103 protein-coding genes and 1 other RNA gene (2 of these 104 cut by a window edge) are annotated in these 110,659 nt (G+C 69.4%); 53 read left to right on the plus strand and 51 right to left on the minus strand.

The genetic code is table 11. The features are described from left to right. The 3 genes in view from EOE66_RS09605 to mltG are tightly spaced (each overlapping or abutting the next) and all read right to left on the minus strand, a layout consistent with a single transcriptional unit that may run on beyond the window. A protein-coding gene (locus EOE66_RS09605) for a DNA polymerase III delta subunit-related protein (protein WP_128228480.1) crosses the window boundary here: on the minus strand, positions 1–550 show its 5' portion. Its footprint begins 578 nt before the window's first position; the window shows 550 of its 1,128 coding nt (coding positions 1–550); the start codon lies at positions 548–550; the stop codon falls past the left edge of the window. Continuing rightward, positions 547–1,200 carry a dTMP kinase gene (gene tmk / locus EOE66_RS09610; protein ID WP_128228481.1) on the minus strand — a complete coding sequence of 218 codons (654 nt, stop codon included), beginning with the start codon at positions 1,198–1,200 and terminating at the stop codon, positions 547–549. Before tmk ends, EOE66_RS09605 begins: the two co-directional genes overlap by 4 nt. Then, entirely contained in the window at positions 1,197–2,213 is a 1,017-nt protein-coding gene (gene mltG / locus EOE66_RS09615; protein WP_128228482.1) for an endolytic transglycosylase MltG, read from the minus strand. Before mltG ends, tmk begins: the two co-directional genes overlap by 4 nt. A gap of 22 nt (positions 2,214–2,235) precedes the next feature. On the opposite strand from mltG, the gene ygfZ reads away from it, so the two are divergent. Both ygfZ and EOE66_RS09625 read left to right on the plus strand, forming a co-directional pair. After that, positions 2,236–3,186 carry a CAF17-like 4Fe-4S cluster assembly/insertion protein YgfZ gene (gene ygfZ / locus EOE66_RS09620; protein WP_375137471.1) on the plus strand — a complete coding sequence of 317 codons (951 nt, stop codon included), beginning with the start codon at positions 2,236–2,238 and terminating at the stop codon, positions 3,184–3,186. Between the two features lie 4 nt (positions 3,187–3,190). Next, entirely contained in the window at positions 3,191–3,499 is a 309-nt protein-coding gene (locus EOE66_RS09625) for a DUF4936 family protein (RefSeq protein ID WP_128228483.1), read from the plus strand. A gap of 9 nt (positions 3,500–3,508) precedes the next feature. On the opposite strand, the gene EOE66_RS09630 is transcribed toward EOE66_RS09625, so the two are convergent. Beyond that, positions 3,509–4,366 carry a YbgC/FadM family acyl-CoA thioesterase gene (locus EOE66_RS09630; RefSeq protein ID WP_128228484.1) on the minus strand — a complete coding sequence of 286 codons (858 nt, stop codon included), beginning with the start codon at positions 4,364–4,366 and terminating at the stop codon, positions 3,509–3,511. A 14-nt stretch (positions 4,367–4,380) separates the two neighbouring features. Continuing rightward, the gene (locus EOE66_RS09635; RefSeq protein ID WP_128228973.1) at positions 4,381–5,280 is read right to left on the minus strand and encodes an alpha/beta hydrolase; all 900 of its coding nucleotides are present in this window, start codon (positions 5,278–5,280) and stop codon (positions 4,381–4,383) included. Positions 5,281–5,363: 83 nt separating this feature from the next. Between EOE66_RS09635 and gbd the strand changes: the two genes are divergently transcribed. From gbd to EOE66_RS09665, 6 genes are all read left to right on the plus strand, one after another. Beyond that, complete coding sequence (gbd, locus tag EOE66_RS09640; RefSeq protein WP_128228485.1) at positions 5,364–6,512, plus strand: 4-hydroxybutyrate dehydrogenase; 1,149 nt, start codon at positions 5,364–5,366, stop codon at positions 6,510–6,512. 120 nt (positions 6,513–6,632) lie between these two features. Then, positions 6,633–6,983, plus strand: coding sequence for a GntR family transcriptional regulator (locus EOE66_RS09645; protein ID WP_128228486.1), 351 nt, complete (start codon positions 6,633–6,635; stop codon positions 6,981–6,983). Further along, complete coding sequence (locus EOE66_RS09650) at positions 6,983–7,897, plus strand: ABC transporter ATP-binding protein (protein WP_128228487.1); 915 nt, start codon at positions 6,983–6,985, stop codon at positions 7,895–7,897. Before EOE66_RS09645 ends, EOE66_RS09650 begins: the two co-directional genes overlap by 1 nt. Positions 7,898–7,922: 25 nt before the next feature. Then, positions 7,923–8,846, plus strand: a complete 924-nt coding sequence (locus EOE66_RS09655) for a hypothetical protein (protein ID WP_128228488.1) — start codon at positions 7,923–7,925, stop codon at positions 8,844–8,846. Between the two features lie 237 nt (positions 8,847–9,083). Further along, on the plus strand, positions 9,084–9,761 hold the full coding sequence (locus EOE66_RS09660; RefSeq protein ID WP_128228489.1) for a response regulator transcription factor: 678 nt from the start codon (positions 9,084–9,086) through the stop codon (positions 9,759–9,761). A gap of 103 nt (positions 9,762–9,864) precedes the next feature. Continuing rightward, positions 9,865–10,992, plus strand: coding sequence for an ABC transporter substrate-binding protein (locus EOE66_RS09665; protein WP_128228490.1), 1,128 nt, complete (start codon positions 9,865–9,867; stop codon positions 10,990–10,992). A gap of 48 nt (positions 10,993–11,040) precedes the next feature. Here the strand turns inward: EOE66_RS09665 and aceA are convergent, their stop codons facing one another. Together aceA and EOE66_RS09675 are read right to left on the minus strand one after the other, a co-directional pair. Beyond that, positions 11,041–12,339, minus strand: coding sequence for an isocitrate lyase (gene aceA, locus EOE66_RS09670; protein ID WP_128228491.1), 1,299 nt, complete (start codon positions 12,337–12,339; stop codon positions 11,041–11,043). A gap of 314 nt (positions 12,340–12,653) precedes the next feature. Next, on the minus strand, positions 12,654–13,370 hold the full coding sequence (locus EOE66_RS09675) for a type 1 glutamine amidotransferase (protein WP_245478978.1): 717 nt from the start codon (positions 13,368–13,370) through the stop codon (positions 12,654–12,656). A 104-nt stretch (positions 13,371–13,474) separates the two neighbouring features. Between EOE66_RS09675 and EOE66_RS09680 the strand changes: the two genes are divergently transcribed. The 14 genes from EOE66_RS09680 to EOE66_RS09745 all read left to right on the plus strand — a co-directional run bounded on the left by EOE66_RS09680 (position 13,475) and on the right by EOE66_RS09745 (position 30,286). Then, complete coding sequence (locus EOE66_RS09680) at positions 13,475–14,413, plus strand: agmatinase (protein WP_128228492.1); 939 nt, start codon at positions 13,475–13,477, stop codon at positions 14,411–14,413. A 71-nt stretch (positions 14,414–14,484) separates the two neighbouring features. Further along, a complete protein-coding gene (gene aptA, locus EOE66_RS09685) occupies positions 14,485–15,837 on the plus strand; it encodes an omega-aminotransferase AptA (RefSeq protein WP_245479019.1) in 1,353 nt (450 codons plus the stop codon). A 50-nt stretch (positions 15,838–15,887) separates the two neighbouring features. Continuing rightward, positions 15,888–17,228: an NAD(P)/FAD-dependent oxidoreductase gene (locus EOE66_RS09690; RefSeq protein WP_128228494.1), complete on the plus strand. Its 1,341-nt coding sequence runs from the start codon at positions 15,888–15,890 to the stop codon at positions 17,226–17,228. Positions 17,229–17,248: 20 nt separating this feature from the next. Next, positions 17,249–18,022, plus strand: coding sequence for a gamma-glutamyl-gamma-aminobutyrate hydrolase family protein (locus EOE66_RS09695; protein WP_245478979.1), 774 nt, complete (start codon positions 17,249–17,251; stop codon positions 18,020–18,022). 39 nt (positions 18,023–18,061) lie between these two features. Further along, complete coding sequence (locus EOE66_RS09700) at positions 18,062–19,429, plus strand: glutamine synthetase family protein (RefSeq protein WP_128228496.1); 1,368 nt, start codon at positions 18,062–18,064, stop codon at positions 19,427–19,429. A 10-nt stretch (positions 19,430–19,439) separates the two neighbouring features. Next, entirely contained in the window at positions 19,440–20,828 is a 1,389-nt protein-coding gene (locus tag EOE66_RS09705; RefSeq protein ID WP_128228497.1) for an aspartate aminotransferase family protein, read from the plus strand. A gap of 98 nt (positions 20,829–20,926) precedes the next feature. Beyond that, the gene (locus EOE66_RS09710) at positions 20,927–22,057 is read left to right on the plus strand and encodes a polyamine ABC transporter substrate-binding protein (RefSeq protein WP_128228498.1); all 1,131 of its coding nucleotides are present in this window, start codon (positions 20,927–20,929) and stop codon (positions 22,055–22,057) included. Next, on the plus strand, positions 22,057–23,169 hold the full coding sequence (locus tag EOE66_RS09715; RefSeq protein WP_128228499.1) for an ABC transporter ATP-binding protein: 1,113 nt from the start codon (positions 22,057–22,059) through the stop codon (positions 23,167–23,169). Before EOE66_RS09710 ends, EOE66_RS09715 begins: the two co-directional genes overlap by 1 nt. 15 nt (positions 23,170–23,184) lie before the next feature. Continuing rightward, positions 23,185–24,105: an ABC transporter permease subunit gene (locus tag EOE66_RS09720; RefSeq protein ID WP_128228500.1), complete on the plus strand. Its 921-nt coding sequence runs from the start codon at positions 23,185–23,187 to the stop codon at positions 24,103–24,105. Further along, positions 24,102–24,941, plus strand: coding sequence for an ABC transporter permease (locus tag EOE66_RS09725; RefSeq protein ID WP_128228501.1), 840 nt, complete (start codon positions 24,102–24,104; stop codon positions 24,939–24,941). Before EOE66_RS09720 ends, EOE66_RS09725 begins: the two co-directional genes overlap by 4 nt. A 22-nt stretch (positions 24,942–24,963) precedes the next feature. Continuing rightward, the gene (locus tag EOE66_RS09730) at positions 24,964–26,403 is read left to right on the plus strand and encodes a DUF3138 family protein (RefSeq protein WP_128228502.1); all 1,440 of its coding nucleotides are present in this window, start codon (positions 24,964–24,966) and stop codon (positions 26,401–26,403) included. Positions 26,404–26,499: 96 nt separating this feature from the next. Further along, the gene (locus tag EOE66_RS09735) at positions 26,500–27,999 is read left to right on the plus strand and encodes an aldehyde dehydrogenase (protein ID WP_128228503.1); all 1,500 of its coding nucleotides are present in this window, start codon (positions 26,500–26,502) and stop codon (positions 27,997–27,999) included. A 16-nt stretch (positions 28,000–28,015) separates the two neighbouring features. Further along, complete coding sequence (gene glnT, locus EOE66_RS09740) at positions 28,016–29,356, plus strand: type III glutamate--ammonia ligase (RefSeq protein ID WP_128228504.1); 1,341 nt, start codon at positions 28,016–28,018, stop codon at positions 29,354–29,356. A 15-nt stretch (positions 29,357–29,371) separates the two neighbouring features. Continuing rightward, positions 29,372–30,286 carry a DMT family transporter gene (locus EOE66_RS09745; protein ID WP_128228505.1) on the plus strand — a complete coding sequence of 305 codons (915 nt, stop codon included), beginning with the start codon at positions 29,372–29,374 and terminating at the stop codon, positions 30,284–30,286. Positions 30,287–30,304: 18 nt separating this feature from the next. Here EOE66_RS09745 and EOE66_RS09750 read toward each other — a convergent pair whose 3' ends face one another. Genes EOE66_RS09750 through dusA form a run of 5 tightly spaced genes read right to left on the minus strand, consistent with a single transcriptional unit; the run spans position 30,305 to position 34,503 of the window. After that, positions 30,305–31,024, minus strand: a complete 720-nt coding sequence (locus tag EOE66_RS09750; protein WP_128228506.1) for a class II aldolase/adducin family protein — start codon at positions 31,022–31,024, stop codon at positions 30,305–30,307. Next, positions 31,021–32,124 carry an S-methyl-5-thioribose-1-phosphate isomerase gene (mtnA, locus tag EOE66_RS09755; protein WP_128228507.1) on the minus strand — a complete coding sequence of 368 codons (1,104 nt, stop codon included), beginning with the start codon at positions 32,122–32,124 and terminating at the stop codon, positions 31,021–31,023. The genes EOE66_RS09750 and mtnA overlap by 4 nt, the downstream gene beginning before the upstream one ends. Before the next feature lie 17 nt (positions 32,125–32,141). Continuing rightward, on the minus strand, positions 32,142–33,014 hold the full coding sequence (locus EOE66_RS09760) for an S-methyl-5'-thioadenosine phosphorylase (protein ID WP_128228508.1): 873 nt from the start codon (positions 33,012–33,014) through the stop codon (positions 32,142–32,144). 11 nt (positions 33,015–33,025) lie between these two features. Further along, positions 33,026–33,466 (minus strand): DUF1801 domain-containing protein, encoded by a 441-nt coding sequence (locus tag EOE66_RS09765; RefSeq protein ID WP_128228509.1) that lies wholly within the window; start codon positions 33,464–33,466, stop codon positions 33,026–33,028. 32 nt (positions 33,467–33,498) lie between these two features. Continuing rightward, positions 33,499–34,503: a tRNA dihydrouridine(20/20a) synthase DusA gene (dusA, locus tag EOE66_RS09770; RefSeq protein WP_259376394.1), complete on the minus strand. Its 1,005-nt coding sequence runs from the start codon at positions 34,501–34,503 to the stop codon at positions 33,499–33,501. Positions 34,504–34,798: 295 nt separating this feature from the next. Here dusA and EOE66_RS09775 point away from each other — a divergent pair, with 295 nt between their 5' ends. Next, complete coding sequence (locus EOE66_RS09775; RefSeq protein WP_128228510.1) at positions 34,799–36,496, plus strand: Ig-like domain-containing protein; 1,698 nt, start codon at positions 34,799–34,801, stop codon at positions 36,494–36,496. A 36-nt stretch (positions 36,497–36,532) separates the two neighbouring features. On the opposite strand, the gene egtD is transcribed toward EOE66_RS09775, so the two are convergent. After that, positions 36,533–37,465 carry an L-histidine N(alpha)-methyltransferase gene (gene egtD / locus EOE66_RS09780; RefSeq protein ID WP_245478980.1) on the minus strand — a complete coding sequence of 311 codons (933 nt, stop codon included), beginning with the start codon at positions 37,463–37,465 and terminating at the stop codon, positions 36,533–36,535. A gap of 171 nt (positions 37,466–37,636) precedes the next feature. Between egtD and EOE66_RS09785 the strand changes: the two genes are divergently transcribed. Both EOE66_RS09785 and EOE66_RS09790 read left to right on the plus strand, forming a co-directional pair. Further along, on the plus strand, positions 37,637–38,083 hold the full coding sequence (locus EOE66_RS09785; RefSeq protein ID WP_128228512.1) for a hypothetical protein: 447 nt from the start codon (positions 37,637–37,639) through the stop codon (positions 38,081–38,083). After that, positions 38,080–39,747, plus strand: a complete 1,668-nt coding sequence (locus EOE66_RS09790; protein ID WP_128228513.1) for an acyl CoA:acetate/3-ketoacid CoA transferase — start codon at positions 38,080–38,082, stop codon at positions 39,745–39,747. Before EOE66_RS09785 ends, EOE66_RS09790 begins: the two co-directional genes overlap by 4 nt. 10 nt (positions 39,748–39,757) lie before the next feature. On the opposite strand, the gene EOE66_RS21780 is transcribed toward EOE66_RS09790, so the two are convergent. After that, entirely contained in the window at positions 39,758–40,084 is a 327-nt protein-coding gene (locus tag EOE66_RS21780) for an ATPase with chaperone activity (protein ID WP_164885063.1), read from the minus strand. A gap of 53 nt (positions 40,085–40,137) precedes the next feature. Between EOE66_RS21780 and EOE66_RS09800 the strand changes: the two genes are divergently transcribed. Then, positions 40,138–40,644, plus strand: coding sequence for a 3'-5' exonuclease (locus EOE66_RS09800; RefSeq protein WP_245478981.1), 507 nt, complete (start codon positions 40,138–40,140; stop codon positions 40,642–40,644). Positions 40,645–40,660: 16 nt separating this feature from the next. Here EOE66_RS09800 and EOE66_RS09805 read toward each other — a convergent pair whose 3' ends face one another. Further along, the gene (locus EOE66_RS09805; protein ID WP_128228515.1) at positions 40,661–42,376 is read right to left on the minus strand and encodes a long-chain fatty acid--CoA ligase; all 1,716 of its coding nucleotides are present in this window, start codon (positions 42,374–42,376) and stop codon (positions 40,661–40,663) included. Between the two features lie 159 nt (positions 42,377–42,535). Further along, positions 42,536–44,359 carry a serine/threonine protein kinase gene (locus tag EOE66_RS22365; RefSeq protein WP_310733104.1) on the minus strand — a complete coding sequence of 608 codons (1,824 nt, stop codon included), beginning with the start codon at positions 44,357–44,359 and terminating at the stop codon, positions 42,536–42,538. Positions 44,360–44,479: 120 nt separating this feature from the next. On the opposite strand from EOE66_RS22365, the gene EOE66_RS09815 reads away from it, so the two are divergent. Then, positions 44,480–45,730 (plus strand): MFS transporter, encoded by a 1,251-nt coding sequence (locus tag EOE66_RS09815; RefSeq protein ID WP_245478982.1) that lies wholly within the window; start codon positions 44,480–44,482, stop codon positions 45,728–45,730. Positions 45,731–45,826: 96 nt separating this feature from the next. Here EOE66_RS09815 and rsgA read toward each other — a convergent pair whose 3' ends face one another. Next, the gene (gene rsgA / locus EOE66_RS09820; protein ID WP_128228516.1) at positions 45,827–46,924 is read right to left on the minus strand and encodes a ribosome small subunit-dependent GTPase A; all 1,098 of its coding nucleotides are present in this window, start codon (positions 46,922–46,924) and stop codon (positions 45,827–45,829) included. A gap of 345 nt (positions 46,925–47,269) precedes the next feature. Further along, positions 47,270–47,893 carry a peptidylprolyl isomerase gene (locus EOE66_RS09825; protein WP_128228517.1) on the minus strand — a complete coding sequence of 208 codons (624 nt, stop codon included), beginning with the start codon at positions 47,891–47,893 and terminating at the stop codon, positions 47,270–47,272. A gap of 79 nt (positions 47,894–47,972) precedes the next feature. Between EOE66_RS09825 and EOE66_RS09830 the strand changes: the two genes are divergently transcribed. Genes EOE66_RS09830 through EOE66_RS09840 form a run of 3 tightly spaced genes read left to right on the plus strand, consistent with a single transcriptional unit; the run spans position 47,973 to position 49,939 of the window. Further along, positions 47,973–48,659: an RluA family pseudouridine synthase gene (locus EOE66_RS09830; RefSeq protein ID WP_128228518.1), complete on the plus strand. Its 687-nt coding sequence runs from the start codon at positions 47,973–47,975 to the stop codon at positions 48,657–48,659. A 24-nt stretch (positions 48,660–48,683) separates the two neighbouring features. After that, positions 48,684–49,442 carry an SDR family NAD(P)-dependent oxidoreductase gene (locus tag EOE66_RS09835; RefSeq protein ID WP_128228519.1) on the plus strand — a complete coding sequence of 253 codons (759 nt, stop codon included), beginning with the start codon at positions 48,684–48,686 and terminating at the stop codon, positions 49,440–49,442. Next, positions 49,439–49,939, plus strand: coding sequence for a cupin domain-containing protein (locus EOE66_RS09840; RefSeq protein ID WP_128228520.1), 501 nt, complete (start codon positions 49,439–49,441; stop codon positions 49,937–49,939). The genes EOE66_RS09835 and EOE66_RS09840 overlap by 4 nt, the downstream gene beginning before the upstream one ends. Positions 49,940–49,946: 7 nt before the next feature. Here EOE66_RS09840 and EOE66_RS09845 read toward each other — a convergent pair whose 3' ends face one another. From EOE66_RS09845 to EOE66_RS09855, 3 genes are read right to left on the minus strand one after another with little or no spacing between them, the layout of a single operon-like run. Continuing rightward, positions 49,947–51,449, minus strand: a complete 1,503-nt coding sequence (locus tag EOE66_RS09845; protein ID WP_128228521.1) for a S10 family peptidase — start codon at positions 51,447–51,449, stop codon at positions 49,947–49,949. A 60-nt stretch (positions 51,450–51,509) separates the two neighbouring features. Beyond that, a complete protein-coding gene (locus EOE66_RS09850; RefSeq protein ID WP_128228522.1) occupies positions 51,510–52,514 on the minus strand; it encodes a threo-3-hydroxy-L-aspartate ammonia-lyase in 1,005 nt (334 codons plus the stop codon). Between the two features lie 8 nt (positions 52,515–52,522). Continuing rightward, positions 52,523–53,278: a 2OG-Fe dioxygenase family protein gene (locus EOE66_RS09855; RefSeq protein WP_128228523.1), complete on the minus strand. Its 756-nt coding sequence runs from the start codon at positions 53,276–53,278 to the stop codon at positions 52,523–52,525. Positions 53,279–53,442: 164 nt separating this feature from the next. Here EOE66_RS09855 and EOE66_RS09860 point away from each other — a divergent pair, with 164 nt between their 5' ends. The 3 genes from EOE66_RS09860 to EOE66_RS09870 all read left to right on the plus strand — a co-directional run bounded on the left by EOE66_RS09860 (position 53,443) and on the right by EOE66_RS09870 (position 55,795). Beyond that, on the plus strand, positions 53,443–53,670 hold the full coding sequence (locus EOE66_RS09860; protein WP_128228524.1) for a hypothetical protein: 228 nt from the start codon (positions 53,443–53,445) through the stop codon (positions 53,668–53,670). A 106-nt stretch (positions 53,671–53,776) separates the two neighbouring features. After that, positions 53,777–54,985 (plus strand): tetratricopeptide repeat protein, encoded by a 1,209-nt coding sequence (locus EOE66_RS09865; protein ID WP_128228525.1) that lies wholly within the window; start codon positions 53,777–53,779, stop codon positions 54,983–54,985. Positions 54,986–55,078: 93 nt separating this feature from the next. Next, positions 55,079–55,795, plus strand: coding sequence for a VC0807 family protein (locus tag EOE66_RS09870; RefSeq protein WP_128228526.1), 717 nt, complete (start codon positions 55,079–55,081; stop codon positions 55,793–55,795). Between the two features lie 22 nt (positions 55,796–55,817). Here the strand turns inward: EOE66_RS09870 and murB are convergent, their stop codons facing one another. Next, positions 55,818–56,882: a UDP-N-acetylmuramate dehydrogenase gene (murB, locus tag EOE66_RS09875; RefSeq protein WP_245478983.1), complete on the minus strand. Its 1,065-nt coding sequence runs from the start codon at positions 56,880–56,882 to the stop codon at positions 55,818–55,820. 79 nt (positions 56,883–56,961) lie between these two features. On the opposite strand from murB, the gene EOE66_RS09880 reads away from it, so the two are divergent. The 6 genes from EOE66_RS09880 (at position 56,962) to EOE66_RS09905 (ending at position 62,285) form a co-directional block, all read left to right on the plus strand. Continuing rightward, positions 56,962–57,465, plus strand: coding sequence for a YajQ family cyclic di-GMP-binding protein (locus EOE66_RS09880; RefSeq protein WP_128228528.1), 504 nt, complete (start codon positions 56,962–56,964; stop codon positions 57,463–57,465). Next, positions 57,432–58,103, plus strand: coding sequence for a retropepsin-like aspartic protease family protein (locus EOE66_RS09885; protein ID WP_245478984.1), 672 nt, complete (start codon positions 57,432–57,434; stop codon positions 58,101–58,103). Before EOE66_RS09880 ends, EOE66_RS09885 begins: the two co-directional genes overlap by 34 nt. Positions 58,104–58,220: 117 nt before the next feature. Further along, positions 58,221–59,405 (plus strand): acyl-CoA dehydrogenase family protein, encoded by a 1,185-nt coding sequence (locus tag EOE66_RS09890; RefSeq protein ID WP_128228529.1) that lies wholly within the window; start codon positions 58,221–58,223, stop codon positions 59,403–59,405. 13 nt (positions 59,406–59,418) lie between these two features. Further along, on the plus strand, positions 59,419–60,546 hold the full coding sequence (locus tag EOE66_RS09895; RefSeq protein ID WP_128228530.1) for an acyl-CoA dehydrogenase family protein: 1,128 nt from the start codon (positions 59,419–59,421) through the stop codon (positions 60,544–60,546). A 7-nt stretch (positions 60,547–60,553) separates the two neighbouring features. Beyond that, positions 60,554–61,546, plus strand: coding sequence for a P1 family peptidase (locus EOE66_RS09900; RefSeq protein WP_128228531.1), 993 nt, complete (start codon positions 60,554–60,556; stop codon positions 61,544–61,546). Positions 61,547–61,550: 4 nt separating this feature from the next. Further along, positions 61,551–62,285, plus strand: a complete 735-nt coding sequence (locus tag EOE66_RS09905; protein WP_128228532.1) for a pseudouridine synthase — start codon at positions 61,551–61,553, stop codon at positions 62,283–62,285. On the opposite strand, the gene EOE66_RS09910 is transcribed toward EOE66_RS09905, so the two are convergent. Genes EOE66_RS09910 through EOE66_RS09920 form a run of 3 tightly spaced genes read right to left on the minus strand, consistent with a single transcriptional unit; the run spans position 62,272 to position 64,840 of the window. Beyond that, positions 62,272–63,429 carry a glycosyltransferase gene (locus EOE66_RS09910; RefSeq protein ID WP_128228533.1) on the minus strand — a complete coding sequence of 386 codons (1,158 nt, stop codon included), beginning with the start codon at positions 63,427–63,429 and terminating at the stop codon, positions 62,272–62,274. The genes EOE66_RS09905 and EOE66_RS09910 overlap by 14 nt on opposite strands. Beyond that, positions 63,426–64,007 (minus strand): methyltransferase domain-containing protein, encoded by a 582-nt coding sequence (locus tag EOE66_RS09915; protein WP_128228534.1) that lies wholly within the window; start codon positions 64,005–64,007, stop codon positions 63,426–63,428. Before EOE66_RS09915 ends, EOE66_RS09910 begins: the two co-directional genes overlap by 4 nt. Further along, positions 64,004–64,840: a DUF5672 family protein gene (locus EOE66_RS09920; protein ID WP_128228535.1), complete on the minus strand. Its 837-nt coding sequence runs from the start codon at positions 64,838–64,840 to the stop codon at positions 64,004–64,006. Before EOE66_RS09920 ends, EOE66_RS09915 begins: the two co-directional genes overlap by 4 nt. 54 nt (positions 64,841–64,894) lie before the next feature. Here EOE66_RS09920 and EOE66_RS09925 point away from each other — a divergent pair, with 54 nt between their 5' ends. The 5 genes from EOE66_RS09925 to EOE66_RS09945 all read left to right on the plus strand — a co-directional run bounded on the left by EOE66_RS09925 (position 64,895) and on the right by EOE66_RS09945 (position 71,424). Then, positions 64,895–65,971, plus strand: coding sequence for a glycosyltransferase family 4 protein (locus tag EOE66_RS09925; RefSeq protein WP_128228536.1), 1,077 nt, complete (start codon positions 64,895–64,897; stop codon positions 65,969–65,971). 8 nt (positions 65,972–65,979) lie between these two features. Further along, positions 65,980–66,960, plus strand: a complete 981-nt coding sequence (locus EOE66_RS09930) for a bifunctional riboflavin kinase/FAD synthetase (protein WP_128228537.1) — start codon at positions 65,980–65,982, stop codon at positions 66,958–66,960. Positions 66,961–67,207: 247 nt separating this feature from the next. Beyond that, positions 67,208–70,057, plus strand: coding sequence for an isoleucine--tRNA ligase (ileS, locus tag EOE66_RS09935; RefSeq protein WP_128228538.1), 2,850 nt, complete (start codon positions 67,208–67,210; stop codon positions 70,055–70,057). Next, complete coding sequence (lspA, locus tag EOE66_RS09940) at positions 70,054–70,581, plus strand: signal peptidase II (RefSeq protein WP_245478985.1); 528 nt, start codon at positions 70,054–70,056, stop codon at positions 70,579–70,581. Before ileS ends, lspA begins: the two co-directional genes overlap by 4 nt. A gap of 66 nt (positions 70,582–70,647) precedes the next feature. Beyond that, positions 70,648–71,424, plus strand: a complete 777-nt coding sequence (locus EOE66_RS09945; protein WP_128228539.1) for a DUF2189 domain-containing protein — start codon at positions 70,648–70,650, stop codon at positions 71,422–71,424. Positions 71,425–71,431: 7 nt separating this feature from the next. On the opposite strand, the gene recR is transcribed toward EOE66_RS09945, so the two are convergent. From recR to dnaX, 3 genes are read right to left on the minus strand one after another with little or no spacing between them, the layout of a single operon-like run. Then, a complete protein-coding gene (gene recR / locus EOE66_RS09950; RefSeq protein WP_128228540.1) occupies positions 71,432–72,019 on the minus strand; it encodes a recombination mediator RecR in 588 nt (195 codons plus the stop codon). Positions 72,020–72,023: 4 nt separating this feature from the next. After that, the gene (locus EOE66_RS09955) at positions 72,024–72,350 is read right to left on the minus strand and encodes a YbaB/EbfC family nucleoid-associated protein (protein WP_128228541.1); all 327 of its coding nucleotides are present in this window, start codon (positions 72,348–72,350) and stop codon (positions 72,024–72,026) included. Between the two features lie 19 nt (positions 72,351–72,369). Next, positions 72,370–74,139, minus strand: a complete 1,770-nt coding sequence (gene dnaX / locus EOE66_RS09960) for a DNA polymerase III subunit gamma/tau (RefSeq protein ID WP_128228542.1) — start codon at positions 74,137–74,139, stop codon at positions 72,370–72,372. Between the two features lie 74 nt (positions 74,140–74,213). Here dnaX and EOE66_RS09965 point away from each other — a divergent pair, with 74 nt between their 5' ends. After that, positions 74,214–75,350, plus strand: coding sequence for an AIR synthase-related protein (locus tag EOE66_RS09965; RefSeq protein ID WP_128228543.1), 1,137 nt, complete (start codon positions 74,214–74,216; stop codon positions 75,348–75,350). Positions 75,351–75,388: 38 nt separating this feature from the next. Continuing rightward, an RNA gene (gene ffs / locus EOE66_RS09970) (signal recognition particle sRNA small type) lies at positions 75,389–75,486 on the plus strand. 44 nt (positions 75,487–75,530) lie between these two features. On the opposite strand, the gene EOE66_RS09975 is transcribed toward ffs, so the two are convergent. Further along, positions 75,531–77,927 (minus strand): serine/threonine protein kinase, encoded by a 2,397-nt coding sequence (locus tag EOE66_RS09975; protein ID WP_128228544.1) that lies wholly within the window; start codon positions 77,925–77,927, stop codon positions 75,531–75,533. Continuing rightward, positions 77,924–79,657: a serine/threonine protein kinase gene (locus EOE66_RS09980; protein ID WP_245478986.1), complete on the minus strand. Its 1,734-nt coding sequence runs from the start codon at positions 79,655–79,657 to the stop codon at positions 77,924–77,926. Before EOE66_RS09980 ends, EOE66_RS09975 begins: the two co-directional genes overlap by 4 nt. A 281-nt stretch (positions 79,658–79,938) precedes the next feature. Between EOE66_RS09980 and trxA the strand changes: the two genes are divergently transcribed. The 4 genes from trxA (at position 79,939) to EOE66_RS10000 (ending at position 83,908) form a co-directional block, all read left to right on the plus strand. Further along, the gene (gene trxA / locus EOE66_RS09985) at positions 79,939–80,268 is read left to right on the plus strand and encodes a thioredoxin TrxA (protein ID WP_128228546.1); all 330 of its coding nucleotides are present in this window, start codon (positions 79,939–79,941) and stop codon (positions 80,266–80,268) included. Between the two features lie 205 nt (positions 80,269–80,473). Continuing rightward, positions 80,474–81,739 carry a transcription termination factor Rho gene (rho, locus tag EOE66_RS09990; protein WP_128228547.1) on the plus strand — a complete coding sequence of 422 codons (1,266 nt, stop codon included), beginning with the start codon at positions 80,474–80,476 and terminating at the stop codon, positions 81,737–81,739. Positions 81,740–81,865: 126 nt separating this feature from the next. Continuing rightward, on the plus strand, positions 81,866–82,126 hold the full coding sequence (locus EOE66_RS09995) for a type B 50S ribosomal protein L31 (protein ID WP_128228548.1): 261 nt from the start codon (positions 81,866–81,868) through the stop codon (positions 82,124–82,126). A gap of 123 nt (positions 82,127–82,249) precedes the next feature. Then, complete coding sequence (locus tag EOE66_RS10000) at positions 82,250–83,908, plus strand: hypothetical protein (protein ID WP_128228549.1); 1,659 nt, start codon at positions 82,250–82,252, stop codon at positions 83,906–83,908. A gap of 33 nt (positions 83,909–83,941) precedes the next feature. Here the strand turns inward: EOE66_RS10000 and phoR are convergent, their stop codons facing one another. The 7 genes from phoR to pstS all read right to left on the minus strand — a co-directional run bounded on the left by phoR (position 83,942) and on the right by pstS (position 90,604). Then, a complete protein-coding gene (phoR, locus tag EOE66_RS10005; RefSeq protein WP_128228550.1) occupies positions 83,942–85,279 on the minus strand; it encodes a phosphate regulon sensor histidine kinase PhoR in 1,338 nt (445 codons plus the stop codon). Between the two features lie 19 nt (positions 85,280–85,298). Further along, a complete protein-coding gene (gene phoB / locus EOE66_RS10010) occupies positions 85,299–86,024 on the minus strand; it encodes a phosphate regulon transcriptional regulator PhoB (protein WP_128228551.1) in 726 nt (241 codons plus the stop codon). A 17-nt stretch (positions 86,025–86,041) separates the two neighbouring features. Beyond that, entirely contained in the window at positions 86,042–86,749 is a 708-nt protein-coding gene (gene phoU / locus EOE66_RS10015) for a phosphate signaling complex protein PhoU (RefSeq protein WP_128228552.1), read from the minus strand. Between the two features lie 46 nt (positions 86,750–86,795). Next, entirely contained in the window at positions 86,796–87,581 is a 786-nt protein-coding gene (gene pstB / locus EOE66_RS10020; protein WP_128228553.1) for a phosphate ABC transporter ATP-binding protein PstB, read from the minus strand. Positions 87,582–87,594: 13 nt separating this feature from the next. Next, entirely contained in the window at positions 87,595–88,446 is an 852-nt protein-coding gene (gene pstA / locus EOE66_RS10025) for a phosphate ABC transporter permease PstA (protein ID WP_375137475.1), read from the minus strand. Positions 88,447–88,460: 14 nt separating this feature from the next. Continuing rightward, positions 88,461–89,438 (minus strand): phosphate ABC transporter permease PstC, encoded by a 978-nt coding sequence (pstC, locus tag EOE66_RS10030; protein WP_128228555.1) that lies wholly within the window; start codon positions 89,436–89,438, stop codon positions 88,461–88,463. Between the two features lie 131 nt (positions 89,439–89,569). Beyond that, a complete protein-coding gene (pstS, locus tag EOE66_RS10035; RefSeq protein WP_128228556.1) occupies positions 89,570–90,604 on the minus strand; it encodes a phosphate ABC transporter substrate-binding protein PstS in 1,035 nt (344 codons plus the stop codon). Positions 90,605–90,801: 197 nt separating this feature from the next. On the opposite strand from pstS, the gene EOE66_RS10040 reads away from it, so the two are divergent. Further along, positions 90,802–91,293 (plus strand): fasciclin domain-containing protein, encoded by a 492-nt coding sequence (locus tag EOE66_RS10040; RefSeq protein WP_128228557.1) that lies wholly within the window; start codon positions 90,802–90,804, stop codon positions 91,291–91,293. Positions 91,294–91,346: 53 nt separating this feature from the next. Here the strand turns inward: EOE66_RS10040 and glmM are convergent, their stop codons facing one another. The 4 genes from glmM to EOE66_RS10060 form a co-directional block, all read right to left on the minus strand. Continuing rightward, positions 91,347–92,681 carry a phosphoglucosamine mutase gene (glmM, locus tag EOE66_RS10045; RefSeq protein ID WP_128228558.1) on the minus strand — a complete coding sequence of 445 codons (1,335 nt, stop codon included), beginning with the start codon at positions 92,679–92,681 and terminating at the stop codon, positions 91,347–91,349. A gap of 68 nt (positions 92,682–92,749) precedes the next feature. Continuing rightward, positions 92,750–93,553 carry a dihydropteroate synthase gene (gene folP, locus EOE66_RS10050; RefSeq protein WP_128228979.1) on the minus strand — a complete coding sequence of 268 codons (804 nt, stop codon included), beginning with the start codon at positions 93,551–93,553 and terminating at the stop codon, positions 92,750–92,752. A 155-nt stretch (positions 93,554–93,708) separates the two neighbouring features. Further along, a complete protein-coding gene (gene ftsH, locus EOE66_RS10055; protein WP_128228559.1) occupies positions 93,709–95,616 on the minus strand; it encodes an ATP-dependent zinc metalloprotease FtsH in 1,908 nt (635 codons plus the stop codon). Positions 95,617–95,811: 195 nt separating this feature from the next. After that, entirely contained in the window at positions 95,812–96,471 is a 660-nt protein-coding gene (locus tag EOE66_RS10060; RefSeq protein WP_128228560.1) for an RlmE family RNA methyltransferase, read from the minus strand. Positions 96,472–96,491: 20 nt separating this feature from the next. Between EOE66_RS10060 and EOE66_RS10065 the strand changes: the two genes are divergently transcribed. Further along, positions 96,492–96,968, plus strand: coding sequence for a YhbY family RNA-binding protein (locus tag EOE66_RS10065; RefSeq protein WP_128228561.1), 477 nt, complete (start codon positions 96,492–96,494; stop codon positions 96,966–96,968). Here EOE66_RS10065 and EOE66_RS10070 read toward each other — a convergent pair. The 5 genes from EOE66_RS10070 to EOE66_RS10090 form a co-directional block, all read right to left on the minus strand. Next, positions 96,962–97,414 (minus strand): DUF4149 domain-containing protein, encoded by a 453-nt coding sequence (locus EOE66_RS10070; RefSeq protein WP_128228562.1) that lies wholly within the window; start codon positions 97,412–97,414, stop codon positions 96,962–96,964. The genes EOE66_RS10065 and EOE66_RS10070 overlap by 7 nt on opposite strands. Then, a complete protein-coding gene (gene greA / locus EOE66_RS10075; protein WP_128228563.1) occupies positions 97,414–97,890 on the minus strand; it encodes a transcription elongation factor GreA in 477 nt (158 codons plus the stop codon). Before greA ends, EOE66_RS10070 begins: the two co-directional genes overlap by 1 nt. 94 nt (positions 97,891–97,984) lie before the next feature. Further along, a complete protein-coding gene (carB, locus tag EOE66_RS10080) occupies positions 97,985–101,263 on the minus strand; it encodes a carbamoyl-phosphate synthase large subunit (protein WP_128228564.1) in 3,279 nt (1,092 codons plus the stop codon). After that, positions 101,256–102,416, minus strand: a complete 1,161-nt coding sequence (carA, locus tag EOE66_RS10085; protein WP_128228980.1) for a glutamine-hydrolyzing carbamoyl-phosphate synthase small subunit — start codon at positions 102,414–102,416, stop codon at positions 101,256–101,258. The genes carB and carA overlap by 8 nt, the downstream gene beginning before the upstream one ends. A gap of 178 nt (positions 102,417–102,594) precedes the next feature. Then, positions 102,595–102,999, minus strand: a complete 405-nt coding sequence (locus tag EOE66_RS10090; RefSeq protein WP_128228565.1) for a GlcG/HbpS family heme-binding protein — start codon at positions 102,997–102,999, stop codon at positions 102,595–102,597. Positions 103,000–103,133: 134 nt separating this feature from the next. On the opposite strand from EOE66_RS10090, the gene EOE66_RS10095 reads away from it, so the two are divergent. Beyond that, positions 103,134–103,829, plus strand: a complete 696-nt coding sequence (locus EOE66_RS10095) for a Bax inhibitor-1 family protein (protein ID WP_128228566.1) — start codon at positions 103,134–103,136, stop codon at positions 103,827–103,829. A gap of 66 nt (positions 103,830–103,895) precedes the next feature. On the opposite strand, the gene rlmD is transcribed toward EOE66_RS10095, so the two are convergent. The 5 genes from rlmD to EOE66_RS10120 form a co-directional block, all read right to left on the minus strand. Then, positions 103,896–105,287, minus strand: a complete 1,392-nt coding sequence (gene rlmD, locus EOE66_RS10100) for a 23S rRNA (uracil(1939)-C(5))-methyltransferase RlmD (protein WP_128228567.1) — start codon at positions 105,285–105,287, stop codon at positions 103,896–103,898. Between the two features lie 30 nt (positions 105,288–105,317). Then, positions 105,318–106,235 carry a peptidoglycan DD-metalloendopeptidase family protein gene (locus tag EOE66_RS10105; RefSeq protein WP_245478987.1) on the minus strand — a complete coding sequence of 306 codons (918 nt, stop codon included), beginning with the start codon at positions 106,233–106,235 and terminating at the stop codon, positions 105,318–105,320. Between the two features lie 44 nt (positions 106,236–106,279). Beyond that, on the minus strand, positions 106,280–107,131 hold the full coding sequence (locus tag EOE66_RS10110; protein ID WP_128228569.1) for a protein-L-isoaspartate(D-aspartate) O-methyltransferase: 852 nt from the start codon (positions 107,129–107,131) through the stop codon (positions 106,280–106,282). After that, complete coding sequence (surE, locus tag EOE66_RS10115; RefSeq protein ID WP_128228570.1) at positions 107,128–107,898, minus strand: 5'/3'-nucleotidase SurE; 771 nt, start codon at positions 107,896–107,898, stop codon at positions 107,128–107,130. Before surE ends, EOE66_RS10110 begins: the two co-directional genes overlap by 4 nt. A gap of 74 nt (positions 107,899–107,972) precedes the next feature. Beyond that, positions 107,973–110,659: the 3' portion of a TonB-dependent receptor domain-containing protein gene (locus tag EOE66_RS10120; RefSeq protein ID WP_128228571.1), read on the minus strand. The gene runs 241 nt beyond the window's last position; only the last 2,687 of its 2,928 coding nucleotides appear in the window; its start codon lies beyond the right edge, outside the window — the gene reads right to left on this strand; its stop codon occupies positions 107,973–107,975.

Here is a 110,659-nt window from a genome sequence, read left to right on the forward strand (position 1 = left end):
GCGTGCTCGGGTCGGCCGTGGTCAGCAGCAGGCGCGTGCCGGCGGCGGGTTCTTCCAGCGTCTTCAGCAGCGCGTTGGCCGACTGCAGGTTCAGCACCTCGGCCGGGTGCAGCAGCCCCACCTTGCCCTGGCCGCGCGCGCTGGTGCGCGTGCTGCGCTCGATGAGCAGCCGCACCTCGTCGATACGGATCTGGCGGCTGGGCTTGCGCTTGCTGTCGTCGCCGTCGGTCTTGTCGTCGGGCAGCGGCCAGCCGTGTTCGCGGCGCAGGCTTTCGGGCAGCAGCACGGTCAGATCGGGGTGCAGGTGGCTCTGCACCAGCCGGCAACTGCCGCAGCGGCCGCAGGGCCGGGGCAAGGCCTGCGCGCCACTGCCGCGGCCTTCGCACAGCCAGGCCTGGGCCAGCACCATGGCAAAGGCCAGCGCACCGACGCCGGGCGCAGCGTGCACCAGCAGCGCGTGGCCGCGGTGGGTGTTCAGCGCCTGGGCCAGCGGTTCGGCCAGCCAGGGCAGCGGCAGGGTGCCGTCTTCGCCGACGATCAGTTCGTTCATGCCCAGGGGCGCGCAGACACCTGCGCCTCGATCTGCGCCCACACGGCCTCGCGCGGCAGGCTGGCGTCCACGCGGGCGAAGCGCGCCGGGTCGGCGGCGCAGCGCGCGGCATAGCCGGCGGCCACGCGTTCGAAGAAGGCCAGGTCCTGGGCTTCGAAGCGGTCAGGCGCCCGCGCCGCGCCGCGGCGTTCGGCGGCGGTGGCAGCGGGCAGTTCGAACCACACCGTCAGGTCGGGCTGGCGCAGGCCGGCGGGGCCGCTCTGCACCCACTGTTCAAGCTGGTTGAGCACGGCCAGGTCGAAACCCCGGCCGCCGCCTTGGTAGGCGAAGCTGGCGTCGGTGAACCGGTCGCACAGCACCAAGGCGCCGCGCGCCAGTGCGGGCTCGATGTGCTGAACGAGGTGGTCGCGCCGTGCCGCGAACACGAGCAGGGCTTCGGTGAGCGGGTCCATGGGCACGTGCAGCACCAGTTCACGCAGGCGCTCGGCCAGCGGCGTGCCCCCGGGCTCGCGCGTCAGCACCACCTCGTGGCCGCGCGCGCGCAGCCAGGTGGCCAGGGCCTCGATGTGCGAGCTCTTGCCGGCGCCGTCGATGCCTTCGAAGCTGATGAAACGCCCGGGCCGGCCGCTGCTGGGCTGGAGGGGACTCAAGGCAGGCCGCGCTGGTATTTGTTCACCGCACGATTATGGTCGGCGAGGGTTTCGCTGAAGACGCTGCTGCCGTCGCCCCGCGCCACGAAGTACAGGGCGCGCGTGGGCGCCGGGTTCAGCGTGGCGCGCAGCGAGGCCAGGCCCGGCATCGAGATGGGCGTGGGCGGCAGGCCGCGGCGCGTGTAGGTGTTGAAGGGCGTGTCGGTTTCCAGGTCGCGGCGGCGCAGGTTGCCGTCGAAGGCCTCGCCCAGGCCGTAGATCACCGTGGGGTCGGTCTGCAGCGGCATGCCGATGCGCAGGCGGTTGATGAAGACGCCGGCCACCAGGCCGCGGTCAGACGGCAGCCCGGTTTCCTTCTCGACGATGCTGGCCAGCGTCAGCAGTTCATCGGCGCTCTTCAGCGGGGTGTCGGGGCTGCGCTGCGCCCAGGTCTCGGCCAGGCGGCGCTGCAGCGTGGCGTGGGCGCGCTTGAGCACGGTGAGGTCGCTCACGCCGCGGCTGTAGCGGTAGGTGTCGGGAAAGAAGCGCCCCTCGGCCGCCACGCCGGGTGCACCCAACGCCTGCATCAGTTGCGCCTCGCTCCAGCCTGCGGTGGTGGGTTTCAGGTGCGGGGCCTGGGCCAGTGCCGTGCGCAGTTGGCGCATCGTCCAGCCTTCGATGATGCGCACCTGTTCGAGCGTCTCATCGCCCTGCACCAGCTTGGCCAGCAGTTGGCGCGGTGTGGTGCCGGTCTCGATTTCGTAGCTGCCGGCGCGGATGCGGCGCGCTTCGCCCGACAGGCGGAACCAGGCGAAGAGGAAGTCAGGCGAGGTCTGCACCCCGGCGGCCACCCAGGCCTGCGCCACAGCACGCGGCGTGGTGCCGGCTTCGATGGAGAGCTCGACCGTGGGTGCCGCCAGCGGCAGCGGGCTGTCCAGCCAGCGCCAGGCGATGAAGGCGACCAGCGCCGCAGCAATGAAGGGCAGCCCCAGCAGGGGCAGCCACAGGCGTAACCCCAAGGACCGGCGCGACATGGCCGCTGATCATAATGAAGCGATGAATGCCGAAGCCCTGAACGTGCCTGTCGCCCACCCTGCCACCTTGCCCATGGGCGCTGTGCGCCTGAGCGACTGGGGCGTGATCCGCGCCCAGGGCGCAGACGCCGCGAAGTTCCTGCACGGACAGCTGACACAAGACGTCGAACATCTGCCGGAGAGCGAGGTGCGCCTGGCCGGCTTCTGCTCGGCCAAGGGCCGGCTGCTGGCGAGCTTCGTGATGTGGCGCCGCGGGCCTGAAGAGGTGCTGCTGGCCTGCAGCGCCGATCTGCTGCCGGCCACGCTGAAGCGCTTGTCGATGTTCGTTCTGCGCGCGAAGTGCAAGCTCAGCGATGCCAGCGCCGAGCTGCCGCTGTGGGGCCTGGCCGGCGCAGCCGCAGGCTCGGCGGCGGCCTGGACGCGCAGTGAAAGCCCGGGCGGTGAACACCTCCAGTTGCCCGCCGCGCTGGTGGAAGGCCAGCCCGTGTCGAGAGCGCTGTGGGTCGGCACCCCCGACACGGCTCCCGCAGCCCCGGCTCTGGACCTCGCCACCTGGCAGGCGCTGGAGGTGCTCAGTGGCGTGGCGCGCATCGTGGCGGCCACCAGCGAGCAGTTCGTGCCGCAGATGGTGAACCTGGAACTGGTGGGCGGCGTGAACTTCAAGAAGGGCTGCTACCCCGGGCAAGAGGTGGTGGCGCGCAGCCAGTACCGCGGCACGCTGAAGCGCCGCGCCTACGTGCTGACCGGCGACACGCTGCTGCAGCCGGGGCAGGAAGTTTTCGTCGCCACCGAACCCGAGCAACCTGCCGGCATGGTGGCCCTGGCTGGGCAGTTGAGCGGCCAGCACGTGGCGCTGGTGGAAATGAAGATCGCAGCCGTCGAGGCCGGCGCGCCGCTGCACGCCGGCAGCGCCACCGGCCCGCAGCTGACGCCCGGTGCCCCGCCCTACGACCTGGCGCGCGACGACAGCTGAGCCCATGGCCCGCGAGATCTACGTCTACTGGAAGGTGCCGGCGCTCCACGCCGCAGCGGCCCAGTCAGCAGCGGCGGCTTTCGTGCAGCGCCTGAAGACCGAGCTGCCGGGCCTGGAGGTGCGCCTGCTGCGCCGTGCCGAAGAAGGCGGCGAACGCGTCACCTTCATGGAAACCTACCGCGCGGCCCTGCCCGGCATCACGCCCGCGCTGCAGGCCTTGATCGAAGCCCAGGCCGCCGCAGCCTACGCCGGCATCGGCCAGCCGGCGCGGCATGTCGAGGCTTTCATCGAGCTGGGCAGCGCCGCCGGCTGAGCGCCACGCTCACAGCACCCGCCGCATCGTCTGGTGCGGAATGCCGGCGGTCTGGAACACCTCGCCTTCCGGCGTGAAGCCGTGGCGCTCGTAGAAGCCCACGGCGGTGGTCTGCGCGTGCAGCACCATGGCCACGTCACCGCGCTCGCGTGCGGCCTGCATCAGCGCCTGCAGCACGGCACGCCCGTGCTGGCCACCCCGCACCGTGGCCAGCGTCGCCATGCGGCCCACCTGCGCCAGCCCGCGTGAGGGCTGCAGCAGCCGCCCGGCGGCCACCGGCACGCCCAGGCGGTTGAAGGCCACGGCGTGCACGGCCTCGGCATCGGCCTCGTCCACCACCAGCTCGGGCGCGATGCCCTGCTCGTCGACGAAGACCGGCTGGCGCACCTGCTGCGCGGCGGCGCCGAGCTGGGCCCAGGCGCCCACGCGCAGCTCCAGCACCGGCTCACCGGCTTCAAAGCCGTTGAGCACCCGCCGCAGCGCCTCGGGCACCGGGCGCGAGGTCTGCGTGGCCGGGTCGGCGAAGACGTAGACGATCTCGCCGTGCACCAGGCACTGCTCGCCGCGGAACACCGCCGCCTGGAAGCTGAGCGACGAGTTGCCGATGCGCGCGCAGCGCAAACCGACCTGCAGCACGTCGTCATACCGTGCCGAGCCCAGGTACTCGAGCGTGGCCTTGCGCACGTAGAGATCGCCGCCCAGCGCGTGCATGGTGTCGTGGTAGGGCAAGGCCAGCGTGCGCCAGTAGCCCGAGACGGCGGTGTCCACGTACATCAGGTAGTGGCCGTTGAAGACGATCTTCTGCAGGTCGACCTCGGCCCAGCGCACGCGCAGGCGGTCGAAGAAGCGGAATTCGCTGCGTTTCATGGGTCGGTGCTCCTTCAGGATTCACGCAGAACCGCAGCGGCGAAGTCCAGCGCGGCGCTGGCCTCCTTGAGCACGCGGCCCATCTTGATGAAGTCGTGCGTCATGCCGCGCACCAGCTCCAGTTGCACCGGCACGCCGGCGGCACGAAGGCGGTCGGCGTAGGCCAGGCCTTCGTCGACCAGCGGGTCGCACTCGGCAAGGATCACCGCGGCTGGCGCCACGCCGTCGACGTCGGCCTCCAGCGGTGCGAAGCGCCAGTCGTGGCGCTGTTCGCGGGCGATGTAGTGGTCGAAGAACCAGGTGATGGCTTCGCGGTCGAGCAGGAAGCCGTGGGCGAAGAGGTGGTGCGAAGGCGTGTCGGCCAGCGCCGTGGTGCCAGGCGTGATGAGCAACTGCAGCGCCAGCGGCAGGCGGTGGTCGCGCGCCAGCAGCGCGCAGACGGCGGCCAGGGTGCCGCCGGCGCTGTCGCCGGCCACGGCCAGGGGTGCAGCGGCCAGGCCGTGGCGCGCGGGGTCGGCGCTCAGCGCCTGCAGCGCGGCCCAGGCGTCGTCCACGGCGGCCGGGAAGCGGTGCTCGGGCGCCAGCCGGTAGTCCAGCGCCACCACGGTGCGGCCGCTGCGCAGGGCGAGCTGGCGGCACAGGCTGTCGTGCGTCTCCAGGCTGCCGATGACGAAGCCGCCCCCGTGCAGGTAGAGCAGGCCCGGGCCGGGCTCGTGGCTCGCGGCATACAGGCGTGCCGGGCGCGGTGTGCCGTCACCGCCGGGCAGCGACAGCGCCTGCACGCGGGCCAGCGGGGCGCGCGGGAAATCCAGCACCTCGGCCGCGGCGTCGTAAGCGGCGCGCGCCGCGACGGGGCTCATCGTGTGGAAAGGCTGGCGTTTGGCGCGGTGGATGCGGTCCAGCAGGCCGGCCATCTGGGGGGTGAGCAGGTTCGTGTTCAAGGCGGCGCGGAGCATACTTTCCCTTCTTCCCCCCAACGCCTTCGGCAGCGCTGCACATGGCCCGCATCCTCTACCTCACGCAGATCGACCTCGACCACGGCGCCGTGCGCCTCTTGCCCGAGGAATGCCAGCGCACCGGCATGGCCCGGCCTCTGGTGGTGACGGATGCCGGCGTGCGCGCCGCAGGCGTGCTGCAGGCGGCCCTGGATGCGCTGGGCACCCTGCCCCACGCGGTCTTCGACGGCACGCCCAGCAACCCGACCGAGGCGGCCGTGCGCGAAGCGGTGGATGTCTACCGCCGCGAAGGCTGCGACGGCCTGATCGCCGTGGGCGGCGGCAGCAGCATCGATCTGGCCAAGGGCGTGGCCATCGCCGCCACGCACCCGGGGCCGCTGGCCACCTACGCCACCATCGAAGGCGGCAGCCCGAAGATCACGCCCGCCGTGCCGCCGCTGATCGCCGTGCCCACCACCGCCGGCACGGGCAGCGAGGTGGCGCGGGGCGCCATCGTCATCGTCGACGACGGCCGCAAGCTCGGCTTCCACAGCTGGCACCTGATGCCCAAGGCCGCGCTGCTCGACCCCGAACTCACGCTGGGCCTGCCCCCGGGCCTGACGGCGGCCACCGGCATGGACGCCATCGCGCATTGCATGGAAACCTTCATGGCCCACGCCGTGAACCCGCCGGCTGACGGCATTGCGCTGGACGGCCTGGCGCGCGGCTGGGCGCACATCGAACGCGCCACGCGCGACGGGCAAGACCGCGAAGCGCGCTGGCACATGATGAGCGCCAGCATGCAAGGCGCCATGGCCTTCCAGAAGGGCCTGGGCTGCGTGCATTCGCTCAGCCACAGCCTGGGCGGCGTGAACCCGCGGCTGCACCACGGCACCTTGAATGCCATGTTCCTGCCTGCGGTGCTGCGCTTCAACGCGGCGGCGCCCAGCATGCAGGGCGAGCAGCGACTTCAGCGCATGGCACATGCGATGGGCCTGCCTGGCTGCGATGCCGAAGGCCATGCCGTGGCTGAAGCCGTGAAGGCCCTCAACGCCCGCCTGGGCCTGCCCAGCGGCCTGCGGGCCATGGGTGTCACCGAAGACCAGTTCGAGCGCATCGTCGACGGCGCCCTGGCCGACCACTGCCACAAGACCAACCCGCGCCTGGCCACGCGCAGCGACTACCTGGCGATGCTGCAAGCCTCGATGTAGCGGCGTCAGGGGCAGGCCATGCAGCCTGTCGCCGGACTCTGCAGCCTGTCGCATCCCCCGGGCGACGCGCCGGGTGCCTTGATATGGTGTGCTACATCACCAACACACCGCAGGCGCCCCATGCAGACCTGGCACGACAGACAACCGATCTACCAGCAGCTGGCCGACATCCTGGCGGCCCAGCTGCTCGACGGCGACCCCGAGGAAGGTGCACCCATGCCCTCTGTGCGGGCGCTGGCCGGGCGCTACCTGCTCAACCCGCTGACGGTCACCCGCGCACTGCAGGCGCTGGACGAAGAAGGCCTGCTCGAAGCCCGCCGCGGCCTGGGCCTGTACGTGACGGCCGGCGCCCGCGAGCGCCTGCGTGCCGCCGAGCGCGACCGCTTTCTCAACACCGAATGGCCGCTGCTGCGCGAACGCCTGCGCCGCCTGGGCATCGGTGCCGAACAACTGAACTGGGAGGAGCGTTGATGAACGCCGCTGAACCACGAGACCTGCTGGTGAGGGCCAGCCATCTGAATGTGCGCTACGGCGCCAAGCTGGCGGTGGACGACGTCAGCTTCACCATCCCCAAGGGTCGCGTGGTCGGCCTGCTGGGCCACAACGGCGCGGGCAAGTCGTCGCTGATGAAGGCCATGGTGGGCCTCGTCGACGTGGGCCAGGGCGCCGGTGAACTCACGGTGCTGGGCATGAACCCGCGGCCGCAGCGTGCGCAGTTGCTGGAACAGGCCTGCTACATCCCCGACGTGGCCATCCTGCCGCGCTGGGCGCGGGTGAGCGATCTCATCTCGCTGATGAGCGGCCTGCACCCGCGCTTCTCGGCCGACCGGGCCCGCGCGCTGCTGCGGCGCACCAGCGTCGGCCTCAACGACAAGGTCAAGACGCTGTCCAAGGGCATGGTGGTGCAGGCGCACCTGGCGCTGGTGGCGGCCATCGATGCCAAGCTGATGATCCTGGACGAGCCCACGCTCGGCCTGGATGTGCTCTCGCGCAAGGCCTTCTACGAGATGCTCATCGACGAATGGTGCGACGGCGAGCGCAGCGTGCTCATCAGCACGCACCAGGTGGAAGAGATCGAGAGCCTGCTGTCCGACGTGCTCATGCTCAACGAGGGCAAGCTGGTGCTCAGCATCAGCCTCGAAGACATGGAAAAGCGCTTCGTCGGCGTGAGCCACGACGCTGCGGTGGCCGAGCAGATCGCCGCCGCGCACCCGCTGCTGCGCTACCGCACCGGCAGCGGCAATGGCCAGTTCGGCAACGCCGCCATCTTCGACGGCCCGCCACCGGCCCACGTGCAGGCCCTGGGCCAGCGCATCCGCCCCAGTCTGGTCGACCTGTTCGTGGCGCTCACGCGCAAGCCCGAACTCGACCGCACCCAGTTCTGACCCTCGAACGCTGAAGAGGCCCCCAATGAACAAATTCCTTCCCTTGCTGCGGCGCGAGTGGCTGCAATACCGCTTCGGCTGGGCGCTGATGGTGGGGGTGCCGCTGGGCATCGCCCTGCTGCTGCTCTCTTTCGGCCAGATCCAGCTGGGCAGCGACGAGGCCTCGCAGGTCAACGACAAGCTGCGCCCGCTGCAACTGGCCTCGATGCTCTCGGTGGCTTCCATCGCAGGCAGCGCTGCCGTGCTTTTCATCATCGCCTGCTTCAGCTCGGTGATCATCGTCGCCGGCATGGCACGGCGCGACCACAGCGACCGCTCGGTCGAGTTCTGGCTGTCCCTGCCGGCCACGCACAGCGCCAGCCTCGCGGCGCCGCTGGTCGTGCACCTGCTGCTGGTGCCCGCCGCAGCCTTGCTGGCCGGCCTGGCCGGCGGCGTGCTGCTGTCGATGGTGCTGGTGGCGCGCGTGGTCGGCATCGCCGACTGGTTCGCGCTGCCGTGGATGGACGTGCTGCCCGCCATCGCGGCACTGACGACGCGCTTGCTGGCCGGCCTGCCGATGGCCGTGCTGTGGCTGTCGCCGCTGATCCTGCTGGTGGTGCTGCTCTCGGCCTGGTTCCGCAGCTGGTCGTGGGTGATCCTGGGCGTGGGCATCGGCCTCGGCAGCCAACTGCTGAACCGCCTGTTCGGCCAGCCCTTCCTGTCGGACATCACGGTGGGCCTGTTGCGCGGCGCCCGGGGTGCCCTGGTGCACGCCGGCCAAGGTTTCCAGATGGGGCCGGGCGAGGGCTCGCAGGGCCTGCAGCAGCTGCCGGCCTGGGCCCTGCAGGACTACCTGGCTGCCCTGCGCGATCTGCCCTCTCCGCTGCTGTTCGGCGGTCTGGTCTTCGCTGCCGGCTGCTTCTACCTGCTGGTGCGCTGGCGCGAGCGTGGTGCTGGTGCGGCAGGTTGAGCCGGCAGCACGTCGCGGGGGCGCGACAGGCGTGCCCCGGTGCGTCCCCACGCGGGGGGACGGAAATGGGCACGCGGGCGGTGCCTTCCGCACAAATCACGGACGGTCGCGACCCTCGCGTCAGATATGCGTCAAGCGGCCACGAAGCCCCGCCGGGCGGTGCTTTGGCAAGCCGGCAACGCATGCCATGATGGGTTCCAATGACGGCCTAGCCGTTGACCGTAGACCTTGAAGACCATGCTGCCCAAGACCCTGGCCCTCGTCGAAGACGATCGTGATTTCTCGGAGTTCCTGTCCCAGTACCTCCAAGGCCGCGGCATCCAGGTGCGCGTGTACGGCGACAGCAGCGACCTCCTCGTCGACGGCAGCGCGTTCGATCACGACTTCTACGTGCTCGACCTCACCTTGCCCGGCATCGACGGCGTCGACCTCGTCAAGCTGCTGCGCCGGCGCACGCAGGCCGGCATCCTGGTGGTGTCGGGGCGGGTGGCCTCGGATGTGTTCAGCCAGGTCATCACGGCCGGCGCCGACATGTTCCTGGCCAAGCCGGTGCAGTTCGAGCAGGTGGCGCTGGCCATCGAAGCGGTGCAACGCCGCGTGGCCTCGGGCAGCCCGGGTGTGGCGCCCTGGAAGCTGGACCGTCGCGCGCGGCAATTGGTGGCGCCTGACGGCATCCACGTCGACCTCAGCGAGGGCGACATGGCCGTGATGGAGTGCTTCGTGCAGGCCGCCGGTGAGCCCGTCACCCGCGAGACCTTGTGCGAACGCCTGGGCCTGCCGCCCGACGGCGACAACCTCAACGCCACCATCTACCGCTTGCGCCGCCGCATCGAGCGCGCCACGCCGGCGGTGGTGCCGCTGCAGTCGAAGTCGCGCGTCGGCTACGTGTTCCGCGCGCCCCTGCAGGCGGTCTGAGCCCGCCGCCGGCGGGTTCGATGCGGCGGCCACCGAAGCCACAGCGCCGTAACAGCGGGTAAACCCGAGGGGCGCTCGGGGCCAGGTTTCATAATCCGGCGCCATGACGATCACCCGCCGCCGAATTCTGCTTTCCACCAGCGCCGTGGCGCTCTCCGCACCCTGGGTGCGCCCCCGCGCCGCCGATACGTGGTTGATCGGCCAGTCTGCGCCGCAGACCGGCGTGCTGGCGCCCTCGAATGCAGAAACCACCGCTGCGGCGCGCCTGTACTTCGAGCGCCTGAACGCCCGGGGCGGCGTGCATGGCAAGCCTATCGAGCTGATCTCGATCGACGACGGCCAGGACGCCAAGCGCACGGCCGAGAACACGCAGAAGCTGCTGAACCAGGGCGTGCTGGGGCTGGCGCTGTACCGCACCACGCCTTCGTCCGAAGCCGCGCTGCCGCTGGCGCGCAAGGCCGGAGCCGCCTACATCGGCACGCAGGTCGGGCCGTCGATGCTGTACGACCCCAAGCTCAGCGAGGTGTTCAACACCCGCGCCCGCTACAGCGACGAGGTCAACCGTGCCGTCAACTTCTTCAAGAACCTGGGCCTGACACGCGTGGCAGCGCTGGTGGCCACCGATTCCTTCGGCAAGGACGTGCTGGCCGGTCTGCGCCAGGCCCTGGCCGGCGCGCAACTGGAACTGCTGGCGCAGGCGAGCATCGACAACCGCAGCGCCGACGTGACCGAGCAGATCGAACAGTTGCGCAAGGTCAACCCGCAGGTGGTGCTGCTGGTCAGCAACGCGAAGGCTGCGGCTGGTTTCGTCAAGGGTGCGCGTGCAGCGGGCTTCCAGCCCACTTTCGTGGCACTGTCGAACACGAGTTCGGCTTCGTTCGTGCAAGACCTGGGCAAGGCCGCCGAAGGCGTGGTGGTCACGCAGGTGATGCCCAGCCCCTACGCCGGCCGCGTGCGCGTGGTGACCGAGTTCCGCGAGGCCGTGGCCAAGGCGCCTGCGGTGCCGGTGTCGCACGCCGGGCTGCAGGGTTACGTGACAGCGAAGTTCATCCACGAGGCCATCCGCCGCGCCGGCCCGGGCGTGGACCGCGCGGGGCTGGTGGAGGGCATCAACCGCAGCGCCAGCTTCGACCTCGGCGACTTCACGCTGAACTACCCGCGCGACAGCCGCCAGGGCTCACGCCTGGCGGAGTTGACCGTCATCGGGCGCGACGGGCGCTTCATGTACTGAATGAAAAACGCCCGCCAGGCCGGCGGGCGTTTCGCAAGGCACGCTGCTTCAGCCGTGCTTGGCGTCGAAGAACTGCTCGTCTTCGGTGCTGCCCTTCAGCGCGGCCGTGCTGGCTTCGCGCTCGATGGTGGTGGTCACGGCGTCGAAGTAACCGGTGCCCACTTCGCGCTGGTGCTTCACGGCGGTGAAACCGCGCTCGGCGGCGGCGAATTCCTTCTCCTGCAGTTCGACGAAGGCGCTCATGTTGTTGCGCGCATAACCGTAGGCCAGGTCGAACATGCCGTAGTTCAGGCTGTGGAAGCCGGCCAGCGTGATGAACTGGAACTTGTAGCCCATGGCGCCGAGTTCACGCTGGAACTTGGCGATGGTGGCGTCGTCCAGGTTCTTCTTCCAGTTGAAGCTGGGGCTGCAGTTGTAGGCCAGCAGCTTGCCCGGGAACTTGGCGTGGATGGCGTCGGCGAAGGCCTTGGCGAAGGCCAGGTCGGGCTTGCCGGTCTCGCACCAGATCAGGTCGGCATAGGGCGCGTAGGCCAGGCCGCGGCTGATGGCCTGCTCCAGGCCGTTGCGGGTGCGGAAGAAGCCTTCCACCGTGCGCTCGCCGGTGCAGAAGGGCTTGTCGTTGTCGTCGACGTCGGTGGTGACGAGGTCGCCGGCTTCGGCGTCGGTGCGGGCCAGCAGGATGGTGGGCGTGCCCATCACGTCGGCGGCCAGGCGCGCGGCCACCAGCTTGCTCACGGCTTCACGGGTGGGCACCAGCACCTTGCCACCCATGTGGCCGCACTTCTTGGCGGCGGCCAACTGGTCTTCGAAGTGCACGCCGGCGGCGCCCGCGTCGATCATGGCCTTCATCAGCTCGAAGGCGTTGAGCACGCCGCCGAAGCCCGCTTCGGCATCGGCCACGATGGGCGCGAAGTAGTCGATGTCGTTCTTGCCTTCGCTCCACTGGATCTCGTCGGCACGCTTGAAGGTGGCGTTGATGCGCTTGACGACCTTGGGCACCGAGTCCACCGAGTACAGGCTCTGGTCGGGGTACATCTCGCCGTTGCTGTTGGCGTCACCGGCCACCTGCCAGCCGCTCAGGTAGATGGCCTTCAGGCCGGCCTTGACCTGCTGCATGGCCTGGTTGCCCGTGAGCGCGCCCAGGCTGTTGACGAAGGGCTCGGTGTTGATCAGGTTCCAGAGCTTCTCTGCGCCGCGCTTGGCCAGCGTGTGCTCGATCTGGATGCTGCCGCGCAGGCGCACCACGTCTTCGGCGGTGTAGCCGCGCTGGATGCCTTTCCAACGGGGGTTCTCGGCCCAGTCTTTTTTCAGGGCTTCAACTTGCTGCTGGCGGGTGAGGGTCGTCATGGCGTCTTCTCCAAGGGGCAGTGAATGAACTCGGGGTGGCTGAAGTGGGTGCCGAAGCACTGAACCAACACCTTCAGCGTAGTCCTGCCGGGCCGGCTTGTGAAGACCTATGTCTTATATAAGACAGTAGATTAAAGTGTTATAAATCAATGACTTACGGATGCATTTCGTATTACGGTATGACTTTCTTCCGTATGGTGAATTTTGCTGCGCTGCAAAACGCCAGCAATCCGCATTGTGAAATCAGGATGATGCGATGCGGAAACTCCAGCCCGCACCGGGCTGCGTGGTGAGCGCCAGCGCGTGGCGGCCGCTCAGCGCCCCGCGGCGAAGGCCATCCAGCGTGCGTAGATGCGGCGCGCCAGCGCCTGCTGCACGGGCAGGCGCTCAGCGGTGTCGGCCAGCATGGCGGCCGGCCGCTGCACGCTGGTGGGTGGCAGGCCTTCGAACCATGCTTCCTCGTTCTCCAGCGCCCAGTAGCGCAGCTTGTTCTCGTCCACCTCGACGTGGAACTGCATGGCCAGGTGCGGCCCCAGCGCAAAGGCCTGGTGCGGGCAAGCCGGGCTCTGCGCCAGCCACACCGCGCCGGGCGGCAGGCCGAAGGTTTCGCTGTGCCAGTGGTAGACATGCCGCTCGCCTTCAGGCCCGAACCAGGCTTGCGCCTCCGGGGCCTTGTGCACCTGCAGCGGCTGCCAGCCGATCTCGGGCGCGGGCGAGGCGGTGACGGCTGCGCCCAGCGCGCGCGCCATCAGCTGCCCGCCCAGGCAGTGGCCCAGCGTCGGCACGCCAGCCTGCACGGCCTGCAGGAACAAGGCTTCCGCACGGCGCAGCGAAGGCAGGTCGTCATTCGCACTCATCTCGCCGCCCAGGATGGCCAGCGCGCCATAGCCGCTGAGCGATGCAGGGAACTCCTGACCCGCCTGGGTGTTGTAGACCTCGTGCGCGAGCCCCTGGGTCTGCAGCCAGGTCTGCAGGTAGGCGGGCCCGTCGGTGTTGAGGTGCTGCAGGATGAGCACGGGGCGCATGGTCATGCCGGCGCCACGAAACGGGGTCGGGCGCTCTCTATGATGGACCGCCAGTGTGCCCGCAGCGCGCGGCACCTGCAGCGCGCCCCACCGACCTCTGCCCCACCGCCATGACCGCCTTCGCCTTTCTCTCCGACTCCGGCTTCCTCAAATGCGGCGCGCCCGGCGCCACCACGCCCTACGCCGTGGCCGGCGTGGCCTGGGACGGCAGCACCACCAACCGGTCAGGCGCGCGCATGGGGCCGCGCGCCATCCGCAGCGCCAGCCACATGCTGTGCGACGGCACGCACCCGCACTTCGACCTGAGCCCGGTAGAAGCCCTGGGCGATGCCGGCGACCTGCCCTTGCCCAACACCTCGCTGGAAGGCATGCGCGCGGCGCTGCAGCCGCTGGCCGCGCAGCTGATCGCCCGCTACCACATGGCCTGGCTGGGCGGTGACCACTCCATCACCCTGCCTTTGCTGCGCGAGTACCGCAAGCAACTCGGCCGGCCTCTGGCGGTGATCCATTTCGATGCGCACTGCGACACCTGGGTCGACCACTTCGGCGAGCCCAGCGGCCACGGCACCTGGGTCTACGAGGCCATGCAGGAGGGCCTGGTGGTCGATGCCTGTTTCACGCAGATCGGCATCCGCTCGGCCGGCGAGCGCGAGGCCCGCGAATACGTGGCCACGCGAGGCGGCCAGATCTTCACCGCCCGTGCGCTGCGCGGGCTGGAAAGCCCGGCGCAGCTGGCCCCGGTGCTGCAGGCCATCCGCCAGCGCCTGGCCGAACATGGCAACCCGCCCGTCTACCTGAGCCTCGACATCGACTGCCTCGACCCCGCCTTCGCCCCCGGCACCGGCACGCCCGAGCCCGGCGGCCTGAGCAGCAACCAGGTGCTGACCATTCTGGAAGAACTGGCCGATCTGCCCTTCGTGGGCATGGACTGCGTGGAGGTGGCACCGCCCTACGACCACGCCGAACTCACGAGCCAGGCCGCTGCGCACTTCGTCTGGACCTACCTTTGCGGCCGGCTGGCGCACCGCCCTTCGCAGCCGCTGGTCTAGACTGGCCTCACCCTCCCCGCCCCGCCCCAGCCCTGGAGACCGCCATGAACAAGGCCCTCGACCCCGCCCTGATGCAAGCCGCCGAGGCCATCGGCTCCCACGTCGCCACGCCCGACCTGGGCGCCTACTGGATGCCCTTCACGGCCAACCGCCAGTTCAAGCAAGCCCCGCGCCTGCTGGCGCGAGCCAGCGGCATGCACTACTGGGACGTGCAGGGCCGCGAGGTGCTCGATGGGGTGGCGGGCCTGTGGTGCGTGAACGCCGGCCACAACCGCCCGCGCATCACCGCGGCCATCCAGAAGCAGGCGGCCGACATGGACTTCGCGCCGCCTTTCCAGATGGGACACCCCAAGGCCTTCGAACTGGCCTCGCGCATCGTGCAGATCGCCCCAGCGGGCATGGGCAAGGTCTTCTTCGCCAACAGCGGCAGCGAAGCCGTGGACACCGCGCTGAAGATGGCCCTGGCCTACCACCGCGTGCGCGGCGAAGGCACGCGCACGCGGCTGCTGGGTCGCGACCGCGGCTACCACGGTGTGAACTTCGGCGGCATCTCGGTGGGCGGCATGGTGGGCAACCGCAAGCACTTCGGCCTGGCGGTGGCCGGCGTGGACCACCTGCGCCACACGCACGACCCGGCCCGCAATGCCTACAGCAACGGCCAGCCCGCGCACGGCGCCGAGTTCGCTGACGATCTGGAAAAGCTGGTGGCCATGCACGATGCCAGCAACATCGCCGCCGTCATCGTGGAGCCCATCGCGGGCAGCACCGGCGTGCTGGTGCCACCCATGGGCTACCTGCAGAAGCTGCGCGAGCTGTGCACCAAGCACGGCATCCTGCTGATCTTCGACGAGGTCATCACCGGCTTCGGCCGCACCGGCGCGCCCTTCGCGGCACAGACCTTCGGCGTCACGCCCGACCTCATCACCTGCGCCAAGGGCCTGACCAACGGCGCCGTGCCCATGGGCGCGGTGATCGCGAAGGACGAGATCTACGAGACCTTCATGCAGGGTCCGGAACACATGATCGAGTTCCTGCACGGCTACACCTACTCGGGGCACCCGCTGGCCTGCGCCGCCGGCCTGGGCACGCTGGACACCTACGCCGAAGAAGGCCTGCTCACGCGTGCCGGGCCGCAGGGCGATGGCATCGCGGCCTACTTCGCGCAGGGCGTGCATTCGCTCAAGGGCGAGCCGCACGTCATCGACGTGCGCAACCACGGGCTGGTGGGCGGCATCGAGTTGCAGGGCATCGCGGGCGAGCCCACGAAGCGCGCCTTCTCGGTCTTCCTCGACTGCTGGGCGCAGGGCGTGCTGATCCGCACCACGGGTGACACCATCGCGCTCTCGCCGCCGCTGATCATCGAGCGCGGCCACGTCGACCGCATCGTCGAGACCATCCGCACGGCCCTGCGGCGCGCTGCCTGAGGCGCCGCAGCCCGGAACCCCGGCCCGCGCCGCCGCAGGCCAGTCGCCTCATGCCGCTGCTGGACACCGACCTCAGCCTCGCCAAGCACAGCTATTACGCCGCCACCGCGGCGCCGGGGCCGGCCTGCCCGCCGCTGCAGGGCGAGGTGGTGGCCGATGTCGCCATCGTCGGCGGCGGCCTCGCGGGCCTGAGCGCCGCCATCGACCTGCAGCGCCGTGGCCGGCGCGTGGTGCTGCTGGAAGCGCGCGAGATCGGCTTCGGCGCCAGCGGCCGCAACGGCGGGCAGGCCATCCACGGCCTGGCCTGCGAGCAAGACACCATCGAAGCGCAGCTGGGCCTGGACGAAGCGCGGCGCGTCTGGGCCATGTCCATCGAGGCGCTGGACCTGCTGCGCGAGCGCATCGATGAGCACGGCATCGCCTGCGATTGGCAAGACGGCTACCTGGGCCTGGCCACCACCGCCCGCAAGGGCGCGGCGCTGGCTGCGAGTGCCGAGCGCACGCGCCGGGTGTATGGCTATGCACTGCAGGACGTGCCGCACGCCGAGGTGGGCCGCTGGATTGCCAGCGAGCGTTTCCACAGCGGCGTCTACGACCCGCGCTCGGGTCACCTGCACCCGCTGAAGTACACGCGCGGCCTGGCCGCGGCGGCGTTGCAGGCCGGTGTGCAGATCCACGAACACAGCCCGGTGCTGGCCTTGGAGCCGGGCGCCACGCCGGTACTGCGCACCCCGCAGGGCCGGCTGCGCGCCAGCCAGGTGCTGCTGGCCGGCAACGTCTACCTGCACACACCCGCAGCCCCTGGCGCACCCCTGCTCGCACCGGGGCTGGCGCCGCGCGTGATGCCCGTCGGCACGTACATTGCGTGCACCGAGGTGCTGCCTGAAAGCCTGGCGCGCAGCCTCGTACCCAGCCAAGCGGCCGTCTGCGACACCAACTTCGTGCTCGACTACTTCCGCCCCACCCCCGACCACCGCATGCTCTACGGCGGCCGCGTGAGCTACAGCACCGTGCCGCCGGCCGACCTGGCGCACAGCATGCGTCAGCGCCTGCTGGCGAGTTTTCCGCAGCTGGCGCCGCATCGCATCGAGTTCGCCTGGGGCGGCTTCGTCGACATCAGCCTGAACCGCGCGCCCGACTTCGGCCGCCTGCCCGCGGCCAGCGCTGGCGCGCCGCAGAACGTGTATTACCTGCAGGGCTTCTCGGGCCACGGCCTGGCGCTCACCGGGCTGGCCGGGCGGCTGGTGGCCGAGGCCATGTGCGGCGACAGCAGCCGCTTCGACGTCTTCGCCCGGCTGCGCCACCAGCCCTTCCCAGGCGGGCCGCTGCTGCGCACGCCGGCGCTGGTGCTGGGCATGGCCTGGTACCGCTTGCGCGACCTTCTGGGATGAACCCACCTCACGAGATCTCCATGGCCCCCATCGTCCTCGTCAGCAGCTGCAACCGAACGCTCGGCGAACACCCCTTCCACATCGCCGGGCGCAAGTACGTCGATGCGGTGCGCCTGGCCGGTGCCATGCCGCTGATCGCCCCGCCCTTCGCCGAGCACGAACTGCCGGCCTTGCTGGACGCCGCGCACGGCGTGCTGCTCACCGGCTCGCCCAGCAACGTGCACCCCTCGCACTTCGGCGAGGCGGTACACGACCCGAGCCTGCCGCTGGACCCCGAGCGCGACGCCTGGACGCTGCCGCTCATCCGCCTGGCGCTGGCGCGCGGCTTGCCGCTGCTGGCCATCTGCCGCGGCACGCAGGAAACCAACGTGGCGCTCGGCGGCACGCTGCACCAGGCCGTGCAAGAGCAGCCGGGCCTGAACGACCACCGCGCCGACGGCAGCCAGCCCGCTGCCGTGCAGTACGGCCCGGCGCACCCGGTGGACGTGGTGCCGGGCGGGCTGCTGGCCGGCATCACCGGCCGTGCCAGTTTCGAGGTGAACTCGGTGCACGGGCAGGGCATCAAGCAACTGGCCGAAGGGCTGCGCGTCGAAGCCGTGGCGCCCGACGGCCTGGTGGAAGCCTTCTCGATACCTGAAGCGCCAGGCTTCAACCTCTGCCTGCAATGGCACCCCGAATGGCAGGCCGCCGGCAACCCGGTGTCGATGGCCCTGTTGCGGGCGTTTGGCGAGGCGGTGCGTCAGTACCGCGACCGTGTGCGGGGCCCCTTGCCTCAGGCTTCGACGCCAGCCTGAACCCCGCCCCTGATGCCACCCCCTGCCCCCGAGGCCCCCATGATCGCCAGAGACCATTTCACCTTCGCCGAGCTCGAACAGTGGCTCGACCAGAACCGCGTGACCGAGATCGAGTGCCTGGTGCCCGACCTCACCGGCGTGGCGCGCGGCAAGATCCTGCCGCGCCAGAAGTTCACCGAAGACCGCGGCATGCGCCTGCCCGAGGCCGTGGTGGCCATGGGTGTGACGGGCGAGTTCCCGGAAGAAGGCCCGTACTACGAGGTCATCAACCCCACCGACCGCGACATGCACCTGCGGCCCGACCCGAGCACGGTGCGCATCGTGCCCTGGGCCACCGACCCCACGGCGCAAGTCATCCACGATTGCTACGACCGCGAAGGCATGCTCGTGCCCTTCGCGCCGCGCAGTGTGCTGCGTCACGTGTGCGACCTCTTCGACGCCCAAGGCTGGGCGCCTGTGGTGGCGCCCGAACTCGAGTTTTACCTGGTGGCGCGCAACACCGACCCCGACGTGCCGCTGAAGCCGCCCGTGGGCCGCAGCGGCCGCGCCGAGACCAGCCGGCAGGCCTACAGCATCGACGCCGTCAACGAGTTCGACCCGCTGTTCGAGGACGTCTACGCCTATTGCGAGCGCATGGAGCTGAACGTCGACACCCTCATCCATGAGGTGGGCGCGGGGCAGATGGAGATCAACTTCTTCCACGCCCACCCGCTGGGGTTGGCCGACGAGGTGTTCCTCTTCAAGCGCACGGTGCGCGAGGCCGCGTTGCGCCACGACATGTTCGCCACCTTCATGGCCAAGCCCATCGCGGGCGAGCCGGGCAGCGCGATGCACATCCACCAGAGCATCGTCAGCAAGGCCACGGGCCAGAACATTTTCAGCAACCCCGATTTCACGGCCAGCAAGGAGTTCTACTGGTACATCGGCGGGCTGCAGAAGTACATCCCGGCGGCCATGGCGCTCTTCGCGCCCTACGTCAACAGCTACCGCCGCCTGGTGCGCAGCAACGCCGCGCCCATCAACATCCAGTGGGGCACCGACAACCGCACCGTCGGCATCCGCAGCCCGGTGGCCGGCGCGGCGGCCCGGCGCGTGGAGAACCGCGTGATCGGCGCCGACGCCAACCCCTACGTGGCGCTGGCTGCCACGCTGGCCTGCGGCTACCTGGGCATCATGAACAAGATCGAGCCCAGCCCCGAGTGCAAGGGCGACGCCTACCTCGGCGATTTCCAGCTGCCGCGCAGCCTGGGCGAAGCGCTGTCGCTCTTGCGCGAGGAAAAGGACCTGGCCGCGGTGCTGGGCAAGGAGTTCATCACCGTCTACACCGAGGTGAAAGAGATCGAATACGCCGAGTTCATGAAGGTGATCTCGCCCTGGGAACGCGAGCATCTGCTGCTCCACGTCTGAAAGCCCGCCCATGAACGCCCCCCGCACCACCGCCGAGTTGCAGGCCGCCGACAGCGCGCACTTCCTGCACCCCTTCACCGACTTCCAGGGCCTCGCCCGCAAAGGCGCGCGCATCATCGAACGCGCCGAGAACATCTACCTCTGGGACACCGAGGGCCACAAGATCCTCGACGCGATGAGCGGCCTGTGGTGCGTGAACGTGGGCTACGGCCAGAAGGCGCTGGTGGACGCTGCGACGAAGCAGATGCAGCAACTGCCCTTCTACAACGCCTTTTTCCAGACGGCCACGGTGCCCGCCATCGAACTGGCCGAACGCCTGGCGCAGGTGACGCCGCCGCAGTTCCAGCACGTCTTCTTCAGCAGCAGCGGCAGCGAGAGCAACGACACCATCGTGCGCATGGTGCGTCGCTACTGGGACGTGCTGGGTCAGCCACAGCGCAGCATCATCATCAGCCGCCACAACGCCTACCACGGCAGCACCATGGCCGGCGCTTCGCTGGGCGGCATGATCGGCATGCATGCGCAGGGCGGGCTGCCCATCCCCGGCATCGTGCACATCGAGCAGCCCTACTGGTGGGACCACGGCCGAGAGCAGGGCCTCACGCGCGAGGCCTTCGGCCTGCAGGCGGCGCACTGGCTGGAAGAGAAGATCCTCAGCAGCGGGCCAGAGAACGTGGCCGCCTTCATCGGCGAACCCATCCAGGGCGCGGGCGGCGTGATCATCCCGCCCAGCACCTACTGGCCCGAGGTGCAGCGCATCTGCCGCAAGTACGGTGTGCTGCTGGTCAGCGACGAGGTGATCTGCGGTTTCGGCCGCACCGGGCAGTGGTTCGGCTGCGAGACGATGGGCTTCGAGCCCGACCTGATGACCTTCGCCAAGGGCGTGACCAGCGGCTACGTGCCCCTGGGCGGCGTGATGGTGGGCGAGCGCGTGGCGCGGGTGCTCATCGAGCAGGGCGGCGAGTTCAACCACGGCTACACCTACAGCGGCCACCCGGTGGCCTGTGCGGTGGCGCTGGCCAACATCGGGCTCATCCAGGAGCTGAAGCTCGTGGAGCACGTGCGCGAAGACGTGGGCCCGTATCTTGCACAGGCCTACGCGCAGCTGGCCGAACACCCGCTGGTGGGTGAGGCGCAGACCTGCGGCTTGATGGGGGCATTGCTGCTCGTGAAGGACAAGGCCCGTGGCACCGCGTTCCCGGAAGCGCTGGCGATGGGCATGGTCTGCCGCGGCCACTGCTTCCGCGAAGGCGTGATCATGCGTGCCGTGGGCGACCGCATGATCATCGCGCCGCCGCTGGTGATCACGCGCGCGCAGATCGACGAGATGGTCGCGCTGATCCGCCGTTGCCTCGATCTGACACTCGCCGACGCCGTGAAGCACGGCTGGCTGCACTGAAGCGGTGCAAGGCCTGCCCCGTTGCTAGACTCGCGCCCGCCCTGATTTCTGCCCTGCCCCCTGCCCACCGGACCGCACCACCTTTGGAGCCTGACCGCATGACGCCGAAACTGCCCGTTCGCGCCCTCGCCCACACGCTGGCGATCTCTCTGGCCGCTGCCCTGGCGCTGGGCGCCACCGCCGCGCAAGCGCAAGAGGAGGAGAAGGTCCTCAACATCTACAACTGGTCGGACTACATCGCGGAAGACACCATCCGCAACTTCGAGCGCGAAACCGGCATCAAGGTGCGCTACGACAACTTCGACAACAACGAGATCGTCCACGCCAAGCTCGTGGCGGGCAAGACGGGCTACGACATCGTCATCCCCAGCTCCAACTGGGCCAAGCTGCAGATGGACGGCGGCCTGCTGCGCAAGCTGGACAAGAGCCAGCTGCCCAACCTGAAGAACCTCGACCCCGCCGTGCAGGCGCAGCTGGCGCGCATGGACCCAGGCAACGAGTACATGGTGAACTGGCTGTGGGGCTACACCACGGTGGGCATCAACGTCGACAAGGTCAAGGCCACGCTCGGCAGCATGCCCATGCCCGAGAACGTGTGGGACCTCGTCTTCAAGCCCGAGTACATCAGCAAGCTCAAGAGCTGCGGCGTCAGCATGCTCGACAGCGCCAGCGAGGTGGTGCCCGCCGCGCTGCACTACCTGGGCAAGCCCAGCTTCAGCAAGAACCCCGCCGACTACGCCGCCGCGGCGCAGCTGCTCAAGCGCATCCGCCCGCACGTGACGCTGTTCTCCAGCAGCGGCTACATCAACGACATGGCCGGCGGCAGCATCTGCCTGGCCTTGGGCTGGAGCGGTGACATCAACATCGCCCGCCAGCGCGCCATCGACAACAAGAGCGGCCAGAAGATCGAGGCCCTCATTCCCAAGACCGGCGGCCTGCTCTTCTTCGACGTGATGGTGATCCCGGCCGATGCGCCGCGCCCCGGCAACGCGCACAAGTTCATCAACTACATCATGCGCCCCGAGGTGCACGCCGGCTTGACGAACAAGGTGTTCTACGCCAACCCGAACGCGGCCTCCAGGGCGCTGGTCAAGCCCGAGGTGGCGAACAACCCGACGGTGTTCCTGTCGGCGGCCGACATGGCCAAGATGATCCCGCCCGATTCGCTGAACAACGACCTGCGCCGCCTGATGACGCGCACCTTCACCTCGTTCAAGACAGGTCTGTGATGGCACCAGCGCAGCCGGCGTTTCTGCAGATCCAGAACGTCGTCAAGGACTTCGGCGGCTTCAAGGCCGTCAACAACGTCAGCCTCGACATCGCCAAGGGCGAGATCTTTGCCTTGCTGGGCAGCAGCGGCTGCGGCAAGAGCACGCTGCTGCGCATGCTGGCGGGCTTCGAGACGCCCACGTCCGGGCGCATCGTGCTCAACGGCCAGGACCTGGCCACGCTGCCGCCTTACCAGCGCCCGATGAACATGATGTTCCAGAGCTACGCGCTCTTCCCGCACCTGACGGTGTGGGAGAACATCGCCTTCGGCCTCAAGCGCGAAGGCCTGCCGCGCGCGCAGATCGCCGAGCGCGTGGAAGCCATGCTCAAGCTGGTTCAACTGGGCAAGCTGGCGCAGCGCAAGCCGCACCAGCTCTCGGGCGGGCAACAGCAGCGCGTGGCGCTGGCGCGCAGCCTGGCCAAGCAGCCGCAGATGCTGCTGCTGGACGAACCGCTGGGCGCGCTGGACAAGAAGCTGCGCGAGCAGACGCAGATCGAGCTCGTGAACATCATCGAGCAGGTGGGCGTGACCTGCGTGATGGTCACGCACGACCAGGAAGAGGCCATGACCATGGCCAGCCGCATCGCCATCATGAGCGAGGGTCGCTTCCTGCAGGTGGGCGCGCCGGGCGACATCTACGAGACGCCGGCCACGCGCTTCGTGGCCGACTTCATCGGCAACGTCAACCTGATGGACGGCACGCTCGACCACGACGACACCGACCACTGCATCATCGGCTGCGCCGACTGCAAGCACTACGTGGGCCACGGCATCACGGGCACGGAAGGCATGCCGGTGTCGGTGGCCCTGCGCCCCGAGAAGATTGCCCTGCAGCGCGACAAGCCCGAGGGCGTGCCCGGCAAGGACGGCGACTTCAACATGGTGCAGGGCACCGTGAAGGAAATGAGCTACTTCGGCAGCTTCACCGTCTTCCACCTCAAGCTGGCCAGCGGTGCGGTGCTGAAGGTCAGCCAGGCCAACACGCAGCGCCACGCCGACGAGACCTACACCTGGGGCGACACCGTCTGGGCGCACTGGTCGCCCTCGGCCCACGTGGTGCTCACGGCCTGAGCGGGCGCAGCCGCCATGCAAGCCTTGCGCAGTCTCTTCAGCGGCCGCGGTCTGGTGATCGCGGTGCCTTTCCTGTTCCTGATCGTCTTCTTCCTCGCGCCTTTCCTCATCGTGGGGAAGATCAGCGTCTCGGAGATGGAGACGGTCACCTTCAAGGACATCGTCACCTACAGCGAGGGTGTGCTGCAGCTCAGCATCAAGCTCAGCAACTACATCTTCATCACGCAAGACTCGCTGTACTTCAAGACCTACCTCGCCAGCCTGCAGTACGCGGCAGCCACCACGGTGCTGTGCCTGCTGATCGGCTACCCCTTCGCCTACTTCATGGCGCGCGCCAAGAGCACAGTGCAGCCGGTGCTGCTGATGCTGGTGATGCTGCCCTTCTGGACGAGCTTCCTGCTGCGCGTGTATGCCTGGCGCGGGCTGCTCACCGAAGGCGGCTGGGTCTCGGAGGCGATCATCGCCCTGGGCCTGGACCGCGTGCTCTACGCGCTGGGGCTCATTGCCACGCCGGGCACGCTGATGCACACGCCGTTTTCACTGGTGCTGGGCATGACCTACACCTACCTGCCCTTCATGATCCTGCCGCTGTACGGCAACCTGGCGAAGATGGACCTGCGCCTGCTGGAAGCCGCCGCCGACCTGGGCGCCACGCCGTGGACGGCCTTCTGGAAGATCACCGTGCCGCTGAGCAAGGCCGGCATCATCGCCGGCAGCATGCTGGTGTTCATTCCCTGCGTGGGCGAATTCGTCATCCCCGAACTGCTGGGCGGGCCCGAGACGCTGATGATCGGCCGCGTGCTGTGGGACGAGTTCTTCAGCAACAACGACTGGCCCATGGCCAGCAGCGTGGCCGTGGTGATGGTGCTGCTGATCATCGTGCCGCTGGCCATCTTCAACAAATACCAGGCTGAAGCGCAGGAGGCCCGGAAATGAAGGCCTCCAACTTCAACCGCTGGTTTGGGAGGGGCTGGCTGGCCGCCGTCTTCGTCTTCCTCTACCTGCCCATCGTGGCGCTGGTGGTCTTCTCGTTCAACGATTCGCCCATCCCCAACGTCTGGCGCGGCTTCACGCTCAAGTGGTACGAAGCCCTGGCGCGCGACACCGAGATGCAGCAGGGCCTGTGGCTGAGCCTGAAGATCGCCTTCATGACAGCCTGCGGCTCGGTGGTGCTGGGCACGCTGGCCGCCTTTGCACTGGTGAAGTACAAGCGCTTCACCGGCCGCACGGTGTTCAGCGGCATGGTCAACGCGCCGCTGGTGATGCCCGAGGTGGTGGTGGGCCTGAGCCTGCTGCTGATGCTGGTGAGCGTGCAGCGGGCCTTGGGCTTTCCCGAGCGCGGCATGATGACGATCTGGCTCGGCCACCTGCTGCTGGGCATGGCCTACGCGGCGGTGGTGGTGCAGAGCCGGCTGCAGGACCTGAACCCGCAGCTGGAAGAAGCCGCCATGGATCTGGGCGCGCGCCCGCACCAGGTGTTCTGGCTGGTGACGTTGCCCATGATCGCGCAGAGCCTGGTCTCGGCCTGGCTGCTCACCTTCACCATCAGCCTCGACGACGTGGTGCTCTCGGCCTTCCTCTCGGGCCCGGGCAGCACCACCATGCCGCTGGTGATCTTCTCGCGCGCGCGGCTGGGCCTGAACCCCAGCGTCAACGCCGTGGCCACGATCATCGTCGTGGTGGTGGCGGTGGGCGTGGTGCTGGCCAGCTACCTCATCGCGCGGCAGGAGCGCCGGCGTCAACAAGAAATGGCAGCGGCCAACCGCGGCTGACAACCTTCAACACGGAGAACCCATGGACAAGCGTTTCGCCCCCACCGCGCTGGTGCTGGCCCTGGCCGCTGCCTTGCCGGTGCACGCCCAGAGCAATGAAGAACTGCTCAAGGAATTGCGCGCGCTGCGCGACCGCGTGAACCAGCTCGAGCAGAAGCTGCAGCAGCAACAGCAGGCGCCGGCTCCGGCGCCCGTGCCGGCCGGCCAATGGGGCATGACGCCCGAGCAGGCGCGTGAACTCGCGCGCGTGGCCACCAAGGCCGAGGCGATGCAGGACAACTTCAGCGACCAGGGCTTCAAGGGGCTGAAGATCTCGGGCCAGATGGACCCGACCTTCATCTACAACAAGCGGCTGAACAACAGCGGCTTCGTCTTCCTGAACGGCGAGAGCGCACGCTACACCTACGACAACACCTACTTCGGCATGGTCGTGCTCGATTTCGACAAGGAAACCGAGGGCGGCACCAAATGGCGCCTGACGCTGGCGCCCGAGCGCGGCACCGGCGCGCTCACCAACAGCGGGAGCATCGTGCACGAGGCCTCGGTCTCCATCCCGCTGGGCGACTTGCAGACGCGCCTGTGGCTGGGCCAGATCCCCGATTGGACGGGCTACGAGATCACGCTGCCCGCGGGCAACAAGCTGATCACGCACAACCTGCTGTTCGACTTCATGGCGCCCACCAACTACACCGGCGCCGTTCTCGATGTCACCCGTGGCAAGTGGTGGGCGCGCGTGGGCCTGGCCAACGTGAACACCGCGCGCAAGGCGCCGGGCAACAACGCGCCGGCACTGATCTACCGCGTGGACTACTCCAAGGGCGAGTTCGACGGCTTCGGCTTCACCGGCCTGCACGGCAAGGCAGCCAACTTCGCGGCCACGGGCACCTGGCAGCGCGACACCGGCACGGTGGACGCCAACGGCGACCCCATCTTCGAAGAGGCCGGGTTTGCCAGTGCCGGCAAGGACACCGACGTGCATCTGTTCGAGGTCGATGCGTACTACATCCGCGGCGACCTCTCGCTCTACGGCCAGCTCAGCTATGGCCAGCAGAAGGGTTCGGCCATCTACAACAGCGACGGCCAGCTGCGTGATGCGCGCTGGTGGGGCCTCTCGGGCACCGTGGCCTACAAGTTCACGCCGCGCCTGGAGGGCGTGCTGCGCGCCGACTACATCGACAACAAGAAGAACGGCGGCGGCCTGCTCGGCTACAGCTTCGACGACGGCATCAACGGCATCGGCCGCGGCCTGAACGCCGACATGAGCTACGCCAAGGGCGCCACGGTGGGCACCAACCGCTACGCCCTCACGATGGGCCTGAACTACCGCTTCGACGAAGACTCTCTCTTCAAGGTGGAGTACCGCATCGACGGTGCTTCGCAGCCCGTGTTCCTGAACTCCACCGCCACCAGCGTGAGCAAGACCAACCACTTGTTCGGCGCTTCGATGGTGGTGAGCTTCTGAATCCCGCGGCCTGATGGCCGCCTGGAGGCGGGCGGGGGCCACCCCGGCCCGCCTTTGTTTTGCCCGGCCCCACAAGAACGAACGGAGACGAGCGCCATGAACAAGCCCCCCATCGACTGGCACGCCCGCGCGCGCGACATCAAGATCGACGGCCGCCTCGTCATCGACGGCCAGCGCCGCGATGCGGCCAGCGGCGAGACCTTCGCGTGCATCTCGCCCATCGACGGCCGCGTGCTCGGCGCCGTGGCGCGCGGTGCGGCCGCCGACATCGACGCAGCGGTCGCCAGCGCCCGCGCCGCCTTCGACAGCGCCCGCTGGGCCGGCCAGAGCCCCGCTGCGCGCAAGCGCGTGCTGCAGCGGTTTGCCGAGAAGATCCTGGGCGCCAGGGAAGAACTGGCGCTGCTGGAAACGCTGGACATGGGCAAGCCCATCGCCCATGCGCTGGCGGTGGACGTGGCCAGCACCGCACGCTGCCTCGCCTGGTATGCCGAGGCCGTGGACAAGGTCTACGACGAGATCGCACCCACCGGCCACAACGCGCTGGCGCTCATCACGCGCGAGGCGGTGGGCGTGGTCGGCGCCATCGTGCCCTGGAACTACCCGATGATCATGGCCGCCTGGAAGCTGGGCCCGGCGCTGGCGGCTGGCAACTCGGTGGTGCTCAAGCCCAGCGAGAAGAGCCCGCTCACCGCCCTGCGCCTGGCCGAACTGGCTGTCGAAGCCGGTCTGCCACCGGGCGTGTTCAACGTGGTGCCGGGCTACGGGCACGAGGCCGGCGAGGCGCTGGCGCTGCACATGGACGTGGACGCTCTGGGCTTCACCGGCAGCACGCGCACCGGCCGCCGCATGCTGGAGTACGCCGGCCGCAGCAACCTCAAGCGCGTGTTCAACGAGCTTGGCGGCAAGAGCGCCTTCCTGGTGTTCGAAGACTGCAGCGAGCTGCAGCGCGCCGCAGAAACCGTGGCCGGCAGCATCTTCTTCAACCAGGGAGAGAGCTGCAACGCGCCTTCACGCGTGCTGGTGCACCAAAGCATCGCCGACGACTTTGCGGAAATGGTGGCGGCCCAGGCCCCGCACTACCCGCCGGCCGACCCGCTGGACGCGAGCACCGTGATGGGCGCCATCGTCGACACCACGCAGCTGCAGACGGTGCTGGGCTACATCCAGGCCGGCCGTGACGAAGGCGCACGGCTGCTGGCCGGCGGCGCACAGGCGCGGGTGGAGACCGGCGGCTGCTACGTGCAGCCCACGGTGTTTGCCGGCGTCAGCCCGAGCATGCGCATCGCAAGGGAAGAGATCTTCGGCCCGGTGGTGAGCCTGCTTCGCTTCAAGGACGAGGCCGAGGCCGTGAAGATCGCCAACGACAGCCCCTACGGCCTGCAGGCCAGCGTCTGGAGCGACAACGTGCACCGCGCGCACCGCGTGGCGCGTGCGCTGCGCGCCGGCACCGTGCACGTGAACCAGTACGACGAAGACGACATCACCGTGCCCTTCGGCGGCTACAAGCAAAGCGGCAACGGCCGCGACAAGAGCCTGCACGCCTTCGACAAGGTCACCGAGCTGAAGACGACCTGGCTGCGCATCAACGCCGGCTGAAGCGGGACGCAGACCCATGAGCACCGACACCGCCATCCTGCAGCGCGGCCTGCAAGACCAGGGCATCCACACGCTGCTGGTGCAGTTCACCGACCTGAACGGCTGCGCCAAGGGCAAGTTCGTGCCGCTGGCCCACCTGGGCACGGTGCTGGGCAGCGGTGCTGGTTTTGCTGGGCCGTCCATCGGGGGCACGGGCCTGCCGCGCACCGGGCCGCGCTCGGAGTTCTACGCGCGCGGCGATGCGGCCACGCTGCAGCCCCTGCCCTGGCTGCCGGGCGTGGCCCGCATCGTCGGTGACGGTTATGTTGACGGCCAGCCTTTCGAAGCCTGCCCGCGCCAGGTGCTCAAGCGCCAGACGGCGCGCCTGGCCGTGCGCGGCTGGCACCTGCAGACCGGACTCGAACCCGAGTTCTTCCTGCTGCGCCGCACGCCCGAAGGCGGATGGGCGCCGGCCGATGCGCGGGACCGCCTCGACAAACCCAGCTACGACCTGCAGAGCCTGCCGCGCCAATGGCCGCTGCTGCACGAACTGGCGCAGCACCTCTCGGCCTGCGGCCTGGACGTGCAGCAGATCGACCACGAAGACGCGCACGGCCAGTACGAGCTGAATTTCGCACATGGCGAAGCGCTGCTCAGTGCCGACCGGCTGATGCTCTTCAAGCTGGCCGCGCAGGCCGCGGCCGAGGCGCGCGGGCTGGTCTTCTCGATGATGCCCAAGCCCTTTGCCAACCAGCCGGGCAGCGGGCTGCACTTCCACGTCTCCTTGTGGCAGGGCACCCAGAACCTCTTTGCGCCGCAGGCCGGAGACGACGCCGATCTCTCGGAAATGGGCCGCCACTTCATCGCCGGTGTGCTGGCCCACGCGCCGGCGCTGTGCGCGCTCTCGGCGCCCACGGTCAACAGCTACAAGCGCTTGACCGTGGGCGAATCGCTCAGTGGCACCACCTGGGCGCCGGCCGTCATCGCCCACGGCCCCAACAACCGCACCGCGGCCGTGCGCACCCTGCCCGGCCGCTTCGAGTGGCGCGTGCCCGACGCCAGCGCCAACCCCTACCTCGCCACGGCCGCGATGCTGGCCGCCGGCCTCGACGGCTTGCAACGCCGACAAGAGCCCCCGCCGGCCATGACGGCCGACCTCTTCACCTGGAGCCTGCCGCAACTTCGCACCCACGGCATTGGCCTGCTTCCGCAGACCTTGGGCGAGGCGCTGGACGCGCTGGAAGCCGACGACGTGGTCTGCGAGGCCGTGGGCGAAACGCTCACGGACGAGTTCCTGCGCCTGAAGCGCGACGAAGCCCTGGCCTACGCGCGCCACGTCAGCGCCTGGGAGCTGGAGCGCTACGCCGCGTTCTTCTGAGCCCCTCCCTGCCCGATGCCGCACACCGCCCCGCCCTCATGGGCCTACTTGAGCCTGGCCGCCAGCATGGCGCTGGTGGGCAGCTACGTGGGCCTGAGCAAGCTGCTGGTGGCGGTGTTCCCGGTGCTGCTGCTGGCCTGGCTGCGATTCGGCATCGCCGCGGTGGCGATGGCGCACTGGGTGCGGCGCCAGCCGGGTGAAGAGCCGCTCTCGACGCGCAACCGCGTGCTCATGTTCTGGGAGAGCTTCCTCGGCAACTTTCTCTTCAGCATCTGCATGCTCTACGGCGTGCAGTTCACTTCGGCCCTGGCCGCGGGCGTGACGATGGCCGCCATCCCGGCTGCGGTGGCGGTGCTCTCGCGCGTGGTCCTGGGCGAACTGATCCGCCCGCGCGTGGCTGTGGCGATTGCTTGTGCGATGGCCGGGATTGCACTGCTGGCCTTGGCACGCCCGGGCGAAGGCACTGGCGGCACCGCGGCCGCGTCCAGCGGCGAGTTGCTGGGTTACGGGCTGCTCTTGGCTGCGGTGCTGTGCGAGGCCTGCTACGTGGTCATCGGCAAGCGGCTCACCGGCCATGTCTCGCCGCGGCGCATCAGCGCGCTCATCAACCTGTGGGGCCTGGCGCTCGTCACGCCCTTCGGCCTGTGGCAGGCGCTGAGCTTCGACTTCGGCGCCGTGGCGCTGCCCACCTGGGGCCTGCTGGTCTTCTACGCGATCGCCGCCAGCATGGTGACGGTGTGGCTGTGGATGCAGGGCCTGCGCCACGTGCCCTCGTCAAGGGCCGGGGTCTTCTCGGTGCTGCTGCCGGTGAGCGCCGCGCTGGTGGGCATCGTGGTGCTGGGCGAGACTTTTGGCGCGGTGCACGTGGTGGCCTTTGCGTTGGCGATGGCGGGGCTGCTGCTGGCCACCTGGCCCGAACGCAGGCTTTGAAACGGCGGGACCGGCCCCTCAGCGCCGCGCGCTCTTGCCGTACCCGCGGAACTTGCCGATGACTTCGGACATCTGCCCGGCACTGAGCAAGGCCGGCTCGCCCACCGCCAAGGCCTTGAGGTAGACCTCGCACAGGGTCTCGATCTCCTGCATCACCTTCATGGCCTGGGCCAGTGTGCGCGCGGCCGAGACCAGGCCGTGGTGGGCCAGCAGGCAGGCGTCGCGCTCGCGCAGCGCCTGGCCCACGCCCTGCGAGAGCGCCTCGGTGCCGAAGGTGTTGTAGGGCACCAGCGGCACGTCCACGCCACCGGCGATGGCCACCATGTAGTGGAAGGCCGGCAGCGGCCGGTCCAGGCAGGCCAGCGCGGTGGCGTTGGGCGCGTGGGTGTGCACCACGGCCTGCACGTCGGGCCGCGCGCGGTAGGCGGCGCGGTGGAAGTGCCACTCGGAAGACGGCTGCCAGTCGCCCACCACACGCGGCGCATCGCCCTGACCCTCGATCGCCACCCACACGAGGTCCTGCGCGCGCAGGTCGTCGGCGCCCATGCCGGTGGGGGTGATGAGCATGCCGTCATGGGGCGCGCCGGCCTCCAGGCGCACCCAGCGCAGGCTCAGGTTGCCGGTGCTGCCACGGTTCATGCCGCTGGCGTCCAGGCGGCGCACGGCCGCCACGGCCGCTTCGCGTGCGGTCGTCTCGTTGGCGAATTCGGGGTTTTGCGGCAAGGCAGCTGCGCTCATCGGCGGGTTTCCATCAGCGCACGCAGCGCCACTTCTTCTGCGGCCACCAGGCCGCGTTCGGTGATGAGGGCCGTCACCAGCCGCGCAGGCGTGACGTCGAAGCCCGGGTTGGCCGCGGCGCTGCCATCGGGCGTCAACTGCAGCTCCACCACCTCGCCGGCGGCGGTGCGGCCGCTGATGTGCGTGACTTCGCGGCCGCTGCGCTCTTCGATGGGGATGCCGTGCACGCCCTCGGGCAGGCTCAGGTCCAGCGTGCTGGTGGGCATGCAGACGTAGAAGGGCACGCCGTTGTCGCGCGCGGCCAGCGCCTTGAGGTAGGTGCCGATCTTGTTGCAGGCGTCGCCGTTGGCGGCCACGCGGTCGCAGCCGACGAAACACAGGTCCACGCGACCGTGCTGCATCAGGTGGCCGCCGGCGTTGTCGGCAATCACGGTGTGCGGCACGCCGGCCTGGCCCAGTTCCCAGGCTGTCAGGCTGGCGCCCTGGTTGCGCGGGCGGGTTTCGTCCACCCACACGTGCACGGGCAGGCCGGCGGCGTGGGCCTGGTAGATGGGCGATGTGGCGGTGCCCCAGTCCACCGTGGCCAGCCAGCCGGCGTTGCAGTGCGTGAGCACGTTGACAGGGCCGCTGTCGCCGCGCTCTTGCTTGCGCGCGGCGATGGCCTCGATGAGGGCCAGCCCATGCCGGCCGATGGCGGCGTTCACCGCCACGTCTTCCTCGGCCAGCGCGGCGGCCGCGGCCCAGGCGGCCTCGGCGCGTGCGGGCACAGGCCGGGGCAGCACCTCGGCCAGCAGGCGGTCCAGCGCCCAGGCCAGGTTCACCGCCGTGGGGCGCGCGCCCTTGAGGAAGTGCGCGGTGTTGCGCATCGCGTCGTCGGCCGCGTCGCGCCGGGCCTGCATGGCCAGGCCGTAGGCCGCCACGGCACCGATGAGCGGTGCGCCGCGCACCCACATCTCACGGATGGCCACGAACACCTCGCGCGGGCTGCCCAAAGGCCGCATGTGCAGGCGGTGGGGCAGGCTGCGCTGGTCGATGACCTCGATGCGCTCGCCGCCGGGCAGTTCGCGCAGCGGACGCAGCGCTTGTCCATTCACTTGCATGCTGCGTGCCCTGCCCTTCAGCGCAGCACGCGGCCGGCCACGCCGCGCAGGCGCTGCACCATGGCCGGGTCGCGCGCGTCCGGCGCGGTGATCAGCGCATGGTCCAGCGCGTGGCGGCAGGGGCAGGCTGCCGCGCTGGCGTCTTGCGTGATGGTCTCGGCCAGGCTCGCCACCAGCGTGCGCGCGGTCTGCGCGTTGCCCAGCAGCACCTGGATCACGGCGTCCACCGTCACCGCGTCATGGGCGGGGTGCCAGCAGTCGAAGTCGGTCACCATGCCCACGCTGGCGTAGCAGAGCTCGGCCTCGCGGGCCAGGCGCGCCTCGGGCATGTTGGTCATGCCGATGACACTGCAGTTCCAGCTGCGGTAGAGCTGCGATTCGGCCAGCGTGCTGAACTGCGGCCCCTCGATGGCGAGGTAGGTGCCGCCGCGCACGTGCGGCACACCCTGCGCCTGCAGGGCCGCGGTGACGTGGCTGCCCAGGCGCGGGCACACCGGGTGCGCCAGCGACACATGCGCCACGAGGCCGGTGCCGAAGAAGCTGCCGGCGCGCTGCGTGGTGCGGTCGATGAACTGGTCGACGACGACGAAGCTGCCCGGCGGCAGGTCGGCCCGCAGGCTGCCCACGGCCGAGAGGCTGAGCACGTCGGTGGCCCCCAGCTGCTTCAGCGCAGCGATGTTGGCGCGGTAGTTCACTTCCGAGGGCGGGATGCGGTGCCCGCGGCCGTGGCGTGGCAGGAAGGCCAGTTCGGCCTGGCCGAGACGGCCGCGGAAGATCTGGTCCGACGGCGCGCCCCAGGGCGTGCTGACGGTTTCCCAGCGGGTGTCGGTCAGGCCCGGCAGGTCGTACAGACCGCTGCCGCCGATGATGGCCAGGAGGGGGGTGCTCATGGGTGCTGTGCTCAGGTCTTGACGGCAGGTTTCACACGTTGCGATGCGAGGCTCGCGACGCTGATCTCGATCATCTCGCGCAGCACGGCCAGGTCGACATCGGCCAGCTTGCGCAGGTAGAGGCAGGCCTTGCCCGTCTTGTGGCGGCCCAGCTTCTGCAACTGCGGCGCCAGGGTCTCGAAACCGGGCATCAGGTAGACGCTGAGGTCGCCCTTGCGGGGCGAGAAGGCCACCAGCGGCCAGTCGCCCTGGGTTCCGCTGGCGTACTGGTAGCGGTAGGCGCCGAAACCGACGATCGCCGCGCCCCACATCACCGGCGGCTCGCCCACCACGGCCTGCATCAGCGCGGCCAAGGCGGTGCAGTCGGCACGGCGTTCGGGCTCGGGCACAGCGGCGATGAAGTCGGCCACGCTCGCGGTGGTGGCCTGCGTCTTGGGGCTGCTGGCGGCCATGGCGGGCTCCTCGGTCAGGCGAAGTTGAAGCTTCAGGCCGCCAGTGCGGCCCCGCGCCCTGCCATGGCGGCGCGGGCCAGCGCCGCCACTTCGCGCGGCGGGCGGGTCTTCAAGCGGTGATCGCTCCACACCTGGCGCCAGCGCCGTGCGCCGGGCAGGCCGTTGTGCAGGCCCAGCATGTGGCGCGCGGCCAGCGGCCAGGGCGTGCCGCGGGCGGCCAGGCTCTCCAGGTAGGCGACGTACAAGTCCTCCGCGGCCTCGCGGTCGGCCACGGGCGCAGCCGCGACGCCGAAGAAGGCCGTGTCCCAGCCGGCCAGGGCCCAGGGCTCGTGGTAGGCGTGGCGGCCCACCATCACGCCATCGACGTGCTGCAGCTGCTCGGCGATCTGCGCGTCGGTCTGCAGGCCGCCGTTGATGACGATGGTGAGCCGTGGGAACTCGGCCTTCAACCGGTGCACGAGCTCGTAGCGCAGCGGCGGGATCTCGCGGTTCTCTTTCGGGCTCAGGCCCTGCAGCCAGGCGTTGCGCGCGTGCACGATGAAGACCGTGCAGCCGCCGCGCTGGTGCAGCGTGCCGACGAAATCGCGCACGAAGTCGTAGCGTTCGATGCGGTCGATGCCGATGCGGTGTTTCACCGTCACGGGCAGGCTGCAGGCGTCCTGCATGGCCTTCACACCATCGGCCACCAGGTCGGCCTCGGCCATCAGGCAGGCGCCGAAGGCCCCGCGCTGCACACGCTCGCTGGGGCAACCGCAGTTGAGGTTGACCTCGTCGTAGCCCCAGCGCTCGGCCAGCTTCGCGCAGGCGGCCAGATCGGCCGGCTCGCTGCCGCCGAGCTGCAGCGCCACCGGGTGCTCTTCGCCGTTGAAATCCAGGTGGCGGGGCACGTCGCCATGAAGCAGTGCGCCGGTGGTCACCATCTCGGTGTACAGGCGCGTGTGTTGGCTCAGCTGCCGGTGCAAAAAGCGGCAGTGGCGGTCGGTCCAGTCCATCATGGGCGCCACGCTCAGGCGCCAGGGGCTCGGCTGTTGATTCACCGCTGCAATTCAATCGTCTAGGTTTGCTGGCACGGGGGTGTGCGCAGCATTCGGAGCACACGCCCTGACAGCATTCTCTCAACTCCCATCGGGCAAGTGGCGCCAGCTGCACTGACCCTGTTTTTTGGCGAAGCCGAACCGGCGAGTTCACGGCCCCTTTCAGGCCACGCGACCGCGTGTGCCATGGCGCCCCGAGCGCAAACCTAGAGCCGGATCAACAGTCGAGCGCAATCTGGAGGCGAAAAGTGCTGGCATTCTGCTCTGATGGTCTGCTGCTGAACCCTGGGGGCGAACGATGCGAATCTGGACCCTGATGACGCTCCGTGCCTGCTTCGTCCTGATCTGCGGCGCGCTGGTTGCCTGCGGCGCCGACGAGATCCGTCTGCCTCCGCAGTTGCAGGCCATCGATGTGACGCCGGCATCGCCAAGCATTGCCTATGGTCAGCAACAGCAGTTCACCGCGGTGGGCCGCTTCGGCGATGGGAGCGTTGTTGACCTGACGAACAGCGTGCGCTGGAAGTCATCGGTGCCCGGCGTGGCGGTCGTCGTCGATGCCGCCGCCGGGCTCGTTCAATCCGTGGGCGCGGGCACCACGCAGATCAGCGCCGATGCTGGGTCGGTCTCAGGCAGCACGACCTTGCAGGTCCGGGCGCCCGCGCTCGTGTCGCTGATGGTGGAGCCGGCGGCGGTCTATGCAGGCGTCGGCATTGCCACGCAGATCGCTGCCTGGGGCCAGTATGCGGATGGGTCGCGCGCCGATCTGACAGCGCTTGTGTCCTGGTCCTCGCCATCCGCGGCGGTGCAGTGGGGGCCCAGGCCGGGGCAGGTCAGCGGCCTCGCGCTTGGCGTGACGGTGATCGGGGCCAGCCTGGGTGCAGTGAGCGCACAGGCGCCTTTGTCCATCGTTGCCGAGGCTTGGTCGCCTGCGCCCAATCCCGCTGGGGGCAACTCTGCCGATGCGGCCGTCTTGCTGCAGGACGGGCGGGTTCTCGTGCTGAAGGGGCGCGATGGTGACATCTACGACCCCGTTGCGAACCGATGGTCTGCCACAGCGCCATTGCCAATCGACCCTGGCAGCGGCTGCTCAGCCACCCTGCTCGCCGACGGCCGTGTGCTCTTCGTCGGCGGTGGCTTGTCGGGTGTGGAGATCTTCAACCCCACAACCAACACCTGGTCGACTGCTGCCAGCATGCTGACGGCGCGCAGAGACCACACGGCCAGCCTCTTGGCCAGCGGCCACGTTCTGGTGGTCGGTGGAAGGAGCTTTTCGGGGCAAACCGGCGCCGCTCTGGCGACAGCGGAAAGCTTCGATCCTGTTGCTAACCTGTGGTCACCGGCCGGCGACATGTCCACGGCCCGAACCCTGCACACCGCCACCCGGCTTGCCGACGGCCGCGTGCTGGTGGTCGGCGGGTCCAGCGAGGCCGGTGCTGAGATCCACGATCCAGCGACGAATACCTGGTCGCGAACATCTCCGATGCATGCCGAACGCGCTCAACACACGGCGACCTTGCTGCCTGACGGACGGGTGCTGGTGGTGGGCGGTGTGCGGCCCACCTGGAACATGGCGCTGCGCTCCACCGAACAGGACTGGGCATCACCGCCGGAGTTGTACGACCCGCGCCTTGACCGATGGACACTGGCCTCGGTGCCCGCAGCCCGGTTTCAGCACTCGGCCTCGCTGCTGCCGGACGGGCGGGTCCTGGTTGCCGGCGGAGCGGCCTGGTACTACTTCGGCCCAGGACTGCCCAGTGACCTCGCCAGGAAAGCGCTGAGTGCCGTGCAGGTGTACGACCCGGCGACCGGCACCTCGACGGGCGTCGCCGACCTGCCCGTCGCGAGCGCGGGTCACCGGGCGATCCTGCTTCCCGGGGGCAAGACGCTCGTCATCGGGGGGCACGGACTGGAGACGCGCCTGGTCTTCAGGGATCCGGGCCTTCCACGGGTCGTGACGACAGAGGTTGCGGTGCCGAATGCCGCGTTCTACTGGTGACGTGGCAGCGCCTCGCCCGCCCTGCTGGCCCTGGCTTCAGGCCGCGGCCAGGAAGACCGCGAACCAGCCCTGCTCATCGGTCCAGTGCTGCTGCGGCCGCCAGCCGGCGCGCTGCAGCAGCGCGGCGAAGCCCTCGGGCGTCCACTTGCAGGCGTTTTCGGTGTGCAGCGTCTCGCCGGCTGCGAAGGCGCGCTCGCCGCCCGGCCAGCGCGCGCACAGCGCCTCGCGGGCCTGCAGGTGCATTTCCACGCGAGAAGCGGCCGCGTTCCAGCGGGCCAGGTGGCGCCACTGGCGCGGCTCGAAGTCGCTGCCCAGCCGCCGGTTCAGGTGGCGCAGCAGGTTCAGGTTGAAGGCCGCCGTGAGGCCGAGCGCATCGTCGTAGGCGGCTTCCAGCAGCGGCACGGGCTTGACCAGGTCCACCCCGATCAGCAACGCACCCCCCGCCGCGGCTTCGCGTGCCTGGGTGAGCAAGGCAGCGGCGGCCTCAGGCTCGAAGTTGCCGATGCTGGAGCCCGGGTAGAGCACCAGGGCGGGGCCGTCCACCAGTTCTGGCGGCAGTTGCAGCCGCGCCGAAAAGTCATCGCCCAGGCCCACGATGTCCAGCTGCGGGTGCAGGCGCTGCAGGGCCTGCAACGCGTCTTGCAGATACTCCACCGCGATGTCCACGGCCACGTAGCGCCGCGGCTGCAGCGCCGGAAACAGGCGCGCAGCCTTGGCACAGCTGCCGGCACCCAGGTCCACCAGCACCGGCGCGGGCCCGGTCAATGCCAAGGCGGCCTGCGCGATGGCCGCGCCGTGGGCGTGGTGGATGGCCGCTTCGGTGCGCGTGGGGTAGTACTCGTCGAGCGCGGTGATGGCCTCGAAGAGCCGCGAGCCCAGCGTGTCGTAGAAGAACTTGGGCGAAACGCGGGCCGGGTGCGCCCGCAGGCCGGCGGCGGCTTCGGCCGCCTGTGCGGCCGCATTGGTCAAGGGGCGTTGGAGAAGGCGGGGCTGCAAGGTCGTGGGCATGGAGGGCACAAGGCGGGCGCACCATACACCGGGCGCGTGACAAGGGCCGGCCCAAGGACATGCGTTGATCCCCTGAGGCGCGCGGCCCCGCTGCGCCCCGAGAATGCGGCCCGTACCGTCACCCTGCGCCCCATGACGCCCATCCGCATCTTCGCCACTCTGTTCTGGGCCGGCCTGCTCCTGCTGGCGGCTCGCCTGGGCCAATCGCTGGCCAGCCTGCCGCCCACCGGGGCCTTCCAGCTCAACCTGCAGGGCTACGTCACGCTGGCGCTGCCGGCCTTTTTCTTCGCGACGGCGCCCTTGTGGATGCGCGGGCACCCGCTGGACATGCAGCAGATCCGCAAGCCCGTCGACGCGCGCTTCACGCCGGGCACCTACAACCGCTTCGTGCACACCGTGCGCCCGCTGCAGCTGCTGGCCGCCTTCGGTGTCGTCACGGGCACGGTGTTCGTGATGGCCAGTGGCGGCCTGGCCGTGCCGGCACAGCGCTGGGGCACGGGCCTCTTCTTCTTCTCGGCGGCCGTGGGCTTCATTGTCTGCCTGCTGCTGCTGCGCGCGCGCGGCCACCGCATCGAATGAAGGCGCCCGGCCCGCGCTGGCTGAGCGCCGACGAGGCCGCCGCCCTGGTGCAGCCGGGCTGGACGGTGGCCAGCGCCGGTTTCGTGGGCGCCGGCCATGCCGAGGCCGTGACCGAAGCGCTGGAGCGCCGTTTCCTGGCCACCGGCCTGCCGCGCGACCTGACGCTCGTCTACAGCGCCGGCCAGGGCGACCGCGGCCGTCGCGGCGTGAACCACTTCGGCAACCCCGGCATGGTGCAGGCCGTGTGCGGCGGGCACTGGCGCTCGGCCACGCGCCTTTCAGCCCTGGCGCTGACCGAAGGCTGCGCGGCCTGGAATCTGCCGCAGGGCGTGATCACGCACCTGTACCGCGCCATCGCCGCCGGCCAGCCCGGGTTGCTGAGCCGCGTGGGCCTGCACACCTTCGTCGACCCGCGCGGTGCGCTCGATGGCCGCTACCAGGGCGGGGCCTTGAACCAGCGTGCGCTGGCGGCGCAAGCCCTGCCCGTGGCGCAGGGCGGCCGGCACTGGGTGGAAGCCGTGACGCTGCGCGGCGAAGACTTCCTTTTCTACCCGGCCTTCCCCATCCACTGCGCCGTGCTGCGTGCCACCGCGGCCGACGAGCGCGGCAACCTCAGCGCGCACGGCGAGGCCTTCCACCACGAGCTGCTCGCGCTGGCGCAGGCCACGCGCAACAGCGGCGGCCTCGTCATCGCCCAGGTGCGCGAGCGGGTGGCCCACCACGCAGCGCTGGCACCCATCCGCGTGCCCGGCCACTTGGTGGACGTGGTGGTGCACAACACCGACCCCGAACTGCACCGCATCACCTTCGGCGAGCAGGAGAACGAGGCCTACCTGCACCCGTGGCGCGGCGACGTGGCGCCGGCCGCCGCCCCCGCGCCCGAAGCGCCACTGGACGCCCGCACGCTGGTGCAACGCCGCGCCGTGCTGGAACTGGCCGCAGGCGGCACCGGCGCGCACCGCGTGGTGAACCTGGGCGTGGGCATGCCGGCGGCCGTGGGTGCGATGGCGCAGGCCGCGGGCGTGGGCGGCTACACGCTCAGCGTGGAGGCCGGCCCCATTGGCGGCACGCCGGCCGACGGCCTGAGCTTCGGCGCCAGCGCCTGGCCCGAGGCGGTGGTCGACCAGCCGGCGCAGTTCGATTTCTACGACGGTGGCGGCATCGACCTGGCCGTGCTCGGCATGGCCGAACTCGACGCTGCGGGCAACGTCAACGTCAGCCGCTTCGGCAGCGGCGAGCAGGCGCTGATCGCCGGCGTTGGTGGCTTCATCAACATCACGCAGGGGGCCAAGGCGCTGGTCTTCGTGGGCACGCTCACGGCCGGCGGCTTGCAGGTGCAGGCCGAGGGCGGGCGCTTGCGCATCGTGCAGGAAGGCCGGCTGCAGAAGCTGGTGCCGGCGGTGGCGCACCTGAGCTACAACGCGGCGTACATGGCAGCGCGCGGGCAGCGGGTGCGCTACATCACCGAGCGTGCGGTCTTCGAGATGCGCGCCGACCCGCAGGCTGCGCCAGGGGGCGCGCCGCGGCTCACGCTGATCGAGATCGCCCCTGGGCTGGACCTGCAGCGCGACGTGCTCAATGTCTGCGGCGCCTCGGTGGCCGTGGCGGCAGACCTGCGCGAGATGGACGCACGCATCTTCAGCAGCGCGCCGTTGAAGCTTTGAGCCGGCGGGCTCAGGCCAAAGGCACAGGCGCCGGGCCCGGGTCCGGCCACTCCAGCAATTCGGCCAGGCGCCGCACCACCCAGCGGGCCTCGGGCCCGGCCACCACCGAGCCTTCGGCCTGAAGGCCGCGTTCCATGCGCTCCAGCACGTCGGCCTCGGTCACGCCGAGTTCCCACTTCTTCGTGTTCGCCTGCTCGGTGAGCATCTGCGCCAGGTCTTCGCAGAGTTCGTAGCGCTGGGCGATGTGCGTGCGCGTTTCGGTGGGCTTGCTGCGCCCCGGCGGCACGAACAGAGCGATGAAGGACGGCGGCACCGTGAACTGGTTCTCTTCGGACATCCCTGGATTGTCGCGGGCGCAGGGCTTGCTAGTGTCAGGCCATGCCCGCTGCCGTGCCTGCACCTGCCCTGCCCTGCGTGCTCGACATCGAAGCCTCGGGCTTCGGGCGGGCCAGCTACCCCATCGAGGTGGGCTACGTGCTGCCCGACGGCCGCGCCGCCTGCATGCTGGTGCGCCCGGCCGAAGGCTGGACGCACTGGGACGCCAGCGCCGAACAGGTGCACGGCATCACGCGCAGCACGCTGTGCGCCCACGGCCGCAGCGCGCGCGATGTGGCCGAGGCCTTGAACCGCGACCTGGCCGGTCTCACCGTCTACTGCGACGGCTGGGCGCACGACTACACCTGGCTCGCCGCGCTCTTCGAGGAAGCCGGTCTGCGCGCCCAGTTCAAGCTCGAATCGGTAGGGGCGCTGCTGGACGAGGCGCACCTGAACCTGCTCGACGCCGCACGCCGCCAGGCCGTGGCCGAGCTGGGCCTGCAACGCCACCGCGCCAGCAACGACGCCCGCGCGTTGCAGCGGGCACTCGGCGCGGTGATCGGCCGCACCCTCGCGCACTGAACGCCTGCCGCAGGCCTCAGGCCGCGGCGGCTTCCTGCTCCTGCAGCAGGCGCCACATCACCTTGCCCGCACCGCTCTTGGGCAGGCTGTCGGCGAAGGCCACCACCTTGGGCGCTTTGTAGACGGCCATGTGCTCGCGCGCCCAGTCGATGACCTGCTGCTCGCTCACCTTTCCCTTGGCCTCGGCGCGCAGCACCACCACGGCCTTCACGCTTTCGCCGCGGTAGGCGTCGCGCGTGGCGATCACGCAGGCTTCCTGCACCCAGGGGCACTTGAAGAGCAGCAGTTCCACTTCGCTCGGCCAGACCTTGAAGCCGCTGGCGTTGATCATGCGTTTGAGGCGGTCGGTGATGAAGAAGTAGCCCTCTTCATCGCGCCGGCCGAGGTCGCCGGTTCGGAAGAAGCGCTTGCCGTCGATCTCGATGAAGGCGGCCTGCGTCGCGCCGGGGTGGCCCCAATAGCCCTTGAACACCATCGGCCCGTGCGTGACGATCTCGCCCACCTCGTTGGGTGGCAGTTCCTGCAGGGTTTCGGGGTCGATGATGCGGCTGTCCACACCGTAGATGGGGATGCCCAGGCATTGCAGCTTGGCGCGCTCGGGCGGGTTGCCGTGGCTGGGCGCGGCGGTTTCGGTGAGGCCGTAGCCTTCGGCGAAGGTCAGGCCGAACTCCTTCTGCAGCCGCTCGGCCACGGCTTGCGGCATGGCCGCGCCGCCGCCGCTGAGGTAGCGCAGGCTGCTGAGGTCGAAGCTCTGGTAGTTCGGGCTGCCGAAGAGATCGATGATCATCGTCGGGATGCAGGTCCAGTGCGTCACCCGGTAACGGCTGATGGTGCGGCCGGCGAGTTCGCGGTCCCAGCGCGGCAGGATCACCACCGTGCTGCCCAGGTACACGCTGCCCAGCACGCCGTACATCATGCCGGTGATGTGGAACATCGGCACCACGGCCAGGCTGGTGGTCTCGGCGCTGGCGTGGCTCCAGAGGCCGCCGCCCACGGCGTTGGGCATCAACGTGCGGTGGGTGTGCATGCAGCCTTTGGGCAGGCCGGTGGTGCCGCTGGTGTAGGGCAGCAAGGCCATGTCATCGGGTTCAGCCACCGCGGGCCCCGGGCGGTGGCCGGCGGTCAAGGCATCGGTCCAGCGCGTGGCCGAAAGCGGCCCGGCTGGCAGCGCGTGTTCGCCCGTCAACCAGGCCAGCATGGCCGGCGGCGGGGTGTCTTCGGGCGCCAGCGTGGCGGGCATGGCATCGGCGAAACGCGTCACCAGCAGGTGCTGCAGTTGCCGTGGCGCGGGCAGGCGGGCGTTGGCGTCGGCCACCGTGGCGGCAAGATCTGCGGTGGTGATGGCAAGCTGGGCGCCGGAGTCGGTGATGTAGTGGCCGAACTCGTCGGCACGGTTCATCGGGTTCACCGGCACCACCACCGCGTCGGCCCGCTGCACCGCATAGAAGGCCACGAGGTACTGGGGACAGTTCTGCATGTACACGAGCACGCGGTCGCCGCGCTGCACGCCCTGCGCCTGCAGCCAGCCGGCCAGCGCCTCGGCCTGCCGGTGCAGGTCACCGTAGCTGAGTTCGCAGCCGAGGTAGATGCACACCGGCTTCTTCGGGTAGCGCCTTGCGCTGACTTCGAGGTTGAACCACAGCGTGGTCTCGGGCACCACCAGTTCGTGCGGCAAGCGGGCCGGCCAGGCGGCGGCGTGGGGGCGGGGGTCGGTGGCCGCGGGCGGGCTCACAGGGACAGGGGCAAGCGACAAGATGGTCTCCGTCTGAGACCAACGAGCGTGCCGGCGGGGCCCGTGCGCTGCAATCCTGCTATTCCCGCAGAGCTTGTCACGTCGGAGACGGGCCACCGCGCAGCCCCACACCCGCGGGGCATCGGCCGTGCCTCGGGCTCAGTTCACTTCGCGCCGAGCTTCCTTGCGCCACTTCTGGCAGTCGGCATGCTCGCTGAACCGCGAGCGCAGGCACTCGCGCTCCATGCACACGAAGTACATGACCGGATTGCGGCCTTCGCAGATGGCCTCGGGCCCGGTGGCCACTGCCGGCTTGGTGGCCTGCGAAGCGGCCGGCGCCACCACGGGCGCGGCGGCGGGGGTCACCGTGGGCGCGGGTGCAACAACCACCGGGGCGGGCGGGGCTGCCACCACCGGGGGCGGCGCTGCCGGCATGGCGGCCGCCGGGGCAGGCGTTGCCGTGGCGCGCTGCGCGGCCTTGGCGGCCTCGGCGGCGCCGGGCGGCGTGGGCTTTTCAGTACCAGGGCGGGCCGTCGTTGCGACAGGCGCGTTGGTCGCAGCCCGGGGGGCGGTCTCCGGCACGACCACCGTGGTGACCTTCGATTCCGGCACGGCCACCGCGGGCGCAGACGCTCCCGTACCGGGCAGCCCCGGCGCCATGGCAGATGCGGAGGCCGCCAGGGCCGCCGAAGCGGCGGCATCCACCCCAGGCACGGCACCTCCGCGTGGCCACAGCGCGAAGGCCAGCCCTGCCACGGCGACCACCCCCACGCCCAGCCCCAGGGGCAGCCAGGAACGGCGGGCCGGCGTCGCGGGCTGCTGGGCCAGCGCGGCCGAAACCGGCGGTGCTGCGATGTGCAGCGCAGGTGGCGACGGCACCACCGGCGGCACATCCAGGGGCAGGTCGAAGTCGGTGCTGGTCAAGCGGCCGGGCGCCGGGGCCGCTGGCATGACGCGCGTCGCTTCAGGGTCGGGCAGCGCCGCCGGTGCCGGCGCCGACGGCATCGGCGCCGGGCTGGCCAGCACGGTGCGGTCCCATTGCGAAGGGCTGGGCGTGTCGGCACGGCGCAGGGGCGGCGCCTGGTGCCCTTCCAGCACCTCGCGCAGCGCGGCCACGTTCTGGGGCCGATCGGCCGGGCGCGGTGCCAGCATCCAGTCGATGGTGCGCAGGAAGTTCTCGCTGCAGCCCGGGCAGGCCTCGGTGCTCAGGGCCGAGGCTTCGTCATGCACGGCGCGCGTGGTGGCCGGCGGTGGCGGGCGGTTCAGCAGCAGGTAGTGCAGCGTGGCGCCCAGGGCGTAGAGGTCGGTCCACGGGCCCTGCTTCACGCTGCCGGCCTCGGCGTACTGCTCGATGGGCGCGTAGGCCGGCTTCAGGATGGCGGTGAGCGTCTGGCTCTTGTCGTTGATGACGCGCCGCGCCGCGCCGAAATCCAGCAGCACCGGGCGCCCTTCGCTGTCGATCTGGATGTTGTCGGGCGCGATGTCGCGGTGGTAGACGCCTTCGCTGTGCAGGCGCTCGATGGCGCCGAGCAGCGGCGTGAGCAGCGCGCGCAGCCAGGCTTCGTCGGGCGCCACGCCCAACTGGGCGCGCACTTCCTTCAGCGTGCGCCCGCGCATCACCGGCATGGCCATGTAGGCCGTGCCATTGGCCTCCCAGAAGCGGTGCACCTTGAGCAGCGAGGGGTGGTCGAAGCGGGCCAGCATCTTGGCCTCGTTGACGAAGCTCTTGAGTCCCAGCGCGAAGGTCTCCGCGTCGCTCTGCGAACGCAGCGAGACGTGCATGGTCTCGGTGCGGCCTGCCAGCGAGGCCGGCATGTACTCCTTGACCGCCACCTCGCGCTCCAGCGCGTGGTCGAAGGCCAGGTAGACAATGCCGAAGCCGCCCACGCCCAGCAGGCTGAGCAGTTCGAACTCACCCAGGCGTGTGCCCGGGGGCAAGGCGCTGGGGTTGTCGCTGGCGATGCGCTGCATTTGTGTGGACATGAAACAAGACCATTATCAGTGCTGGACCCCGAGCCACGCTCCCCGGTTCGCATGTCCGCCACACCGAACACCCCCAGGGCTGAGGAGTTGCGGCGGCCTTGCAGCGCGGCGCGGCCCGGCATGAAGCCCGAAACCGCGAGCCTGTGGGCCTATCCGGCGTACATGAAGCTGTGGTTCGCCCGCGTGGCGGGTGTCTCGGCCAGCCAGATGCTGATGGTGGCCGTGGCCTGGCAGATGTACGACCTCACCAACTCGGCCTGGGACCTGGGCCTGGTGGGGCTGCTGCAGTTCGCGCCGTCGCTGCTGCTCACGCTGCCGGCCGGGCACCTGATCGACCGCCTGCACCGCGGCCGCCTGCTGGCCACCTGCATGGCGGTGCAGGCGCTGTGCGCGCTGGCCCTGGCCGGCGCCAGCGCGCAGGGCGTGGCCACGCGCGAGGCGCTCTTGGCCGTCTCCATCGTTCTGGGCGCGGTGCGTGCTTTCCAGATGCCCACGCAGCAGGCGCTGACGCCGCTGCTCGTGCCGCGCGAGGTGCTGCCCCGCGCGCTGGCCTTCAGTTCGGTGGGCCTGCAAGGGGCAGTGATCGGCGCGCCGGCCCTCGGGGGCCTGCTCTACGCCCTGGGCGCGGGCGTCACCTACTTCGTGTGCACCGGCCTCTTTGCCGTGGCCGCAGCGCTGTGCCTGTGGCTGCGCTACGCCCACAGCGCCGCGTCTTCGGAACCCGCCACCTGGCACACGCTGCTGGCCGGGGTGCGCCATGTCTGGCACCACAAGGTGGTGCTGGGCGCCATTTCGCTGGACCTCTTCGCGGTGCTCTTCGGCGGGGCCACCGCGCTGCTGCCCATCTTCGCGAAGGACATCCTGCACGTCGGTCCCTGGGGCCTGGGCCTGCTGCGCAGCGCGCCGGCCGTGGGAGCGCTGGCGATGTCGCTGGCCCTCACGCGCTGGCCGGTGCGGCGGCGCACCGGCCACACGCTGCTGGCTGCCGTGGCCGTGTTCGGCCTGGCGATGCTGGTGTTCGGGCTGTCGACGAGCTTCATGCTGTCGATGGCGGCGCTGGCCGTCAGCGGCGCGGCCGACATGGTCAGCGTCGTCATCCGCCAGACCCTGGTGCAGCTGGAGACGCCCGACGAGATGCGCGGCCGTGTGAGCGCCGTGAACTCGGTGTTCATCGGCGCTTCGAACCAGCTGGGCGAGTTCGAGTCGGGTGCCACCGCGGCGCTGATGGGCCCGGTGGGCTCGGTGCTGCTGGGCGGCGTGGGCACGCTGGTGGTGGCGGCGCTCTGGCTGCGGCTCTTCCCGGCGCTCGCGCAGCGCGACGCCCTGGTGCAGGCCGGCACGGCGGAACCCGGAGGTCGGGCACGGGCCTGATGTTGCAGAAGGCACCACGGCCACGGCACAGCGGGCCTGGCAGCCCGGGCACGGCGAGCGGCAGTGCGAGAAGAGAGCGCGGTCCTTGCAAGGGCGTCAGCCTCCGCGCTTGTCGCCCATGCGCAGCTTGGCCGCGCGGCTGCGCTGTTTCCAGGTCTGCATCTGCGCGCGGCGTTCCAGCGCCGTGAGCGTGTCGCGCCGGGCCTCGCGTTCGAGCTTGTGGAAGTTGCGCAGGCGCTGGGCTTCCACGCCCTCTCGCACGGCACAGCCGGGCTCGGCTTCGTGCCTGCAATCGCGGAAGCGGCACAGCGGCGCCAGCCGTGCGATGTCTTCGAACACCGCACCCAGGGCCTGCGCATCGCCATCCAGGCGCAGCGTGCGCAGGCCCGGCGTGTCGATGATGCAGGCGCCCTCGGCGGTGGCGTGCAGCGAGCGCACCGTGGTGGTGTGGCGGCCGCGGTTGTCGCCGGCCCGGTTGGCGCCGGTGTCCTGCACGGGCGCGGCCAGCAGCGCGTTGGTCAGCGTGCTCTTGCCGGCACCGCTGCTGCCCAGCAGCACGAGCGTCTGGCCCGGCTGCAGCCAGGGGGCCAAGGCCTGCCGGGGCTCTTCGCCCAGCGCGTTGACGGCCACGGCCACCGCCCCTGGTGGCAGCAGCGCCTGCACTTCGAGCAGGCGTTCTTCGGCGGCAGGGCACAGGTCCTTCTTTGTCAGCACCACCACCGGCGCCACGCCGGCCATGCGCACCAGCGCCAGGTAGCGTTCCAGCCGGCGCGGGCTGTAGTCGAGGTCCAGGCCCATCACCAGCAGCGCCGTGTCGACGTTGCTGACGATGACCACGCGCTCCACCTTGTCGCGCCCGTCGTGCAGGCGCCGCGCGAGCTGGTTCACCGGATGCAGGCGGTGCGCCACCCACCATTCGCCCAAGGCGTTGCGCTCGGCCAGCACCCAGTCGCCGCAGGCGATGGCATCGCCTTCGGCACCGAGTTGCAGGCGCACGGCCGGCAGCAGCCGCGCGGGCAGCGGCTGCACGCCGTCGTGCAGCGTGAGGCCCTCGCGCTGCACCTCCGTCACGCGCAGCAGCGCGGGTTCGGCGCAAGGCAGCGCCGTCTGTTGAAGTTCCTGGATGAAGGCGGCCATCAAGGCCGGTGAGAGACCGATGCCGCGAAGGCGGCCGAGATCGGAGAGATCGAACATGGCTTGCAGTGCGTCCCGTGCAAGAGAGAACCTGGCCCGGGCCGCCTGCGCGCAAACGCAAGGCGGGCATGGGGCCGCGAGGGTCGGTGGGGTCGCTGGCTGCAGGCCGTGGGCGCAAGACCACGGTGAGGCGCGGCGCGCCTCAGGCAGGGGAGCAGGGGTGGATCAGAACGATCCGGGCTGAGGCTCTGACGAGCCCCAGGCATGCGCGTTCAGCCGGTGTGGCGTGCGCAGACCTGCAGGAGCGACCGGGGGGTGTGATCAAGCTTCACCATGGCAGCCTCCTGAAGGTTGTGGCGGCGGGCACCGCGAGGCCGCGAATGTGCGCCTCGTGGGCCATCACCGTCAACCCCGCACTGCCGCAGCGCGGCGCACGCGCAACACCGCGATGGGAGGCTTGGGGTATTGCGTGTCGGCCACGCCGCGCGCGTAGAGCGCCTGCACCACCTCACGCCCGGCCACCACCTGCCCGAAGGCCGCGAAGCCCTGCCCGTCGGGGTTGCGGCGGCCGCCGAAATCGAGCTCGGGCTGCGCGCCGATGCAGATGAAGTACTCGGCCGTGGCACTGCCTGGAGCGAGCCGTGCCATCGACACCGTGCCGTCGAGGTGGCGCAGGCCCGTCATCGCGGTGGTCTCGTGCGCGATGGGCGGGCGCGGTGGCTTGCGCTCGCTGCCCAGGTTCATGCCCCACTGCACCACCTCGATCTTGTGGCGCGTCTCGGGGCCTTGGTTCTCGGGCCGCACGATGCGGTAGACGCTGCCGCCATCGAGCAGCGCAGCGTCGACATGCGCGAGGTAGTTCGCCACCGTGATGGGCGCACGCGCCGGGTTCACGGCGATGGTGAAGCTGCCCAGCGCGGTGTCGACCTGCGTGAGCACCGTGCCCGGCTCGGTGCCGGGCGTCGAAGACGAAGCACAGCCCGCGGCCAGAGGCCAGGCGGACAGGCTGAGCAGGGTGCGGCGTTGCATGGGCAGGTTTTCCTGTGGCGGTGTTGTGTGGGGGCGCGCCGGCCCTGGGGTGAGCGCCGGCGCCCGATATGCTGCCTGCATGTGCACCGTGTCTCCATCCGCAGCCGCCCTGCCCGACCCCACGCGCCCGGCCCCCGCCACCAGCGCCGAGGGCGTGCGCGTGCTGCATGTCGACGCGCAGCTCATCGTGGCCGAGAAGCCGGCCGGGCTGCTCTCGGTGCCCGGCCGCGGTGAAGCCGGCCGCGTGAACCTGGCCAGCCATCTGCAGGCGATGTGGCCCGATGCGCTGGTGGTGCACCGGCTGGACATGGGCACCTCGGGCCTGATGCTGCTGGCGCGCGGCCTGGAGGCGCAGCGCAGGCTCGGTGCCGCTTTCGAGCAGCGCGCAGTGGGCAAACGTTACGAGGCCGTGGTGGAAGGCTTGATCGAAGCCGAAGAAGGCCGCATCGCCGCGCCCCTGATGGCCGACTGGCCGAACCGGCCGCGACAGAAGGTCGATGCCGAGAACGGCAAACCATCGTTGACCTACTGGCAGGTGATGGCACGCACGGCAGAGACGACGCGCGTCTCGCTCAAGCCGGTCACCGGCCGCTCGCACCAGCTGCGCGTGCACCTGCAGCACATCGGCCACCCCATCCGCGGCGACGAGCTCTACGCGCCGCTGCCGCTGCGCGCCGAGCGCCTGCTGCTGCACGCCGCCGAGATCAGCTTCGCCCATCCGGCCACCGGTCTGACCCTGCACTTCGCCAGCCCGGCACCTTTCTGAACCCTTCACCTTCCGACCCTAGCCATGCCTTCAGCCCTGAGCATCGTCACTGGCAGTTCCCGCGGCCTCGGCCGCGCCGTGGTGGACCAACTGCTGGCGCGCGGCGAGCGTGTGCTCGCCATTTCGCGCGGCCCCACCACCCTGCCTGCGCATCCCTTGCCCCCCGGCGCCGAGCTGATCGCCTGGCAGGCCGATCTGGCCGAGCCGGCCGCGGTGGCCGAGCGCCTTGGGGCGTGGCTGCGGGCGCAGGACGCGGCGCAGATCAGCGCGGTGAGCCTCATCAACAACGCAGGCGTCGTGTCTGCGCCGGCGCCTCTGTCAGGCAGCGACATCCACGACTTGCAGCACGCCCTGCGCGTGGGCCTCGAAGCACCCTTGCTGCTGAGCGCGGCCTTCCTGCGCGCCACCGCGGCTTGGGCCTGCCCGCGCAAGCTGATGCTGGTGTCGTCGGGCGTCGGTCGGCGTGCGATCGCCGGCAGCGCGACCTATGGCGCTGCCAAGGCGGGCATGGACCACCTCGCGCGGGCGCTGGCCTTGGAAGAAGCGCAGGTGCCCAACGGCGCCCGGGTTGTGTCACTGGCGCCGGGCGTCATCGACACCGACATGCAGTTGCGCTTGCGCAGCGCCGATCCTGCCGTGTTCCCGGAGGTGGTTCGCTTCCGCGGCTTGAAGGACGGCGGCCACCTGGACAGCCCGCCCGAGGCGGCTGCCAAACTGCTGCGCGCACTGGACCGGGCCGACTACGGCGATCAGCCCGTCAGCGACGTGCGGGAGCTGCCATGAGCCCCGAACGCTGCGCCGAACTGATCGCCACGCTGGGCCTGCAGCCGCACCCCGAAGGCGGCCACTACGGCGAAGTCTTCCGCTCCGCGCTGCCCGTGCGGCCAGCCGACGGACGCGAGGGCCGCATCGCGCTGACCACCATCGATTTCCTTCTGCAGCCCGGCCAGTGCTCGGCCTGGCACCGCGTGGCCTCCGACGAGGTGTGGCACCTGCTCGAAGGCCAGGGTCTGCGCTTGTGGCTGGCGCCGCCCGACCTTTCGGCCTTCACCCACGTCGATCTCGGTCCCGTGGCGGCCGTACAGCGCCCGCGTCATGTCGTGCCGGCCGGCTGGTGGCAGGCGGCAGAGCCGCTGGGTGGCGGGGCCTACGTCGGCGCCACCGTGGGGCCGGGGTTCGAGTTCGCCGATTTCAGCTTCGGCCGCGAAGATGCGGCTTTCCGCGCCGCCTTGCAGAACCAGCCGCCGGGCACGCTTCCGGACCTGCAGCGCCTGCTGTAGCGCAGCGTCAAGCCAGCCAGGCCGCCAGGTCGGTCTTGAGCTGGCGCAGATCGGCCTGGCGCGTGTACATCATGTGGCCGGCGTCGTAGTAGCGGTGGGTCACGCGGGCGAGCACGCTGGCCGGCACGTTCAGCTGCGCCAGACTCCAGTCGCTGGCGCTGTAGGGTGTGCCAAGGTCGTAGCGGCCGCTGGCGGCCAGCACCTTCAGGTGCGGGTTGCGGCGCAGCGCGCGGGCCAGGTCGGGGCTGGTGCTGCAGAAGCCCATGCTGCCACGGCCGCCGCCCTCGCCGCGCGCCCACTGCCAGCCACCGTTGACCTCGTAGCTGAGCACGTTGTAGCGGTGCTCCAGGTCGATGGCCAGCGTGCCGCGGTAGTAGGCCAGCGCGGCCATCGTGTAGGGGCCGGCGATGGCCTCGATGCCGGGGTCGAACTCCATCTCGCTGGCGCGGCTGGCCGCCGCCGGGCCGGTGCCGCGCGCCTCCAGCCGGCCGACCACTTGGCCGCGCGCACGCAAGGCCTCGGTGAAGTAGCAGCGGTCGCTGATGCGCAGGTTCTGTTCTTCCACCAGCGTGCGCGGCAGGCCGGTGAGCTCGGCCACGCGGCGCGCCACGGCGCTGCGGCGCTTGTCGCTCAGGCGGGCGCCAGCCTGCAGGGCGCTGACGTAGTCGTCCTGCACGAAGGCCTCGGCGGCGGCGCGTGCGGCTTCGGGGCTGGCGGCCTGCGGGCCGCTCAGCAGCCCGTGGTACTGCGAGACGTTGGCAAAGGCCGGCAGGAACAGGCTGTAGGGCAGGTCGTTGGCCGGCGCGAACGCGATGCTCTGCAGGTCCATCGCACAAGAGACCAGGATCACGCCGCTGAGCACTGCGCCCAGGCTCTGCATCTTGTCGGCCAGGCCGGCGCCGCGCGTGGTGCCGTAGCTCTCGCCGGCCAGGAAGAGCGGCGAGCTCCAGCGCTGGTGGCGCGTGAGCCAGCCGCGCATCACTTCCGTCAGCGCCTCGATGTCGCCGTCCACCGACAGGTGCTTCTTGCGCGCCTTCTCGCTGGCGCTCAAGGACCAGCCGGTGTGCGGCGGGTCGATGAAGACGAGGTCGAAGTGCTCGAACCAGCTGTGCGGGTTGTCTTCCACCGCGTAGGGGGGCAGCGGCATGCTGCCGTCATCGGGCACCACCACGCGTTTCGGGCCCAGTGCGCCGAACTGCAGCCAGATGCTGGCCGAGCCCGGGCCACCGTTGAAGGCGAAACACACCGGCCGCGTCTTCGTGTCGGCGTCTTGCAGCAGGTAGGCGGTGGTCATCACAGCGCCCTCGGGCTCGCCGGCCGCGCCGGCCAGGCCCCCGGGCAGCACGGGCATGAAGGCGGCGCTGACGCGGTAATCGAGCACGCGCCCGCCGAGGGTGATCTGCGCCGTGCTTTCCGCTGCGGGGCGCGCCAGCAGCTTGTCGACCAGGGCTCTCAGGCGCTTGGCGTCGTCGTCGGGGGTGGCTGGGGTGGCGGGGGTCGCGTCGGCCATGGTCGGAGGTGTCGGTTGGAGGGGTGGACGTGGAAGAGGAGGATAGGCCAGCCGCGCGTCTCAGGCGCCCGTGCCGGCCAGCAAGGCGCCATAGCGCGCGATGTCGACGTTGCCGCCGCTGAGGATGACGCCCACGCGTCGGCCATGCGCCTGCACCACGCCGTGCATCAGCGCGGCAGCGCCCAGCACGCCGGTGGGTTCCAGCACCAGCTTCAGGCGTTCGGCGAAGAATCGCATCGTCTCGACGAGTTGCGCATCGTTCACCGTTTCGATGCGGTTCACCAAACGCTGGATGACGGGGAAGGTCAACGTGCCGCTGTGCTGCGTCTGCGCGCCATCGGCGATGGTCTTGGGGGTGTCGATGTGCACGATGCGGCCCTGGGCCAGGCTCTGCTGCGTGTCGTTGCCGGCCTCGGGCTCGACACCGATGACCTCGATACCCGGGCTCAGGTGGTGCGCGGCGACGGCGCAGCCGCTGATGAGGCCGCCGCCGCCCACGCAGACGAGCAGCACGTCGAGCGGACCGGTTTCCTGCAGCAGTTCCCACGCGGCCGTGCCCTGCCCAGCCATCACGTGCGGGTGGTCGTAGGGCGGGATCAGCGTCATGCCGCGCTCTTGCGCCAGCTTTCGGCCGATGGCCTCGCGGTCTTCGGTGTAACGGTCGTAGAGCACCACCTCGCTCGCCTGCTGGCCCACCTGGTAGCCGCGCGTGGCGGCGAGCTTGGCCGCGGGCGAGTCTTGGGGCATCACGATGACCGAGGGCATGCCGAGCAGCCGCGCCGACAACGCGATGGCCTGCGCGTGGTTGCCCGAACTGAAGGCGATGACGCCGGCCTGCCGCTGCTGCGGCGTGAACTGCGCCAGCGCGTTGTAGGCACCGCGGAACTTAAAGGCTCCCATGCGCTGCAGGTTCTCGGCCTTGAAGAAGACCTGGGCGCCGGTGGCCTCGTCGACCGTGCGCGAGGTGATCACGGGCGTGCGGTGGGCCACGCCCTGCAGCCGCGCGGCGGCGGCTTCGACGTCGGCGGCGTTGATGGCGAGCGCAGCGGTGTTGTCGGTCGTCATGGTTCGGATCAGGCCGCGGCCGGGCCTTGGAAGCCGCCGCGGCGGTAGGTGAGCACGAGGGTGTCGCGCCAGGCCGGCTGGCTGGCATCGACGGGCTGGATGGGTGTGGTTTCGTGGATCACGCGCTCGTCGTCGAGCAGCAGCACGCTGAAGGGCTCGCGCAGCGTGAAGCGCACGCCCTGCGGGCCGCGCGCATCGAAGACGCGGGTCTCGCCGCCCTTGACGTTGTGGCGGTCGATGATCAGCACCGCGACGAGGTCGACCCCGTCGCGGTGCGCGCCCTCGGGCGTGGGGCGGCCGATGCCGCCTTCGGTGTCGATGCGGAAAGGGTGGGCCTCGACAAACCAGTTTTCCGGGCCCGGGCCTGCCCCGCGCAGGGCATCGGCCACGCCGGCCAGGCCCTGGAGCAGTTGCGCCCAGGCCGGGTCTTGCTGCAGGGCGGCCGGCAAGGGCTCGAACCAGCGCTCGTAGCCCCCGTGCAGGGCGTTGTACTCCACGGGTTGCCAATGCGCGCGGTGCGGCTCGGCTTGCAGGCTGCGGGCGCTGACACGGAAGCAGCCGTGTCGTCGCTTGCGGTAGCGGCCGCCATCACGCAGGTGGGGGTCGGGCGGCAAGGCCGGCCACAGGGGCTGCCAGGCCTGCCAGGCGGGAAGCGCAGCGCCGCAAAGGCGTGCCAGCGCGGGGGCGTCCAGCACGGCCCAGCCGGCGGTGGCCAGCTGGGCGGGCAGATCGTCCAGCGCGGTGAGAGGGGGCGGTGGGTGCATGCGGAATCAGGGCCGAGGAAGTACCAACGGGGGTGCGGCCAGGGTCTCGGGAGGGGTCTGCGGCGGGCCGCCGCCTACCCCAACCGGGCGCCTGCGATTGGAGTCGTGCCTCCAATCGGCTGTCAGCAAGACGAGGGCTGGCCGCGTTATGGTGCCTGCTGACCATGCGCCCCACCCTGCCCCCGACCACCGCGCCCAGTTGCCTGGTGGAGATCATCGAGCTCAAGTGGCTGCTGCGTGGCCATGGCATCGACCTTCACGTCGAACGCCTGCAAAGCGACCCCGAGTATGCCCGGCAGACGCTGGACACCGCGGCGGCCTTGCCCCATGCCCCGCTGCGCGCCGCTGCCGCGCGGCTGCGTGTCTTTCTCCTGGGGTCGCAGCCCGGCTGACCGGCGAAGCCTGCCCATTGGGGCGGGTCCGGGTTTGCCGCCCTGTTGGCCAGGCCTGCGCGCGGCGTAGGATGAACCGGCGAAGCGCTTCGTCCGGAGGTTTGCCATGCATCCTGCCCTGAACCGCAGCCTGCCACGCCCCGCATGGGGTCGCCTGTGGGGCCGGGTGGCCCTGCCGCTGGTCTTGGCCGCCAGCGGCCTGGTGGGGTGCGCCGTCGCCCCGCCGGCCGCAACGCCTGCGGCTGCGCTGCTGCAGGACAGCCTCTACCCCGGGGCGCCGGCTGCCGTCGACGTGTCGGGCGTGCTCGCCATGAGCCCGGCCATGCGGCAGTACCTCAGCACCGAACTGTCCGGCCTGGACAACGCGCCCGACCGCCGCCAAGCCCTGCTGGCCGCCCTGCGTGAACAGGGGCGGCTCAAGCTCGACTACGACGATGGCGACACGCGCAACGCGGCCGAGGCCTTCGACAAGCGGGCCGGGCACTGCCTCTCGCTCGTGGTGATGACGGCCGCCTTTGCCAAGCACCTGGGTCTGCCGGTGCGCTACCAGCAGGTGCATGTGCGACCGAACTACAGCCGCGCCAACAGCCTGACCTTTGCCAGCGGCCACGTGAACATCGTGCTGACGGCCTTGCCCACCGATGGCCCCGGCCGCAGCACCGCTGGCGAAGACCTGACGGTCGACTTCGTGACGCCCGAGGAACTGCGCGGGGCCCGGATCGAGCCCATCTCCGAAGCCCGTGTGCTGGCGATGTTCCTGAACAACCGGGCCGCCGAGCAACTGGCAGCGGGCCGGCCTGCCGAGGCCTATGCATGGGCGCGTGCCGCCGTGCTGCAAGACCCCAGCTACCTGGGTGCCGTCAACACCCTGGCCGTGATCTACCTGCGCAGCGGCCACCACGCTGCGGCCGAACAGGCGCTGCAAAGCGTGCTGGCCCGCGCGCCCGATGATGTGCCCGCCGTCTCCAACCTCATCGCCACCCTCGCGGCCGCCGGGCGCCAGGCCGAGGCGGCACCCTACCGGCGGCGCCTGGCGATGCTGCAACGCCACCCGCCCTTCCATTTCCTCGACCTCGGCGTCGCGGCCCTGCAGAAGGGCGATCTGCGCCAGGCGCGCTCGCACTTCGAACGTGAACTGCGGCGTCAGCCCTTCCAGCACGAAGCCCACTACTGGGCCGGCGTGGCCGATGCGCTGCTGGGCGACCCGGCCTCGGCGGAAGAACACCTGCGCCGCGCCATCGAGCACAGCGGCAACCCGACGCTGGGCGCCCGCTACAGCGCGAAGCTGGCGGCCTTGAAGAGGCAGGCCCTGTAGCCCGCGGGTCCGGGTTGCCAAGCGGCCCGGCGATGTGCGGTCTTCACGGCGCCGCCAAGGGGCCGTCAGGCGCAGCGGTTACGCTGGCGCCCCATGACGAACCGAGACAAGAAGCCGAACCCCCTGCTGGAGATCGGCATCACCGTGTTGCTGCCGGCCTTCATCCTGATGAAGCTGAGCAGTCCCGAGCGCCTGGGCACCCTGGGTGCGCTGCTGCTGGCCCTGGCCTTTCCGGTGGGCTGGGGCCTGTGGGACGGCCTGCGCCGGCGCAAGCTCAACTGGTTCAGTGTGCTGGGGGTGGTGAGCACCTTGCTCACCGGCGGCATCGGCCTGCTGAAGCTCGACGCGCAATGGCTGGCCGTGAAAGAAGCGCTGGTGCCGGGGCTGATCGGCGTGGCCGTGCTGGCCTCGAACTTCACGAAGTCGCCGCTGATCCGCGTGCTGGTCTTCAATGCCGACCTCTTCGACCTGCCCAAGGTCAACGCGGCGCTGGCTGCGCGCGGCAATGTGGTGCCCTTCGAACTGCGTCTGCGCACCGGCACCTTCCTGCTGGCCGGCACCTTCTTCTTCTCGGCGCTGGCCAACTATGTGCTGGCGCGCCTGGTGGTGAGTGCGCCGGCCGGCACCGAGGCCTTCAACGAGCAACTGGGCAAGCTCACGCTGCTGAGCTACCCCGTCATCGCCATTCCGAGCATGCTGATGATGATGGGCCTGATGTTCTGGCTGGCGCGTGGCGCCAAGGCGCTGACGGGGCTGGACCTGGGCGACATGCTGCAAGGCGGCGCGCCCGCCGGCAAACCGTCGGCCTGAGTTCGCCAGGCGCGCTGCGTCTTCAGACGATGATGGGTTCCGGCTCCAGCCGGATGCCGAAGCGACCGTAGACGCTCTCCTGGATGGCGCGCGCCAGCGTCACCACCTCGGCGCCGCTGGCGCCGCCGCGGTTCACGAGCACCAGGGCCTGCTTCTCGTAGACGCCGGCACGGCCGACCGTCTTGCCCTTCCAGCCGCAGGCGTCGATCAGCCAGCCGGCCGCGAGCTTCACCGTGCCGTCGGGCATGGGGTAGTGCACGATCTCGGGGTCGCGGCCGATGATGTCGCGGCACTGCTCTTCGGTGACCACCGGGTTCTTGAAGAAGCTGCCGGCGTTGCCGATGACGGCCGGGTCGGGCAGCTTGGCGCGGCGGATGGCGCAGACCCAGTCGAAGACCGTGTTCGCGTCAGGCGCGTGGTTGCCGGTCTCGGCCATCTTGCGCTCGAGATCCAGGTAGCCCAGCAGCGGCTGCCAGGGCTTGGGCAGGCGGAAGCGCACGCGCGTGATGACGCTCTTGCCCGCCAGCCCGCCGAAGCCGGTGTGCTTGAAGACGCTGTCGCGGTAGCCGAAGCGGCATTCGGCCGGCCCCAGCGTGACGCTGCGGCCGGTGACGAGGTCGATGGCGTCCAGGCTGTGGAAGCGGTCTTTCAGCTCCACGCCGTAGGCCCCGATGTTCTGCACCGGGGCGGCGCCGGTGCTGCCCGGGATGAGTGCCAGGTTCTCGAGCCCCGGCCAACCTTGCTGCAGCGTCCAGGCCACCACGCCGTGCCAGCTTTCGCCCGCGCCGGCCTCGACGATCCAGGCCTCGGGGGTTTCGTCCACCAGGCGTCTGCCGGCGATCTCGACCTTCAGCACCACGTCTTCCAGGTCGTGCGTCAGCACCACGTTGCTGCCGCCGCCCAGCACGAACTTGCGCGCCACGCCGTACTCGGGGTGATCCACCACGCGGCGCACGTCGGCCTCGGTCTTGATGCGCACCAGCGTGCGGGCCACGGCCGGCAGGCCGAAGGTGTTGTGTTCGCGCAGGCTGGCACGCGTTTGCACGTCGAGCGAGGGTTGCGCCGCGGGCGCCGGGGGGAGGGTCATGCCACAATTTTCGTGCATATTCCTGCGCTGCCTGCGGCCCTGCAGCGCCCCCCGTTCCCACAGCCCCCGAACCGCTCTCATGCCCAGCTTCGACGCCGTCATCGAACCCGATCTCGTGGAACTCCGCAACGCCGTGGAACAGGCGCAGAAGGAGATTGCCAACCGCTTCGATTTCAAGGGCAGCAGCGCGCAGGTGGACCTGACTTCCCCCACACCCAAGACCCGCGAACTCACGCTGTGGGCCGACAGCGATTTCCAGCTCGGCCAGGTGAAGGATGTGCTCATCACCAAGCTGAGCAAGCGCAATGTCGACATCCGCCTGCTCGACTTCAGCGCCACGCCGCAGAAGATGAGCCACGACAAGCTCAAGCTCAGCGTGCCCGTGAAGAGCGGCGTCGACGCCGAAACGGCCAAGAAGATGCAGGCCGCGCTGAAGGCCAGCAAGCTGAAGGTGCAGGCGGCCTTTCAGGGCGACGCGCTGCGCGTCACCGGGGCCAAGCGCGACACCCTGCAGGAAGCCATCGCGCTGCTGCGCAAGGAGCTGAACGAATGGCCGCTGTCCTTCAACAACTTCAGGGAATGACGGCGCTGCGCACCGCCGCGGCCGCGCTGCTGCTGGCCGTGGCCGGCGTGGCGCAGGCGCAGCTGGTGGTGTTGTCCGGCCGCATGGGCGAGAAGGCCCTGCTGGTGGTGGACGGCCAGCCCTACACCGTGGCCGTGGGCCAGACCGTGGCCGGCGTGAAGCTGCTGCGCTGGGAAGGCGACGTGGCCCAGGTGGAACGCGCCGGCCGCAGCTACCCGATGCGCGTGGGCGAGACGCCGGTGCTGCTGGGCGTGGCGCCGCCGCGCAGCGCTGCGCGCGAGATCGTGCTCACCGCCGGCTCGGGCGGCCACTTCACCGCCGCCGGCAGCATCAACGGCAAGCAGGTGCGCTTCATGGTCGACACCGGCGCCACGCTGGTGAGCCTGGGCAAGGACGATGCCGAGCGCCTGGGCCTCGACCTCTCGAACGCACGCCGTGGCACCACGCAGACCGCCAACGGCCCGGTGCCGGTGTGGCTGGTGACGCTGAACACGGTGCGGGTGGGCGAGGTGGAGCTGTCCAATGTGGGCGCGGCCGTGGTGCCCCAGGCGATGCCCATGGTGCTGCTGGGCAACAGCTTCCTTTCGCGCATGAGCATGAAGCGCGAGGCCGACGTGATGCGGCTCGAACTGCGCTGAACGCCCGCCCGCGTCAGCGGGGCTTGTCTCGCCAGCGACAAGAGCTTTTCGAACGGTCGTGCTAAAACCGTCCGTTCTTCGCCTGAAGAGCGTCGTGAACCCCGGAGTGCCTTGCCCATGGACCTGAACTTCACCCCCGACGAACTCGCCTTCCGGCACGAGATCCGTGCCTGGGTGGCCGAGAACCTGCCGGCCGACATCGCCCACAAGGTGCGGCACTCGCTGCGCCTGAGCCGCGAAGACCACCAGCGCTGGGCCAAGATCCTGGGCAAGAAGAGCTGGCTGGGCTGGGGCTGGCCCAAGGAATTCGGCGGCCCGGGCTGGAACGCCATCCAGAAGCACCTGTTCGAGGAAGAACTTGCGCTGGCCTGCGCTCCGCGCGTCATCCCTTTCGGCCCGGTGATGGTGGCGCCCGTCATCATGGCCTTCGGCAACGCCGAGCAGCAGAAACGCTTCCTGCCGGGCATTGCCAGCGGCGAGGTGTGGTGGAGCCAGGGTTACAGCGAGCCGGGTTCGGGCAGCGATCTGGCCTCGCTGAAGTGCAAGGCCGAACGCCGGGGCGACAAGTACATCGTCAACGGCCAGAAGACCTGGACGACGCTGGGCCAGTACGGTGAGTGGATCTTCTGCCTGGTGCGCACCAGCAACGAGGGCAAGCCACAGACCGGCATCAGCTTCCTGCTGATCGACATGAAGAGTCCCGGCATCACCGTGCGCCCCATCGTGCTGATGGACGGCGAGCCCGAGGTCAACGAAGTCTGGTTCGACAACGTCGAGGTGCCGACCGACAACCTGATCGGCGAAGAGAACAAGGGCTGGACCTACGCCAAGCACCTGCTCAGCCACGAGCGCACCAACATCGCCGACGTGAACCGCGCCAAGCGCGAACTCGAGCGCCTGAAGCGCGTGGCCAAGGCCGAGGGCGTCTACGACGACGCCCGCTTCCGCGACCAGATCGCGCTGCTGGAAGTGGACGTGGTGGCGCTGGAGATGATGGTGCTGCGCGTGCTGAGCGCCGAGAAGAGCGGCAAGCAGAGCCTGGACGTGGCGGGCCTCCTGAAGATCCGCGGCAGCGAGATCCAGCAGCGCTATGCCGAACTGATGATGCTGGCCGCCGGCCCGCTGAGCCGGGCCTACATCTTCGAGGCCATGGAAGCCGGCTGGCAAGGCGATCAGGTCGCCGTGCCCGGCGACATCCTGCCGCTGGCCAGCACCTTCTTCAACATGCGCAAGACGACTATCTACGGCGGCAGCAACGAAGTGCAGCGCAACATCGTGGCGCAAACCGTGCTCGGCAGCTGAGGAGACCAGAACCATGGATTTCGACTTCACCGAAGACCAGGAATCGCTGCGCGACGCCGTGCGCCGCTGGGTGGACAAGGGCTTTTCTTTCGACCGCCGCCACGGCCTGGCCAAGGCCGGCGGCGCGAGCCGCGCCGTGTATGGCGAACTGGCCGAGCTGGGCCTGGCCGGGCTGGTGATTCCTGAGGCCCACGGCGGCCTCGGCCAAGGGCCGGTGGACGCGATGGTGGTATGCGAAGAGCTGGGCCGCGGCCTGGTGAACGCGCCCTATGCCGAAGCCGCACTCATGGCGCCGGCCCTGCTCTCGGCCGCGCCCGAGGCGCTGCAGGCCGCTTGGCTGCCGCGCATCGCCGGTGGCGAAGCGCTGGTGGTGCCGGCGCTGCACGAACGCGCTGCGCGTTACCGCCTCACGAAGATCAGCACCACCGCGCAGCAGGTGGGCGGCCAGTGGCAGCTCACAGGCCAGAAGCTGGCGGTGCCCGCAGCCGACGAAGCCGATGCCTACATTGTGCCGGCGCGCATCAGCGGAAGCGACGGCGACACGGCCGGCATCGGCCTCTTCGTGGTGGAAAAGCTCGCCGCCACCGTGGCGCCCTACCCCACACAAGACGGCGCGCGCGCAGGCGACATCACCCTGAACGCGGCGGCTGCGCAGTTGATCACCACCGACGGCCACGCCGTGCTGGAAACCGCGGTCGACGCCGGCCTGGCCGCGCAATGCGCCGAAGGCGTGGGCCTGATGGACCGCCTGGTGGCCATCACCGTGGACTACATGAACACGCGCAAGCAGTTCGGCACCACGCTGGCCAGCTTCCAGGCGCTGCGCCACCGCATCGCCGACGTGAAGATGCAGCTGGAACTGGGCCGCTCGATGAGCTACTACGCCAGCCTCAAGCTGGGCGAAGCACCGGCGCAGCGCCGCCGCGCCATCAGCCAGGCGCGTGTGCAGCTGGGCCAGAGCATGCGTTACGTGGGCCAGCAGTGCATCCAGTTGCACGGCGGCATCGGCTGCACCGACGAGTACATCGCCAGCCACTACTTCAAGCGCCTGACGGTGCTGGAGATGACCTACGGCGACACGCTGCACCACCTGGGCGAGGTGTCTGCACGCATGCAAGACACCGCCGGGGTGTTCGCCTGAGTCCACGATGACGCTGGCTTCCGGCGCCATCACCGATGTCGCCGGCCTGAGCGTCGGCCACGCCGCGGCCGTGGGCCGGGCGACGGGCTGCACCGTGCTGCTGTGCCCCGAAGGCGCGGTGGCCGGTGTGGCGCAGCGCGGCGGTGCGCCCGGCACGCGCGAGACCGACCTGCTGCGCCCCGAAAACACCGTGCAGCAGGTGCACGCGGTGCTGCTGACGGGCGGCAGCGCCTTCGGGCTGGACGCTGCCGGCGGCGTGATGCGCTGGCTGGAAGAACGCGGCCACGGCTTCCCGGTGGGGGCGGTGGCGCGTGTGCCCATCGTGCCGGCCGCGGTGCTCTTCGACCTGTGGCTGGGCGATGCGCGCATCCGGCCCGGCGCGGACACGGGCTACGCGGCCTGTGAGGCCGCCAGCACCGGGGCACCTGCACAAGGCAATGCAGGCGCCGGCCTGGGCGCCACGGTGGGCAAGCTCTTCGGCATTGCGCGCGCCATGAAGGGCGGCATCGGCACCACCTCGCTGAAGCTCGGCCGCCACACCGTGGGCGCGCTGGTGGCGGTGAATGCCTTGGGCGATGTGATCGACGAACACGGCCGCGTCATCGCCGGCGCGCGCAGCGAAGACGGCACGCGCCTGCTAGGCAGCACGGCCGCTGTGCTGGCCGGCGCCGGCCCGGCTGCGATGATGGCTGGCATGGCCACCACGCTGGGCATCGTGGCCACCGACGCGGCGCTCACCAAGGCCCAGGCCACGGCGCTGGCCGGGCTGGCGCACCACGGGCTTTCGCGCGCCCTCAACCCGGTCACCGCACACGACGGTGACACGCTCTTTGCCCTGGCCACGGGCGGCAGCGGCACGCCGGGCGATCTCAACGCGCTGGGCCTGCTGGCCGCCGAGGCCGTGGCCCGCGCCATCCGCAATGCCGTGCGGGCGGCGCGATCACTGCCCGCGCAGGGCGGCTCGCCCGCCGTGCCCGCGGCCTGCGACTTCCAAGCCTGAAGCCATGGCCCCACCCAGCATCGCGCAGATCCTCTTCAGCCAGGGCTTCGGCAACCGGCGCGTCTGTGCGGGTCTGGTGCAGTTCGGGCATGTGCGCATCGCAGGCCGCGTGCTCGATGACCCGACCGAGACCTTCGATACGACCGGTCTGACCTTCGAGGTCGATGGCCAGCCCTGGGCTTTCCACGCCCAGGCCCTGCTGATGCTGCACAAGCCGGCGGGCTACGAGTGCAGCCAGAAACCCCGCCACCACCCCAGCGTGATGAGCCTGCTGCCCGCGCCGCTGCGCACCCGTGGCGTCCAGCCGGTGGGCCGGCTGGACGAAGACACCACGGGCCTGCTGCTCTTCACCGACGACGGCGCGCTCATCCACCGCCTCACCAGCCCCAAGCACCACGTCGACAAGGTCTACGAGGTCTTCACCAAGCACCCGCTGGACGAGGTGCAGCTGCAGCGCCTGCGTGAAGGCGTGGTGCTCGACGACGACCCGGCGCCGGTGCGCGCCGTGGCCGCTGAGACCGTGGCCGAGCGCCACCTGCGGCTGACCCTGGGCGAAGGCAAGTACCACCAGGTCAAGCGCATGCTGGCCGCGGTGAGCAACCGCGTGGAGCGCCTGCACCGCAGCCGCTTCGGGCCCTGGGTGCTGCCCGAGACGCTGGCGCCGGGGCAATGGGCCTGGGTGGATGCGGGCGCCCTGCCCGCGCCGGTGAAGGCGCCGGCCCCGGTCAAGGCGCCTTAGAGCGGGCCTGCTTTTTCAACTGACGCTGCGCCAGCCGCGCACGGTTGAACGCACGCAATCGGCCCAGGCTGCTTTCGGCCAGTGCAGCGCCCCAGTCGTTCAGTCGTTCACCGAGCGTTGGCGCGGGCGGTGGCTTCTCATCCCGCTGCTGCCGGGCCAGCGCGATCACTTGGCGCCAGGCGACAAGCGTCAGGTCCAGGCCGTGCCGGTGCTGCACTTCGTCACGCGCGGTTTGCGCCACGCGCTGCCGGGCGGCGGGGTCGGCCATCACCTGCCGCAACGCGGCTTCCCAGGCTGCTGCGGTGTTGGGCACCAGCCAGCCGTTGTGGCCGTGGGCCAGCACCTCGGCATACGGGCTGACGGCCGAGCACAGCGTCGGCACGCCGATGCCGGCGTAGTACAGCCACTTCACCGCGCTCTTGCCGGCAGCGAAGCGGCTGTCTTCCAGAGGCACCACGCCCACGGGGTTGGGCAGGTTGCGCGCGAAATCGAGGAAGGCCGCGCGCGGCATCAACGGGTGGCGCTGCACCTGCAGGCCGGCGGCTTCAAAAGCCGCGCCGGGCGGGCCCACCACGACGATCTGCAACTCGGGCTGCGCCTGCTGAACCGCGCGCAGCGCCGGGAACAGCGCTTCGACCGCCAGGTTCTCGGTCGACGCCAACAGCAGGCTCACCGGCCCGGCCTTCTGCTCTGGCAAGGGCTGCCCATCCGGCGGCAAAGCGTGGTTGGCCACCACCACGGCCGGGGGCAGCGCCAGCCGTTCTGCCAGCATCTGCTTCAGCCGCGCGGTGCTCACACTCAATGCATCGCTCTCGGCCAGGCAGCGTGGCAGCCACTGCAATTGCGCCGCCACCGCCGACTGGTTGCTGATGTGCGGCGGCAGTTCGGTCAGCAGGTCGTCGATGTCGTACACCACCGCGCCGCCGCGCTGGCGCATCCAGCGCTGCAGCCGCCAGGCGCGGGCGTTCAGGCCGCGCTGCACCACCAGCACGTCGGCGGCGGCGAGGTCGGCGCGTGTGCAGTCGTGGAAGCTGCGCAGCGCCAGCGTGTGCCCGTCGGCATCGGCCAGCGCCTGCAGCGGCGAGGCCACGCGGATCTGCGCAACCAGGGCCGTGATGTCGCCAGCCAGCGCGAGCAGCTTCACTTCTTCGCCTCGAACTCCCAGATCAGGTGGCCGCAGGCCCCGCGGCGGATGCGGTGCGCCAGACGCACCCGCTCCCACCAGCCTTGCGGTGGCGGGATGAAGGCGCGCTGTGAGTCGGGTTTGGTCAGCTGCACGCGCCGCACCTCGAAATCACCGTTGAAGCCGTACATCGCCGCCAGCCGCTGTGGCCGCGTGAAGTAGGTGTGCGTGTCCTTGGTCATGATGTTCACGTGCGTCGGGTCCATGAAGGCGGCCGCGCTGGGGAACACCGGCGTGATGGCGTAGAGCAGGCCGCCCGGCTTCAGCACGCGCCACACCTCGTTCATCAGCTCGATGAAGGGGAAGCGCGTGCCCTGGCCATCGGCCGTGGGCAGCACACGCGGGATGTGTTCGAGAAAGTCGTAGGCCGAGGCCGAATCGAAGCTGTTGCTCTCGAAGGGAATCGGCTGCGTGGCCAGATTGGCTCGGCGGATGGGGCCGCTGTCGTCGCCCGAGAGGTCGACGCCGCAGAGTTCGTCGCGCCCGTAGGGGTTGCGCGGGATCGGGCCGCAGCCCAGGTCGAGGTGGCGGGTGGTCATCGTGGGCGGGCCCCGGGGGTGACGAGCGTTTGCGCCGCGGCCAGCCAGCCCAGAGCGCGGGTGTTGATGTCTCGCCGGCCGGCTGCGCGGCGGCGGCGCAGCAGTTCGGTGGCGGCACGCGGCATGCGGTGTGCGAGCAGCGCGCGCGCCAGACGGCGCGCATCGCGGCTGCGGAAGAAGGCATCGGGCAACTGCGGCAGCCAGCCGAGCAGCGTGTTTTCGTCGAGCACGCGCGGCAGGTTGTAGGGGCCGTGGAAGCCGAACACCGGCCCGCGCGGCGGGCGGTTCTCGAAGGCGAAGCGGTGCGCCAGTGCGGGCGGCGCGAAACGCACGCCGTGTTCGGCTTCCAGCATGGCTCGGTGGGTGGTGCCGAGCACGAGGTCTTCCGGGTGCAGCTCGGTGATGCGCGCGTCGCGCCCGGCCTGCAACAGCTTCTGCGAGCGCAGCGAGAAGCCGCCGTTGCCCACGTTGCGGCCTTCGGGCTGGTCGGGCCAGACGGCACCGATGTAGTCGTACTCCAGGAACTCATCGGTCCAGGCCTCGGGCTGGCGCACGAAGCCGTCCCACTGCGTTACCAGCACGAAGGGCGTGTGGATGTGGGGCGGCAGGTCGCGCAGCACGAAACGCGAGTAGTCGGCGCCCGAGGTGATCTCGGCGATCTCCACCACCGCGATGCCCGGCAGCGGTGCCGGCGGCTGCCAGCCGCGCGTGAACAGCAGCACCCTGCCGAAGTCGATGCCTGCCATCGAGTGGCGCAGCGACTCGGCAGCCAAAGCCGGTGCCCGTGTGTCCACGATGCACAGGGTCACCTGGGGCAGGGCCAGTCGCTTCATGGCGGCGCATTGTGCCGGCAGGCCCGGGGGCGGCCGTGGCTACACTGCCCGCCGATGAAAGAACGCCACATCGGCATCAGCCTGGGCAACATCGGCGCGCTGCACGACGGGCTGGGCGAGTTCTCCTTGCAGATCGGCACCCGCATCGCTGCCGTGGCGCCGGCGTGGCGAGAACAGCACGGCATCCGGCTGCACTTCCACCTGCGCGACAAGCTGTTCGGCCTGTTCGGCGACGAGGTCGCCTACATCGCGGTGAACCGCTGGCAGCGCCTGCGACACGTGCAGCCTGAGCCGTTTTCGCTGTGGCACAGCCTGCACCAGCTGAACAAGAACCTGCCGCCGAACATGGCCGACGGCGGCACGCGGCTGGTGACGGTGCACGACCTCAACTACCTGTATGGCCGCAACGCCTTCTCGCGCTGGCGCCACCACCGCCGCACGCTGAAGCTGGTGGCGCGCACCGACCACGTGGTGGCCATCAGCCAGCACACCGCCGGCGACGTCAAGCGCGAGTTGGGCTGGGCCGGGCCCCTGGAGGTGATCTACAACGGTGCGCGCAGCTTCGTCGCCGCCGAACGCGTGCCACTGCCGGGCTGGGCCGCGCAGCCAGAGCGCCCTTTCCTCTTCCACCTGAGCCGCATGTCGCCCAGCAAGAACCCGCAGGCGGTGCTGGACCTGGCGCGCGAGTGGCCCGAGATGACGTTCGTGATGTGCGGCCCGCCCAGCGACGACGCCAAGGCGCTGAAGGCCGCCAACCGCCAGCCCAACGTGCAGTTCCACCTGGGCATCAGCGACGCGCAGAAGGCCTGGGCCTATGCGAACTGCGCCGGTTTCCTCTTCCCCTCGCTCACCGAAGGTTTCGGCCTGCCGCCCATCGAGGCCATGCACTTCGGCAAGCCCGTCTTCCTGGCGCGGCGCACCTGCCTGCCGGAAATCGGTGGCGATGCCGCCAGCTACTTCGACAGCTTCGAGCCGCAGGCCATGAAGCAAGTGGCGCAGCAGGGCCTGCTGCGCCATGCCGAACCCGGCCGGCCCGAGGCGGTGCGGCAGCACGCCGCGCAGTTCAACTGGGACGACGCCGCCGCGGCCTACCTGGCGCTTTACCGCCGCCTGCTGGGCCTGCCGGGATAATCGGCCGCATGCAGATCCAACGCGGCTGGCGCCGCCCCGGCACCGCCGGCTGTGCCATCACCATCGGCAACTTCGACGGCGTGCACCGTGGCCACCAGGCCATGCTGGCCCTGCTGAACAACGAAGCCCGCCACCGCGGCCTGCCCAGCTGCGTGATGACCTTCGAGCCGCACCCGCGCGACCACTTCGCAGAGATGGCGCGCAAGGCCGGCAAAGCCGCCGCGGCCCCGGCACGCATCGGTACGCTTCGCGACAAGCTTTGCGAGCTGCAGCGCTGCGGCGTCGACGAAGTGGTGGTGCTGCCTTTCAACGAGGCCTTCGCCTCGATGCAGCCGCAGGTCTTCATCGACGAGGTGCTGCGCAGCGGCCTGCGTGCGAAGTACGTGCTGGTCGGCGACGACTTCAACTTCGGGGCCCGCCGCGCCGGCAACTACGCGATGCTGGATGCGGCCGGCGCGGCCGCGGGCTTCGACGTGGCGCGCATGAACAGCTACGAGGTGCACGGCCTGCGCGTTTCCAGTTCGGCCGTGCGCGAGGCGCTGGCCCGCGGCGACATGCGCCAGGCCGAGGCGCTGCTCGGCCGACCCTACAGCATCAGCGGCCACGTGCTGCACGGCCGCAAGCTGGGGCGCCAACTCGGCTTCCGCACGCTGAACCTGCGCTTCGCCCACGCCAGGCCGGCGGCCAGCGGCATCTTCGTCGTGCGCGTGCACGGGCTGGACGGCGGGCCCGTGCCCGGCGTGGCCAGCCTGGGCGTGCGGCCCACGGTGGAAGATGCCGGCCGCGTGCTGCTGGAGGTGCACGCGCTGCACTGGCCCGCGGCGCTGGGCGAGAACGGCGGCTACGGCCGCTTGCTGCGTGTGGAGCTGCTGCACAAGCTGCACGACGAGCTGAAGTACGACGGCCTGCAAGCGCTGCAGGAGGGCATTGCGCGCGATACCGAGGCCGCGCGGGCGTGGTGGCGCGCCGCGGGCGAGGTCCGCGTCTAAAATCGGCCCTCATGCGCCTCACGCCTGCCCTCTCGCCCGATGCCGGCCTCCTGCGCTGGCAGGCCGCCACCCGCCGGCAAGCCACGCGCGATCGAATTATTCGTTCGGCCTCCTGAAGCCAGGCCCTTGACGCCCGGCCCTGCGCGCTGACGCGCGCCCGCGCCCCCAGCGCGGCCGGCCTACCCGAACGACCCCGTGCCGCCCTTTCCGCCCTCCACCGGGGCGGCACCTGCCGAGCCCACACGCCATGAGCAACTCTCCTGACACCCGCAGCACCCTGAACCTGCCCGACACGCCCTTCCCCATGCGCGGCGACCTGCCCAAGCGCGAGCCGGCGTGGGTGAAGGCCTGGAACGACACCACGCAGGACGGCGGTCTCTACCAGCGCCTGCGCGTGGCGCGTCACGGCGCTCCGCTCTTCGTGCTGCACGACGGCCCGCCCTACGCCAACGGCAAGCTGCACATCGGCCACGCGCTGAACAAGGTGCTCAAGGACATGATCGTCAAGAGCAAGCAGCTGGCCGGCTTCGACGCGCGCTACGTGCCGGGCTGGGACTGCCACGGCCTGCCCATCGAGAACCAGATCGAGAAGACCCACGGCCGCGGCTTGCCGCGCGACAAGGTGCAGGCGCTCAGCCGCGCCTACGCCGCCGAACAGATCGAGCAGCAGAAGGCCGACTTCCAGCGCCTGGGCGTGCTGGGCGACTGGGCCCACCCCTACCGCACCATGGACCCGGCCAACGAGGCCGGCGAGATGCGCGTGCTCAAGCGCCTGATGGAGCGCGGCTACGTCTACCGCGGCAGCAAGCCGGTGTACTGGTGCTTCGACTGCGGCAGTTCGCTGGCCGAGTTCGAGATCGAGTACGCCGACAAGCAGAGCCCCACGGTCGACGTCGCGTTTCTCAGCGCCGAGCCCGCCAAGCTGGCCGCGGCCTTCGGCCTGCCGGCGCTGCAGAAAGACGCCTTCGCCGTCATCTGGACCACCACGCCCTGGACGCTGCCCGCCAACCAGGCCCTGAACCTCAACCCGGCCCTGGTCTACGCGCTGGTGGACACACCGCGCGGCCTGCTCGTGCTGGCCGAGGCGCTGGTGGAGAAGTGCCTGGCGCGCTACGGCCTCGCGGGCGAGGTGGTGGCCACCGCCTTGGGTGAAAAGCTCGGCGGCCTGAACTTCCGCCACCCGCTGGCGCACGTGCACCCGGGCTACGACCGGCTCTCGCCGGTGTACCTGGCCGACTACGCGACGGCTGACGACGGCACAGGCCTCGTGCACAGCTCGCCGGCCTACGGCCTGGACGACTTCCAGTCCTGCCTGGCCCACGGCATGAAGGCCGACGAGATCCTCAACCCGGTGCAGGGCTCGGGCGTCTACGAGGCCGAGCTGCCGCTCTTCGGCGGGCAGCACATCTGGAAGGCCAACCCGGTGATCGTGCAGGCGCTGCAAGACGCCGGCCGCCTGCTGGCCCAGGCCGAGATGCTGCACAGCTACCCCCACTGCTGGCGCCACAAGACGCCGGTGATCTACCGCGCCGCGGCGCAGTGGTTCGTGCGCATGGACGAGGGCGACGGCGTCTGCACCGTCGACAAGGCGCCCGGCACGCTGCGCCAGACGGCGCTGGCCGCCATCGACGCGACGAACTTCTACCCCGAGAACGGCCGCGCCCGCCTGCGCGACATGATCGCCAACCGCCCCGACTGGTGCATCAGCCGCCAGCGCAGCTGGGGCGTGCCCCTGCCCTTCTTCCTGCACAAGGTGACGGGCGAACTGCACCCCGACACCCTGGCGCTGATGGACCGCGCCGCGGCCCTGGTGGAACAGGGCGGCATCGAGGCCTGGAGCCAGCTCGACCCGGCCGATTGGCTGGGTGCGGAGGCCGAACACTACGCCAAGAGCCACGACATCCTCGACGTCTGGTTCGACAGCGGCAGCACCTTCAGCCACGTGCTGCGCGGCTCGCACCCGGGCGGCGCGCACGCGCAGGGCCCCGAGGCCGACCTCTACCTGGAAGGCCACGACCAGCACCGCGGCTGGTTCCACAGCTCGCTGCTGATCGGCTGCGCGCTGGAAGGCCGCGCGCCCTACCGCGGCCTGCTCACGCACGGCTTCGCCACCGACGGCGCCGGCCGCAAGATGAGCAAGAGCCTGGGCAACGTGGTCGAGCCGCAGACGCTGACGAACAAGCTCGGCGCCGAAATCGTGCGCCTGTGGTGTGCCGCCACCGACTACAGCGGCGACCTCAACATCGACGACAACATCCTGGCCCGCGTGGTGGACGCCTACCGGCGCATCCGCAACACGCTGCGCTTCCTGATGGCCAACACCAGCGACTTCAATGCCGCGCAGCACGCGATGCCGGTAGATGCGCTGCTGGAGATCGACCGCTACGCGCTGGCGCGCACGGCAGAGCTGCAGGCCGAAATCCTGGCGCACTTCGAGGCCTACGAGTTCCACCCGGTGGTCGCCAAGCTGCAGGTCTTCTGCAGCGAAGACCTGGGCGCCTTCTACCTCGATGCGCTGAAAGACCGCCTCTACACCACGGCCCCCGGCAGCCACGCCCGCCGCAGCGCGCAGACGGCGCTGTGGCACATCACGCACAGCATGCTGCGCTGGATGGCGCCCTTCCTCAGCTTCACCGCCGAAGAAGCCTGGAAGCTCTTCGACGGCGGCCACGGTGAGCTGGAGAGCATCTTCACGCAGACCTACTGGCCGCTGCCTGCGCCGGATGCCGCGCTGCTGGCCAAGTGGGGCCGCATCCGCGAGCTGCGCGACGTGGTCAACAAGGAGATCGAGGCCTTGCGCAGCGCCGGTGGTGTGGGTTCGTCGTTGCAGGCCGAGGTGCAGATCACGGCCGAGGCCGCCGACCACGCGCTGTTGGCCAGCCTGGGCGAAGACCTGAAGTTCGTCTTCATCACCTCGGCGGCGCGCCTGGTGGCGGGGGATGCGCTGGCCGTGCAGGTGGTCGCCAGCACGCACACCAAGTGCGAACGCTGCTGGCACTGGCGCGAAGACGTGGGCCACGACCCGGCCCACCCGACGCTGTGCGGCCGCTGCACCAGCAACCTGCACGGCGCGGGCGAAACCCGCACCGTGGCGTGAACGTGGCGGCGCGCGGCAAGGCGCCGGGCAGCCCCAGCCTGTGGCTGTGGCTGGGCCTGGCGGCCATCGTCATCCTGGCCGACCAGGTGACCAAGACGCTCATCGTCGGCTGGTTCCAGCTGGGCGACGCGCGCCCGGTCACCAGCTTCTTCAACCTCGTGCGGGCGCACAACCCGGGCGCGGCCTTCAGCTTCCTGGCCGACGCCTCGGGCTGGCAGCGCTGGTTCTTCACGGGGCTGGGGCTGGTGGTCTCGGGCTTCATCGTCTGGATGATCCGCAACCACCCGACGGAGAAGCTGTTCTGCTTCTCGGTCAGCATGATCATGGGCGGTGCCCTGGGCAACGTGGTGGACCGGCTGATCCACGGCTATGTGGTCGATTTCCTGCAGTTCCGCTTCAGAGTGCTGGAGCCGCTGTTCACTGGCGGCTACTTCCCCAGCTTCAACATCGCCGACAGCGCCATCACGCTGGGCGCGATGTGCCTGATCCTGGACGAGATCCTGCGCGTCAGGCGCGGGCGCTGAACCGCACACGAACCCTCAGGCTGGCCCCGATTGCCAGCGTGGCGCTGGCGGCGCCCAATGCGCGGCATGGACACGCCGGCCCCGCCTTCCACCGAGCCCAGCAGCCCTGCAGCGCCGCAACTGAAGCCGCTGCGCTTCGGTGACCCGCTGCGCTGGCTGGCCTTGGGGTGGCGCGATTTCATGCGCGCGCCGGTCATCGGTCTGTTCTACGGCGCGTGTTTCATGGTGATGGGCTGGGCGCTGCTGAAGGTGTACGAAAGCGCACCGGCCTACACGCTGGCGCTGTCGGCCGGTTTCCTGCTGATGGGGCCCTTCCTGTGCCTGGGCCTGTACCGCGTGAGCCAGCGGCTGGAAGCCGGCCAGAAGCCCGACTTCGGTGATTCGCTGCTGGCCTGGGACACGCGCACCGGGCAACTGGCCATCTTCGGCTTCGTGCTGCTGGTGCTGGAGATGCTGTGGGGCCGCGCCACGCTGGTGGTGTTTGCCGTCAGCTTCGACGGCATGCCCGATTTCAAGGGCTCGCTGCGGGCCTTGCTGGACCCCGAGAACCTGAGCTTCATCGTCGCCTGGGCGGCGGTGGGCGCGGTGTTCGCATCGCTGATCTACGCCGTCAGCGTGATCAGCATGCCCATGATCCTGCACCGCCAGACCGACGCCATCACCGCCGGCCTCACCAGCCTGCGCCTGGTGCTCACGCAGACCGGCGTGATGCTGTGGTGGGCCGCGCTGCTGGCCGGGCTGGTGTTCGTGGCGCTGCTGCCGTGGTTTGCCGGGCTGCTGGTGGTGGGGCCGGTGCTGGGGCACGCCAGCTGGCACGCCTACCGCGCGGCGGTGGCCGACTGAAGGGCGCTCAGCGCCGATCGCCCATCGCGTGCGCGATGGTGGAGAGATCCACGTACTCCAGCTCGCTGCCCGCCGGCACCCCGCGTGCCAGCCGCGTGACGCGCAGGCCACGCGCCTTCAGCGCCTGAGAGAGGGCGTGTGCCGTCACCTCGCCTTCGGCCGTGAAGCCGGTGGCCAGGATCACCTCTTCCACCACGCCGTCACCAGCGCGCTCCAGCAGGCGCTCGGCACCGATGTCGGCGGCGCCCACGCCGTCCAGCGGGCTGATGCGGCCCATCAGCACGAAGTACAGGCCCTTGTAGCTGCCGCTGCGTTCCAGCGCCGCCTGGTCGGCCGGTGTTTCCACCACGCACAGCTGGCGGCCGTCGCGCCGCGGGTCTTCGCAGGTGCTGCAGACCTCGGCCTCGGTGAAGGTGTGGCAGCGCTGGCAATGCCGCATGCGATGCACCGCATCGCCCAGCGCCGTGGCCAGGCGGAGCGCGCCGTCGCGGTCGTGCTGCAGCAGGTGGAAAGCCATGCGCTGCGCCGACTTCACGCCCACGCCGGGCAGCCGCCGCAGCGCGTCGATCAGCGCTTCCAGCGCACGTTCGGCCATGGGCTCAGAACGGGAACTTCATCCCGGGAGGCAGCGGCATGCCGGCGGTGAGCTTGCCCATCTTCTCGGCGCTCACCTCTTCGGCGCGGCGCACGGCGGCGTTGAAGGCGGCGGCGACCAGGTCTTCGAGCATGTCCTTGTCATCGGTCAGCAGGCTGGGGTCGATGGTCACGCGCTTGACGTCGTGCTTGCAGGTCATGGTCACCTTCACGAGGCCGGCGCCGCTCTGGCCCTCCACCTCGATCAGCGCCAGTTCCTCCTGCGCCTTCTTCATGTTGTCCTGCATCGCCTGGGCCTGCTTCATCAGCCCGGCGAGTTGGCCCTTCATCATGGTGTGTTCCTTCGGTGCTTCACAAGGGTTTGATCGAGCCCGGCACGATGCGCGCGGTCTTGAACTGCGACAGCAGTTCACGCACGGTGGCGTCGTTCTGGATGGCAGCCTCGGCCGCGGCCTGGCGGCGCTGGCGTTCGGCGGCGTCGCGGCGTGCGGGCGTGTCTTCGGGGGGGCCGGCCAGCAGTTCCAGCGCCACCGGGTGGCCCAGGGCGCCGGACAGTGCCGCGGCCACCTTGTCGCGCAGGGTCGGGTTGCGCAGGGTCTCGCGCTCGACGCGCAGCAGCCAACGCGGCGGCTGGCTGCTGGTGTCGATGGCTTCCAGCCCGCCCTGCAGCGCCAGCTCGCGCGCCAGCGCGCTGAGCGTGCCGTCGTCGCAGAGGGGTTTGACCAGGGCGTACCAGCGGTCGCCGAGGCTGCGGTCGGCCGCGGCCGCTCTTGACGCAGGCTGCAGGGGGGCCGCCGCGGGCTCGGCGGCACGCGGCACTGGGGGAGGCGGTGCATCGTCCCAAGGCGCCGGGCCGGCCGGCGCGGGGGCCGAGGAAGCGACTGACGCCACGCTGGCCGCTGGCGCCGCAGTCTTCGGCGCTACTGGCAAAGGCACCGCCACCGCTGGCGGCGCCGGCGCTCGCAAGGGCGCCGCCCGCGCGGGCTCGCGCGGGGCGGCTGGGGGCGGGCGCGTGCCGGCGCCTGCGGCCGGGAAGGCCAGGAAGCGCAGCAGCACCATGGTCAGCGCGCCGTACTCGTCGCTCATCAGGCCGAGTTCCTCGCGCCCGTGCAGCACGATGCTGTACAGCAACTGCGTCTCGTCGTGCTGCAGCGCCGGGGCGAGCGTGCGCGCGTCTTCGGTGTCGGGGTCTTGTTCGTCCAAGGCACCGGGCACGGCCTGCTGCACGGCCATCTGCTGCAGCAAGGTGGCCATCTCCTCCAGCGTGCCGGCGGCACTCAAGCCGCGGCCGCGAAGCGCCTCCACGGCCGCCAGCACGGCAGCGCCGTCGTGCGCGGCCAGGGCCTGCACCAGCGTGCGCGCGTGGCTGCGGTCGACGCTGCCGAGCATGGTGCGCACCACGTCTTCCTGCAGCCGGCCGCCGCCATAGGCGATGGCCTGGTCGGTGAGCGACAGGCCGTCACGCATGCTGCCGCGTGCGGCGCGGCCCAGCAGACGCAGCGCGCCGGCGTCGGCAGGCACGTTCTCGGCCTCCAGCACACGCTGCAGGTGTTCACGCACCGTCTGCGGCGCCATCGGGCGCAGGTTGAACTGCAGGCAGCGGCTCAGCACCGTGGGCAGCACCTTTTCGGGGTCGGTGGTGGCCAGCACGAACTTCAGGTACTCGGGTGGTTCCTCCAGCGTCTTCAGCAGCGCGTTGAAGGCGTCCTTGCTGAGCTGGTGGGCCTCGTCGATCATGAAGACCTTGAAGCGGCCGATGCCGGGCTTGTACGCGGCGCGCTCGATGAGGTCCTTGATCTCGTCCTTGCCGCCGTTGCTGGCGGCGTCCATCTCGATGTAGTCGAGATAGCGGTCGGCGTCGATCTCGGTGCAGGCCTGGCACACGCCACAGGGCTCGGCGGTGATGCCACCCCTGCCGTCGGGGCCGGTGCAGTTCAAGCTCTTGGCGAGGATGCGGCTGACCGTGGTCTTGCCGATGCCCCGCGTGCCGGTGAAGAGGTAGGCGTGGTGCAGCCGGCCCTGCGTGAGGGCGTTGGTGAGGGCCTGCACGACGTGCTCCTGGCCCACCATCTGCGCGAAGCTGCGCGGGCGGTATTTGCGGGCGAGAACGACATAGGACATCGCCTTCATTCTACGGGGGGGCCACGGCCGCGACGGCCCGGCGCTGGGCCGGGCCGCAGGGATAATCCCGCCGCATGAACACCGCCCACACCCCGCCCCCGTCGCCGATGTCGGCACCGATGACCTACGAGCAGGCGGGTGTCCAGTACGACCTGATCGACCCGCTGAAGGTGGCCGCGCAGCGCGCCGCCGCAGCCACCGCCAGCCACCTGGCCGGCCACGGCTTCGGCGAGGTGTCGGCCTCGCGCGGCGAGTCGGCTTACGTGGTGGATGTCGGGCCTTTCTACCTCGCCAGCATCGTCGAGTGCCTGGGCACCAAGACGCTGGTGGCCGACGAGATGCAGCGCCTCACCGGCAAGAGTTTCTTTGCCGGCATCGCGCAGGACACCATCGCCATGGCGGTCAACGACCTCATCACCGTGGGCGCCACGCCGCTGGTGGTGCAGGCCTACTGGGCCGCAGGGGGCAGCGAGTGGTTCACCGATGCGCAGCGCGCCGGCGCGCTGGTGGAAGGCTGGAAGGCCGCCTGCGACGTCTGCCAGGTGGCCTGGGGCGGCGGCGAGACGCCAGCGCTGGCCGGTATCGTCGAGGCCGGGCGCATCGATCTCGCGGCCTCCTGCACGGGCCTCGTCAACCCCAAGCCACGGCTGACGCTGGGCGAAAGGCTCGGCCCCGGCGACGCCATCGTGCTGCTGGCCAGCAGCGGCATCCACGCCAACGGCCTGAGCCTGGCCCGCAAGCTGGCCGAGCGCCTGCCTCAGGGTTACCTGACCGAGGTAGAACCCGGCGTGGGCTATGGCGAGGCCCTGCTGGCGCCGACCACGCTTTACTCGCCCGTCACCGAAGCCCTGTGGGCCGCCGGCGTGCCGGTGCACTACGCCGCCAACATCACCGGCCACGGCTGGCGCAAGCTGCTGCGCCACGCCAAGGCGCTGACCTACCGCATCCACACGGTGCCGCCCGTGCCGCCCGTGCTGCGCTTCATTGCCGAGCAGGCCGGGCACGACGCCGCAGAGGCCTACGGCACGCTCAACATGGGCGCAGGCTTCGCGCTCTTCGTGCCGGCCAGCGATGCGCAGCGCTGTGTGGAGGTGGCGCGCGGCGCCGGTGTCGCGGCCTGGGTGGCAGGCACGGTGGAAGCGGGCCCCAAGGAACTCCTGATCGAGCCGCTGGGCGTGCGCTTCAGCGGCGACTCGCTGCAATTGCGCTGAGGCCGGCGGGCCTGCACGGCTCGCCTACAATGTGCCCCGCCGGGCCTCCCCGCATGGAAGCGCGCCCAACCGGGTCAGGTGGGGAACCAAGCAGCCCTCAGCGTTGCAACCAGTGCCGGGGGTAAGGCTCGGCACCCTCCCCCACCGCGTAACGCCGCCCTTGCAGCATCCTGCAAGGCCTCAGGCCTGGCCTTTGGCGAAAGCCGCGGTCGCTTGGTCGCGCAAGGCACGCAGCAGGCTCAATTCAGCCTCTCCCACGACGATGCTGCCGGCCTCGGCCTTGTCGGCGTAGATCAGCCCGATGGGTTGCCCCTTCAGCATCAACGGCAAGAGCAGGAAGGTCGGCGCATTCACCTTCTGCCGGTACCAGGCCGGCAAGCGATTGGTCACGGTCTTGGCATCGCTCACCAGCAGGTCGGCCCCCTTGGCGCAGAGCACGCCGAAGAGATCGGTGGCGGCGCTGGCGTCGGGCTGGATGCGGAAGGCCGCACTCAGTTCGCTGCCGCCCGGCCCCAGCGCGATGCGGCCCACCAGCCGAGGCTGCCCCACCTCGCGCAGGCACAGCACCACGTGCCGGAAGCCCATGGCCTTGTGCATGGCGTTCAGCACCATGGGGAGCACCTCGCCCAGGCGCATCGACTTGCTGGACAGCGCCGCGCGCAACTCTTCGAGCGACTTCGCCATCAGGCTTCGCGCCTCCCCCGAAGGCAGCACCAGGGTGGGCGCTTCATCGCCGCGCAAGGGCATCGCTTCGCTGACCTGCGTGTCTTCCAGCAGCCGGCGCGCCGGCGCGCCCGGCGCCACGTTCACGCCCATGGCGGTGGCCATCGCATTCAGGTGAACGCGGGTGGCGTAGGCGGCATTCACCATGTCCCGCGGGTTCAGGCCCAGGGCCGGCCCGTAGAGTTCGGCCGCCTTCAGCAAGGCACCGGCCTGCACCTCGCCGTCGCTGCCCAGCATCGCGTCGGACATCGCGTTGGCCGCTCGCGCCAGCCAGCGCAGGCGCTCCGCGCCGCGTGCCATGGCCTTGGCCGGCGAGGGCCCGACCGGGGAGCGCATGGCCGTCTGCAAGCTTTCGGGCAGACCCCAGGCCTGCGCGACACCGGCGCCCAGTTCATCCAGGCTCAGGCCCATGATGCGTTTGGCCGCGGCTTCGCGCGCCACATGCGAGGCTGCCGAAGTGAGATCGCCGCGCAGCGCCTGGCGGATCTGGATGGCTTCCTCGGGCAGGTAGCACTCGGTCAGCAGGCGCCCCAGGTTCTGGAACATCGCGCCGATGAAGGCTTCTTCGCCTTCCCGCACGGTGGTCGTCATCTCGTCGGCCAGCGTGCCGGCCATCAGGGCGCGCAGGAACTCTTCCTTCAGCAGCGCTGCGTGCGCCTTGTCCGTCATGTGCTCCAGCAGCACCACCGACAGCGCCATGTTGCGGATGCCCGCGAAGCCCACCAGCGCCACCGCGCGCGAGACGGTGGCAATGCCGCCGCCTGCAGCCGCCGTGAAGTGGGCCGTGTTGACCATGCGCAGCAGCTTGTTCGTCAGCGCCACGTCCTTGAGGATCTCGTCGCTGAGCGCCTTCAGGCTCTCGGTCTCGGAGGTGGCCACCTTCTGGATGCGCACGATGCTGCTGCCCAGCGCCGGAAAGTCGGTCTTGTGGCGCATGCGGCGCAGCAGGAACTCCAGCGTCGCATGGCTGCCGCCAGCGTCGGGCTCGGCGGCGCCTTGCGGCTGCAGCCAGGCCTTCAGCGCGGTCTGCATGGAGCGCGCGCTGTCGTAGCGCGCCGCGATGTCGCGCGTGATCGCGCGTTGGACGATGCCGCGCAAGGTGCTGTCGACCTTGGCGCTTTCGGGCAGCAAGAGATCCTCGCGCTGCACACGTTCCACCGCACGGTAGGGGTCGATCTCGCGCATCAGCGGCACGCCGGCGAGCAATTCGCCCAGCATCACGCCGGCGGCGAAGACGTCCATCGCCGGCACCGGTGCTTCACCGCGCGCGGCTTCCGGCGAGATGTAGCCCGGCGTGCCCATGATGCGCCCGTCCTTGGCATCGAGCACCAGGGTCGCGCCGCGGCGGCCACCGGCACGGCGCGGCGGTGCCACGCGGCCTGCGATGCCGAAGTCCATCACGCGCGCCCGGCCGTCGCTGCCCAGCAGGATGTTCGAAGGCTTCAGATCACGGTGCACGATGCCTTGTTCGTGCGCTGCGGCCAGCGCGTCCAGCACGCCGATCATGAGCTCGACCGCCTGCCTGGCGGGCATGGCAGGCTGTCCGCGCCGCGCCTGCGCCAGCGTGGGGCCCTCGACGTACTCGAAGACGAGGTAGGGCTGGCCGTCGTGCTCGTCGGCCTCGAAGACCGGCACCACGTTCGGGTGGCTCAGGCGGCTGACAGCACGGGCTTCGTGCAGCCACAGGTTCACGGCGTCCGCGTCGGCATCGGCGTCCATGAGCTTGAGCGCCACTTCGCGGTCGAGCCGCGGGTCGTGGGCCAGCCACACGCGGGCCTGCGCGCCGCGGCCGAGTTCGCGCAGCAGTTCAAAGCGGGCCAGGCTGCCGTAGCCGGCGCTGGTGGCCGCGCTCACCGCGGCGCCCTTGCCGCATGCGCCGGGGTCTCGGCCGGGCCCAGCGGCGCCGGTGCGGTCGCCTGCACCGTCAAGGGGCTGATGGCCTGGGCCTGCAGGGCAGCTTGCAGTTCACGCACGCCGAAATTGAAGAGGCGCCCGTATCGGGACACCACCCGCGTCAGGCCCTGCACGATCCGCGGCGTTGGCTGCGCCAGCGCGTCCACCGCCTCGTTGGCGCAACTGCCCAGGGCGCGCAGCAGGTCGTCATCGGTGTCCGGTGTGCGCGGATTGGTGGCCACCGGCTGGCGCCGCACCATGGAAAGCACGGCATCGTCCAGGCCCCAATAGCGCGCCACGGCGGCGCCTATCGACTCGATGTCGGTGCCCAGCACCGCGAAGGCCGCGCCTTCTTCGGTCATGCCTGGGTCTTCGCTCTCGCCCTCGCGCGCCGGCGGCGCCGGCTGCATCAGGCGGCGGATCTGCTGGGCTTCATCGGGGAAGTGGTAATGCACGACGAGGCGCCCCAGGTTCTGCAGCAAGGTGATCAGGTACACGACCTCGGCGTCGTAGCCGGCCGGGCGCAGCACCAGCGCAACGCGCCCAGCGCGGCGGCAGCGGTCGAAGAGGCGCTGCAGTTCTGCTGCGCCCACATCGTTCAACGGGCCGGGCCAGGGTCGCAGGGCCAGGGCCGCACGCCGGACGCCCTCCAGCCCCAGCATGGCGATGGCACGGCGCACCGTGAGCACCGGACCGCTGCCGGAGATCTGCGCACCCCGCACCTGGGCCGAATTCACCAGGCGCAGCAACTCGAAGCTGAGCGCCATGTCCTCCAGCACCGCCTCGGCCAGTTCGATCGTGCGCTCGCGCTCCATCATCGCCACACGGGCGGCCTGGTCGGCCCCGCCCGGTGAGGCCGGCAGCACGCCAGCGGTGCGCAGCTTGTCGGTGAGCAGCACCAGCGGACCGCCGCCGTTGCTGGATTCGGTGCGCTGCCACCCTTCCAGGGCACGCAGCAGCGTGCGGGCGTTGCGGTAGCGCTGGCGCTCCTGGCGGTCGGTGGCGCGGTTGACGATGGCCCGCAGGGGTTCGGGCACGGGCTGCGCGGTGGTCCACGGCAGGCGCACGATGTCTCGGCCCAGCGGCGGCATGCGCGCGATCACGCGGCCGACGTCGGGCTCCTCCAGCGCAGGCTGGCCGCAGAGCAAGGTGTAGAGCACCAGGCCGCAGGCCAGCACGTCACGTTCGGCGGCCTCGCGCTGGCCGCGCAGGCCGCCGGCCTCCGGGGCGGCCGCCGGGCCGACCGACAGCATCTCGCTGGCCACGCCCAGCCCGGCCACGCGCACCTGGCCGCTGTCGCTCACCAGCAGCAGGTGGGGTTGCACGTCATGGTGGCCGAGGCCGGCCTCGTGCGCGTAGGCGAGGCCCTGCAGGGCCTGCGTGATCCAGGCCGCAGCTTCCAGGCCCGGCAGCCCGCGGGCCGACATCTTCTCGGTGAGCGTGGCGCTGTCACGCGGGTCGTAGGCCACGTAGGGCCAGCCGTCCTGCACGCCGGTTTCCACCACGGCGGCGAGCTGCGGGTGGTTCAGGCGCGAGGCCTGGCGCACGGTCTGCTGCCAGCGCTCCAGTGCGGCAGCGTCGGCGGGTTGCACGCGCGGCAGCACGAGCATCAGTTCCTGCCCGCTGCGCGGGTCGGCCACGCGCCAGGCCATCGTGCGCTCGCTCTTGCCCAGCAACTGCAGGAGCTGCATGCGGCCGAACCAGCGCACGGCTGCGGCACGGGCCGGGGCGGAGGAGTCTGAAGATGACGGTGGCATGGCAAGACAATTGAAACCCGCAGGCAAGCAGGACCAAGCCCGGAACAACATGGCTTACAGCCGGCAGTTCACCCGCGAGCGTGGGGCCGGAAGCTATCGCCGCGATCGGCAGATTCACGGGCGCGTGGGTCGGTGGGCGACAGGCGATGTGACAAAATCAAACCTGCTGCATGCCTGCACCGGCCCTGCCGGGTGCCGCAGCCCCGGAGACCCCCATGAGCAGTGAACTGATCAAACACATCACCGACGACTCCTTCGGCAGCGACGTGCTGGCCGCCGACCAGCCCGTGCTCGTCGACTACTGGGCCGAGTGGTGTGGCCCCTGCAAGATGATCGCGCCCATCCTCGACGAGGTCGCCAAGACCTACGAAGGCCGTCTTCAGATCGCCAAGATGAACGTCGACGAGAACCGTGACGTGCCGGCCAAGTTCGGCATCCGCGGCATCCCGACGCTGATGATCTTCAAGGGCGGCCAGCTCGCGGCCACCAAGGTGGGGGCGCTCAGCAAGGCGCAACTCACCGCCTTCATCGACACCCACCTATAATCTCCGTCACTGGCGGGCGCTTGAAGCGCCTGCCGGCTGACCCGCCACCCGCTTGCCCCGCCAGCCCACGCTGGCGCGAACAAGGCCCGCACAAGGCCCGCAGCGTTGGTTCGGCGCCAACCACCCGCGACATGCGCCCTGCAGCCGGCTCCCGCAAAGCCGCTGCCTTCCACGCGCAACGCATCTGCCCCCGAGGGTGCCCTCCATGCACTTGTCCGAACTGAAGGCCCAGCACGTTTCCGAGCTCATCAAGATGGGCGAAGAGCTGGAGATCGAGAACGTCGCCCGCCTGCGCAAGCAGGAACTGATGTTCGCGATCATGAAGAAGCGCGCCAAGGCCGGCGAGCAGGTCTTCGGCGATGGCGTGCTCGAAGTGCTGCCCGACGGCTTCGGCTTCCTGCGCTCGATCGAGGCCAGCTACATGGCCAGCACCGACGACATCTACCTGAGCCCGAGCCAGATCCGCCGCTTCAACCTGCACACCGGCGACATGGTGGAAGGCGAAGTGCGCGTGCCCAAGGACGGTGAACGCTACTTCGCGCTGGTCAAGGTCGACCGCGTGAACGGCGTGACGCCCGAGGAGAGCAAGCACAAGATCATGTTCGAGAACCTGACGCCCTTGTTCCCCAAGGAGCAGTTCAAGCTCGAGCGCGACAACTTCAAGGGCGAAGAGAACGTCACCAGCCGCATCATCGACCTCATCGCGCCCATCGGCAAAGGCCAGCGCGCGCTGCTGGTGGCCCAGCCCAAGACCGGCAAGACGGTCATGATGAAGCAGATCGCCCACGCGCTGGTGGCCAACCACCCCGAGGTGCACCTGATCGTGCTGCTGGTTGACGAGCGGCCGGAGGAAGTGACCGAGATGGTCCGCGGCGTGCGCGGCGAGGTCATCAGCTCCACCTTCGACGAACCCGCCGCCCGCCACGTGCAGGTGGCCGAGATGGTGATCGAGCGCGCCAAGCGCCTGGTCGAACTCAAGAAGGACGTGGTGATCCTGCTCGACAGCATCACGCGTCTGGCCCGTGCCTACAACAACGTGCTGCCCAGCAGTGGCAAGGTGCTGACGGGCGGTGTCGATGCCAACGCGCTGCAGCGCCCCAAGCGCTTCTTCGGCGCGGCCCGCAACGTGGAAGAAGGCGGCAGCCTCACCATCATCGGCACGGCGTTGATCGACACCGGTTCGAAGATGGACGAGGTCATCTACGAAGAGTTCAAGGGCACGGGCAACTGCGAGATCCACCTCGACCGCCGCATGGCCGAGAAGCGCGTCTACCCGTCCATCCTGATCAACAAGAGCGGCACGCGCCGTGAAGAGCTGCTGCTCAAGCCCGAGATCCTGCAAAAGAGCTGGATCCTGCGCAAGCTGCTCTACAACATGGACGAGATCGAGGCGATGGAGTTCGTGCTGGACAAGATGAAGCAGAGCAAGAACAACCTCGACTTCTTCGACATGATGCGCCGCGGCGGCTGACGCCTGCGCTGATCTATAATCCTGGGTTTTTCGCCGTCGGCGCTTTTGCCGGAGGCGAGGTTTTCAGCCCCCCGGCAAGTGCGTTGCACGGTGCAACGTGGCTCCCGAACAGCAAAGAGGCAAGTGATGAAAGACGGCATTCACCCGAACTATCGCGAGGTCTGCTTCCAGGACCTGTCCAACGGCTTCAAGTTCGTGACGCGTTCGTGCGCGCCCACGCGCGAGTCGATCAAGATGGAAGACGGCCGTGAGCTGCCGCTCATCAAGCTGGAAACCACCAGCGAGACGCATCCGTTCTACACCGGCACGCAGAAGAGCGTGGACAACCTGGGCGGCCGTGTCGAGAAGTTCCGCAACAAGTTTGCGCACCTCAAGAAGACCGCCTGAGTTCGTGGCCGCCGGCCACCTCTCGCAACATCAAAGGCAGCTTCGGCTGCCTTTTTTGTCGCCGTCTTGCAGCACTGGCTGGCTGCGGCCCGCGGCCACCGCTTCGCTAGCATCCAGCTTGCCGTGAACAGCCCCAAGCCCGCCCTCGTCACCGCCCGCGGCGCCCGCCGCCTGCCGCGCATCCCCTTGCTGCTGCTTTGCGCGGCCTACCTGCTGCCCGGTCTGGTGGGGCGCGACCCGTGGCGCCACGCCGATGTCACGGCCTTCGGCCAGATGATCGCCATCGCCGAGGGCCGCACGCCCTGGTGGGGTCCGATGCTCGGCGGCGTGCCGGCCGACACCGCGCTGCTGCCGCATTGGCTGGGCGCGGCCTTCATCCTCGCGGGCCAGGGCTGGATGGATGCGGCCTTCGCGGCCCGCCTGCCCTTCGCGCTGCTGCTGGCGCTGACGCTGGCGCTGACCTGGTACACCACCTTCCACCTCGCGCGCACCGATGCCGCCCAGCCGGTGCCTTTCGCCTTCGGCGGCGAGGCCTCGCCGGTGGACTACGCGCGCGCCGTGGCCGACGGCGCCGTGCTCGCACTCATGGCCACGCTGGGCCTGCTGCAACTGGGCCATGAAACGACGCCCGAGCTCGGCCAGCTCTGTGCGATGACGCTCTACCTTTACGCCCTGGCCGCGGCGCCCTCACGCCCGCTGCTGTCGCGCGCGGCCGTCTTGGCCGCCCTGCCCTTGCTGGCCGGCAGCGGCGCGCCCAGCATGGCCATGGCCGCGGGCCTGGCCGGCCTGCTGGTGTGCGCGCTCTCGCGCTACGCGCAGGTGCGCGCCTTCACGGTGTGGGTGGCCGTGGCCATGGCCGCGGCCGCGCTGCTGGCCATGGCCATGGGCGCCTGGCGGTGGCGCAGCCATGGCCTCGGCCTGGACGATCTGGCCTCCCTGGCGCGGCAGTGGCTGTGGTTCCTGTGGCCGGTGTGGCCCCTGGCGCTGTGGACGCTGTGGCGCTGGCGGCGGCAGCTCTCGCACCGGCACATCTCCGTGCCCTTGGTGGGCGCAACGGTGGCCCTGGCAGCCAACGTGGCCATGGGCGGCAGCGACCGCGCGCTGATGCTGGGTCTGCCCGGCATGGCCGTGCTGGCGGCATTCGCGCTGCCCACGCTCAAGCGCAGCGCGGCGGCAGCCATCGACTGGTTCTCGATGTGCTTCTTCACCTTGTGCGCCATCACGATCTGGGTGATCTACGCCGCCATGCAGACGGGCACACCGGCCAAGCCCGCGGCCAATGTCGCCAAGCTCGCGCCGGGCTTCGAGGCGCCCTTCTCTGCCATCGCCCTGGCCGCCGCCCTGGCCGGCACGCTGGCGTGGGTATGGCTGGTGCGCTGGCGCACCGGCCGCCACCGGGAGGCCCTGTGGAAGAGCCTGGTGCTGCCCGCCGGGGGCGTGGCCCTGTGCTGGCTGCTTCTGATGACGCTGTGGTTGCCTCTGCTGGATTACGCACGCAGCCCCCGCGCCTTGGTGCAACGCGTGGCCGCTCTGGTGCCGCCGCAGGCCTGCATCGCCGGGCCGACGCTCGCGCCTTCCACCGTGGCCGCCCTGGAACACTTCGGCCGCTGGCGGGTCGATGCACGCCAGGAAGCCCTGACGGGCCCCTGCGGCTACCTGCTGCAGGTCAGCAAGCAACGGCCCATGCCACTGGCCGCGCCGGGCTGGGTGCTGGTGGGCGAAGTCAAGCGCCCGACCGACCGCGACGAAATCACGCAGGTGCTACGCCGCGCAAGCCCCTGACGCTTCAGCCGGCGCGGCGCCCGCAGCGGCCGCTCACGCAGGCAGACTTTCGGCCACCACCTTTTTGTGGCGCACGCGCAGTGCCGGCAGGCTCAGCCGGAAGCAGCTGCCCTTGCCCGGCTCGCTCTGCACGTCGATTTCGCCGCCATGTCGCTGCGCCACGTGCTTGACGATGGACAAGCCGAGACCGGTGCCGCCGGTGTCCCGGGAACGGCTGCCGTCGACACGGTAGAAGCGCTCTGTGAGCCGGGCCAGGTGCTCGCGCGCGATGCCGATGCCGGTGTCCTGCACTTCGATCACGGCGCCGCCATCGCCACGCCAGCTCCAGCGCAGCGCGATGCTGCCGCCTTCGGGCGTGTAGCGCACGGCGTTGTTGAGCAGGTTGGTCACCGCGCTGAGCAGTTCGGTGTCGCTGCCGGCGACCTCGGCGTCGTCAGCGCCATCCATGGTGAGGGTGTGGCGCCCGGCCGAGAGGAGCTCGGCGTCCCGCAGGGCCTGGCGCAGCAGAGGCTCCATTGCACACCAGCGGTCGGGCGCCGGGCGCGGGCTGCCTTCCAGACGCGCGAGCGTGAGCAGGTCGCCAACCAGGGCCTGCATGCGTTCGGTCTGTTGCGACATCAGTTGCATCACGCGCTGGCGCTCCACCTCGGTCAGCGGCAGTTGCGCCAGGGTTTCGATGAAGCCCGACAGCACCGTCAACGGTGTGCGGATCTCGTGCGAGACGTTGGCCACGAAATCGCGCCGCATGGCCTCGGCCCGCTCGCGTTCGGTGATGTCTTGCGACAGCACGAGCTTCATGCCGTCGCCATACGGCCGCACCAGCACCGACAGCGTGCTGCGGCCCAAGGGACCGCTGAACTCCACCGGCTCGCCGAAACGCCCGGCCTGCAGGTGGCTGACGAAGACGGGCATGCGCACGAGGTTGGTGACGCGCTGCCGTCGGTCGCGTTCGGGGTCGAGCCCGAAATGCTCGGCCGCGACCGAGTTGCACCATTCGATCTGGTCGGCGCCGTCCAGCAACATCACGCCATTGGGCGAGGCTTCGATGGCCGAAAGGAACTGCGCCAGCCGGTCACGCTCAAGTTGGGTGTTTTGGTCGCGCGCACGTACCGCGCGCTCGACGCGGTAGGCCAGCTCACCCCAGAAGCCGCTGTCGCGCGGCGCCTTGCCCGTGAGCGGGCCGCGCAGCCAGTTCATGAGGCTCTGACCACGCCAGGAGTCGCGCAGCACAAGCAGGCTGACCGCCAGCAGCCCACCCACAGCAGCACCCACGCCAAGGGCACCGAAACCACTGCCGACCAGCGCGCCCGCGAGGCCGCCCAGCACGACCATCAACAGAGCGGCCAGCGTGCGAGCGAGCCACCATCCCATCGGGAGACCGCCCGGGCCCTCAGGCCGCCACGCTGCCGAGCTGCTGCGTCAGCCGGTAGCCCGCGCCGCGCACGGTCTCGATCAGACCGGCACACTGCACCGGTTGAAGGGCCTCGCGCAGGCGTTTGACATGCACGTCGACGGTGCGCTCTTCGATGAAGACGTGGTCGCCCCAGACGCGGTCGAGCAGTTGCGCCCGGCTGTGCACGCGTTCAGGATGCGTCATCAAAAAGTGCAGCAGGCGAAATTCGGTGGGTCCGATCTTGGCTTCGCGCAGCGCCTCACCTTCGTCGGTCTCGACGCGGCGTGTGACGCGGCGCGTTGCCGGGTCCAGACGCAGCCCACAGACCTCGACGGCGCTGTCCAGCGCCTCGGGCGCCTTGCGGCGCAGCACGGCACGGATGCGCGCGAGCAGTTCCTTCGGCGAGAAAGGCTTGGTCAGGTAATCGTCAGCCCCGGCATCCAGGCCAGCGACCTTGTCGGTCTCGTCGGCGCGCGCGGTGAGCATGATCACGGGCAACTCGCGCGTGCGAGCCTCGCTGCGCCAGCGGCGGGCCAGTTGGAGGCCGGTCTGGCCGGGCAACATCCAGTCCACCAGCACCAGGTCTGGCAGCACACGATCGACTTCGCGGTTGGCGCCCTCGGCGTCGGTGGCGATGCGCACCTCGAAGCCTGCGTGACGCAGGTTGATCGCGATCAGCTCGGCGATTGCGGTTTCGTCTTCGACGACGAGGATGAAACTCATGCTGTGGCCCTGCTGCTTCAGCGAACGGCGTCTTCGACGTTCTGCATCGAGGTGTGGCGCACGTCGGTGCCCTTGACCACGTAGATGATGGCTTCGGCCAGGTTCTTGGCGTGGTCACCCACGCGCTCGATGGCCTTGGCCACGAAGACGAGGTCGATGCTGGAAGAGATCGTGCGCGGGTCTTCCATCATGTAGGTGATCAGCTTGCGCAGCAGGCCGTCGAACTCCTGGTCGATCTGGTCGTCCTGCTTCAGCACTTCCAGGGCGCGGGCCGTGTCCAGCCGGGCGAACGCGTCCAGCGCCTTGCGAAGCTGCGCGATGGCCAGCTCGGACTCGAAGGCCAGGTCAGCCACCGGCAAGCGCAAGCGCGAAGACACGCCCGAGTTCAACAGGCGCTGCACAGTGCGGGCAATGCGAGCCGCCTCGTCGCCCACGCGCTCCAGGTTGGCGATGGACTTGCTGATCGCAATGAGCAGGCGCAGGTCGCGCGCCGTGGGCTGGCGCCGCGCGATGATGGCCGAGAGATCGCGGTCGATCTCGACCTCCATCTGGTTCACGCGCTCTTCACCCTGCAGCACGACGCTGGCAATCTCGCCGCTGAAGTTCGTCAATGCATGAACGGCCTGCACCACCTGCGATTCGACGAGACCGCCCATCTCGAGCACGCGTGTGGAGATGCCGCTGAGTTCGGCGTCGAACTGGGTCGAAAGGTGTTTGTCGCTCATGGTGATGCTCGGTCAGGGGCCAGCGTGCAGGCGGAACAACGCATCATCAGCCGAAACGGCCGGTGATGTAGTCCTCGGTGTCCTTCTTCTTGGGTTTCATGAAGAGCTCGGACGTGGGGCCGAATTCGACGAGATCGCCCAGGTACATGTACGCCGTGTAATCGCTGCAGCGGGCCGCCTGCTGCATGTTGTGGGTGACGATCATCACCGTGTAGTCGGCCTTCAGCTCGTGGATCAGCTCCTCGATCTTGCCGGTGCTGATGGGGTCCAGCGCCGAGCAGGGTTCGTCGAGCAGCAGCACCTCGGGCTTGATGGCGATGCCGCGCGCGATGCACAGGCGTTGCTGCTGGCCGCCGGAGAGGCTGGCGCCGCTCTGGTCGAGCTTGTCCTTGACCTCGCCCCAGAGCGCGGCCTTTTTCAGGGCCCACTCCACGCGTTCGTCCATCTCCACGCGCGGCAGCGTTTCGAACAGGCGCACGCCGAAGGCGATGTTGTCGTAGATCGACATCGGGAAAGGCGTCGGCTTCTGGAAGACCATGCCGATCTTGGCGCGGATCAGCGTGACATCGCGCTTGCTCTTCAGGATGTCTTCGCCGTCGACGCTGATGCTGCCTTCGGCGCGCTGCTCGGGGTAGAGCTCGAACATGCGGTTGAAGGTGCGCAGCAGCGTGCTCTTGCCGCAACCCGAAGGCCCGATGAAGGCCGTGACCTTGCGCTCGGGGATGTCCAGGTTGATGTGCTTGAGCGCGTGGAAGCTGCCGTAGTAAAAGTTCAGGTCGCGCACCGCGATCTTCACGCGCTCGGTGGTGGGCAGGTCGACACGGGTGTCCATGTGGGGGCCTTGCTTATTGCTTGTTGCGGAAGAGCACGCGCGCCAGGATGTTGAGCGCGAGCACACCGATGGTGATGAGGAAGACGCCTGCCCACGCCAGCTTCTGCCAGTTCTCGTAGGGGCTCATCGCGAACTTGAAGATCGTGACCGGCAGGCTCGCCATGGGCTCGCCCAGGCTGGCGGTGAAGAACTGGTTCGACAGCGCCGTGAACAGCAGCGGTGCGGTTTCACCCGCGATGCGCGCCAGCGCCAGAAGCACCCCCGTGACCACGCCCGCCCGCGCCGCCTTCAGCGTGACGGACGAGATCACCTTCCACTTCGGCGTGCCCAATGCATAGGCCGCTTCGCGCAGCGCGTTCGGGATCAGGCTGAGCATGTTCTCGGTGGTGCGCACCACCACCGGAATGACGATCAGCGCGAGCGCCAGCACACCCGCGTAGCCGGAAAAGGTCTTGGTGGTGGCCACCACCACGGCGTAGATGAAGAGGCCGATGACGATGGAGGGCGCCGACAGCAGGATGTCGTTGATGAAGCCGGTGGCCGCACCCAGCCAGGTGCGCTTGCCGTACTCGGCCAGGTACACACCGGCCATCACACCGATGGGGGTGCCCAGCGCGGTGGCCAGCGACACCATGATCAGCGAACCGACGATCGCGTTTGCAAGGCCCCCGGTCGCGGCCTGAGGCGGCGGTGTCGACTCTGTGAAGACTGACAGCGCCAGCCCGCCAATGCCCAGGCGCACCGTCTCGAACAGGATCCACACCAGCCAGAACAGGCCGAAGGCCATCGCCGCCAGGGCGAGGCTCAGCGAGACCACGTTGATGACCTTGCGCTTGCGGTGCAGCGCCATGCGGCGCGCATCCATCGTGGCGAAGCTGCTCATGTGCGGCTCCCTTCGTTGCGGCGCAGGCGGGACAGCAGGATCTTGGAAGCCGCCAGCACCACGAAGGTGATGAAGAAGAGGATGAGGCCGAGGTAGATCAGCGCGGCCTGGTGCAGGCCTTCGCCGGCTTCAGCGAACTCGTTGGCCAGCGCCGAGGTGATGCTGTTGGCCGCCTCGAACAGCGAGAGCGAGTCGAGCTGGTTGAAGTTGCCAATGACGAACGTGACCGCCATGGTCTCGCCCAGTGCGCGTCCCAGGCCCAGCATGATCGCGCCGACCACGCCGGTCTTGGTGTAGGGCAGCACGACCTTGGAAACCACCTCCCAGGTGGTGGAGCCCAGTCCGTAGGCGGACTCCTTCAGCAGCGCCGGGGTGGTCTCGAAGACATCCCGCATCACCGACGCGATGAAAGGAATGATCATGATCGCCAGGATGATGCCGGCCGAGAGGATGCCGATGCCCACCGGCGGGCCAGCGAACAGCGTGCCGAGGAAGGGCACGCCATCGAAGACGCTCTGCAGCGGCTGCTGCACATAGGTGGACAAGATGGGCCCGAACACCAGCAGGCCCCACATGCCGTAGACGATGGAAGGCACGGCCGCCAGCAGTTCAACCGCCACGCCCAGCGGGCGCTTCAGCCACGAGGGCGAGAGCTCGGTGAGGAAGATGGCGATGCCGAAACTCACGGGCACCGCGATCAGCAGCGCGATGAAGCTCGTCATCAGCGTGCCGTAGATCATCACCAGGCCGCCGAACTTCAGCTGCACCGGGTCCCACTCGGTGGAGGCCAGGAAGCCCAGGCCGAATTCGCGGATGGCCGGCATGGCACCGACCACCAGCGAGACAATGATGCCGACCAGCAGCAGCAAGGTCACCCAGGCGGCCGCATGGGCCAGGAAGGAAAATGCGCTGTCGGCCCAGGGCCAGACACGACGCCGGCCGGGCGGGTCGCCCAGAGGGGAGGCTCGCTCCATTTTTTTGTTCTCGGGGTATGGACTGGCGGGCAGTGTAGCGGCCATGGGGCCTCCGCTCGAACGCAGGAAGGGCGCTGTGTCGGCGCGCCAGCGCAGCCCTGGGGCTGCGCGGCACGAGACCTGTCAGCGGCTCACTTGAAGGCGATGGGCTTGCCGGCGGTGTCCTTCAGGTTGTCGGCCCACTGCTTGCGCACCAGGTCCTTCACCGCGGCGGGCATCGGCACGTAGTCCAGGTCGTCGGCCATCTGGTCGCCGTTGGTGAAGGCCCAGTCGAAGAACTTCAGCGTGTTCGTGGCGTTGGCCGGCTTGTCCTGGCTCTTGTACATCAGGATGTAGGTGGCGCCGGTGATGGGCCAGCTGTCCTTGCCAGGCTGCTCGGTGAGGATCTGATAGAAGCTCTTGGCCCACTCCGCGCCGGCAGCGGCGGCCTTGAAGTTGGTGTCGCGAGGCGGCACGAACTGGCCGTCCTTGTTGCGCATGAGCACATAGCTCATCTTGTTCTGCTTGGCGTAGGCGTACTCGACGTAGCCGATCGAGTTCGGCAGGCGCTGCACGAAAGCCGAAACGCCTTCGTTGCCCTTGCCGCCGGCGCCGGCCGGCCAGTTCACGGCGGTGCCCTCGCCCACCTTGGCCTTCCACTCGGCGTTCACCTTCGAGAGGTAGTTGGTGAAGATGAAGGTCGTGCCCGAGCCGTCAGCGCGACGCACCGGCGAGATGGCGGCGTCCGGCAGCGGCACGCCAGGGTTCAGGGCAGCGATGGCCGGGTCGTTCCAGCGCTTGATGTTGCCGAGGTAGATGTCGCCCAGCAGCTGGCCGGTCATCTTGATCTGGCCCGGAGCGATGCCCTTGATGTTGACCACCGGCACCACGCCACCGATCACCGTGGGGAACTGGATCATGCCGTCCTTGGCCAGATCGGCATCGGTCAGCGGCATGTCGGTGGCACCGAAGTCGACCGTCTTGCCGCGGATCTGGCGGATGCCAGCGCCGGAACCCACCGACTGGTAGTTGATGCGTGCGCCCGTCGCCTTGTTGTAGGCGTCGGCCCACTTGGCGTAGACCGGTGCGGGGAAGGTGGCACCGGCGCCCGTCACGTCTTGCGCGAAGGCGGAGGCGGCGAAGACCGTGACAGCGGCGGCAAGGGTGGCGCGGCGGAAGAGATTCATGCGTGGGCCTCGGTGAGTGCGAAAGTTGGCAACGGGACGAAGTCTAGGCAGGCTCGATGACAGCCCCGTGACATGACAAGTCCCCACCGGGCGTCCGGGCGGGTCTGTGACAGCCTGCCATGGATCCGTCACGAATCGGTCATGGACGGGCCCTAGCCTTGCGGCCCGCAACCTTCAACCCCACGGAGTCCCCGCTCATGACCCTCATCCGCAGAACCTGGCTGCTCGCCCCCGCCGCCCTCGCCCTGGCCGCCATGGTTGGCTGCGCCAGCACGCCGGCGCCTGCCACCGTGGCTGAAACGGCGGCCCGTACGCCGCAGCTGTCCACCCTGACCAAGCTCATCGCCGACGCCGGCCTCACCGACACGCTCAAGGGCAGCGGGCCGTTCACGGTCTTCGCACCCAGCGACGAGGCCTTCAAGGCGGTGCCTGCCAAGACCATGGCCGAACTGGCGGCCAACAAGGAGTTGTTGCGCTCGGTGCTGACCTACCACGTGGTCGCAGGCAAGGTGATGGCCGCCGACGTCAAGACGGGCAACCTGAAGTCGGTTCAAGGCGCCAACCTCGGCGTGGCCAAGGCGGGTGATTTCGTCACGGTCGAAGACGCCGTGGTGACGCAAGCCGACGTCGGCGCGACCAATGGGGTGGTGCACGTCATCGACAAGGTGATGATGCCGCCGCGCCGCTGATCGGCTGATCCGTCGGCGCCCCAGGCTGGGCCCGGGGCGCCGGGGCTAAGTGCTCAGGCCGCGGCAGCCGCCTCGGCCATGCGTTCGGCGCAGCGGCGCCCCAGGGCGGCGTCACGCGCCTCGACCATCACCCGCAGCACGGGCTCGGTGCCCGAGGCGCGTATGAGCACCCGGCCGCTGCTGCCCAGGTCGCGCTCGGCCTGCTCGCGCGCCTGGGCCAGCTGCGCGCTCTGCTTCCAGTCGCTGCCTTCACGCAGGCGCACATTGATCATGGTCTGCGGACAGAGCTCCACGCCCTCCAGCAGGCCAGCCAGCGTTCCGCCGCTGCGGCGCACGGCCTGCAGCACCTGCAAGGCGCTGACGATGCCGTCACCGGTGGTGTGGCAATCGAGGGCCAACAGGTGCCCTGAGCTCTCACCCCCCAGTTGCCAGCCGTGGGCGCTGAGTTCCTCCAGCACGTAACGATCGCCGACCTTGGCACGCACGAGCCGCACGCCGCGTGCAGCAAGGGCCTGCTCCACGGCGATATTGGTCATGAGGGTGCCGACCACACCCGGCACGGCCTGCCGCTGGGCGAGGCGGTCTACGGCCATCACGTAGAGCAACTCATCGCCGTTGTAGAGGCGGCCCTGGGCATCGACAAGTTGCAGCCGGTCGGCGTCGCCGTCCAGTGCGATGCCGTAGTCAGCCCGGTGCTCGGCCACGGCCTTCACCAGGGCCTGGGGCGACGTGGCACCGACGCCTGCATTGATGTTCAGCCCATCCGGGCTGCAGCCGATCTTGACCACCTGCGCGCCCAGCTCGTGAAACACGTCGGGCGCCACGTGGTAGGCCGCGCCGTGGGCGGCATCGACCACCACCTTCATGCCGCGAAGAGACAGGCTGTTGGGCACCGTGCTCTTGCAGAACTCGATGTAGCGGCCACCCGCGTCATCCAGTCGACGCGCCTTCCCGAGACGGGCTGAATCCACCCACTGGGGCGTACGCTGCAGTTCCGCCTCGACCTCGAGTTCCCAAGCGTCCGGGAGCTTCTCGCCTTTGGCGGAGAAGAACTTGACCCCGTTGTCATCGAAAGGGTTGTGCGATGCGCTGATCACCACGCCCAGATCCAGGCGCAAGGCCCGGGTGAGATAGGCCACGCCCGGTGTGGGCAGGGGGCCGCTCAGCAGCACATCGACGCCAGCCGAAGCAAACCCGGCCTCCAGCGACGACTCGATCATGTAGCCCGAGATCCGGGTGTCCTTGCCGATCAACACCGTGGCCGGACGGCCGCCGCGCCGCAGCACCTGGCCGACGGCGTGACCGAGGCGCAGCATGAAGTCGGGGGTGATGGGGCTCTGACCGACCGTGCCACGGATGCCGTCGGTACCGAAATACGCTCTGCTCATTGTTGTCTTCTCCTCTGACGATTTTCGCTCGGCACGGGCCAGACCCGACCCGCCCTCTCAGGGGGCCCTCATTGCCACCCGCTGCCGTGTTCTGAATCCGCCTGTGCCGCTTGCCACACCTTCAAGGCGTCCACCGTGGCAGCCACGTCGTGCACGCGCACCACGGCGGCCCCGTGATGCACGGCTGCCAGCGCCGCGGCCACGCTGGCCGCGAGGCGCTCAGCCACCGGCCGGCCCGTGACCAGCCCCAGCGTACCCTTGCGTGACCAGCCCACCAGCAAGGGCCGCGGCAGTGCCGCAACCAGCGCGCGCTGCCCGCGCAAAAGACGCAGGTTGTCCTCGGGCCCTTTGGCGAACCCGATGCCTGGGTCGAGCAGCAGCCGGCTCGCGCCGATACCGGCTGCCAAGACCTCGGCCGCACGCTGCCGCAACCAGGCCCCCACTTCGGCAACGACATCGCCATAGGCCGTCATCGCCTGCATGGTGTCGGGCTCGCCGCGCATGTGCATCAAGCACACACCCGCCGAGGCATGGCTCGCCACGCAGGCCAGGGCACCGGGCCTGCGCAGGGCACGCACGTCATTGACGATGTCCACGCCCAGCGCCAGCGCCTGCTCCATCACCCGGACATCGCTGGTGTCCACCGACACCGGCACACCCAGACTCAAGGCACCTTCGAGAACAGGCAACACGCGCGCCAGTTCCTCCTCTGCCGCCAGCGCAGCCGCCCCGGGCCGGGTGGACTCACCGCCGATGTCGAGGATGTCTGCGCCTTCGGCCACCAGGCGCTCGCAATGGGCCAGCGCAGCCCGGGTGCTCGCGTGCCGGCCTCCATCGGAGAAGGAATCGGGCGTCACGTTGACGATGCCCATGACGCGCGGACGAGACAGGTCGATGGAAAAGCGCGTTGTCTGCCAGAGGGCGTTCAGGGCAGTCAAGATCCGGGGCTCCGCGGGCGGTGTCTGGGGACGGCCGGGCAATGAAAAGCGGGGCCGAAGCCCCGCTGCCTTGTCAACACTGCCGGCGCTCAGGCTGCTGCCGGTGCGCTGTCGGTGCCGACGCTGGACGACGGCCCGCTGGGTGGCTTGCTGGACGAAGGCGTCCAGTCTTTCGGCGCGCGGGGCGGCTTGCCGGCCATGATGTCGTCGATCTGGTCGCTGTCGATGGTTTCCCACTCCAGCAGGGCCTGCGCCATCGAGTGCATCTTGTCCTTGTTGTCCTCGATGAGCTTGCGGGCGATGCTGTACTGCTCGTCGATGATGCGGCGGATCACGCCATCCACCTTGCGCATGGTCTCCTCCGACATGCTGGTGGTCTTGGTGACGCTGCGGCCCAGGAAGACCTCGCCTTCGTTCTCGGCGTAGACCATGGGACCCAGTTCGTCGGTCATACCGTAGCGCGTGACCATGTCGCGGGCGATGGCTGTGGCGCGCTCGAAGTCGTTGCTGGCGCCGGTGGTCATCTGGTTCATGAACACCTCTTCAGCAATGCGTCCGCCGAAGAGCACGCTGATCGTGGAGAGCATGCGCTCCTTGTCCATGCTGTAGCGGTCGCCTTCGGGCAACTGCATGGTCACCCCCAGGGCACGGCCGCGCGGGATGACAGTCACCTTGTGCACCGGGTCGGTCTTGGGCATGAGGCGCGCCACCAGTGCATGGCCAGCCTCGTGGTACGCCGTGTTCTTGCGCTCTTCCTCGGGCATGACCATGGACTTCCGCTCGGGGCCCATCATGATCTTGTCCTTGGCCTTCTCGAAGTCGACCATCTCGACCACGCGGCCGTTGCGGCGTGCCGCGAACAGGGCCGCCTCGTTCACCAGGTTGGCAAGGTCGGCCCCGCTGAAGCCCGGTGTGCCGCGCGCCAGGATGTCGGCCCGGATGTCCTGGCCCACGGGCACCTTGCGCATGTGCACGTTCAGGATCTGCTCACGGCCTCGCACGTCGGGCAGCGTCACGTAGACCTGGCGGTCGAAGCGGCCCGGGCGCAGCAGAGCGGGGTCGAGGATGTCGGGCCGGTTGGTGGCCGCCATCACGATGACGCCGAGGTTGGTCTCGAAACCGTCCATCTCCACGAGCATCTGGTTCAGCGTCTGCTCGCGCTCGTCGTTGCCGCCGCCCAGGCCGGCCCCGCGGTGGCGACCGACGGCGTCGATTTCGTCGATGAAGATGATGCATGGCGCGCTCTTCTTGGCCTGCTCGAACATGTCGCGCACACGGGCCGCGCCCACGCCGACGAACATCTCGACGAAGTCGGAGCCGCTGATGCTGAAGAACGGCACCTTGGCCTCGCCAGCGATGGCCTTGGCCAGCAGCGTCTTCCCGGTGCCCGGGGGGCCGACGAGCAGCACGCCGCGCGGGATGCGACCGCCCAGCTTCTGGAACTTCTGCGGGTCTTTCAGGAAGTCGACCAGTTCCTTCACCTCTTCCTTGGCTTCGTCGCAACCGGCGACGTCCTGGAAGGTGGTGGAGTTGTTGGCCTCGTCAAGCATGCGCGCCTTGCTCTTGCCGAAGCTGAAGGCGCCACCTTTGCCGCCGCCTTGCATCTGGCGCATGAAGTAGATCCACACGCCGATCAGCAGCAGCATCGGGCCCCAGCTGACGAGGATGCTCATCAGCAGGCTGGGCTCTTCACGCGGGCGCACGTCGAACTTGACGTTGTTGGCGATGAGGTCGCCAACCAAGCCGCGGTCGAGGTAGGTGGCGGTGCTGCGCAGGCGCTTGTCGTCGGTGGTGACGGCCTGGATCTCGGTACCGCCGCCCGGGTTTTCCTGCAGCGTGACGGAACGGATGCGCTTGGCGCGGACTTCTTCCAGGAAATCGGAATAACCGATCTGGTTGCCCTGGGTGGTGCTGCGGTCAAACTGCTTGAAGACCGTGAACAGCACGAGCGCGATCACGAGCCAGACGGCGACTTTCGAAAACCATTGGTTGTTCACCGCGGCTCCTTTTCCAGTTCAGCGGTACGGCAGGCCGGATTCGACGCGCCGCGATCCACGGTAGTTGGGGTTGATTCTAAAGCAGTCAAGGGTATGCAAACGCCGTCTGAGAGGGTGAGGAAAGGGGCGAAAAGACCACAGTTATCGCACCAGACACGGCGCATTCGAGGTCACCGCATCAGGCTTTCTGGCAGGTTAGCGGCCTTTCAGTCCCACGCCGACCAGAAAGGTTTCTGCCGATTTGTCGCGCGAGGCCTTGGGCTTGATGGGTTTGACGGTGCGAAAGGTCTGCCGGAACAAGGCCACCAGCGTGTTGTAGCCACTGCCGTGGAAACACTTGCAGACCAGCGCCCCTTCGGGCTTGAGGTGGTGGACGGCGAAATCCACCGCCAGTTCCACCAGGTGCTCCACGCGCGCTGTGTCTGTGACCTCGATGCCAGAGAGATTGGGTGCCATGTCCGACACCACCACGTCCACCGGCCGCCCCTGCAAGGCCCCAGTCAGTTGCTGCGCCACGGCTTCTTCGCGGAAGTCGCCCTGTATGAACTGCACGCCTTCGATCGGTTCGAAGTCCAGCAGATCGAGTGCGATCACCGTGCCTCGGAGTTCGCCGACGGCCGCGCCCTCGGGTGCGAAGCGCCGCCGCAGGTACTGGCTCCAGGCGCCCGGCGAGGCGCCGAGATCCACCACCACCTGCCCCGGCCTGATCAGCCGCAGCGTCTCGTCGATCTCCTTCAGCTTGTAGGCCGCACGGGCCCGGTAGCCCTCGCGCTGGGCGAGCTTGACGTAGGGGTCGTTGACATGGTCGTTGAGCCACGCCTTGTTGATCTTCTTGCTTTTGCTGTCGATCTTCATTCGCGTTCGATAATACGGGCATGACCGCTATCCAGCTCACCCCCGCCGAACGCAAGGAGCATCGCTCCGGCGCCCATCACCTGGACCCGGTTGTCATGATCGGTGGCGACGGCCTCACGCCCGCCGTCGAGAAGGAAGTGAACGCCGCCCTGAACGCCCACGGGCTCATCAAGGTGCGCGTGTTCTCCGACGACCGCGCCACGCGCGAAGCCATGCTTGCCACGCTGGCCGACAAGCTCAGCGCAGCCCCCATCCAGCACATCGGCAAGCTGCTGGTACTTTGGCGCCCCATGCCCGAGAAGGAAGCCGCGCCGCGCGACGACCGCAAGCCTGGCCCCCGCACCGTCAAGTTGGTGAGCTTCTCCAAGAGCGGCAACCACCGCGCCACCGTCAAGACCGTCAAGGTCTTCGGCAACGAGCGAGTCACCGCTGGCGGCTCCATCAAGCGCGTGAAGAAGCGCGTGACCAGCGTGAAGAAGAAGGCCCAGGCTCAGTGAGCCGGCGGCCTGGCGGCACGCCAGGCCAGTGCCAGCACCAGCAGGCCCTTGAGGACGAAAAACGCGGCGCTCGCCGCATGCAACTGGCCGAAGCTGAAGGCGCCCTGCCCGGCCTTGGCGGCCGGCATCAGCGGCTGAATGGCGAAGTAGCCCGCCACCGTGCAGAACAACGCCCCGAGCGCCAGCACCATGCCCGGGCTGAATTGCGGGCCGGTGCCAGCGAGCGCTGCGCGCCGTGCGGCCACGCGCTCCAGCGCCACCATCACCACACCCAGGGCCAGGCTGGTGTAGGCCTCCTGCGCCAGCATGCGGCCGACCATGCGGCCGGCGTCTGCGCCGCTGAGCTGGGCGAACACTGCCGGCGTGGCCAGCAGCGCCACGCACAGCAGCCAGCCGGCCCACAGGCCCGGCAGCAGCCGGCGGGCGCGTTCCAGCAGCGCTGGCATCAGACGTAGCGCACGTCCACGATCTCCCAGCGGCGCACGCCCCCGGGGGCCTGCACCTCGGCCACGTCGCCGGCTTCCTTGCCGATGAGCGCGCGGGCGATGGGGCTGCTGATGGAGATCAGGCCCTGCTTGAGGTCGGCCTCGTCGTCGCCAACGATCTGGTAAGTGACCTTGGCGCCGCTGTCCTCGTCTTCCAGGTCGACGGTGGTGCCGAAGACCACCTTGCCGCCCGCGTCGAGCGACGACGGATCGATGACCTGGGCCGCCGCGAGCTTGGATTCGAGTTCCTTGATGCGGCCCTCGATGAAGCCCTGCTTGTCCTTGGCGGCGTCGTACTCGGCGTTCTCCGAGAGATCGCCCTGGGCCCGGGCTTCGCTGATGGCCTGGATCACGGCATGCCGCTCCACCGACTTGAGCCGGTGCAGTTCGCTCTTCAGCAGTTCGGCGCCGCGACGCGTGAGGGGGATGGTGACCATGGGGACAGCTGCACGAAGCAAGAGTGGGGCGAAAGTGAATCCGCCGCAGGGAGCCCGGTGGGGGCGGCCTGCGGCGGAAGACGAGTCGCGGAGTTTAGTGCACTTCGCCCGGCGCCACGGCCCGAAGTTGGGCGTGCAGCTCCTGCAGCGACACCACGCTCAGCGTGTCCTGGTGCTTCAGCGCCTCGGTGGCCGCTTCAGCCCCAGCCATGGTGGTGTAGTAGGTCACGCGGTTGGCCAGCGCCGCGGTGCGGATGTAGCGCGAGTCGGCGATCGCCGTGCGCGTTTCATCGACCGTGGTGTAGACGAGTTGGATCTCGCCGGCCTTCACCATGTCGGCGATGTGCGGCCTGCCGTCCTTGACCTTGTTCACCAGCTTCACCGGGATGCCGGCCTCGCCGATGGCCGCCGCCGTGCCCTTGGTGGCCACCACCTGGTAGCCCAGGGCCACCAGATCACGCGCCACGACGATGGCCCGCGCCTTGTCGCTGTTCTTCACCGTGATCACCACGGTGCCCTTCTCGGGCAGGCGTGAGCCGGCGCCCAGCTGGCTCTTGAGCATGGCCTCGCCAAAGGTGGCGCCCACGCCCATCACCTCGCCCGTGGATCGCATCTCGGGCCCGAGGATGGGGTCCACGCCCGGGAACTTGTTGAAGGGGAAGACCGCTTCCTTGATGCTGAAGTAAGGCGGCACCACCTCGCGCGGCGGCAGTCCGTCGTCGCTGCGCTGCGAGGCCAGGCTCTGGCCGGCCATGCAGCGGGCCGCGATCTTGGCCAGGGCCTGGCCCGTGGCCTTGCTGACGTAGGGCACGGTGCGGCTGGCGCGCGGGTTCACTTCCAGCACGTAGACGACGGCATCGTCGCCCTCGCCCTGGATGGCGAACTGCGTGTTCATCAGCCCCACCACCTTCAGCGCCTTTGCCATCACCGTGGCCTGGCGACGCATCTCGTCCTGCAGCTTGGCGCTCAGCGTGTAGGGCGGCAGCGAGCAGGCCGAATCACCGCTGTGGATGCCGGCGGCTTCCACGTGTTCCATGATGCCGCCGATCATCACCTCGGTCCCGTCGCTGATGCAGTCGACGTCCACCTCGATGGCGTCGTCAAGAAAGCGGTCCAGCAGCACCGGGCTCTTCTCGCTGACCTGCACGGCTTCGCGCATGTAGCGGTTCAGGTCCTTGTCGCCGTGCACGATCTCCATCGCGCGGCCGCCCAGCACGTAGCTCGGGCGCACCACCAGCGGGTAGCCGATCTCCTGCGCCAGGGCCAACGCCTGCTCTTCGGTGCGCGCGGTGCGGTTGGGCGGCTGCTTGAGGCCCAGTTCGTGCAGCAGCTTCTGGAAACGCTCGCGGTCTTCAGCGATGTCGATGCTGTCGGGGCTGGTGCCGATGATGGGCACGCCGGCACGTTCCAGGTCGAGCGCCAGCTTCAGCGGCGTCTGCCCGCCGTACTGCACGATCACGCCCAGGGGCTGCTCTTTGGCCACGATCTCCAGTACGTCTTCCAGCGTCACCGGCTCGAAGTACAGGCGGTCCGACGTGTCGTAGTCGGTGGACACCGTCTCCGGGTTGCAGTTGACCATGATGGTCTCGTAGCCGTCTTCGCGCATGGCGAGAGCGGCGTGCACGCAGCAGTAGTCGAACTCGATGCCCTGGCCGATGCGGTTGGGCCCGCCGCCCAGCACCATGATCTTCTTCTTGTTCGACGGCGCGGCTTCACACTCTTCGTCGTAGCTGCTGTACATGTACGCCGTTTGCGTGGCGAACTCGGCCGCGCAGGTGTCCACGCGCTTGTAGACCGGGCGCACGTTGAGTGCGTGGCGGCGTTCGCGCACGGCGTGCTGGTGCGTGGCCATCAGCTTGGCCAGGCGGCGGTCGCTGAAGCCCTTGCGCTTGACGTAGCGCAGTTCGGTTTCGCTCAGGCTCTCCAGCGTGCGACTCTTGAGCTGCTGCTCGAGCTGGATCAGTTCCTGGATCTGCGCCAGGAACCAGGGGTCGACCGCGGTCTCCTCGAACACCTCCTCCAGGCTCATGCCCACGCGGAAGGCGTCGGCCAGGAACAGGATGCGCTCGGGGCCGGGGTTGCCGATCTCGTCGATGATCTCGTCGCGGTCGGTGCTGCGTTCGGTCAGGCCGTCGATGCCGGTCTCCAGGCCGCGCAGCGCCTTCTGGAAGCTCTCCTGGAAGGTGCGGCCGATGGCCATCACCTCGCCCACGCTCTTCATCTGCGTGGTGAGGTGGGGGTCGGCAGCCGGGAACTTCTCGAAGGCGAAACGCGGGATCTTCGTCACCACGTAGTCGATGCTGGGCTCGAAGCTCGCCGGCGTGGCGCCACCGGTGATGTCGTTGCGCAGCTCGTCGAGCGTGTAGCCCACGGCCAGCTTGGCCGCCACCTTGGCGATCGGAAAGCCCGTGGCCTTGGAGGCCAGCGCCGACGAACGCGACACACGCGGGTTCATCTCGATCACGATGAGTCGGCCGTTCTGCGGGTTGACCGAGAACTGCACGTTGGAGCCGCCCGTGTCGACGCCGATCTCGCGCAGGATGGCGATGCTGGCGTTGCGCATCACCTGGTATTCCTTGTCGGTGAGCGTCTGCGCCGGGGCCACGGTGATGCTGTCACCGGTGTGGATGCCCATGGGGTCGAGGTTCTCGATGCTGCACACGATGATGCAGTTGTCGGCGCGGTCGCGCACGACTTCCATCTCGAACTCTTTCCAGCCGATGAGACTTTCCTCGATCAGCAGTTCCTTGGTGGGCGAGAGGTCCAGGCCGCGCTTGCAGATCTCTTCGAACTCTTCCGGGTTGTAGGCGATGCCGCCACCTGTGCCGCCCATCGTGAAGCTGGGGCGGATGACCATGGGGAAGCCGGTGCCGCCGATCTCGGCCTGGATGCGCTTTTGCACCGCCAGCGCCTCATCCATGCTGTGCGCGATGCCGCTCTTGGCCGAATCGAGGCCGATGGACGTCATCGCGTCCTTGAACTTCATGCGGTCTTCGGCCTTCTCGATGGCGTGCTCGTTGGCACCGATCATCTCCACGCCGTACTTCGCCAGCACGCCGTGGCGGTGCAGGTCGAGCGCGCAGTTCAGCGCCGTCTGGCCGCCCATGGTGGGCAGGATGGCGTCGGGCCTTTCCTTCGCGATGATCTTCTCCACCACCTGCCAGGTGATGGGCTCGATGTAGGTGGCGTCCGCCATGCCGGGGTCGGTCATGATGGTCGCGGGGTTGCTGTTGACCAGCACCACGCGGTAGCCCTCTTCGCGCAGCGCCTTGCAGGCCTGGGCGCCGGAATAGTCGAATTCGCAGGCCTGGCCGATGACGATCGGGCCGGCACCGATGATGAGGATGGTCTTGAGGTCGGTGCGCTTAGGCATTCTTCTTCTCCGCCATCAGCGTCGTGAAGCGATCGAACAGGTAGGCGATGTCGTGCGGCCCGGGGCTGGCCTCGGGGTGGCCCTGGAAGCAGAAGGCCGGCTTGTCGCTGCGCGCCAGGCCCTGCAACGTGCCGTCGAACAGGCTGATGTGCGTGGGGCGCAGGTTCGCGGGCAGCGTCTTCTCGTCCACCGCGAAACCGTGGTTCTGGCTGGTGATGCTGACGCGGCCGGTGTCGAGGTCTTTCACCGGGTGGTTGGCACCGTGGTGGCCAAACTTCATCTTGAAGGTCTTGGCACCGCTGGCCAGCGCCATGATCTGGTGGCCAAGGCAGATGCCGAAGGTGGGCGTGCCGGTTTCGATGAGTTCGCGGGCGGCGTTGATGGCGTAGGTGCAGGGCTCGGGGTCGCCGGGACCGTTGCTGAGGAAGATGCCGTCGGGCTGGAGTTTCAGCACCTCGGCGGCAGACGTCTTGGCCGGAACCACCGTCACGCGGCAGCCGCGGCTGGCCAGCATGCGAAGAATGTTGAACTTCACGCCGAAGTCGTAGGCCACGACGTGGAACTTCGCGTCGGCCAGTTCGCCGTAGCCGCTGCCGAGTTGCCACTCGGTCTGCGTCCAGCGGTAGGGCTCGGCGGCCGAAACCACCTGTGCCAGGTCCAGGCCGGCCATCGACGGCGCGGCCTGGGCCTTGGCGACGGCACCAGCCACATCCTCGGCGGTGACGGTGTGGCCGACTGGGAAGGCCACGATGCAGCCGTTCTGCGCGCCGGTGGTGCGCAGCACACGCGTGAGGCGGCGCGTGTCGATGGCGGCGATGGCCACGGTGCCCTGCTGCGCCAGGTATTCAGGCAGGCTCATCGTGGCGCGGAAGTTCGAGACGCGCAGCGAAACGTCCTTGACGATCAAGCCAGCCGCGTGAACCCGGGCGGCCTCGACGTCCTCGGCATTGATGCCGACGTTGCCGATGTGCGGGTAGGTCAGCGTGACGATCTGGCGGCAGTAACTCGGGTCGGTGAGGATCTCCTGGTAGCCGGTGAGCGCGGTGTTGAACACCACTTCACCGACCGTGTGGCCAGGGGCACCGACGCTTGTGCCGTGGAAGGTGGTGCCATCTGCGAGGGCGAGCAGCGCAGGGGGCAGCGGGGGGACCAGTGACGGCAGCAAAGGCAAAGCTCCGGGGTTCGCACGCACCCAGCGCCTGGACTTTGCCCCTGCTTGCGCAGGGTGCGAGGCCAGGGTCCGAGGGGAAACCGACTGCGGAGTTTCGCTAGGGCTGCGTTGTTAGCGGGTAAACCGCCGGAGTATAGCCGGGCCGACGATGCCCCTGGGCTTACCCGAGGGCTGCGATGCCGGCCCGCGCGATCTGCGCGTCTTCGGTCGACTTCACGCCGCTCACGCCAATGGCACCCACGACCTGACCTTCCACCACGATGGGTACGCCGCCTTCGAGCATGCCTTGAAGCGCCGGCACGCTGAGGAAGGAAACGCGGCCGCCGTTGATCATCTCTTCGTAGATGCGGCTCTCACGGCGGCCCAGCGCCGCCGTGCGGGCTTTGGCAGGAGCGATCTCGGACGAGATCGGCGCCGTGCCGTCCAGGCGCTGCATCCACATCAGGTGCCCACCGTCGTCGACGATGGCGATGGACACGGACCACTGGTTCTTCAGGGCCTCGGCTTCAGCGGCGGCGGCGATGGCGCGCACGTCTTCCAGGGTGAGCATGGGTTTGGTTTTCATGGCCGTGACGATAACGCGCCCGCTGCCGCCTAAGACGTGGCTCTTGCTAAGGGCATGCCCGGGTAGGCCCCGGCTCCGTAGAATCATGGCCTGCGCCAAACTCGGCGCGTCATTCACTTCCCGGAGGTTGTTCCATGAACGAAAGCGTGCAGAACTATCCAGGCGTGGCCGGTAGCGGCGCGCTGGCGGCGCAGCGCAACCGCGTGCTGCGCAACACCTACTGGTTGCTGGCCCTGTCGATGGTGCCCACGGTGCTGGGTGCCTGGGTGGGCGTGCAGACCGGCATGCTCCGCGGCATGGGCATGGGCCTGAGCATGATCCTGTTCCTGGGTGGCGCCTTCGGCTTCATGTTCGCCATCGAGAAGTTCAAGAACTCGGCAGCGGGCGTGCCCATCCTGCTGGGCTTCACCTTCTTCATGGGCCTGATGCTGTCGCGCTTGGTGGGCGCGGTGCTGGGCCTGAACAACGGCGCCAGCCTGATCATGACGGCCTTCGCCGGCACGGGTGCGGTGTTCCTGGGCATGGCCAGCCTGAGCACGGTGATCAAGCGTGACCTGTCGCAGATGGGCAAGTTCATGTTCATCGGCGTCATCCTGCTGCTGGTGGCTGGCATCGCCAACCTCTTCATCCAGAGCAGCGCGCTGATGATCACACTGTCGGTGCTGGCGATCGGCATCTTCTCGTTCTTCATCCTGCACGACCTGAAGCGCGTGCAAGATGGTGAAGAGACGAACTACATCACCGCAACGCTGGGCGTGTACCTGAGCCTTTACAACGTGTTCAGCAACCTGTTGGCGCTGCTGGGCATCTTCGGCGGCGAGCGCGAATAAGGCGTTCAACGCCCAAGACGAACGGGGCCCTCGGGCCCCGTTTTTTCTTGCCTGCCGCGTGGGCTTTCAGAGGCGGTCGAAGACAGCCATGCTCTCCACGTGGGCCGTGTGCGGGAACATGTTCACCACGCCCGCCAGACTGCAGCGGTAGCCGCCCTGGTGCACCAGCAGGCCGGCGTCACGGGCCAACGTGGCCGGGTTGCAACTGACGTAGACGATGCGCCGTGGCAGCTCGAAACCGCCCTCGGCGTGCAGGTCGGCCACCGCCTTGGCCAGCGCGAAGGCGCCTTCTCGCGGCGGGTCGATCAACCATCGCTGCACGGGGCCGGCGGCTTTCAGATCGGCAGGCGTGATCTCGAAGAGGTTGCGCGCCTCGAAACGGGTCTTGTGCGCCAGACCGTTGCGCTGCGAGTTGGCCCGCGCGCGGGCCACCAGCGTCTCGCTGCCTTCGATGCCCAGCACGCCGGCGGCGCGCGTGGCGAGCGGCAGCGTGAAGTTGCCGAGCCCGCAGAACCAGTCGATGACCTGATCGTCGGCCTGCACGTCCAGCAGCTTCAGGGCGCGGTCGACCAGCACGCGGTTGATGTGTGGGTTGACCTGGGTGAAGTCGGTGGGCTTGAAAGGCATCGTGATGCCGTACTCGGGCAGGCGGTAGGCCAGCTCGGGACCGCCTTCGTCGAGCAGGTGCACGGTGTCCGGCCCCTTGGGCTGCAGCCACCACTGCACCGCGTGCACTGCCGCGAAGTCGCGCAGGCGCTGGGCATCGCCCGGCGTCAGTGGCGCGAGGTTGCGCAGCACCAGGGCTGTCACGGGACCGTCAGGGCCGTCGCCAGCGGCGAGTTCGATCTGCGGCATCTGCTCGCGCAGCTCCATGCTGCCGATCAGCGCCCGCAGAGGCATGAGCATCGCGCTGACCTTGGGCGGCAGCACGGGGCAGACCTGCATGTCGGCCACGTAGCGCGACTTGCGCTCATGAAAGCCGATGAGCACCGTGCCCTTCTTGTGCACGTAGCGAACAGACAGGCGAGCGCGATCCCGGTAACCCCAAGCCGGGCCTTCGATGGGGCGCAGCAGACGGTCGGCCTCGACCTTGGCCAAGTGCCAGAGGTTGTCTTCCAGCACCCGCTGCTTCACGGCCACCTGGGCCGAGGGGTGCAGGTGCTGCATCTTGCAGCCACCGCAGGCACCCGCGTGCAGGCCGAAGTGGGGGCAACCCGGGCGTACACGCTGCGGGCTCTCGCGGCCCAGCGCCGACATGGTGCCCTGCTCCCAGCTGTTCTTCTTTCGAGAGACCTGCACCTGGACGCGCTCGCCGGGCAGCGCGCCCTCGATGAAGACGACCTTGCCGCCGCCCTCGCCTTCGAGTCCTTCTGCACCCTCGGGCTTGGGCCGGTGCGCGATGCCCTGGGCTTCAAGGTCGAGCGACTCGACCTCGAGCCAATCAAATCCGCTGCTCATCGATGCTGGAATGGAAGAGCGGTGGAGCGCTCAGCGCGAGGGCAACAGGCGGGCGGGATCGACAGGCTTGCCCTGCCGGCGGATCTCGAAGTGCAATTGCACGCGCTCGGCATCGCTGGAACCCATCTCCGCGATCTTCTGACCGCGGCGCACGGCTTGGTCTTCCTTCACCAGCAAGGTCTGGTTGTGCGCGTAGGCGGTCAGGTAAGTGGCGTTGTGCTTGACGATCACCAGGTTGCCGTAGCCCCGCAAACCTGCGCCGGCATACACGACGCGGCCGTCGGCTGCCGCGAGCACCGGGTCACCGGCCTTGCCACCGATGGCCAGGCCCTTGCTCTTGACTTCGTCGAAGCCCGTCAGCACTGGACCGGCGGCTGGCCAGAGCCAGTTCAGATCGTCGTCGCCGTCGCGCGCCACCGGCGGCGTCGCGGTGGGCGCCGACGCGGCCGGGGTCGACGCGCCGGCGCTCGGCGTTTCGGGGCGGGGCGCGGCGCTGTCGAGCGGGCGGCTTTCCACACGTCCGGAAGGTGCCACCGGACGTGCCACGACGCCGTTGGCGTCGGCTTGCGGCGGCACCACACGCAGCACCTGCCCGACCTCGATCACGTTCGGTTGGGTCAGGCCGTTCCAGCGGGCGATGTCGCGCCAGTTCTGACCGTTCTCCAGGCCCACGCGGATCAGCGTGTCGCCCGGCTTGACGGTGTAGTAGCCCGGCTTGCCGGCGTTCTCTGCGCCCGCGGGCAAGCGCGGCGGCGCGGTTTCGGCGGCGGTCGAGGTGCTGGCACCTGCCGCCGAGGCTGGCGCCGCGCCTGGGGCTGGCAGCGGCGAACGCGGCTGACCGACCGAGGTGCGGTCTTCCACCGGAGCGCGGTGAGTGGGCGAGGCGCAGGCCGCCAGGCCCAGCACGGCCACCGCCAGCGCCGCGCGCCATGCAAGCGTTGCGGGCACGGCGCGGGCGCCGTGGTGGTGTGGGCAGATCTGCGGGTTCACGTTCATGCAGCGCCGGATTTTAGGGGGACGAAATGCACGGCATCGAGCCACTGGCGCTGCAGTTGCCCATCGGTCTGTCGGTCGATGACGAGCAAGCCCTGGCCCCCGCGCTGGGCGTCGTGCATCGGAGCGACCAGGCGACCGCCGACGGCCAACTGCTCCAACCAGGCGGGCGGCAGGTCTTCGCCGCCTGCGGCGGCCACGATGCTGTCGAACGGCGCCCGCGGCGCATGGCCAAGTCGGCCATCGCCATAAACCAGGCGCAGGTCGCCCAGACGCTGGCCATCCAGGTTCTCGACGGCCTTGTCGTGCAGACCGCGCAGGCGCTCGATGGAGACCACGCTGCGGCCCAGCAGGGCCAGCAGGGCAGCCTGGTAGCCGCACCCGGTGCCGATCTCCAGCACACGCCCGAGGTGGCCCTGTGCGCGGGCGCTCTGCCCCTCGAACAACAGCGTGAGCATGCGAGCCACCACCGAAGGCTTGCTGATGGTCTGAGACAGGCCGATCGGCAATGCGGTGTCTTCGTAGGCCTGGATGGCCAGCGCGCTATCGACGAAGCGGTGGCGCTCCACCGTCGCGAAGGCCTGCAGCACCGCCTCAACGCGCACGCCATCGGCGCGCAGCCGCTGCACCATGCGCTGCCGCACCGCGGCGGAATCAAGGCCCAGGCCGCTGGGCTGATGGCGCCCCGCCGCCTGTTGTGCAGCAGCCTGTGCGGCGTGCTGCAGCGGCGCCTGCGGGCGCAGCACTTCGCCACCCGTGCCGCGCGTGCGGCCCTCGGGCCGCGCGTGCACACGATCCAGGCCCAGCGGGAAACGCGGCGAGCGCGGTGGTCGCGGCGGTGCAGCCGTCATGCTGCGGGCTGCGCCGTGCGCGCGGCCCACAGGCCGAGCGCGGCATGGTCGGTGAGGTCGACCTGCAGCGGCGTGATGGACACGCGGCCTTGCGCCACGGCATGGAAATCGGTGCCTTCGCCGCATTCGCGCGCATCGCCGGCCGGGCCGATCCAGTAGATGGGTTCGCCGCGCGGGTTGGTCTGCCGGATCACGGGCTCGCTGGCGTGGCGCCGGCCCAGCCGCGTGACGACACGCGGCAGTTGCAGCGCGTCGGCACGGTTCGGGATGTTCACGTTCAGCAGCCAGGGCGCTCCGTCCAGGCGCACCTGCGAAAGCACCTGTTCGACGATGGCCCGCGCGGTGGCCGCCGCGGCATCGATCTCACCCCAGCCCTTCTCGGCCTGCGAGAAGGCGATGGCTGGCACCCCGAAAAGATAACCCTCCATGGCCGCCGCCACGGTGCCGGAGTAGAGCGTGTCGTCGCCCATGTTGGCGCCGTTGTTGATGCCCGAGAGCACGAGGTCGGGCCGCTGGCTCATCACCCCGGTCAGCGCCAGATGCACGCAGTCCGAAGGCGTGCCGTTGACGACGTGCACGGCGTGTCCGCGCGCCCCCCTGGCCTGAAAGATATTGAGCGGCCGGCCGAGCGTCAGCGCGTTGCTGGTGCCGCTGGCGTTCTGCTCGGGGGCGAAGACCGTGATCTCGCCCAGGCCCTCGCAGGCTTGCACCAGGGCTGCCAGCCCCGTGGCGAGATAACCGTCGTCGTTGGCAATGAGGATGCGCATAGGGCTTCAGATTGTAGGGAGCAAGAAAAAGGCGGGCCGAGGCCCGCCTTGTTCGTACCGCTGTCGGTTCTGGATCAGAACTTGAGCGTGGCGCCGATGGTGTAGGCGCGGCCGACCACGTCGTAGTACGACGGGAAGGTGTTGCCGCTGTTCGTCGCGGTGGTGCCGATCGTGCTGCCCACTTCCGGCGGCTTCTTGTCGAAGGCGTTGGCCACCGAGAGCTTCAGCTTCAGGTTCTTGGTGACGTTCCAGTCCACGGTCAGGTCGACGTAGCTGTAGGCCTTGACGGTCGAGAACTGGGGCAGGTAGTTCGTGCCGCCCGGCTCCTCGATGACCTTGCCCACGTACTTCCAGTTGTAGGCGAAGTTCCAGTCACCCACGTTCCAGCTGCCACGCTGCGTGAACTTGGTCTTGTAGTTCGGGCCGCCGCAGCTCGTGCCGTAGAAGCCCAGGCAGTCCAGCAGAGGCACGCCAGGGATGGTCTGGAACTCGTACTTCGTCACCTGGTTGGCGCTCAGGGCGAGGTCGACACGGCCCCACTTGGCGTCCAGACCCAGGCTGCGCAGCGGCAGGCGGTAACGCACTTCGAGGTCGTAGCCAGCGGTCCAGTCGGTGCCGAGGTTCGACGTCGAGGTGTTCACGCCGCGCGCGGTGCCACCGTTGAAGGTGCCGTCCACCGGGCTGCGACCGATCAGGCCGCACAGCGAGTTGAAGCCCAGGCCGGGGTTCAGCGCGGTGGTGTAGCAGCCGTTGATCACCTGCGGTGCCGTCGCGGCGCTCACCGACTTGTTGATCGTGATCTGGTAGTAGTCCAGAGAGACCGACAGACCCGGCACGAAGTCGGGCTCGAACACGAAGCCGACGGTCGACGTGTCGGCTTCCTCGGGGCCCAGGTTCGGGTTGCCACCGGCCACCACGTTGATCTGGCCCGCCGAAGGCTGCGGCACGGCGCCGACCTGGCCCAGGGGCACGCCGGTCTGGACGCAAAGCGCCGACAGCGTGCCAGGCGTGTTGGCCTGTGCCGCGCTGATGTTGTTGCCGGCGCAGGGGTCGACCTGCAGGTTCGCCAGGCCCGACACCACCGGGGCGTACAGCTCGTTCACGTTCGGGGCGCGGGTGGCGCGCTGCTTCATCGCGCGGAAGCGCAGGCCCTTGATCGGGGTCCACTCGCCGCCGTACTTCCAGCTGTCGTAGTTCTTGCTCGAGTTGCCCGACGTGAACTTCGTCGTGCGGAAGCCGGCTTCCAGGTTCAGCGCCTTGGCGGCCGGGAAATCGGCCAGCACGGGGATGATGGCTTCGAAGAAGCCTTCATCCAGCTTCAGCGTACCGCTGCGGTCAGGCAGCGGCGCGCCGGTGCCCAGAACTTCGCCCTGGATCTGCGACGGGCCGTCAGACGCGTTGCCACCGAAAGTGGTGCGCTGCTCGGCACCGATGGCCAGAGAGATGGGGGCCTTGGCCAGCGGGCTCTTGATCGGACCCAGGTCGCCGGAGAAGCTGGCCGAGTAGACCTTCTGCGTCACCGTCTGCTGCTGGATGGCGTTGACGTTGAAGAAGGCCAGCATGGCCGGGGTGATGGAGCCTTCGGCGCCGAACACGTTCAGCGGCACGCAGCCGTTGGCGGTGTTGGTACAAGCCGTGGTGCTCAGCGCGTTCAGCGCCTGGCGCGAACGGGCCAGGGAACCCCAGTTGATGCGGGTGCTGACCTGGAAGGCGCGGCCACTGGTCATGTAGGCGTCATAGCCCCAGTTGCTCAGGAAGGGCAGCGTGCCCTTCACGCCCACCGTGTACTGCGAGGTCTCGTTGTCGAAGGTGTTAATGCGGGGGCCGATCTCGGTGATGCGGCGGTTGATCTGCATCTGCACGATGGTCGTGCCACCCGCGCCAGAGACGCAGCCGGCGGCGGCGATCTGGTAGGCCGCGCACAGCTGGTTGCGCATGGCCGTCGGGATGTACGGGTTGCCGATGGGCACGTCGTACAGGTTGTTGAAGGTGCCCGTGGCGGCCAGGTTCAGCTCGACCTTCGAACGCGTGTAGAACAGGTCGGCGTAGACCTGCGCGTTGTCGTTGATCGTGTACTCGGCCAACGCCGTCATCTGGGTGCGATCCAGCGGCGTGATGAAATAGTTGGGCGGGTTGAAGTTGTACAGGTTCACCGCGTTGGCGGCGCCCAGCGTGCCCGTGGCCGGGTTGATCTGGCGGCTGCCCGGCAGCGCGCCGTTGAGGCCGGCGTTCCAGTCGGCGGCGGGGATGTTCGACGGGCGTGCGATCGTGAAGGCCGAAGGCACGGTGGTGCCCGAGCCGCCAGGCGCGCCACTGGTCGAAGTGATCGAGAAGACGCTGAACGGGCGCTCGCCCTGGGTCAGCGGGTTGGTCTTGGCCTGGCCGACGCTCAGCGCGACGTTGCCCTTGCCTTCGGCAAAGCCGGCGCCCAGGGTCAGGTCGGTGCGATAGCGCTTGGCGTCGCCTTCTTCAGAAACGCCGTAGGAGCCCGAGGCTTCGACGCCCTGGAAGTTCTTCTTCAGAACGAAGTTCACGACACCGGCCACGGCGTCGGCACCGTACACGGCCGAAGCGCCGCCGGTGACGATGTCCACGCGCTCCAGCAGCGAGACAGGGATCGAGTTGGTGTCGACGACGCCAGCCAGGTTGAACGGCACCATGCGGCGGCCGTTGACCAGCACCAGGGTGCGGTTCGTACCGAGGCCGCGCAGCTGGATGGTGGCACCACCGCCCGAGCCGTTGTTGGTGTTGGCGCCAATGG

It is taken from the genome of Rubrivivax rivuli, assembly GCF_004016505.1.
In the GTDB taxonomy this organism is placed as follows: domain Bacteria; phylum Pseudomonadota; class Gammaproteobacteria; order Burkholderiales; family Burkholderiaceae_C; genus Rubrivivax; species Rubrivivax rivuli.

Coding starts and splice junctions, on each gene's coding strand:
- EOE66_RS09760 (WP_128228508.1), bottom strand. CDS start 33,014: ATGAGCACCCCCCTCCTGGCCATCATCGGCGGCAGCGGTCTGTACGAC.
- surE (WP_128228570.1), bottom strand. CDS start 107,898: ATGCGCATCCTCATTGCCAACGACGACGGTTATCTCGCCACGGGGCTG.
- pstS (WP_128228556.1), bottom strand. CDS start 90,604: ATGAATCTCTTCCGCCGCGCCACCCTTGCCGCCGCTGTCACGGTCTTC.
- EOE66_RS09750 (WP_128228506.1), bottom strand. CDS start 31,024: ATGAGCGCAGCTGCCTTGCCGCAAAACCCCGAATTCGCCAACGAGACG.
- EOE66_RS22365 (WP_310733104.1), bottom strand. CDS start 44,359: ATGTCCACACAAATGCAGCGCATCGCCAGCGACAACCCCAGCGCCTTG.
- EOE66_RS10065 (WP_128228561.1), top strand. CDS start 96,492: ATGACCGCTATCCAGCTCACCCCCGCCGAACGCAAGGAGCATCGCTCC.
- EOE66_RS10060 (WP_128228560.1), bottom strand. CDS start 96,471: ATGAAGATCGACAGCAAAAGCAAGAAGATCAACAAGGCGTGGCTCAAC.
- EOE66_RS09915 (WP_128228534.1), bottom strand. CDS start 64,007: ATGACCACCCGCCACCTCGACCTGGGCTGCGGCCCGATCCCGCGCAAC.
- EOE66_RS09870 (WP_128228526.1), top strand. CDS start 55,079: ATGACGAACCGAGACAAGAAGCCGAACCCCCTGCTGGAGATCGGCATC.
- EOE66_RS09890 (WP_128228529.1), top strand. CDS start 58,221: ATGGACCTGAACTTCACCCCCGACGAACTCGCCTTCCGGCACGAGATC.
- EOE66_RS09625 (WP_128228483.1), top strand. CDS start 3,191: ATGGCCCGCGAGATCTACGTCTACTGGAAGGTGCCGGCGCTCCACGCC.
- EOE66_RS09710 (WP_128228498.1), top strand. CDS start 20,927: ATGACGCCGAAACTGCCCGTTCGCGCCCTCGCCCACACGCTGGCGATC.
- EOE66_RS09905 (WP_128228532.1), top strand. CDS start 61,551: ATGGCCCCACCCAGCATCGCGCAGATCCTCTTCAGCCAGGGCTTCGGC.
- EOE66_RS10040 (WP_128228557.1), top strand. CDS start 90,802: ATGACCCTCATCCGCAGAACCTGGCTGCTCGCCCCCGCCGCCCTCGCC.
- EOE66_RS09675 (WP_245478978.1), bottom strand. CDS start 13,370: ATGACCATGCGCCCCGTGCTCATCCTGCAGCACCTCAACACCGACGGG.
- EOE66_RS09955 (WP_128228541.1), bottom strand. CDS start 72,350: ATGATGAAGGGCCAACTCGCCGGGCTGATGAAGCAGGCCCAGGCGATG.
- EOE66_RS09690 (WP_128228494.1), top strand. CDS start 15,888: ATGCCGCTGCTGGACACCGACCTCAGCCTCGCCAAGCACAGCTATTAC.
- EOE66_RS09705 (WP_128228497.1), top strand. CDS start 19,440: ATGAACGCCCCCCGCACCACCGCCGAGTTGCAGGCCGCCGACAGCGCG.
- EOE66_RS09835 (WP_128228519.1), top strand. CDS start 48,684: ATGCCTTCAGCCCTGAGCATCGTCACTGGCAGTTCCCGCGGCCTCGGC.
- EOE66_RS09895 (WP_128228530.1), top strand. CDS start 59,419: ATGGATTTCGACTTCACCGAAGACCAGGAATCGCTGCGCGACGCCGTG.
- EOE66_RS09855 (WP_128228523.1), bottom strand. CDS start 53,278: ATGCACCCACCGCCCCCTCTCACCGCGCTGGACGATCTGCCCGCCCAG.
- dnaX (WP_128228542.1), bottom strand. CDS start 74,139: ATGTCCTATGTCGTTCTCGCCCGCAAATACCGCCCGCGCAGCTTCGCG.
- EOE66_RS09635 (WP_128228973.1), bottom strand. CDS start 5,280: ATGGCCGGCCTGCTGGACCGCATCCACCGCGCCAAACGCCAGCCTTTC.
- EOE66_RS09645 (WP_128228486.1), top strand. CDS start 6,633: ATGCAGACCTGGCACGACAGACAACCGATCTACCAGCAGCTGGCCGAC.
- recR (WP_128228540.1), bottom strand. CDS start 72,019: ATGGCCGAACGTGCGCTGGAAGCGCTGATCGACGCGCTGCGGCGGCTG.
- EOE66_RS09650 (WP_128228487.1), top strand. CDS start 6,983: ATGAACGCCGCTGAACCACGAGACCTGCTGGTGAGGGCCAGCCATCTG.
- glnT (WP_128228504.1), top strand. CDS start 28,016: ATGAGCACCGACACCGCCATCCTGCAGCGCGGCCTGCAAGACCAGGGC.
- EOE66_RS10110 (WP_128228569.1), bottom strand. CDS start 107,131: ATGACGGCTGCACCGCCGCGACCACCGCGCTCGCCGCGTTTCCCGCTG.
- EOE66_RS09745 (WP_128228505.1), top strand. CDS start 29,372: ATGCCGCACACCGCCCCGCCCTCATGGGCCTACTTGAGCCTGGCCGCC.
- EOE66_RS09880 (WP_128228528.1), top strand. CDS start 56,962: ATGCCCAGCTTCGACGCCGTCATCGAACCCGATCTCGTGGAACTCCGC.
- EOE66_RS21780 (WP_164885063.1), bottom strand. CDS start 40,084: ATGTCCGAAGAGAACCAGTTCACGGTGCCGCCGTCCTTCATCGCTCTG.
- EOE66_RS09830 (WP_128228518.1), top strand. CDS start 47,973: ATGTGCACCGTGTCTCCATCCGCAGCCGCCCTGCCCGACCCCACGCGC.
- EOE66_RS09945 (WP_128228539.1), top strand. CDS start 70,648: ATGGACACGCCGGCCCCGCCTTCCACCGAGCCCAGCAGCCCTGCAGCG.
- EOE66_RS09660 (WP_128228489.1), top strand. CDS start 9,084: ATGCTGCCCAAGACCCTGGCCCTCGTCGAAGACGATCGTGATTTCTCG.
- EOE66_RS09900 (WP_128228531.1), top strand. CDS start 60,554: ATGACGCTGGCTTCCGGCGCCATCACCGATGTCGCCGGCCTGAGCGTC.
- EOE66_RS09845 (WP_128228521.1), bottom strand. CDS start 51,449: ATGGCCGACGCGACCCCCGCCACCCCAGCCACCCCCGACGACGACGCC.
- carB (WP_128228564.1), bottom strand. CDS start 101,263: ATGCCTAAGCGCACCGACCTCAAGACCATCCTCATCATCGGTGCCGGC.
- EOE66_RS09825 (WP_128228517.1), bottom strand. CDS start 47,893: ATGCAACGCCGCACCCTGCTCAGCCTGTCCGCCTGGCCTCTGGCCGCG.
- EOE66_RS09920 (WP_128228535.1), bottom strand. CDS start 64,840: ATGAAGCGACTGGCCCTGCCCCAGGTGACCCTGTGCATCGTGGACACA.
- phoU (WP_128228552.1), bottom strand. CDS start 86,749: ATGAGCGACAAACACCTTTCGACCCAGTTCGACGCCGAACTCAGCGGC.
- ygfZ (WP_375137471.1), top strand. CDS start 2,236: ATGAATGCCGAAGCCCTGAACGTGCCTGTCGCCCACCCTGCCACCTTG.
- EOE66_RS09930 (WP_128228537.1), top strand. CDS start 65,980: ATGCAGATCCAACGCGGCTGGCGCCGCCCCGGCACCGCCGGCTGTGCC.
- EOE66_RS09725 (WP_128228501.1), top strand. CDS start 24,102: ATGAAGGCCTCCAACTTCAACCGCTGGTTTGGGAGGGGCTGGCTGGCC.
- pstC (WP_128228555.1), bottom strand. CDS start 89,438: ATGGAGCGAGCCTCCCCTCTGGGCGACCCGCCCGGCCGGCGTCGTGTC.
- phoB (WP_128228551.1), bottom strand. CDS start 86,024: ATGAGTTTCATCCTCGTCGTCGAAGACGAAACCGCAATCGCCGAGCTG.
- gbd (WP_128228485.1), top strand. CDS start 5,364: ATGGCCCGCATCCTCTACCTCACGCAGATCGACCTCGACCACGGCGCC.
- EOE66_RS09655 (WP_128228488.1), top strand. CDS start 7,923: ATGAACAAATTCCTTCCCTTGCTGCGGCGCGAGTGGCTGCAATACCGC.
- EOE66_RS10070 (WP_128228562.1), bottom strand. CDS start 97,414: ATGCCAGCGCTGCTGGAACGCGCCCGCCGGCTGCTGCCGGGCCTGTGG.
- EOE66_RS09630 (WP_128228484.1), bottom strand. CDS start 4,366: ATGAAACGCAGCGAATTCCGCTTCTTCGACCGCCTGCGCGTGCGCTGG.
- EOE66_RS09865 (WP_128228525.1), top strand. CDS start 53,777: ATGCATCCTGCCCTGAACCGCAGCCTGCCACGCCCCGCATGGGGTCGC.
- mtnA (WP_128228507.1), bottom strand. CDS start 32,124: ATGCAAGTGAATGGACAAGCGCTGCGTCCGCTGCGCGAACTGCCCGGC.
- EOE66_RS09700 (WP_128228496.1), top strand. CDS start 18,062: ATGATCGCCAGAGACCATTTCACCTTCGCCGAGCTCGAACAGTGGCTC.
- murB (WP_245478983.1), bottom strand. CDS start 56,882: ATGACCCTCCCCCCGGCGCCCGCGGCGCAACCCTCGCTCGACGTGCAA.
- EOE66_RS10090 (WP_128228565.1), bottom strand. CDS start 102,999: ATGAAAACCAAACCCATGCTCACCCTGGAAGACGTGCGCGCCATCGCC.
- aptA (WP_245479019.1), top strand. CDS start 14,485: ATGCAAGCCGCCGAGGCCATCGGCTCCCACGTCGCCACGCCCGACCTG.
- EOE66_RS09665 (WP_128228490.1), top strand. CDS start 9,865: ATGACGATCACCCGCCGCCGAATTCTGCTTTCCACCAGCGCCGTGGCG.
- EOE66_RS09765 (WP_128228509.1), bottom strand. CDS start 33,466: ATGGCCGCCAGCAGCCCCAAGACGCAGGCCACCACCGCGAGCGTGGCC.
- EOE66_RS10095 (WP_128228566.1), top strand. CDS start 103,134: ATGAACGAAAGCGTGCAGAACTATCCAGGCGTGGCCGGTAGCGGCGCG.
- EOE66_RS09730 (WP_128228502.1), top strand. CDS start 24,964: ATGGACAAGCGTTTCGCCCCCACCGCGCTGGTGCTGGCCCTGGCCGCT.
- EOE66_RS09715 (WP_128228499.1), top strand. CDS start 22,057: ATGGCACCAGCGCAGCCGGCGTTTCTGCAGATCCAGAACGTCGTCAAG.
- pstA (WP_375137475.1), bottom strand. CDS start 88,446: ATGGATGCGCGCCGCATGGCGCTGCACCGCAAGCGCAAGGTCATCAAC.
- mltG (WP_128228482.1), bottom strand. CDS start 2,213: ATGTCGCGCCGGTCCTTGGGGTTACGCCTGTGGCTGCCCCTGCTGGGG.
- pstB (WP_128228553.1), bottom strand. CDS start 87,581: ATGGACACCCGTGTCGACCTGCCCACCACCGAGCGCGTGAAGATCGCG.
- EOE66_RS09980 (WP_245478986.1), bottom strand. CDS start 79,657: ATGCAGCTCCTGCAGTTGCTGGGCAAGAGCGAGCGCACGATGGCCTGG.
- EOE66_RS09785 (WP_128228512.1), top strand. CDS start 37,637: ATGACGCCCATCCGCATCTTCGCCACTCTGTTCTGGGCCGGCCTGCTC.
- glmM (WP_128228558.1), bottom strand. CDS start 92,681: ATGAGCAGAGCGTATTTCGGTACCGACGGCATCCGTGGCACGGTCGGT.
- ileS (WP_128228538.1), top strand. CDS start 67,208: ATGAGCAACTCTCCTGACACCCGCAGCACCCTGAACCTGCCCGACACG.
- aceA (WP_128228491.1), bottom strand. CDS start 12,339: ATGACGACCCTCACCCGCCAGCAGCAAGTTGAAGCCCTGAAAAAAGAC.
- EOE66_RS09850 (WP_128228522.1), bottom strand. CDS start 52,514: ATGACGACCGACAACACCGCTGCGCTCGCCATCAACGCCGCCGACGTC.
- rho (WP_128228547.1), top strand. CDS start 80,474: ATGCACTTGTCCGAACTGAAGGCCCAGCACGTTTCCGAGCTCATCAAG.
- EOE66_RS09735 (WP_128228503.1), top strand. CDS start 26,500: ATGAACAAGCCCCCCATCGACTGGCACGCCCGCGCGCGCGACATCAAG.
- EOE66_RS09995 (WP_128228548.1), top strand. CDS start 81,866: ATGAAAGACGGCATTCACCCGAACTATCGCGAGGTCTGCTTCCAGGAC.
- phoR (WP_128228550.1), bottom strand. CDS start 85,279: ATGGGATGGTGGCTCGCTCGCACGCTGGCCGCTCTGTTGATGGTCGTG.
- EOE66_RS09885 (WP_245478984.1), top strand. CDS start 57,432: ATGGCCGCTGTCCTTCAACAACTTCAGGGAATGACGGCGCTGCGCACC.
- EOE66_RS09680 (WP_128228492.1), top strand. CDS start 13,475: ATGACCGCCTTCGCCTTTCTCTCCGACTCCGGCTTCCTCAAATGCGGC.
- EOE66_RS09965 (WP_128228543.1), top strand. CDS start 74,214: ATGAACACCGCCCACACCCCGCCCCCGTCGCCGATGTCGGCACCGATG.
- trxA (WP_128228546.1), top strand. CDS start 79,939: ATGAGCAGTGAACTGATCAAACACATCACCGACGACTCCTTCGGCAGC.
- EOE66_RS09815 (WP_245478982.1), top strand. CDS start 44,480: ATGAAGCCCGAAACCGCGAGCCTGTGGGCCTATCCGGCGTACATGAAG.
- folP (WP_128228979.1), bottom strand. CDS start 93,553: ATGGGCATCGTCAACGTGACGCCCGATTCCTTCTCCGATGGAGGCCGG.
- EOE66_RS09695 (WP_245478979.1), top strand. CDS start 17,249: ATGGCCCCCATCGTCCTCGTCAGCAGCTGCAACCGAACGCTCGGCGAA.
- EOE66_RS09840 (WP_128228520.1), top strand. CDS start 49,439: ATGAGCCCCGAACGCTGCGCCGAACTGATCGCCACGCTGGGCCTGCAG.
- EOE66_RS09790 (WP_128228513.1), top strand. CDS start 38,080: ATGAAGGCGCCCGGCCCGCGCTGGCTGAGCGCCGACGAGGCCGCCGCC.
- EOE66_RS09925 (WP_128228536.1), top strand. CDS start 64,895: ATGAAAGAACGCCACATCGGCATCAGCCTGGGCAACATCGGCGCGCTG.
- rlmD (WP_128228567.1), bottom strand. CDS start 105,287: ATGAGCAGCGGATTTGATTGGCTCGAGGTCGAGTCGCTCGACCTTGAA.
- greA (WP_128228563.1), bottom strand. CDS start 97,890: ATGGTCACCATCCCCCTCACGCGTCGCGGCGCCGAACTGCTGAAGAGC.
- rsgA (WP_128228516.1), bottom strand. CDS start 46,924: ATGTTCGATCTCTCCGATCTCGGCCGCCTTCGCGGCATCGGTCTCTCA.
- EOE66_RS09720 (WP_128228500.1), top strand. CDS start 23,185: ATGCAAGCCTTGCGCAGTCTCTTCAGCGGCCGCGGTCTGGTGATCGCG.
- EOE66_RS09860 (WP_128228524.1), top strand. CDS start 53,443: ATGCGCCCCACCCTGCCCCCGACCACCGCGCCCAGTTGCCTGGTGGAG.
- EOE66_RS09775 (WP_128228510.1), top strand. CDS start 34,799: ATGCGAATCTGGACCCTGATGACGCTCCGTGCCTGCTTCGTCCTGATC.